At 63.8% G+C, this 91,240-nt stretch carries 87 protein-coding genes, 2 tRNA genes, 2 rRNA genes and 2 pseudogenes (1 of these 93 running past the window's edge); 42 read left to right on the top strand and 51 right to left on the bottom strand.

Annotated elements, in window-relative coordinates; translation table 11 throughout:
* Positions 1–143, bottom strand: a pseudogene (locus ACP15K_RS14690) (IS5/IS1182 family transposase); the annotation flags it as partial.
* Between the two features lie 474 nt (positions 144–617).
* On the opposite strand from ACP15K_RS14690, the gene ACP15K_RS14685 reads away from it, so the two are divergent.
* Positions 618–1,709, top strand: a complete 1,092-nt coding sequence (locus ACP15K_RS14685) for a pentapeptide repeat-containing protein (RefSeq protein WP_424990843.1) — start codon at positions 618–620, stop codon at positions 1,707–1,709.
* A gap of 3 nt (positions 1,710–1,712) precedes the next feature.
* On the opposite strand, the gene aspS is transcribed toward ACP15K_RS14685, so the two are convergent.
* From aspS to ACP15K_RS14670, 3 genes are all read right to left on the bottom strand, one after another.
* Positions 1,713–3,494, bottom strand: coding sequence for an aspartate--tRNA ligase (aspS, locus tag ACP15K_RS14680; RefSeq protein WP_424990840.1), 1,782 nt, complete (start codon positions 3,492–3,494; stop codon positions 1,713–1,715).
* 124 nt (positions 3,495–3,618) lie between these two features.
* Positions 3,619–4,260: an aminotransferase class IV family protein gene (locus tag ACP15K_RS14675; RefSeq protein ID WP_424990839.1), complete on the bottom strand. Its 642-nt coding sequence runs from the start codon at positions 4,258–4,260 to the stop codon at positions 3,619–3,621.
* On the bottom strand, positions 4,227–5,339 hold the full coding sequence (locus tag ACP15K_RS14670) for an aminodeoxychorismate synthase component I (RefSeq protein ID WP_424990838.1): 1,113 nt from the start codon (positions 5,337–5,339) through the stop codon (positions 4,227–4,229). The genes ACP15K_RS14675 and ACP15K_RS14670 overlap by 34 nt, the downstream gene beginning before the upstream one ends.
* A gap of 272 nt (positions 5,340–5,611) precedes the next feature.
* On the opposite strand from ACP15K_RS14670, the gene carB reads away from it, so the two are divergent.
* Complete coding sequence (gene carB, locus ACP15K_RS14665) at positions 5,612–8,932, top strand: carbamoyl-phosphate synthase large subunit (RefSeq protein WP_424990837.1); 3,321 nt, start codon at positions 5,612–5,614, stop codon at positions 8,930–8,932.
* Positions 8,933–9,314: 382 nt separating this feature from the next.
* On the opposite strand, the gene ACP15K_RS14660 is transcribed toward carB, so the two are convergent.
* Both ACP15K_RS14660 and ACP15K_RS14655 read right to left on the bottom strand, forming a co-directional pair.
* Positions 9,315–10,634: an MBL fold metallo-hydrolase gene (locus ACP15K_RS14660; RefSeq protein ID WP_424990836.1), complete on the bottom strand. Its 1,320-nt coding sequence runs from the start codon at positions 10,632–10,634 to the stop codon at positions 9,315–9,317.
* 235 nt (positions 10,635–10,869) lie between these two features.
* Entirely contained in the window at positions 10,870–11,280 is a 411-nt protein-coding gene (locus tag ACP15K_RS14655) for a BrnA antitoxin family protein (protein ID WP_193143361.1), read from the bottom strand.
* Between the two features lie 264 nt (positions 11,281–11,544).
* Between ACP15K_RS14655 and ACP15K_RS14650 the strand changes: the two genes are divergently transcribed.
* Both ACP15K_RS14650 and ACP15K_RS14645 read left to right on the top strand, forming a co-directional pair.
* The gene (locus ACP15K_RS14650) at positions 11,545–11,907 is read left to right on the top strand and encodes a hypothetical protein (protein ID WP_193143360.1); all 363 of its coding nucleotides are present in this window, start codon (positions 11,545–11,547) and stop codon (positions 11,905–11,907) included.
* A gap of 179 nt (positions 11,908–12,086) precedes the next feature.
* Positions 12,087–12,674 (top strand): thymidine kinase, encoded by a 588-nt coding sequence (locus ACP15K_RS14645; RefSeq protein ID WP_193143359.1) that lies wholly within the window; start codon positions 12,087–12,089, stop codon positions 12,672–12,674.
* Here the strand turns inward: ACP15K_RS14645 and ACP15K_RS14640 are convergent.
* From ACP15K_RS14640 to ACP15K_RS14625, 4 genes are all read right to left on the bottom strand, one after another.
* Entirely contained in the window at positions 12,668–13,003 is a 336-nt protein-coding gene (locus ACP15K_RS14640) for a tRNA-binding protein (RefSeq protein ID WP_193143358.1), read from the bottom strand. The genes ACP15K_RS14645 and ACP15K_RS14640 overlap by 7 nt on opposite strands.
* The gene (proC, locus tag ACP15K_RS14635) at positions 13,000–13,812 is read right to left on the bottom strand and encodes a pyrroline-5-carboxylate reductase (protein WP_193143357.1); all 813 of its coding nucleotides are present in this window, start codon (positions 13,810–13,812) and stop codon (positions 13,000–13,002) included. The genes ACP15K_RS14640 and proC overlap by 4 nt, the downstream gene beginning before the upstream one ends.
* 40 nt (positions 13,813–13,852) lie before the next feature.
* Positions 13,853–14,350 (bottom strand): YbjN domain-containing protein, encoded by a 498-nt coding sequence (locus ACP15K_RS14630; RefSeq protein WP_193143356.1) that lies wholly within the window; start codon positions 14,348–14,350, stop codon positions 13,853–13,855.
* A 371-nt stretch (positions 14,351–14,721) separates the two neighbouring features.
* Positions 14,722–15,615, bottom strand: coding sequence for an SMP-30/gluconolactonase/LRE family protein (locus ACP15K_RS14625; RefSeq protein WP_193143355.1), 894 nt, complete (start codon positions 15,613–15,615; stop codon positions 14,722–14,724).
* Positions 15,616–15,861: 246 nt separating this feature from the next.
* On the opposite strand from ACP15K_RS14625, the gene ACP15K_RS14620 reads away from it, so the two are divergent.
* Positions 15,862–17,778: a DUF3604 domain-containing protein gene (locus tag ACP15K_RS14620; protein WP_424990835.1), complete on the top strand. Its 1,917-nt coding sequence runs from the start codon at positions 15,862–15,864 to the stop codon at positions 17,776–17,778.
* 96 nt (positions 17,779–17,874) lie between these two features.
* Here the strand turns inward: ACP15K_RS14620 and ACP15K_RS14615 are convergent.
* Positions 17,875–17,951, bottom strand: a tRNA-Arg gene (locus ACP15K_RS14615).
* Between the two features lie 137 nt (positions 17,952–18,088).
* Here ACP15K_RS14615 and ACP15K_RS14610 point away from each other — a divergent pair.
* Together ACP15K_RS14610 and ACP15K_RS14605 are read left to right on the top strand one after the other, a co-directional pair.
* A complete protein-coding gene (locus tag ACP15K_RS14610; RefSeq protein WP_193143353.1) occupies positions 18,089–19,120 on the top strand; it encodes a LacI family DNA-binding transcriptional regulator in 1,032 nt (343 codons plus the stop codon).
* 84 nt (positions 19,121–19,204) lie between these two features.
* Positions 19,205–19,684: an RNA pyrophosphohydrolase gene (locus ACP15K_RS14605; RefSeq protein ID WP_193143352.1), complete on the top strand. Its 480-nt coding sequence runs from the start codon at positions 19,205–19,207 to the stop codon at positions 19,682–19,684.
* Here the strand turns inward: ACP15K_RS14605 and ACP15K_RS14600 are convergent.
* Both ACP15K_RS14600 and secA read right to left on the bottom strand, forming a co-directional pair.
* Positions 19,681–20,265 carry a hypothetical protein gene (locus ACP15K_RS14600; protein WP_193143351.1) on the bottom strand — a complete coding sequence of 195 codons (585 nt, stop codon included), beginning with the start codon at positions 20,263–20,265 and terminating at the stop codon, positions 19,681–19,683. The genes ACP15K_RS14605 and ACP15K_RS14600 overlap by 4 nt on opposite strands.
* Before the next feature lie 40 nt (positions 20,266–20,305).
* Positions 20,306–23,029: a preprotein translocase subunit SecA gene (gene secA, locus ACP15K_RS14595; protein ID WP_424990842.1), complete on the bottom strand. Its 2,724-nt coding sequence runs from the start codon at positions 23,027–23,029 to the stop codon at positions 20,306–20,308.
* Positions 23,030–23,204: 175 nt separating this feature from the next.
* On the opposite strand from secA, the gene ACP15K_RS14590 reads away from it, so the two are divergent.
* The 3 genes from ACP15K_RS14590 to mutT are packed head-to-tail and all read left to right on the top strand — an operon-like array spanning position 23,205 to position 25,784.
* A complete protein-coding gene (locus tag ACP15K_RS14590) occupies positions 23,205–24,053 on the top strand; it encodes a peptidylprolyl isomerase (RefSeq protein ID WP_226926123.1) in 849 nt (282 codons plus the stop codon).
* 1 nt (position 24,054) lies between these two features.
* Positions 24,055–25,389 carry a bifunctional glutamate N-acetyltransferase/amino-acid acetyltransferase ArgJ gene (gene argJ / locus ACP15K_RS14585; protein WP_424990834.1) on the top strand — a complete coding sequence of 445 codons (1,335 nt, stop codon included), beginning with the start codon at positions 24,055–24,057 and terminating at the stop codon, positions 25,387–25,389.
* Positions 25,386–25,784 (top strand): 8-oxo-dGTP diphosphatase MutT, encoded by a 399-nt coding sequence (mutT, locus tag ACP15K_RS14580; protein WP_193143349.1) that lies wholly within the window; start codon positions 25,386–25,388, stop codon positions 25,782–25,784. Before argJ ends, mutT begins: the two co-directional genes overlap by 4 nt.
* Before the next feature lie 441 nt (positions 25,785–26,225).
* On the opposite strand, the gene infB is transcribed toward mutT, so the two are convergent.
* The 4 genes from infB to rimP are packed head-to-tail and all read right to left on the bottom strand — an operon-like array spanning position 26,226 to position 31,656.
* Positions 26,226–28,742: a translation initiation factor IF-2 gene (infB, locus tag ACP15K_RS14575; RefSeq protein WP_193143348.1), complete on the bottom strand. Its 2,517-nt coding sequence runs from the start codon at positions 28,740–28,742 to the stop codon at positions 26,226–26,228.
* The gene (locus ACP15K_RS14570) at positions 28,739–29,374 is read right to left on the bottom strand and encodes an RNA-binding protein (protein ID WP_193143347.1); all 636 of its coding nucleotides are present in this window, start codon (positions 29,372–29,374) and stop codon (positions 28,739–28,741) included. The genes infB and ACP15K_RS14570 overlap by 4 nt, the downstream gene beginning before the upstream one ends.
* Positions 29,375–29,397: 23 nt before the next feature.
* Complete coding sequence (gene nusA, locus ACP15K_RS14565) at positions 29,398–31,029, bottom strand: transcription termination factor NusA (RefSeq protein WP_424990833.1); 1,632 nt, start codon at positions 31,027–31,029, stop codon at positions 29,398–29,400.
* A 3-nt stretch (positions 31,030–31,032) separates the two neighbouring features.
* The gene (rimP, locus tag ACP15K_RS14560) at positions 31,033–31,656 is read right to left on the bottom strand and encodes a ribosome maturation factor RimP (RefSeq protein ID WP_424990832.1); all 624 of its coding nucleotides are present in this window, start codon (positions 31,654–31,656) and stop codon (positions 31,033–31,035) included.
* Between the two features lie 205 nt (positions 31,657–31,861).
* Between rimP and ACP15K_RS14555 the strand changes: the two genes are divergently transcribed.
* Positions 31,862–32,236 (top strand): VOC family protein, encoded by a 375-nt coding sequence (locus ACP15K_RS14555; protein WP_193143344.1) that lies wholly within the window; start codon positions 31,862–31,864, stop codon positions 32,234–32,236.
* Between the two features lie 3 nt (positions 32,237–32,239).
* On the opposite strand, the gene ACP15K_RS14550 is transcribed toward ACP15K_RS14555, so the two are convergent.
* Both ACP15K_RS14550 and pip read right to left on the bottom strand, forming a co-directional pair.
* Positions 32,240–32,872 carry a CDGSH iron-sulfur domain-containing protein gene (locus ACP15K_RS14550; RefSeq protein WP_193143343.1) on the bottom strand — a complete coding sequence of 211 codons (633 nt, stop codon included), beginning with the start codon at positions 32,870–32,872 and terminating at the stop codon, positions 32,240–32,242.
* A 13-nt stretch (positions 32,873–32,885) separates the two neighbouring features.
* Positions 32,886–33,875 (bottom strand): prolyl aminopeptidase, encoded by a 990-nt coding sequence (pip, locus tag ACP15K_RS14545; protein WP_193143342.1) that lies wholly within the window; start codon positions 33,873–33,875, stop codon positions 32,886–32,888.
* A 65-nt stretch (positions 33,876–33,940) separates the two neighbouring features.
* On the opposite strand from pip, the gene ubiG reads away from it, so the two are divergent.
* The gene (gene ubiG, locus ACP15K_RS14540; protein WP_193143341.1) at positions 33,941–34,687 is read left to right on the top strand and encodes a bifunctional 2-polyprenyl-6-hydroxyphenol methylase/3-demethylubiquinol 3-O-methyltransferase UbiG; all 747 of its coding nucleotides are present in this window, start codon (positions 33,941–33,943) and stop codon (positions 34,685–34,687) included.
* 161 nt (positions 34,688–34,848) lie between these two features.
* Here the strand turns inward: ubiG and ACP15K_RS14535 are convergent, their stop codons facing one another.
* The 3 genes from ACP15K_RS14535 to ACP15K_RS14525 are packed head-to-tail and all read right to left on the bottom strand — an operon-like array spanning position 34,849 to position 36,739.
* Entirely contained in the window at positions 34,849–35,682 is an 834-nt protein-coding gene (locus tag ACP15K_RS14535; RefSeq protein WP_193143340.1) for a carbon-nitrogen hydrolase family protein, read from the bottom strand.
* Between the two features lie 4 nt (positions 35,683–35,686).
* The gene (gene grxC, locus ACP15K_RS14530) at positions 35,687–35,944 is read right to left on the bottom strand and encodes a glutaredoxin 3 (protein ID WP_193143339.1); all 258 of its coding nucleotides are present in this window, start codon (positions 35,942–35,944) and stop codon (positions 35,687–35,689) included.
* Positions 35,945–35,974: 30 nt separating this feature from the next.
* The gene (locus ACP15K_RS14525) at positions 35,975–36,739 is read right to left on the bottom strand and encodes a ComF family protein (protein WP_193143338.1); all 765 of its coding nucleotides are present in this window, start codon (positions 36,737–36,739) and stop codon (positions 35,975–35,977) included.
* Between ACP15K_RS14525 and ACP15K_RS14520 the strand changes: the two genes are divergently transcribed.
* Both ACP15K_RS14520 and hemH read left to right on the top strand, forming a co-directional pair.
* Positions 36,733–37,578 (top strand): methyltransferase domain-containing protein, encoded by an 846-nt coding sequence (locus ACP15K_RS14520; RefSeq protein WP_424990831.1) that lies wholly within the window; start codon positions 36,733–36,735, stop codon positions 37,576–37,578. The genes ACP15K_RS14525 and ACP15K_RS14520 overlap by 7 nt on opposite strands.
* Positions 37,579–37,674: 96 nt before the next feature.
* Positions 37,675–38,730, top strand: a complete 1,056-nt coding sequence (gene hemH / locus ACP15K_RS14515) for a ferrochelatase (RefSeq protein WP_193143336.1) — start codon at positions 37,675–37,677, stop codon at positions 38,728–38,730.
* Positions 38,731–38,811: 81 nt separating this feature from the next.
* Here hemH and ACP15K_RS14510 read toward each other — a convergent pair whose 3' ends face one another.
* Positions 38,812–38,994, bottom strand: a complete 183-nt coding sequence (locus ACP15K_RS14510) for a hypothetical protein (protein WP_193143335.1) — start codon at positions 38,992–38,994, stop codon at positions 38,812–38,814.
* Positions 38,995–39,139: 145 nt separating this feature from the next.
* The gene (locus ACP15K_RS14505) at positions 39,140–39,733 is read right to left on the bottom strand and encodes a L,D-transpeptidase (RefSeq protein ID WP_193143334.1); all 594 of its coding nucleotides are present in this window, start codon (positions 39,731–39,733) and stop codon (positions 39,140–39,142) included.
* Positions 39,734–39,877: 144 nt separating this feature from the next.
* On the opposite strand from ACP15K_RS14505, the gene ACP15K_RS14500 reads away from it, so the two are divergent.
* The gene (locus ACP15K_RS14500) at positions 39,878–40,393 is read left to right on the top strand and encodes a CAP domain-containing protein (protein ID WP_424990830.1); all 516 of its coding nucleotides are present in this window, start codon (positions 39,878–39,880) and stop codon (positions 40,391–40,393) included.
* Between the two features lie 75 nt (positions 40,394–40,468).
* Here ACP15K_RS14500 and ACP15K_RS14495 read toward each other — a convergent pair whose 3' ends face one another.
* From ACP15K_RS14495 to ACP15K_RS14460, 8 genes are all read right to left on the bottom strand, one after another.
* On the bottom strand, positions 40,469–40,963 hold the full coding sequence (locus ACP15K_RS14495) for a L,D-transpeptidase family protein (RefSeq protein ID WP_193143332.1): 495 nt from the start codon (positions 40,961–40,963) through the stop codon (positions 40,469–40,471).
* Positions 40,964–41,035: 72 nt separating this feature from the next.
* Entirely contained in the window at positions 41,036–41,824 is a 789-nt protein-coding gene (locus ACP15K_RS14490) for an ion transporter (RefSeq protein ID WP_394355488.1), read from the bottom strand.
* A gap of 84 nt (positions 41,825–41,908) precedes the next feature.
* Positions 41,909–43,126 (bottom strand): class I SAM-dependent RNA methyltransferase, encoded by a 1,218-nt coding sequence (locus ACP15K_RS14485; RefSeq protein WP_424990829.1) that lies wholly within the window; start codon positions 43,124–43,126, stop codon positions 41,909–41,911.
* Positions 43,127–43,219: 93 nt separating this feature from the next.
* The gene (locus ACP15K_RS14480) at positions 43,220–45,061 is read right to left on the bottom strand and encodes an ABC transporter ATP-binding protein (protein WP_424990841.1); all 1,842 of its coding nucleotides are present in this window, start codon (positions 45,059–45,061) and stop codon (positions 43,220–43,222) included.
* A gap of 29 nt (positions 45,062–45,090) precedes the next feature.
* The gene (locus ACP15K_RS14475) at positions 45,091–46,944 is read right to left on the bottom strand and encodes an ABC transporter ATP-binding protein (RefSeq protein ID WP_424990828.1); all 1,854 of its coding nucleotides are present in this window, start codon (positions 46,942–46,944) and stop codon (positions 45,091–45,093) included.
* A 111-nt stretch (positions 46,945–47,055) separates the two neighbouring features.
* Positions 47,056–48,216, bottom strand: a complete 1,161-nt coding sequence (locus ACP15K_RS14470) for a CCA tRNA nucleotidyltransferase (protein WP_424990827.1) — start codon at positions 48,214–48,216, stop codon at positions 47,056–47,058.
* Positions 48,213–48,821, bottom strand: coding sequence for a CoA pyrophosphatase (locus ACP15K_RS14465; RefSeq protein WP_424990826.1), 609 nt, complete (start codon positions 48,819–48,821; stop codon positions 48,213–48,215). Before ACP15K_RS14465 ends, ACP15K_RS14470 begins: the two co-directional genes overlap by 4 nt.
* Positions 48,808–49,818 carry an Hsp33 family molecular chaperone HslO gene (locus ACP15K_RS14460; RefSeq protein ID WP_193143327.1) on the bottom strand — a complete coding sequence of 337 codons (1,011 nt, stop codon included), beginning with the start codon at positions 49,816–49,818 and terminating at the stop codon, positions 48,808–48,810. The genes ACP15K_RS14465 and ACP15K_RS14460 overlap by 14 nt, the downstream gene beginning before the upstream one ends.
* Positions 49,819–49,887: 69 nt before the next feature.
* On the opposite strand from ACP15K_RS14460, the gene ACP15K_RS14455 reads away from it, so the two are divergent.
* Positions 49,888–50,334: an NUDIX domain-containing protein gene (locus ACP15K_RS14455; protein ID WP_193143326.1), complete on the top strand. Its 447-nt coding sequence runs from the start codon at positions 49,888–49,890 to the stop codon at positions 50,332–50,334.
* Here ACP15K_RS14455 and ACP15K_RS14450 read toward each other — a convergent pair.
* On the bottom strand, positions 50,331–51,611 hold the full coding sequence (locus tag ACP15K_RS14450) for a PP2C family protein-serine/threonine phosphatase (RefSeq protein ID WP_193143325.1): 1,281 nt from the start codon (positions 51,609–51,611) through the stop codon (positions 50,331–50,333). The genes ACP15K_RS14455 and ACP15K_RS14450 overlap by 4 nt on opposite strands.
* Before the next feature lie 139 nt (positions 51,612–51,750).
* Here ACP15K_RS14450 and ACP15K_RS14445 point away from each other — a divergent pair, with 139 nt between their 5' ends.
* A complete protein-coding gene (locus ACP15K_RS14445; protein WP_424990825.1) occupies positions 51,751–52,071 on the top strand; it encodes an Hpt domain-containing protein in 321 nt (106 codons plus the stop codon).
* Between the two features lie 2 nt (positions 52,072–52,073).
* Here ACP15K_RS14445 and ilvA read toward each other — a convergent pair whose 3' ends face one another.
* The 6 genes from ilvA to ACP15K_RS14415 all read right to left on the bottom strand — a co-directional run bounded on the left by ilvA (position 52,074) and on the right by ACP15K_RS14415 (position 58,807).
* Positions 52,074–53,321 (bottom strand): threonine ammonia-lyase IlvA, encoded by a 1,248-nt coding sequence (gene ilvA, locus ACP15K_RS14440; protein WP_193143323.1) that lies wholly within the window; start codon positions 53,319–53,321, stop codon positions 52,074–52,076.
* Positions 53,322–53,389: 68 nt separating this feature from the next.
* On the bottom strand, positions 53,390–54,757 hold the full coding sequence (locus ACP15K_RS14435; RefSeq protein ID WP_193143322.1) for an arylsulfotransferase family protein: 1,368 nt from the start codon (positions 54,755–54,757) through the stop codon (positions 53,390–53,392).
* A 205-nt stretch (positions 54,758–54,962) separates the two neighbouring features.
* Complete coding sequence (locus tag ACP15K_RS14430) at positions 54,963–55,937, bottom strand: amidohydrolase family protein (protein ID WP_424990824.1); 975 nt, start codon at positions 55,935–55,937, stop codon at positions 54,963–54,965.
* Between the two features lie 11 nt (positions 55,938–55,948).
* Complete coding sequence (locus tag ACP15K_RS14425; RefSeq protein WP_193143320.1) at positions 55,949–56,677, bottom strand: SDR family NAD(P)-dependent oxidoreductase; 729 nt, start codon at positions 56,675–56,677, stop codon at positions 55,949–55,951.
* Positions 56,678–56,685: 8 nt separating this feature from the next.
* A complete protein-coding gene (locus tag ACP15K_RS14420) occupies positions 56,686–57,741 on the bottom strand; it encodes a Gfo/Idh/MocA family protein (protein WP_193143319.1) in 1,056 nt (351 codons plus the stop codon).
* Between the two features lie 46 nt (positions 57,742–57,787).
* A complete protein-coding gene (locus ACP15K_RS14415; protein WP_193143318.1) occupies positions 57,788–58,807 on the bottom strand; it encodes a LacI family DNA-binding transcriptional regulator in 1,020 nt (339 codons plus the stop codon).
* A 200-nt stretch (positions 58,808–59,007) separates the two neighbouring features.
* On the opposite strand from ACP15K_RS14415, the gene ACP15K_RS14410 reads away from it, so the two are divergent.
* The 9 genes from ACP15K_RS14410 (at position 59,008) to ACP15K_RS14370 (ending at position 67,553) form a co-directional block, all read left to right on the top strand.
* Positions 59,008–60,324 (top strand): ABC transporter substrate-binding protein, encoded by a 1,317-nt coding sequence (locus ACP15K_RS14410; RefSeq protein WP_424990823.1) that lies wholly within the window; start codon positions 59,008–59,010, stop codon positions 60,322–60,324.
* A 64-nt stretch (positions 60,325–60,388) separates the two neighbouring features.
* A complete protein-coding gene (locus tag ACP15K_RS14405) occupies positions 60,389–61,240 on the top strand; it encodes a carbohydrate ABC transporter permease (protein WP_193143316.1) in 852 nt (283 codons plus the stop codon).
* Positions 61,237–62,094, top strand: coding sequence for a carbohydrate ABC transporter permease (locus tag ACP15K_RS14400; RefSeq protein ID WP_193143315.1), 858 nt, complete (start codon positions 61,237–61,239; stop codon positions 62,092–62,094). Before ACP15K_RS14405 ends, ACP15K_RS14400 begins: the two co-directional genes overlap by 4 nt.
* An 80-nt stretch (positions 62,095–62,174) precedes the next feature.
* Positions 62,175–63,245 carry an enolase C-terminal domain-like protein gene (locus tag ACP15K_RS14395; RefSeq protein ID WP_193143314.1) on the top strand — a complete coding sequence of 357 codons (1,071 nt, stop codon included), beginning with the start codon at positions 62,175–62,177 and terminating at the stop codon, positions 63,243–63,245.
* 4 nt (positions 63,246–63,249) lie between these two features.
* Positions 63,250–64,320: an ABC transporter ATP-binding protein gene (locus ACP15K_RS14390; RefSeq protein ID WP_193143313.1), complete on the top strand. Its 1,071-nt coding sequence runs from the start codon at positions 63,250–63,252 to the stop codon at positions 64,318–64,320.
* Positions 64,317–65,480, top strand: a complete 1,164-nt coding sequence (locus tag ACP15K_RS14385) for an enolase C-terminal domain-like protein (protein WP_193143312.1) — start codon at positions 64,317–64,319, stop codon at positions 65,478–65,480. The genes ACP15K_RS14390 and ACP15K_RS14385 overlap by 4 nt, the downstream gene beginning before the upstream one ends.
* Positions 65,477–65,809 carry an L-rhamnose mutarotase gene (locus ACP15K_RS14380; RefSeq protein ID WP_193143311.1) on the top strand — a complete coding sequence of 111 codons (333 nt, stop codon included), beginning with the start codon at positions 65,477–65,479 and terminating at the stop codon, positions 65,807–65,809. Before ACP15K_RS14385 ends, ACP15K_RS14380 begins: the two co-directional genes overlap by 4 nt.
* On the top strand, positions 65,806–66,714 hold the full coding sequence (locus tag ACP15K_RS14375; protein WP_193143310.1) for a dihydrodipicolinate synthase family protein: 909 nt from the start codon (positions 65,806–65,808) through the stop codon (positions 66,712–66,714). Before ACP15K_RS14380 ends, ACP15K_RS14375 begins: the two co-directional genes overlap by 4 nt.
* Positions 66,711–67,553: a fumarylacetoacetate hydrolase family protein gene (locus ACP15K_RS14370; protein WP_424990822.1), complete on the top strand. Its 843-nt coding sequence runs from the start codon at positions 66,711–66,713 to the stop codon at positions 67,551–67,553. Before ACP15K_RS14375 ends, ACP15K_RS14370 begins: the two co-directional genes overlap by 4 nt.
* 238 nt (positions 67,554–67,791) lie before the next feature.
* Here the strand turns inward: ACP15K_RS14370 and ACP15K_RS14365 are convergent, their stop codons facing one another.
* The 5 genes from ACP15K_RS14365 to ACP15K_RS14345 all read right to left on the bottom strand — a co-directional run bounded on the left by ACP15K_RS14365 (position 67,792) and on the right by ACP15K_RS14345 (position 71,420).
* Positions 67,792–69,066 (bottom strand): MFS transporter, encoded by a 1,275-nt coding sequence (locus tag ACP15K_RS14365; protein WP_319022506.1) that lies wholly within the window; start codon positions 69,064–69,066, stop codon positions 67,792–67,794.
* Between the two features lie 153 nt (positions 69,067–69,219).
* Positions 69,220–69,714: a Dps family protein gene (locus ACP15K_RS14360; RefSeq protein WP_193143308.1), complete on the bottom strand. Its 495-nt coding sequence runs from the start codon at positions 69,712–69,714 to the stop codon at positions 69,220–69,222.
* A 71-nt stretch (positions 69,715–69,785) separates the two neighbouring features.
* Positions 69,786–70,661: a universal stress protein gene (locus tag ACP15K_RS14355; RefSeq protein WP_424990821.1), complete on the bottom strand. Its 876-nt coding sequence runs from the start codon at positions 70,659–70,661 to the stop codon at positions 69,786–69,788.
* Between the two features lie 42 nt (positions 70,662–70,703).
* Complete coding sequence (locus ACP15K_RS14350; protein WP_424990820.1) at positions 70,704–71,114, bottom strand: hypothetical protein; 411 nt, start codon at positions 71,112–71,114, stop codon at positions 70,704–70,706.
* 6 nt (positions 71,115–71,120) lie between these two features.
* A complete protein-coding gene (locus ACP15K_RS14345; protein WP_193143305.1) occupies positions 71,121–71,420 on the bottom strand; it encodes a DUF1127 domain-containing protein in 300 nt (99 codons plus the stop codon).
* Positions 71,421–71,636: 216 nt separating this feature from the next.
* Here ACP15K_RS14345 and ACP15K_RS14340 point away from each other — a divergent pair, with 216 nt between their 5' ends.
* The 3 genes from ACP15K_RS14340 (at position 71,637) to ACP15K_RS14330 (ending at position 73,943) form a co-directional block, all read left to right on the top strand.
* Positions 71,637–71,786 carry a hypothetical protein gene (locus ACP15K_RS14340; RefSeq protein WP_193143304.1) on the top strand — a complete coding sequence of 50 codons (150 nt, stop codon included), beginning with the start codon at positions 71,637–71,639 and terminating at the stop codon, positions 71,784–71,786.
* A 451-nt stretch (positions 71,787–72,237) separates the two neighbouring features.
* Positions 72,238–72,666 carry a nucleoside diphosphate kinase regulator gene (gene rnk / locus ACP15K_RS14335; protein ID WP_193143363.1) on the top strand — a complete coding sequence of 143 codons (429 nt, stop codon included), beginning with the start codon at positions 72,238–72,240 and terminating at the stop codon, positions 72,664–72,666.
* A 383-nt stretch (positions 72,667–73,049) separates the two neighbouring features.
* On the top strand, positions 73,050–73,943 hold the full coding sequence (locus ACP15K_RS14330; protein WP_424990819.1) for a mechanosensitive ion channel family protein: 894 nt from the start codon (positions 73,050–73,052) through the stop codon (positions 73,941–73,943).
* Positions 73,944–74,088: 145 nt separating this feature from the next.
* Here ACP15K_RS14330 and ACP15K_RS14325 read toward each other — a convergent pair whose 3' ends face one another.
* Together ACP15K_RS14325 and ACP15K_RS14320 are read right to left on the bottom strand one after the other, a co-directional pair.
* Positions 74,089–75,249 carry an N-acetylneuraminate epimerase gene (locus tag ACP15K_RS14325; protein WP_424990818.1) on the bottom strand — a complete coding sequence of 387 codons (1,161 nt, stop codon included), beginning with the start codon at positions 75,247–75,249 and terminating at the stop codon, positions 74,089–74,091.
* A 68-nt stretch (positions 75,250–75,317) separates the two neighbouring features.
* A complete protein-coding gene (locus ACP15K_RS14320; protein ID WP_193143301.1) occupies positions 75,318–76,220 on the bottom strand; it encodes a dihydrodipicolinate synthase family protein in 903 nt (300 codons plus the stop codon).
* Positions 76,221–76,381: 161 nt separating this feature from the next.
* Here ACP15K_RS14320 and ACP15K_RS14315 point away from each other — a divergent pair, with 161 nt between their 5' ends.
* From ACP15K_RS14315 to ACP15K_RS14255, 13 genes are all read left to right on the top strand, one after another.
* Positions 76,382–77,125, top strand: coding sequence for an FCD domain-containing protein (locus ACP15K_RS14315; protein ID WP_193143300.1), 744 nt, complete (start codon positions 76,382–76,384; stop codon positions 77,123–77,125).
* Between the two features lie 47 nt (positions 77,126–77,172).
* Entirely contained in the window at positions 77,173–78,135 is a 963-nt protein-coding gene (locus tag ACP15K_RS14310) for a sialic acid TRAP transporter substrate-binding protein SiaP (protein WP_193143299.1), read from the top strand.
* A gap of 61 nt (positions 78,136–78,196) precedes the next feature.
* Positions 78,197–78,676: a TRAP transporter small permease gene (locus tag ACP15K_RS14305; protein ID WP_193143298.1), complete on the top strand. Its 480-nt coding sequence runs from the start codon at positions 78,197–78,199 to the stop codon at positions 78,674–78,676.
* Positions 78,673–79,947, top strand: coding sequence for a TRAP transporter large permease (locus tag ACP15K_RS14300; protein ID WP_193143297.1), 1,275 nt, complete (start codon positions 78,673–78,675; stop codon positions 79,945–79,947). The genes ACP15K_RS14305 and ACP15K_RS14300 overlap by 4 nt, the downstream gene beginning before the upstream one ends.
* Before the next feature lies 1 nt (position 79,948).
* Complete coding sequence (locus tag ACP15K_RS14295) at positions 79,949–80,641, top strand: putative N-acetylmannosamine-6-phosphate 2-epimerase (protein WP_226926122.1); 693 nt, start codon at positions 79,949–79,951, stop codon at positions 80,639–80,641.
* On the top strand, positions 80,638–81,546 hold the full coding sequence (locus ACP15K_RS14290; protein WP_424990817.1) for an ROK family protein: 909 nt from the start codon (positions 80,638–80,640) through the stop codon (positions 81,544–81,546). Before ACP15K_RS14295 ends, ACP15K_RS14290 begins: the two co-directional genes overlap by 4 nt.
* A complete protein-coding gene (gene nagB / locus ACP15K_RS14285; protein WP_193143294.1) occupies positions 81,543–82,325 on the top strand; it encodes a glucosamine-6-phosphate deaminase in 783 nt (260 codons plus the stop codon). The genes ACP15K_RS14290 and nagB overlap by 4 nt, the downstream gene beginning before the upstream one ends.
* Positions 82,326–82,862: 537 nt before the next feature.
* Entirely contained in the window at positions 82,863–83,813 is a 951-nt protein-coding gene (locus tag ACP15K_RS14280; protein ID WP_193143293.1) for an MBL fold metallo-hydrolase, read from the top strand.
* A 23-nt stretch (positions 83,814–83,836) separates the two neighbouring features.
* Complete coding sequence (locus ACP15K_RS14275) at positions 83,837–85,468, top strand: FAD-dependent oxidoreductase (RefSeq protein WP_193143292.1); 1,632 nt, start codon at positions 83,837–83,839, stop codon at positions 85,466–85,468.
* Positions 85,468–85,656 carry a DUF2783 domain-containing protein gene (locus ACP15K_RS14270; protein WP_193143291.1) on the top strand — a complete coding sequence of 63 codons (189 nt, stop codon included), beginning with the start codon at positions 85,468–85,470 and terminating at the stop codon, positions 85,654–85,656. Before ACP15K_RS14275 ends, ACP15K_RS14270 begins: the two co-directional genes overlap by 1 nt.
* A gap of 19 nt (positions 85,657–85,675) precedes the next feature.
* A complete protein-coding gene (locus ACP15K_RS14265) occupies positions 85,676–86,710 on the top strand; it encodes a TRAP transporter substrate-binding protein (RefSeq protein WP_193143290.1) in 1,035 nt (344 codons plus the stop codon).
* A 3-nt stretch (positions 86,711–86,713) separates the two neighbouring features.
* The gene (locus ACP15K_RS14260; RefSeq protein ID WP_424990816.1) at positions 86,714–87,265 is read left to right on the top strand and encodes a TRAP transporter small permease; all 552 of its coding nucleotides are present in this window, start codon (positions 86,714–86,716) and stop codon (positions 87,263–87,265) included.
* Positions 87,262–88,578, top strand: a complete 1,317-nt coding sequence (locus ACP15K_RS14255; protein ID WP_424990815.1) for a TRAP transporter large permease — start codon at positions 87,262–87,264, stop codon at positions 88,576–88,578. The genes ACP15K_RS14260 and ACP15K_RS14255 overlap by 4 nt, the downstream gene beginning before the upstream one ends.
* Before the next feature lie 476 nt (positions 88,579–89,054).
* Here the strand turns inward: ACP15K_RS14255 and ACP15K_RS14250 are convergent, their stop codons facing one another.
* The 5 genes and pseudogenes from ACP15K_RS14250 to ACP15K_RS14230 form a co-directional block, all read right to left on the bottom strand.
* Positions 89,055–89,495, bottom strand: a complete 441-nt coding sequence (locus ACP15K_RS14250; RefSeq protein WP_226926120.1) for a MarR family winged helix-turn-helix transcriptional regulator — start codon at positions 89,493–89,495, stop codon at positions 89,055–89,057.
* 98 nt (positions 89,496–89,593) lie between these two features.
* Positions 89,594–89,680 (bottom strand): annotated as a pseudogene (locus ACP15K_RS14245) (transposase); the annotation flags it as partial.
* 163 nt (positions 89,681–89,843) lie between these two features.
* Positions 89,844–89,920 (bottom strand) — tRNA-Met (locus ACP15K_RS14240).
* An 81-nt stretch (positions 89,921–90,001) separates the two neighbouring features.
* Positions 90,002–90,116, bottom strand: a 5S ribosomal RNA gene (gene rrf, locus ACP15K_RS14235).
* Positions 90,117–90,225: 109 nt separating this feature from the next.
* Positions 90,226–91,240: ribosomal RNA gene (locus ACP15K_RS14230) — 23S ribosomal RNA — on the bottom strand (it continues 1,919 nt past the right edge of the window).

Raw genomic sequence — 91,240 nt, 5'->3', positions numbered from 1 at the left:
CGGGCGATCCAGAAAATTCCATCCAAAACAAGGCGGTGGTTGGTGGGCTTGCGCCCATTCGGTGCGCGGGCAGCCAGGATGAAGTGTTCAAAGAACCTCCATTCCTCATCGGTCATCAACTCTCGTGCCAAGCTGGTCTCCATAACAGATACCAGCTTGAATCACGCCTGAGGGCCAGTGTGAATCCTTTTTGTCAACATGACCTAGGCATTTTCTGGGACATTTCAAAATTGGTTCTGGATTCCCTTGCGGGGGTCAACCTGTCCCGCGGTACCTCGGACACCGCGAAGGTGGCCCGTGCCGATCATCGTTGGACGCTTTTGACCCTCACGGCCTTGACCGCCGCGATCAGCGCAGTGGTTGCCCTGCCCTTCACGATCATTCGGATCGGGCACAGCCGTCGACAGACCAGGACGGCCGAGGAGAACCTGACCACCGACCTGATCAACAAAGCGGTGGAGGGGCTGGGGGCCGAAAAGACAGTCAAGCGGGACGGAAACGATGAATCCGCGCCGAACCTCGAAGTGCGCATCGGCGCGATCTACCAGTTGGAGCGTATCGCCCGCATCCAAGCGCATCTGGGCACCGAACAGGGCGCGGCCGACCATATCCGCATCATGAAGATCCTCTGTGCCTACGTGCGCGAGAATTCGAATGCCCGTGCTCCGTCCGAGTCGGGGCTGGGACCGTGGCCGGAGTTTCCGTCGGCACCGAAACAATCCGATCTACGTGAACGTGCAAAATGGCGTTCAGAACGCGCAGAAGCACTGAAGAACTGGATTTCAACTCTGCCAAAACTTCGCACGGATATTCAGACAGCGCTGGAAGTGCTTGGCTCCCGCGACGAGGTGCAGTTTCAGGTGGAACGGGCCGATGTGCGTCCGGGCCAAGAGGACGGCTATCGCCTCGACCTGCGCGGGGCCAACCTTCAGGCGGCACAACTGGCGCATCTGGATTTCCGCATGGCTAGGTTGGATGGGTCTCGACTTGAAGGGGCGCAACTCATGCGCGCGCGGATGAATCAGGTCGTCCTTACAGGTGCACATATGGAGCGGGCAAATTTCAGCGGGGCGCAGTTGCTGTGGGCGGTATTTAGTGCTGGAAGGTTGGAAGGCGCTGACTTCCGCAGGGCCCAGATGGCCATAGCAAATTTTGTCGCCGCAGAAATGCAGGAGGTAAATCTTAGAGAAGTAGGGCTTGTGGAAGCACCTTTGGACGATGCGAATTTAGAGGCTGCGGACCTCAGCCTAGCGTGGACGGGAGGGACGAGTTTCAAGCGCGCAATTTGGGTCGGCACAAGAAACAATGGCAGCGTAGCCCAGTTTGCAGATTTTCGCGGCGGCAAGTTCTTGGATCAATCCCGCCTGATGTCGATGATCGGCAATGCGGCCACCTTGCTGCCCGAAACGCCAGAAGGGGACGCAGAACTGTTCGTGCCGTCCTGTTGGCTGACAGATCCGCCGGGATCCGAGTCCCGAGCCGCAATCTACGCCAATCGAGGCCTTTCGAAGAAACGCATCCGCGACCCGGCCAATGGCTTTTTCTGCGCCCCCGGCACCGTGCCGATGAAAACCGGCACGCCGTGGCCCGTGGACCGCCCGCCGCCGTGGCAGCAGGCAGGGATGCCCGTCGAAGATTGGCTCGCCCTCCCCGAAAATCAACCGGTCGAACCGGTGGACCCGGACGCCGTCCCTGCCGCGTCCGAGTAGGCGTCAGTCTTCCTCGATCACCTGCAGGTGCAGGTCGCGCAGCTGCTCGTTCGTGGGCAGGCTGGGGGCGTCCATCATCAGGTCTTCGGCGCGCTGGTTCATCGGGAACATGATGACCTCGCGGATGTTCTGCTGATCGGCCAGCAGCATCACGATGCGGTCGATGCCCGCCGCGCAGCCGCCGTGGGGGGGCGCGCCGTATTTGAACGCGGTGGCCAAACCGCCGAAGCGTTTCTCGACCTCGTCCTTGCCATAGCCGGCAATCTCGAAGGCGCGGAACATGATCTCGGGCTTGTGGTTCCGGATCGCGCCGGACACCAGTTCATAGCCGTTGCAGGCCAGATCGTACTGATAGCCCAGAACGTCCAGCGGATCGCCGTTCAGCGCGTCCATCCCGCCCTGCGGCATGGAGAAGGGGTTGTGTTCGAAATCGACCTCGCCGGTGTCCTCGTCCTTCTCGTAGATCGGGAAATCGACGATCCAGGCAAAGGCGAAGCGGTTCTGGTCGGTCAGGCCCAGCTCGTCGCCGATGGTGGTGCGGGCGCGGCCCGCGACGGCCTCGAACGCCTTGGGCTTGCCGCCCAGGAAGAAGGCCGCATCACCCACGTCCAGCCCCAGCTGCTGGCGGATCGCCTCGGTGCGCTCGGGGCCGATGTTCTTGGCCAGGGGGCCGGCGGCTTCCATGCCGTTGCCCTGATCGCGCCAGAAGATATAGCCCATGCCGGGCAGGCCCTGTTCCTGGGCGAACTTGTTCATCCGGTCGCAGAACTTGCGGCTGCCGCCCTTGGGGGCGGGGATGGCGCGGATCTCGGTGCCCTCCTGCTCCAGCAGCTTGGCGAAGATGGCAAAGCCCGAGCCGCGGAAATGCTCGCTGACGACCTGCATCTTGATCGGGTTGCGCAGGTCGGGCTTGTCGGTGCCGTACCACAGCGCGGCATCGCGATAGCTGATCTGCGGCCAGTCCTGCGGGGCATCGACCTTGCGGCCGCCGCCGAATTCCTCGAACACCCCCGCGATCACCGGCGAGATGGTGTCGAACACATCCTGCTGGGTGACAAAGGACATCTCCATGTCTAGCTGGTAGAAATCGGTGGGCGAGCGGTCGGCGCGCGGGTCTTCATCGCGGAAACACGGCGCGATCTGGAAATACTTGTCGAAGCCCGACACCATGATCAGCTGCTTGAACAGCTGCGGCGCCTGCGGCAATGCATAGAAGCGGCCCGGATGAAGGCGGCTGGGCACCAGGAAATCGCGCGCGCCCTCGGGGCTGGATGCCGTGATGATCGGGGTCTGGAATTCGTTGAAGCCCTTGTCCCACATCCGCTTGCGCATCGAGGCGACCACGTTGGAGCGCAGCAGCATGTTGTCCTGCAGCTTCTCGCGGCGCAGGTCGAGGTAGCGGTACTTCAGCCGGGTTTCTTCCGGGTACTCCTGATCGCCAAAGACCATCAGCGGCAGCTCGTCGGCGGCACCCAGCACTTCCAGTTCGCGGACGTAGACTTCGATCTCGCCGGTGGGCAGCTTGGGGTTGATCAGGCTCTCGTCACGGGCCTTCACGGTGCCGTCGATGCGAATGCACCATTCGCTGCGGACCTTTTCAAGCTCGGCAAAGGCCGGGCTGTCGCCGTCGCACAGGATCTGGGTCACGCCGTAATGGTCGCGCAGGTCGATGAACAGCACGCCGCCGTGGTCACGCACACGGTGAACCCAACCCGACAGGCGGACGGTCTGGCCCACGTGGCTCTTGTTCAGGTCGGCGCAGGTCTGGCTGCGATAGGCGTGCATGGCGGTTCCTCGGGCTGAATGGTCCGCGCCGATACACCGCGCGCAGGGCGCGAAGTCAAGGGCAGGCAGGGCGGTTCCGCCCGTCGCGGGGGCAAACGGGGCGGAAAACCGAAGGTCGGCGGGTCTATCCGGGGCGCAGCAGCCGCGCCGGGATCAATCCGCGCAGGGAATTGCCCATCTCGATCCGGGTGGCGTGCGTCAGATCCTTTGGCGTCAGCACCGCCTCGCGCGCCGTCCCCTGCGCCAGCATTTCGGCCCGCAACACCCCTGGAAGCAGCCCGCAGGCCAGCGGCGGGGTCAGGCGCACGCCGTCCAGCGTCACGAACAGGTTGGTGATGGCGCCTTCGCACATCTCGCCCCGCTCGTTGCACAGGATCACCTCATCCATACCTGCCGGCATCGCCGCGCGCGCTGCATCGTACAGATCACGGCGGGTGGTCTTGTGGCGCAGCAACGGATCGCCCGAGGGCAGGCGCACGTCCGACAGCGCCACCCGCCATTCCGGCGGGGTTGGCGGCAGCGGCACCGTGGTCAGGTCCAATGCCCCGTCCTGCGCCAAAGACAGGCGACAGCGCAGCGGCCCGTCCCCGGCGATCCCGGCCAGCCGCGCACTTGCGGCGGCGCGATCAAAGGCAAACCCCAGCACCGCGGCCGACCCCGCCAGACGGTCCAGATGCGCCGCCTGCCGCCGCACACCTTCGTCGGGCTCCCAGCGGAAGGTTTCGATCAGGTTCACGTCGAGATCCGGGCGAAACGGGCTTTCCACAGGGCTTCCTCGTATTCCGACGCGGCGGTGCTGTCCCAGACCACGCCGCCGCCGACGTTCAGGGTGGCCTGCCCGTTTTCCACCATCAGGGTGCGGATGGCGACGTTGAACTCGGACCGCCCGTCCGGTGCGGCCCAGCCGATGGTACCGCAATAGATCTCGCGCGGTTCGGGTTCCAGATCGGCCAGAACCTCCATCGCGCGCAGCTTCGGGGCGCCGGTCACCGACCCGCAGGGAAACAGCGCCCGCAGGATTGCGCCCAGACCGCAGCCCGGCAACAGCTCAGCAGCCACTCGCGACACCATCTGGTGCACCGTGGCATAGGTTTCCACCGCGAACAGCTCGGGCACATGCACTGAACCGGGCCGCGACACCCGGCTGATGTCATTGCGCAAAAGGTCCACGATCATCAGGTTCTCGGCCAGGTTTTTCTCGTCGGCCATCAGGAAGGCCCGCGCCGCCGCATCGGCCCCCGGATCCGCGTGGCGCGGCTGGGTGCCCTTCATCGGTCTTGTCTCGATCCGCCCTTCGGCATCGGTGCGAAAGAACAACTCGGGCGAACGGCTGAGCAAGTCGGGCAGGCCCTCCTGCCGCACCAGCACACCATGGCCCACCGGCTGCGCAGCGGCCAGCGCGGCATAAAGCGCGCCGCTGTCGCCCTCTATCTCGGCCTGCATCGGGAAGGTCAGATTGGCCTGATACAGGTCACCGGCCCCGATCAGCCCGTGCAACCTGTCAAAGGCCACCGCATAGCGCGCCGCGTCCCACGTCGGGACAAACCGGCCCAGCCGCCCGCCCGGTGTCAGCACCGGGGCGGCCTGCGGCCCGTCGAAAACCCCGAAACACAGCAACGGCAGGCGGCGATGCCCCGGCATCCGGGGCGCCAGCCGCGCCTCAAGCGCATAGCCCAGCTCATAGCTGGCATAACCCGCCAGCCAGAACCCCGCCGCCCGCGCTGCATCCAGCGCCGCAAGGGCCGCTGGCACGGCTTCGGCCGTCGTTGCCAAGATCAGCCGGATCGGATCGGCAAACCCTGCCGCACCGCCCTCCGGCCCGTGATCGAAAATGATGTCTCGCACCCGGTTCCCCTGCCCCGCACGCCTTGGGCTATAGCGCCTGGTGGCCCCGCCCGACAACGGTCAAGCGACATCCATCTGCCTGATCCGGCCCTGCCGCCGTCGCTCCGGCGGCGTCTGCGTCCCCCGCCCCGTGCGGCCCGCGCGCAGCCGCACCCCCGCCGCACGGGAAAAACCGCACGCGTGCCCTTGCGCCGGGTCTGGCCTTGTCTATAACCCGCGAGGATTTGGGCGCAGCGGGGCGCCCGACTCGTGGGACATAAAGGGACACCGACATGCCGAAGAGAACCGATATCCAGTCGATCATGATCATCGGAGCGGGTCCCATCGTCATCGGACAGGCCTGCGAGTTCGACTATTCCGGCGCCCAGGCCTGCAAGGCCCTGCGCGAGGAAGGCTACCGGGTCATCCTGGTCAACTCCAACCCGGCGACGATCATGACCGATCCGGGGCTGGCCGATGCCACCTACATCGAGCCGATCACCCCCGAAACCGTCGCCAAGATCATCGAGAAGGAACGCCCCGACGCGCTGCTGCCCACAATGGGCGGCCAGACCGGGCTGAACACCTCGCTGGCGTTGGCCGACATGGGCGTGCTGCACAAGTACAACGTGGAACTGATCGGCGCCAACCGCGCCGCCATCGAGATGGCCGAGGACCGCAAGCTGTTCCGCGAGGCGATGGACCGCATCGGCCTTGAAAACCCGCGCGCCACCATCGCCAACACCATGGAAGAATGCATGGCGGCGCTGGAGGACATCGGCCTGCCCGCGATCATCCGCCCCGCCTTCACGTTGGGCGGCACCGGCGGCGGCGTGGCCTACAACCGCGAAGACTATGAATACTACTGCCGGACCGGGCTCGATGCCTCGCCCGTCACCCAGATCCTGATCGACGAGTCGCTTCTGGGCTGGAAGGAATTCGAGATGGAGGTGGTGCGCGACCGCGCCGACAACGCCATCATCGTCTGTGCCATCGAAAACGTCGATCCCATGGGCGTGCACACCGGCGACAGCATCACCGTCGCCCCGGCGCTGACCCTGACCGACAAGGAATACCAGATCATGCGCAACGGCTCCATCGCCGTGCTGCGCGAGATCGGCGTCGAAACCGGCGGCTCGAACGTGCAATGGGCGATCAACCCCGAAGACGGGCGCATGGTGGTGATCGAAATGAACCCGCGCGTGTCGCGGTCTTCGGCCCTGGCCTCCAAGGCCACCGGTTTCCCCATCGCCAAGATCGCCGCCAAGCTCGCCGTGGGCTACACGCTGGACGAGTTGGACAACGACATCACCAAGGTGACGCCCGCCAGCTTCGAGCCGACCATCGACTATGTGGTCACCAAGATCCCGCGCTTTGCCTTCGAGAAGTTCCCCGGCTCGAAGCCGAATCTGACCACCGCCATGAAATCGGTGGGCGAGGCCATGGCCATCGGCCGCACCTTCCACGAATCGATGCAAAAGGCGCTGGCTTCGATGGAAACCGGGCTGACCGGCTTTGACGAGATCCATATCGAGGGCGTGCCCCCCGCCGACCGCATCACCACTGCCGACAGCAAGGATGATCCGGTGATTGCGCAGATCCTCGTGGGGGGGGACGCCGACGCCCAGATGGCCATCGACAAGGCCGTCACCCGCGCCCTGGCCGAACAGACCCCGGACCGCATCCGGGTCATCGCCCAGGCCATGCGCTTTGGCTTCTCGGACGACGAGATCCAGCAGATCACCGCCTTCGACCCGTGGTTCCTGGCCCGCATCCGCGAGATCATCGGCGCCGAGGCCACCCTGCGCCGCGACGGCCTGCCGGTCACCGAAGAGGGCCTGCGCCAGGTCAAGATGCTGGGCTTTTCCGACGCCCGCCTCGGCAAACTCACCGGCCGCGACGAGGACAACGTCCGCCGCGCCCGCCAGCATCTTGGCGTGCACGCGGTGTTCAAACGCATCGACACCTGCGCCGCCGAGTTCGAGGCCCAGACCCCCTATATGTACTCCACCTACGAAACCCCGGTCATGGGCGAGGTGGAATGCGAATCCCGCCCCACCGACGCCAGGAAGGTGGTCATCCTGGGTGGCGGTCCGAACCGGATCGGGCAGGGGATCGAGTTCGACTATTGCTGTTGCCACGCCTGTTTCGCGCTGACCGAGGCCGGCTATGAAACCATCATGGTCAACTGCAACCCCGAAACCGTCTCCACCGACTATGACACCTCGGACCGGCTGTATTTCGAACCGCTGACCTTCGAACACGTGATGGAAATCCTGCGGATCGAGCAGATGAAGGGCACCCTGCACGGGGTCATCGTGCAGTTCGGCGGCCAGACCCCGCTGAAACTGGCCAATGCGCTGGAAGAGGCGGGCATCCCGATCCTTGGCACCACGCCGGACGCCATTGACCTGGCCGAGGACCGCGAACGCTTCCAGGCGCTGGTCACCAAGCTGGGCCTCGCCCAGCCCAAGAACGGCATCGCCTCCACCGACGCGCAGGCGCTGGCCATCGCCGGGGACATCGGCTTTCCGCTGGTGATCCGCCCGTCCTATGTGCTGGGCGGCCGGGCGATGGAAATCGTGCGCGACATGGCGCAGCTCGAACGCTACATCGCCGAGGCCGTGGTGGTGTCGGGCGACAGCCCGGTGCTTCTGGACAGCTACCTCTCCGGCGCGGTCGAGATCGACGTGGATGCGCTCTGCGACGGCGAAACCGTGCATGTGGCCGGCATCATGCAGCACATCGAAGAGGCCGGCGTGCATTCGGGCGACAGCGCCTGCTCGCTGCCGCCCTATTCGCTGAGCCCCGAGATCCTGACCGAGTTGCGCCGCCAGACTGAGGCGCTGGCGCTGGCGCTGAAGGTCGTCGGCCTGATGAACGTGCAATTCGCGGTCAAGGACGGCACCATCTACCTGATCGAGGTCAACCCCCGCGCCTCGCGCACCGTGCCCTTCGTGGCCAAGGCGGTGGACAGCCCCATCGCCTCGATCGCAGCACGGCTGATGGCCGGCGAGAAGATGTCGGCTTTCGATCTCAAGGAAATGCCCTCGGACCGGTTCGCGGTGAAAGAGGCGGTGCTGCCCTTCGCCCGCTTCCAGGGCGTCGACACGCTGCTGGGGCCGGAAATGCGCTCGACGGGCGAAGTCATGGGCGCCGATCCCGACTTCCACACCGCCTTCCTGAAGGCCCAGCTGGGCGCGGGAACGATCCTGCCGGAAGGTGGCACGGTGTTCCTGTCGATCAAGGAGTCCGACAAGACCCCGCAGCTGATCGAGGCGGCACAGGCGCTGGTGGACAGCGGCTTCGACATCCTTGCCACGCGCGGCACCACGGCCTTCCTGGCCGAGGCCGGCATCGACAGCCAGATCGTCAACAAGGTCTACGAAGGGCGCCCGAACATCGTCGACGTGATGAAGGACGGCAAGATCGCGCTGGTGATGAACACCACCGAGGGCGCACAGGCGGTGGAAGACAGCCGCTCGATGCGCAACGTCGCCCTGATGGACCGCATCCCCTATTTCACCACACTGGCCGCCAGCCACGCCGCCGCGCTGGCGATGAAGGCGCGCGGGGAAAAAGGCTTCGAGGTAAGGTCGCTGCAGGAAGCGTGAGGGGCAGCGCCCGCCCGCAACCGTCCTGACCATGGGACAAAATAGAGCCGCCCTTCGGGGCGGCTTTTTTTGTGGGTGATCCCCCGCATGCTATCGCAACCTCATATCTGCCCGGTCCCGTGGGCAGAATAAAGTCCATGCATCTGAGGCCCTCGGCAAGTCCGTTCTGGGCCGTGCGCGTTCAAGAATACCGCACATGGTCTCTCTTCCTGCCATCACGAATCGCGATGTCGCAAAGAATGGAATGGGCCACCGCAACAACCGCTCATCGCGGTCAGGCCATCATCCGGCAGAAACACTCAGATGACTGTCTTGAGCCCAAAGTGCTTGGTGCTGCGACCGGAATGAATGAGGGCTTTCATGTCACACGAACTGCTTCAATTTAACAGACACAACGTCTTCCAAAGGCAATTAAATGTGATGAAATTCCGGGGTGGCACCTATTATGGTAAGGCCGGGAGAGGAAAACACCTGACAGTAAAGGAGGATGGTCCGCTTTTGGACACTTAGTACATAGTCGAAGACAGGTATGCTGACTAAGAAATGTCGCGCCCGGTTGTTTTTTGCTACCTCCGGCGCGGAGGAGCGTGGCGATGTTGGCCCAATCATGCAAATGACTATAGGCAGAATTGTTGGACTCAGAGCCATGATGGGGCGCGGTCGCAACAATTGGAAACCAAGTGCGCGGCATCCTTAAGGAGCTCAAAAAAGAGACGCCAAAATCGGAGCCATCCCCTAGCGGCGAGTCCGCACAAAAAAGTACTCCTAGTCGTTCCCTTGCTGGTGGCGCAAGAAATACTAGGCTCTCTCTATTTATTTCAGTCAGCCTCAAATAGATGGCAATATTTTTGGGAGAACTTGCTTGTTCAACAGAGTTTACAGGCACGAGGAAACCACGAGCGCCGCCATTCGCTTGGCGTGTTTTCTGAAACCCCTCAAAATCAAACCAGCGTGTCGGAATTTTCTGTTCAATCGCCGCATTGGCAACTTTCCGGATTGCTTCGGCAGTCTCGATCAAACCCAACCAGTAGCAGGCAATCCGGGCCTGATATTCTGAAGTTATTTTCTTTAATCGGTACCTTACCTTGCGGCGTGCCGACTTGTACGCCGAAGACGCTCCCTCGGTATTCACCGAATCCACTCTTGATCGGCGTATCTCTGCAAACCATTCAGGCTCGTATCCTACATCAGTGGTATCGAAGGGCAGATCAGGATCGTTGACCCATTCGTCGACAGGTTGGATATTATCAGCGTAAGGCGAATTGCCTCTGTCTTTCTGAACATCCCCACGGAGCGCTTCGACCGTAGTATTTTGAATAATTGACAATATAGCATCAGAGCTTTGCCTCAATTCGGCGTCCAGCTCACTGATCAACTGCTTAAAGAACTTGGCTGGATCGCAAACGAGATCCGGGACGACATCGACCCACCTCCCTGGAAGCCATAATTGTCCGACGCGTTCGCCCCATTTTTCGAGAAGATCAGCAACACCACCAACATGGTCATTGTCGCCGTGCGTGCAAACAACGACGCTTAAATACGATACGTCCGAAAATTGGCCGTTTAGGACATCGGCAATTTTGTCTTTCTTATAACCACCGTCAATGAGCACGTTTTTCCCCGATCGACGAAGGAGAAAAGACTCGCCTTGAATGGGTAGGGCCATCACCAGGTCAGCTGATTTAGGTAGATCAGTTTTCATCTTTTGTTGCACCAGTAAATGATGGTTCGGCCAGCATTAACCGACGACGGCGGACTAATTACAATTCACAAAAAAAGTCATTTAAGAGCCCGTGGTAAATGCACACTTTGTCCCGCCTACCAGCCAACCAAGCTTTTGGCAACAGAGCATGGTCTGGGTCGAAGACTCGTCAAGGCCACCCGCCGTTGACAGGTCCAAAGCCTGAGGGCGCAAGGGTCGCAACACCTGAACCACCTCACTCCTCCTCCACCCGATCCCAGAACACGCTCTCGCCCCATTCGGGGCGGTTCCGGCCGATCTCGCGGGCGACCTGTTCCGGGCGCAGGACGAAATCGGTGATGTCGGGCCCTTCGACGATCTGGGCCAGCCGTCCGTGCACATAGGCGGTCAGCACCCGGTTCATCCGCGCGCCATGCCCCGGCCCCATCACCTTGAAGTATTTCAGCACGTCCGAACTCACCCGGAAGGTGGTCTTCACCAGCTTCTGGCTGAACACATCCGGGTCGTCGTGGATGGCGTGCCACTGATACGGCACCCGCTCTTTCAGGCGCACCACGTCCAGGCTGTCGAATTCCAGCTGCTTCAGCGCGTCCGCGTACAGCGCCAGGTGCATGCGTTTCTTCCGGGTCTGGCGGGGCTCGCTCATCTTGGGGTCTCCTTCGGTTTCGCACAGGATCTCACCCAGGAGTTAACGGCCTCCGACACCACCGCGCGCAGCCATACACCGGCCATACCTTTTCCAGACGTTTTCCAGCCCGCGAAAATCGCCGCGTTGCGCGCGCCGCGCCACCCGGCTAGGCTCCTCCCAACTTGCGACCTTTGAAAGGGACACCATGCGCCTGATCCTGCTTCTTTCCCTTTGCACCACGCTCTCCGCCTGTGGCGGCGTGCCGCTGGTTCCGTTGATCTGATGCGCCGCGTTCTGCTGCCGCTTCTGGCTCTCGGGGCCTGTGTCACCACCGCGCTGCCGGTGAGCCACGGGCCGATCACCACGGCGGATGCCTTCCGGGCCACCGTGGCGGGCAAGACCGTCGCCAACGCCGACACCACGGTGACGATCCATCGCAACGGCACCCTGTCGGGATCCACCAAAGGCACCGAGATTTCAGGGGTTTGGGAGTTCCGCGACGGCCAATGGTGCCGCACCATCACCGCCCCCGCCCCCAGTGCCGAAGATTGCCAGCTGTGGCGGATCGACGGCAACCTGGTGACCATCCAGCGCGATAGCGGCAAGGGCGAGACGCTGCGATTCCGGGTCGCCACCGCCGGCTAGCCCGGATGATTTGAGTCAAATGCCACGGACCTGATGCCGGACCGTTAAGGTTCCGACAACCTCCCCGGCCTATTCCAAGGACACCGGCCGGCGGTTGTTATCGAGTGTTCAGGTTTCGGGGGCCCGTGCCACAAGGCCGGGCCCTTGCCTCTGCCCGACACCGCGCATACCAATCCCCCATGGCCAAGCTCTACTTCCACTACTCGACCATGAACGCCGGGAAATCCACGGCGCTGCTGCAAGCGGACTACAACTATCGCGAGCGCGGGATGGACACCTTTCGCCTGACCGCCCGGCTGGACCGGCGCGCAGGCATGGGGCAGATCGCCTCGCGCATCGGAATTTCCGAACCGGCCCAGACCTTTGCCGAAGACACCGACCTGTTCGACATGATCGCGGCCCGCCTGTCCGAAGGCCCCTGTGCCTGTGTCTTTGTCGACGAGGCACAGTTCCTGACCGAAGCGCAAGTCTGGCAACTGGCACGGGCCGTGGACGATCTGAACGTGCCGATCATGTGCTACGGCCTGCGGGTGGATTTCCGCGGCAAGCTGTTTCCCGGCTCGGCCGCACTGCTGGCGCTGGCCGATGAAATGCGCGAGGTGCGCACCATCTGCCATTGCGGCAAGAAGGCCACGATGGTGGTGCGCCACGGCCCCGATGGCCGTCCGCTGCGCGACGGCGCGCAGGTGCAGATCGGCGGCAATGAAACCTATGTCTCGCTGTGCCGTCGCCATTGGCGCAAGGCGATGGAGGGCGCGGCTCAGTAAAGCCGGGCGCCCGGCGGCACGTCGGTATCCGGGGCCAGCAGCACCACCTCGCCGCTGGCATCCGGCACCCCCACGACCAGCGCCTCGGACATGAACGGACCGATCTGGCGCGGTGCGAAGTTCACCACGCCCATGACCATGCGGCCCTCAAGCTCTTCCAGCGCATAGTTTTTCGTGATCTGGGCCGAGCTTTTCTTGACCCCGATCTCGGGTCCATAATCGACCCACAGCTTGTAGGCGGGCTTGCGGGCCTCGGGGAAGGCCTCGGCCTTGACCACCCGACCCGCGCGGATGTCGATCTTCAGAAAATCGTCGAAACTGGCCGTCACTTGCCCAACTCCCGCGAGCGGTTGGCCGCCGCCGCCACCGTGGCGCGGATCAGCGGCGGCAGTCCGTCGGTTTCGGACATCAGTACCGCCAGACCCGCCGCCGTGGTGCCATTCGGACTGGTGACGTTCTCACGCAGGGTGGCCGCGCTGTCGTCCGAGGCCATGGCCAGCGCCCCGGCCCCGGCCACGGTGGCGGTGGCCAGTTGCACGGACAGATCGCGCGGCAGCCCCTCGGCCTCGCCCGCTGCTGCCAGCGCCTCGATCATGTGAAAGACATAGGCCGGGCCGCTGCCCGACACGCCGGTGACGGCATCCAGTTGCGCCTCGGCCTCCAGCCGCACCACCTGCCCCACGGCGCTGAGCAGCGTTTCCGCAAGATCCAGTTGTGCCGGGGTCACCACGCCATTTCCAATGATCGCGGTTATACCCTGACCGATCGCCGCCGGGGTGTTCGGCATCGCCCGCACGATCGGCGTTGTGGGGCCAAGCGCCTGTTCATAGGATGAAATGGGCACCCCGGCGGCCACCGACAGGAACATGGTGTCGCCGTTGCCCAGACCGGCCAGGTCCGGCAGGGCGTCATTCATCAACTGCGGCTTGACCGCCACGATCACCACCGCCGGATTGGCCGGCAGCGCATCGTTCACATGGGTCACCCCCATGTCGCCCAACACAGGTGCGGGATGCGGATCGCGTACCCAGACCTCGGCCGGATCCAGCCCGTTGTCGAGCCAGCCCTGCAACAGCGCCGATCCCATCTTGCCGCAGCCCAGCATCACCAGGCCACGGCCCGAGATTGAGTTCATCATGTCCTACCCCCGATGCGGGCCTGTCCCGCGGGGGAAAATCCTAGGCCCGTCCGTAGGCCTCTGCAATCGCAACCTGAAGCGCCTGTTCCGGGGCGGTGTTGCCCCAGGCAACCAGTTGGAAGGCCGGGTAGAACCGCTCGGCAGCGGCTACGGCGGTGCCAATCAGCGTGTTGACCTGATCGGGATGCACCCCCATCCCCCCGGCCAGAACCAGCCCGTAGCGATAGACCATCAGCCCCTGCTCGTCCCAGTAGGAGAACGCTCCGGTCCAGCAACTGTCATTGGCACGGTTCAAGGTTTCGTAAAGCTCGGGCAACCGCTCTTTCGGCGGCTCCATCTCGTAGCTGACGATCATGCGCAGGGTTTCGTCGTAACCCGACCAGGCCAGGGTGATCGAATAAGTGCGCCACTGGCCTTCGACGGCCATGGCAATCTGATCCTCGCCAACGCGGTCGAACTCCCAATCGTGGTGTTCTGCCAGCGTCTCGACAATGTCGATCGGATGGATCTCTGCGATCTGATGTTCGGAAAGTGACATGCCCGGCCTCACTAGTTGGAGCCCCCGGGCGGCGCCCAGAGACATGGTGCCTGCTCAAGAAGCAGAGGTTAACGACCTCATGCTTACTAGATGTAGTCTGTAAGCTGGAATCCGGTCTGTAAAGTGAAGTTTTGTGACAGTGACCCGGCGAAAGGTTTCAGCGCGGGGTGTCTCTGTCGTGCCGCAGAAATCGGCAGCGCGGCGCGGGGGGCCGCCTCTCCGGACCGGTTTGGGCGATTTGGGCTGGCCTTGACGCGAAAGGCGCGCAGTCATTCGCGCGTCGCCTTCCGGCAGTTTTCACCGGTCAGGGAATTGCCCGCGCGGCGTCATTGCTGGCCCCCGTGCGGCAAACTGCGCCACCCATCGCGTGCCTAGGCGCCGGTCCTGAAGCGGTTCTCGGGCAGCCCGCGCGTATCCGTGTCGATGGCGAAAAGGCTGCCGGCCAGACGGTCGGCGGGATCCTTGTCGGCGCTGGCAGTGGTGACGTACAGGGTCGAAAGGTCCGGTCCGCCGAAACAGCAGGTGGTGATGTTCTTCACCGGCATGTCGATCACCCGGTCGACAGATCCATCGGGGGCCACCCGCACGATGCAACCGCCGAAGTAGCGGCAGTTCCAAAGGTAGCCTTCGGCATCGATGGCCGATCCATCGGGCAACCCGCGATCAAAGCCCGTGAAGTGCGACCGGCCCACGCCGATGTCCCCGGTGGCGGGATCATAGGGATAGGTGCGGATCTCGTTCTTCAGGGTATCGCCGAAATAGAAGGTCTTGCCATCAGGGGCCCAGCACAGGGTGTTGGAAATGCCGATGCCGGATTCGACCTCTTCCAGCGGACCGCCCGCGCGATAGCGGAACAGACGGCCCAGCCCCTCGGCCACGTCCAGCCCTTCGCCGTTCAGACCGACGTTGTTGCCCATGGAGCCGATCCAGAAATTGCCCAGCGGATCGCTGCGGCCATCATTGAAGCGCGCCTGCGGGGCGTCGGGCAAGGCGACCCCCAGATCGGTGCGCGCATCGCTGGCCGGGTCGAGGTAGATCAGCCGCGACCCAAGGGCCACCAGCAACCGTCCGGGCCGGTCGGTCAGCGACAGCGCCACCGCCGGTTCGTCGAACAGATGCGAGGTGACGGCCAGCGTTGCCACATCCATCCGGCGCACCACGAACCGGTTGATATCGGTCCAGTAGAGGCAATTCTCGGCCGCCGAAAAGGTCGCGGCCTCGCCGCAGATGTCGCCGATGGGGGCAATGCAATGGATCTGGGTCACGGGGTCCTCCGGTGGTCGGGTCAGGTCTTGGGCGTGCGACGGTCCGGTGTCGGGCTTGTCAGGACCGTGCCGATGACAAGCGCCATGCGCACCAGAAGTCGCCCATGCTCTGAAACATTGAGTAGCGTCATTCCCGTGACGATGACACCCGCGAACAGCGGACCGCAACAAATGAATGGCTGCCTATTGGTGCCGTGCTAGTGTTTTCGGGAGACGTCTATTTCCATATACTCTTGGAGCATGACAATGTTCACACGCACTTCCCTTGCCGCCACGCTGACACTTCTGGCGCTTCCCGCGGGCGCGCAGGTCACCACGGACGCGGGCACGATCGACCCCGCCCGGATCGAACGGTTCTTCAACCAGAAGCACTATTCGCCCTACGCCGGGCGCAATTACCCCTCCCGGCCGCTCTGGGGCGAGATCCACTTGCACACCAGTTGGTCTCCGGACGCGTTGGCCGGGGGCACCCGGATCGGTCCGGACGATGCGCTTCGCTACGCCAAGGGCGAAGAGATCACCTCGAACACCGGGCAGAAGGTGCGGTTGTCCAGTCCGTATGATTTCATGATGGTCGCCGATCATTCGGATTCGCTCGGTGTGATGAGCAACGTTCTTGCCGGAGATCCGAACCTGCTGACCGATCCCACTCTGAAGCAGTGGAACGAGGGCATGAACGCCGGGGGCGAAGCTGCCACCGCCGTGGTCATGGAAATGATCACGTTGCAAGGCGAGGGAAGGTTGCCGGCAGCCGTCACCGACAACGACGTTCAGTTCGACATGTGGCACAAGATGACCGAGATCGTGGAGGGCCATAACGATCCGGGCACCTTCACTGCGCTTATCGGCTACGAGTGGACCTCGAATTACGGGGGCGGCAACAACCTGCACCGCAACGTCGTGTACCGCGACGGCAAGAACAAGGCCGACATGGTCCGGCCGATGACCACCTACGACAGCGACATTCCCAACAAGCTTTGGGACTGGATGGCGGCGTATGAGGACACAACCGGCGGCAAGGTGTTGGCGGTGCCACACAACGGCAACCTGTCGAACGGATTGATGTTCGCGCCAGAAACCCCGGACGGACAGCCGATCGACGAAGGTTGGGTCGAGGCGCGGGCGCGGTGGGAACCGCTGTACGAGGTGTCGCAAAGCAAGGGCACGTCGGAACAGCATCCGTCGCTGGCGCCGACCGACGAGTTCGCGAATTTCGAGATCTGGGACAAGGGCAACCTGAACGTGGTGCCGAAAGAGCCCGGCATGATCGACTTCGAGTATGCCCGCGAGGCGCTGAAACGCGGGCTGACGCTGGAAGAGAAGTTCGGCACCAACCCGTTCAAGTTCGGGATGGTCGGCTCGACCGACGATCACACCGGCATTTCCTCGGCGGAAGAGAACAACTTTTTCGGCAAGTTCCCGGCCAGCGAGCCGGGGCCGGAACGCTCGGACGGCAACGCCTTCGACTTTGATGGCCGCACGGTCAAGGACTGGCAGCTTGGCGCATCGGGCCTGATGGCGGTCTGGGCGCCCGAAAACTCACGAACCTCGATCTGGGACGCGATGAAGCGAAAGGAAGTCTACGGCACAACCGGCCCGCGGATGCTCGTGCGGTTCTTCGGCGGTTGGGACTTTGTCGAGGCAGACGCGCTTGGGCGCAATCCCGGGGCGGTCGGCTATGGCAAGGGCGTGCCAATGGGCGGCGATCTTCCCCCGGCCAGCCAGGGCGCTGGCGCGCCATCGTTCCTGGTCGGCGCCTTGAAGGATCCGCTGTCAGGCAACCTCGACCGCATCCAGATCATCAAGGGCTGGGTCGACGCTGCGGGCGCAATGCAAGAGAAGATCTACAATGTTGCTTGGTCTGGGAACCGCGCGCCGGACGCAGAGGGCAATCTGCCGTTGGTGGGGGACACTGTGGATGTGGCGCACGCCACCTGGACCAACACGATCGGGGCATCGGAACTGATCACGGCCTGGACAGATCCCGATTTCGACCCGTCCCTTAGAGCGTTCTACTACGCCCGCGTGCTGGAAATCCCGACCCCGCGCTGGACGGCCTATGACGCGGCTTATTTCACACAGGCGGATTTCCCCGCCGATGCCACCATGAAAGTGATCGAGCGCGCCTACACTTCGCCGATCTGGTATACGCCCGAGGGCTGAGAGGCGTTTCCGGATCGCATCTGGCATGGTGGCGCAATTGAACAGGTGTCACCCCGCAACACGTCCAGTTGATCACAAGACGCAACGCGCAAAGCATGGTGACCCCGGCAGGATTCGAACCTGCAACCTGCCCCTTAGGAGGGGGCTGCTCTATCCAGTTGAGCCACGGGGCCACGGGCTTCTTTTCGCCGGAAGCCAGCGGCTTCGCAACCCGCAGGCCTGCGAAAAACGCGCGCGCAACAATCGTAGCCGATTGCGGCGCGGTCGAAGTTAGCGCTAGACTCGGGCAACGCAAGCGAAAGGCACGGGCATGACGGCACAGACACGGCGACCATTGACGCTGAGGGATGTTTCAGAGGCTTCCGGGGTCAGCGAGATGACTGTCAGCCGGGTGCTGCGCAATCGCGGTGACGTGTCCGACAAGACCCGTCAGAAGGTGCTCGATGCGGCCAAGACGCTGGGCTATGTGCCCAACAAGATCGCGGGCGCGCTGGCCTCGCAGCGGGTGAATCTGGTGGCGGTCATCATTCCGTCCATGTCGAACATGGTCTTTCCCGAAGTCATGATGGGCATTTCGGAGATCCTGGACGACACGCCGCTGCAACCGGTGGTTGGGCTGACCCACTACAAGCCCGAGCGCGAAGAGGCGGTTCTGTACGAAATGCTGTCATGGCGGCCCTCTGGCGTGATCCTTGCCGGGCTGGAGCATACCGACGCGGCGCGGGCCATGCTGTCTGCCGCAGGGATTCCGGTGGTCGAAATCATGGATACCGATGGCGAACCGGTCGATGCCATGGTCGGCATCTCGCACCGGGCGGCGGGGCGCACCATGGGCGAGGCGATTGTCGCTGCGGGCTATAAGCGTGTCGGCTTTCTGGGCACCAAGATGCCGCTGGATCACCGGGCGCGGAAGCGGTTCGAGGGCTTTACCCTTGCGCTGGCCAAGGCCGGACTGGAGATTGCGGATCAGGAATTCTACGCCGGCGGCTCGGCGCTGGTGAAAGGGCGCGAGATGACCGAGACCATTCTCAATCGCACGCCTGACATCGATTTCCTGTATTATTCCAATGACATGATCGGTGCCGGCGGATTGTTCTACTGCATGGAAAAGGGCTATGACATTCCCGGCAAGCTGGGTCTGGCCGGGTTCAACGGGGTCAACCTGCTGAAGGGCCTGCCCATGCAACTGGCCACGATGGATGCCTGCCGGCTGGAGATCGGACGCAAGTCGGCGGAGATCATCGCGGCCCACGCCCTGGATGGAGACGGGCCCGAAGGCGAACGGATCACCCTGACCCCCGACATCACTTTTGGCGACACGCTGCGCCCGCCGCAGGGCTGACCGGGGCCTGCGCGCAACTGGGCTCTTGCACAGTTGCCGAGGGTGGGCGACACCCACGGCATCCCAGTTGCATCGGAAGCTGCCATGACGCCCGACGAAATCTCTGCCCTGCCCTATCGCCCCTGCGTGGGCATCGTGCTGGCCAATCGCGCCGGCCATGTCTTCGCGGCGCAACGCATCGACACCGCCAATGCCTGGCAACTGCCGCAAGGCGGGATTGACGAAGACGAGGATCCGCGCGAGGCCGCCCTGCGCGAATTGCAGGAAGAAACCGGGATCGCGCCCACATCGGTCACCATCGAAGCCCAGACCGACGACTGGATTTCCTATGATCTGCCGCAAGAGCTTGTGGGCAAAATCTGGAAGGGCCGGTTTCGCGGGCAGAAGCAATTGTGGTTCCTGATGCGGTATCAGGGCGCCGATACCGACATCTGCATCGACACCGAACATCCCGAGTTCAGTGACTGGAAATGGATGCAGCCGGGCGACATCATCGACAACATCGTGCCGTTCAAACGCGCCACCTATGTTCAGGTGTTCAACGCCTTCCGTGACGCGCTTTAGCCTGCGGGATCCAGCGTCAGGCGCAGGGTCTCGCCGCTGCGGTCGCATGGCGGCAGGCTGAGCGACAGCGGCGCTGCGGGGCTGTTGGTGCGGTGCAGGCGCAAGGAAAGCTCCGTGCCGCAGGTCGCTTCGGTCACCGGCAGGTCAACGTGCACCGGCCCAGAGGTCACGGGCAGCACCCGCGCTTGCGGCAGGCCGCCGGGAAAGCCCAGAGGTTGTGCCGTGACAACGCCCGAGGACAAGCCCAGGGCTTCGACGGGCTGTGCCCAATCCAGTGCGATGAATGCCACGGCGGCAGCGCTTTCGGGCACTTCGGCGGCAAGGGCGCGGTCGGCTGCGGTCACGGACAGCCGGGTGATCCCCGCAAGATGCGGCAGGGTGAGGGCAAGCTGACCATCAATGCCGGTTTCTTCGACGAAACGGATCGGCCCATAAGACAGGGCCACGGCGGCATAGGGATCGCAGGGCAGTTGCAGCGCGAGCGTGATCTGGCCCGGCGCCGCTTCCGACACGGCAAGCGTTCCGGCGCAGTCGTCAGCCCGCACCATGGCCGGACCGGCCACAAGGCCCAGAAACAGCATCAGGCCCCGAAGGGCCTGACCTGAAGAGGGTGTCCGCCGATCAGGCAAGACGCCCATGGCAATGCTTGAACTTCTTGCCCGACCCGCAGGGGCAAGGCTCGTTGCGGCCCGGATTGCCCCAGGTGGACGGGTCGTTTTCGTCAAACCCTTCGGCCGCATCGCCTGCGGGCACGGCTTCGGCCATGTCGGGCGCAGCGGCCGGGGCCGGGGCCGGGGCCATGCGGCCCTGTGCAGCGGCCTGCTGCTGCGCCAGTTGTTCCATCATCGCCTGACGTTCTTCTTCGGTCAGCGGACGGATCTGGGCCAGCTTCTGGGTCACTTCCTCGCGCAGGCCGTTCAACAGCCCCTCGAACAACTGGAAGCTCTCGTTCTTGTATTCGTTCAGCGGGTCGCGCTGCGCATACCCCCGGAATCCGATGACCGAGCGCAGATGCTCCAGCTTCAGCAGGTGATCGCGCCACTTGCCGTCGATGGTCTGCAGCAGCAACTGCTTTTCGATGTTGCGCATGTTCTCGGGGCCGAAATCCACGGCTTTCTTGGCCATGAATTCGTCACCGGCCTTGTACAGACGTTCGCGGATCTCTTCGGCGTCCACGCCCTCTTCCTCGGTCCAGGCAATGACCGGCAGATCCTGGCCCAGCTTGTCCAGAACCTCGGCATACAGCCCCTGCCCGTCCCACTGGTCGGCATAGGACTTGGGCGGAATGAAGGTGTCGACCAGATCATCCACCACCTGATGACGCATGTCCTGGGTGACATCGTTGACGTCGGCGGCTTCCATGATCTCGCGGCGCTGGCCGAAGATGGCCTTCCGCTGATCGTTCATCACGTCGTCGAACTTCAGAAGCTGCTTGCGGATGTCGAAGTTGCGCCCTTCGACCTTCGCCTGCGCCCGTTCCAGCGACTTGTTCACCCACGGGTGCACGATGGCCTCGCCTTCCTCCATGCCCAGACGGCTGAGCATCTTGTCCAGACGTTCCGAGCCGAAGATCCGCATCAGGTCGTCTTCGAGGCTGAGATAGAAGGACGAACGCCCGGGATCCCCCTGACGGCCAGACCGGCCGCGCAACTGGTTGTCGATCCGGCGGCTTTCGTGACGTTCGGTGGCCAGAACGTACAGACCGCCCGCGTTCTTGACGGCGTCTTCGTCGGCGGCATGGGCAGATTCGATCTGGGCGCGGATCTCGTCGGGGTGGGTGTCGGGATCGGCGGCGATGGCCTCCAGCACCTTCATCTCGACGTTGCCACCCAGTTTGATGTCGGTGCCACGACCGGCCATGTTGGTGGCGATGGTGACCGCCCCCAGCTTGCCGGCATCGCCCACGATCTGGGCTTCTTTCTCGTGCTGGCGCGCGTTCAGCACGTTGTGCGGGATCTTGGCCTCGGTCAGAAGCGATGACAGCACTTCGGACTTCTCGATCGAGGTGGTGCCCACCAGAACCGGCTGGCCCTTTTCGTTGGCTTCGCGGATCGCCTTGACGATGGCTTCGTATTTCTCGCGGCCGGTGCGATAGACCTGATCGTCTTCGTCGATCCGGCTGATCGGGCGGTTGGTGGGAATCTCGACCACGCCCAGCTTGTAGATTTCCATGAATTCGTCGGCTTCGGTGGCCGCAGTACCGGTCATGCCGGCCAGCTTGTCATACAGCCGGAAATAGTTCTGGAAGGTGACCGAGGCCAGCGTCACGTTTTCGGGCTGAATCGCGCAGCCTTCCTTGGCCTCGATGGCCTGATGCAGACCATCCGACAGGCGCCGCCCGGCCATCATCCGGCCGGTGAATTCGTCGATCAGCACGATCTGGCTGTCGCGGACGATATAGTCCTTGTCCTTGTGGAACAGCTTGTGCGCCTTCAGCGCCTGGTTCACATGGTGCACCAGCGTCGTGGATTCCGGATCGTACAGGGTCTGGTCGGGCGGCAGCAGGCCCAGCGAGGACATGCGCTGTTCCAGAAAATCGTTGCCCTCTTCCGAGAAGGTGACGTTGCGGGACTTTTCGTCCAGCGTGTAATGCGCGTCGGTAATCTCGGGAATCAACTCGTCCACGGCCTTGTAAAGGTCCGACCGATCCTGTGCCGGACCCGAGATGATCAGCGGCGTCCGCGCCTCGTCGATCAGGATGCTGTCCACCTCGTCGACGATGGCGAAATTGTGCTCGCGCTGGCTCATCTGCGCCAGCTCGGCCTTCATGTTGTCGCGCAGATAGTCGAAGCCCAGCTCGTTGTTGGTGGCATAGGTGACATCGGCGGCATAGGCGGCCTGCTTCTCGGCCTCGGGCTGCTGCGGGTAGACAACCCCGCAGGTCATGCCAAGCGCCGCATAGACCTTGCCCATCCACTCGGCGTCGCGCCGAGCCAGATAGTCGTTCACGGTGACGATATGCACGCCTTTGCCGCTGAGCGCGTTCAGATAGGCCGGGAAGGTGGCGACAAGGGTTTTGCCCTCGCCGGTCTTCATTTCGGCGATATTGCCGCGATGCAGGAAGATCCCGCCGACAAGCTGCACATCGAAGGCGCGCAGGCCAAGGGCGCGATGCGCGGCCTCCCGGCAGTTGGCGAAGGCTTCTGGCAGCAGTTTGTCCAGATCCTCGCCGGCGCGGGCCCGTTCCTGCAACTCGACGGTCTTGGCCTTGATGCCCGCGTCGTCCAGTGCCTCGTATTCCGACGCCAGATCGTTGATCTTGGTCACGATCGGACGCACCGATTTCACCAATCGGTCGTTGGGCGTGCCAAAGACTTTCTTCGCGAGTGTTCCAATGCCCAGCACCATGAGTTCTCCGCTTCCCTCGCCCGTCCCGATCCGGCAGACACCCGGGTTGCTCCCCTTGGCGCCACATCCTACAACGACGGTCGGGCGACCCGCCTTGCTGATCATCTGCGATGTAAGGGGCGGTATACCCAGTGTCAACGCGGCCCAAGCGGCCCGAACCTAAGGATGACCCATGCTGTTGAAAACCGCTCGCTGGCTTGCCCCCCTCGCCGTCGTCGCAAGCCTGCAAGGTGCCCATGCCCAGGACGCCGTGACCGCCGGAACGGTCCTGGCCACCGTGGATGGAAAAGACATCACCGCCGGGCACCTTTTGCTGATGCGTGCGCAGCTGCCGCAGCAATACCAGAACCTGCCGCCCGAGGCCCTGTACGACGGCCTTCTGCAACAGGCGATCAGCCAGGTTCTGCTGGGCAACAAGGCCGGCGAACTGGGCCCGGTGGCCAAACTGGCCCTTGAGAACGAGGAACGCGCCCTGCTGGCCAACAGCGCCATGCGCGAACTGGTCGATGCCGCCGTGACCCCCGAAGCCATTCAGGCTGCCTATGACGCGAAATACCTCGGGCAGGAAGCGGGCAATGAATACAGCGCCGCGCATATCCTTGTGGAAACCGAGGAAGAGGCCCTGGCCCTGATCGCGCAACTCAACGATGGCGCCGATTTCGCCACGCTGGCCGCCGAGCATTCCACCGGCCCCTCGGGCCCCAATGGCGGAGACCTGGGCTGGTTTGCCGAAGGCGCCATGGTCAAGCCGTTCGAAGACGCGGTTCTGGCACTGGAAGCCGAGCAGATCTCGGCACCGGTGGAAACCCAGTTCGGCTGGCACGTGATCCGTCTGAACGGTGTCCGCGCCATCGAAGCGCCGACCCTGGAAGAAGTGCAGGGCGACATCGCCACCGAAATCCAGCGCGCCGCCATCGACGCCGAAATCGAAACCCTGCGCGAAGCCGCAACCGTCGACAGCAAGGCCGTGACCGACATCGACGCGGGCTTCCTGAACGATCCTTCCCTGCTGGACGAGTAACATGTCGAATCCGACCCCTGAAGAGCAGCGCCTGCGCGAGGAAGTCGCGCGCCTGAAGGCGCAGGTGGAGGCCCTGGAGGCCGCCGCCAAGCCCGGTTTGCCAGCGGTCTCGCCGCTGGCGCCAAAGGGCGGGTTTCCCGACCTGCCCCCGGTCGCCGGTGTGCAACTGGCCGCGGCAGCGGCCGGCGTGCGCTACAAGGGGCGCGACGACGTGATGCTGGCCTATCTGGCCCCCGGAACCGCCATGGCCGGGGTGACCACGCGGTCGGCCACACGGTCGGCCTCGGTGCTGGATTGCGAAGACAAGCTGCGCCTGACCGAGCACGACAAGGACGGCGCGGCCATTGTGGTGAACGCGGGCAACGCCAACGCCTTTACCGGCGACAACGGGCGCCGATCCGTGGCCGCCATCACCGAAGCCGTGGGCGCCACCCTGGGGGTGCCCGCCACGCGGGTGTTTTCCTCCTCGACCGGGGTGATCGGCGACCCCCTGCCCCATGATCGCATCACCGCCGTTCTGGCCCAGATGAAAGACGGCCTGCAGCCGGGCAACTTCCGCGCTGCAGCCGACGCCATCCGCACCACCGACACCTTTGCCAAGGGCGCTGGCGTCACGCTGGACCTGGGCGGAGAGCAGGTCACCATCGCCGGGATCGCCAAGGGGTCGGGCATGGTCGCGCCCGACATGGCGACGATGCTGGTCTATATCTTCACCGACGCCCGCATTTCCCAGGCCGACCTGCAGGCCATGCTGCGGGACCTGACGGACCGCAGCTTCAACTGCATCACGGTGGACAGCGACACCTCGACCTCGGACACGCTTCTGCTGGCTGCCACAGGCCAGCGCGGGCCCGTGCTGACACCCGACACCGCAGCCTACGACAGCTTCCGGGACGGGCTGCTTGCGGTCATGACGGATCTGGCGCAGCAGGTCGTGCGCGACGGCGAAGGCGCCACCAAGTTCATCGAGATCCGGGTCACGGGGGCAGCCAGCGACAGCGACGCGGCCATTGTTGGGCGCGCCATCGCCAATTCGCCGCTGGTGAAAACCGCAGTGGCCGGCGAGGATCCGAACTGGGGCCGCGTCGTCATGGCCGTGGGCAAGGCCGGGGTGACCGCCGACCGCGACCTATTGTCGATCCGTTTCGGCGACATCCTTGTGGCCGAGAAAGGTTGGGTGGCGTCCAGTTATCGAGAAGAAGACGGGGCCGCCTACATGAAGAACCCGGAGCTTGTCATCGGGGTCGACATGGGGCTGGGCGACGGGCAGGCCACGGTCTGGACCTGCGACCTGACCCACGCCTACATCCAGATCAACGCGGACTACCGGTCGTGAAAACGGTTCTGGTCTCGGCGGTGGTTCTGGTGGATCCCGACGGCCGGGTGCTGCTTGCGCAGCGCCCGGAAGGAAAATCCATGGCCGGCCTGTGGGAATTTCCCGGCGGCAAGGTCGAAGCCGGCGAAACCCCCGAAGCCGCGCTGATCCGCGAGTTGCACGAGGAGTTGGGCATCGACACCTGGTCCAGTTGCCTGGCGCCGCTGACATTCGCCTCACACGGGTATGAAAGCTTCCATCTGCTGATGCCGGTCTTCATCTGCCGGAAATGGGAAGGGACGCCGCATTCGAAGGAAGGTCAGGCCCTGAAATGGGTCCGACCGACACAGTTGCGCGACTTCCCAATGCCCGCTGCGGATGTGCCATTGATTCCGATCATTCGGGATTGGCTGTGAATTCGGCAAAAATCCGCTAGAGTTCCTTTGCATTAACAATAGTTAACACCCCGTTTGTATTAACTTTGTTTCCCAACCGCCCAGTTCTCAGGCTTGCATTTCAATATTGTGATGTATTTGTTAGTGATTTATGAAGTTTTTTTAACTATATCTGACATATCAGGCACTGCTTTGGGGATAAAACAATGCTGAAAACGATCATGATAGGAACGTGTGTTTCGGTTCAGGGTACGTTTGTTCAGGCGCTTTCCAACGGCAAGATCGCAGTACAGGTCGGGCAACGGATTTTCGAAGGAACGCCAGTCAGGTCTCAAGCGGCTTAATCGTGTTTCCCAACTCCTGCCGCGGGAACTGACAAGACGTAGGCCGCGAACCGAAGGGTTCGCGGCCTTTCTTTACGTAACGAAAAGGGCGGCCGAAGCCACCCTTTCACGATCTTGATCAGTCGAGCGTTCTTTCGACTTCTTCGCGTTCGAAGATCTCGATGACATCTCCGGCCCGCACGTCTTCGTAATTCTCGAAGGCCATGCCGCATTCCTGACCCGATTGCACTTCGGCAACCTCGTCCTTGAAACGCTTGAGCGTCTTGAGCGTGCCTTCGTGGATGACCACGTTGTCGCGCAGCAGTCGCACACCGGCAGAGCGGCGTGCCACCCCTTCGGTGACCAGACAGCCCGCAACCTTGCCGACGCCCGACACCTTGAACACTTCCTTGATCTCGGCGTAGCCGATGAAGCGTTCGCGGATCTCGGCCGACAGCAGGCCCGAGGCCGCTGCCTTCACGTCATCCACCAGGTCGTAGATCACCGAGTAGTAGCGGATCTCGACGCCCTTCTGGTTCGCGGTGCTGCGCGCCGAAGCATTGGCCCGCACGTTGAAGCCGATCACCGGCGCACCGGAGGCTTCCGCCAGACCGATATCGCTTTCCGTGATGGCGCCGACGCCCGAGTGCAGAACCCGCACGCGCACCTCGTCGTTGCCGATCTTCTCCATCGCCTGAACGATGGCCTCGGACGAGCCCTGCACGTCGGCTTTCACCACGATCGGCAGTTCGACCACATCCTCGTCGGCCTTGGCCTTGGCCAGCATCTGTTCCAGCGTGGTGGCCGCCCCGGCCGCCGCACGGCGATCCTTGGCCTGCTGTTCACGGAACTCGGCGATTTCACGGGCCTGCGCCTCGGTATCGACCACGTTCAGCACGTCCCCGGCTTCGGGGGTGCCGTTCAGGCCCAGAACCTCGACCGGAACCGACGGGCCGGCTTCCTCGACGCGGTCGCCCTTGTCGTTGATCAGCGCCCGGACCTTGCCGTACTGTTCGCCCACGACGAAGATATCGCCCTGGCGCAGGGTGCCGTTCTGAACCAGAACGGTGGCCACCGGACCGCGACCGACGTCAAGCTGCGCTTCGATCACCGCACCGGAAGCGGCACGCTTCGGGTTGGCGTTCAGTTCCAGAACCTCGGCCTGCAGGGCAATGGCTTCCAGCAGTTGATCCAGCCCCTTGCCGGTGATGGCCGAGACTTCCACGTCCTGCACGTCGCCGGACAGACCCTCGACGATCACCTCGTGCTGCAGCAGATCGGTGCGCACCTTGTCGGGGTTCGCATCGGGCTTGTCGCACTTGTTGATCGCCACGATCATCGGCACCTTGGCCGCCTTGGCGTGGTTGATGGCTTCGACGGTCTGCGGCATCACTGCATCGTCCGCTGCCACCACCAGCACCACGATGTCCGTCACCTGCGCGCCACGGGCCCGCATCGAGGTGAAGGCCGCGTGGCCGGGGGTGTCGAGGAAGGTCAGCAGGTCGCCGCCATCGGTACGAACCTGGTAGGCACCGATATGCTGGGTGATGCCGCCGGCTTCGCCGGAGACCACCTTGGCATTGCGGATCGCGTCCAGCAGCGAGGTCTTGCCGTGGTCGACGTGGCCCATCACGGTGATGACCGGCGGGCGCGCTTCCAGATCTTCCGAATTGTCTTCGATCGAGTGAATCACGTCTTCCACGTCGGCATCCGACACGCGCTGTACGCGGTGGCCGAATTCCTCGATGATGAGTTCGGCGGTATCGGCGTCGATCGACTGGTTCTGCGTGACCATCATGCCGTTCTGCATCAGCGCCTTGACCACATCGGCCACACGCTCGGCCATACGGTTGGCCAGTTCCGAAACCACGATGGCCTCGGGCAGTTGCACGTCACGAATGACCTTTTCACGGGGCTCGTTGCCGCCCATGGCTTTCTGACGGGCACGCTCCTGCTTGCGCTTCATCGACGCCAGCGAGCGATGACGCCCGCCTTCACCGTGCGACAGCGCCTTGTTCAGGGTCAGCTTGCCCGAGCGGCGGCCATCGCCACCGCGGTTCTTGCGGCTGTCGCGATCCTGGTCGCGATCCTGCTTGCGCGGGGTCGGCACACCGGATTTGGTCGGCGCGGGACGTGCAGACGCAGCATCGGGCTCCCTTGCGGGATCCTGACGTCCGCCGCCGGCCGGCGCCGCCTTGGACTTGGCTTCAGCTTCCTTGCGGGCTGCATCTTCTGCGGCCTTGCGCTGACGCTCTTCTTCCTCGGCTGCGGCCTTCGCCGCTGCACGTTCCTCGCGTTCGCGTTCTTCGCGTTCCTTGGCCTCGATCTCGGCCCGGCGACGGGCCCGATCATCGGCGCGACGCTTTTCTTCGTCCGCGCGTATCTTGGCGTCTTCGCTTTCGCGGGCCTTGGCTGCCTGAAGCGCCTTCAGCCGGCGTTCCATCTCTGCATCAGAGATGCCCGCCGGGCGCCGCGAGGGGTCGCCACCAGCTGCGGAACCGGACTTGCCGGAACCGGGCTTCGGCACGACCACGCGTTTGCGCTTGGTCTCCACCACGACATTCTTGGTGCGGCCGTGGCTGAAGCTCTGCTTCACCTGCCCCGACCGGGGGCCGCCGCGCACGCCGAGTGTTTTCTTGCCGTCACTATCGCTCATGTGGTCGTCGTATCCTTCCGGGCGGGGCGGTCCCCGCCGTGTTTCCTGCGCATTCCCTGCAGTCGTGCGGCTTCCTCTACAACACGTGTCGTGAGTCCACCAGCGGCAAGCGCACCGTGTATTACACTTTCACGACCGAAGGCCAGCCCCAATTCGGCTGCAGTCAGCACCTCGATCAATCCGTTCGGCCCTTCGGGGGGCCGCAGTTTGGTCTTCCCGCGGACCGAGCCATCGCTTGCCTGAAGCAACGCAATGGCCTGCCCTGAAACCAGGAAAGACTTGGTCTTCTCGTATCCGGCCACTGCCAGCCCGGCCTTGCGGGCCAGCGACAGGGTGCCGACCAGGCGCTGTGTCAGCCCCGCTTCGACCTGTTCGACCAGATCCCTGGGCACATTCACCGCCTGTCGCGCGGCGCGGGCAAAGGCCTTTTTCTTGACGGCCTTGTCCAGAACCTCGTGATCCGCAGTCACCCAGATCCCCCGGCCGGGCAGTTTGCCCGCCAGGTCGGGATAGATCCGGTCTTCCGGACCCAGCACGAACCGGATCAATCCGGCCTTGTCGCCCCGTTCACCGGTGACGATGCAGCGCCGCTCGGGCTCGTCGCGCGTTTTACTGCATCCACCACGGGACATGCCAGATCCTCCGTTGTCGCGGCTCAGGCCTGGTCTTCCTCGGCCTCTGCCGACTCAAGCTCCTCGTCGCTCTCGGCCTCATCCTCGGGAAGCAGATCATCTGGATCCACCCAGCCCAGCTGAATCCGCGCGGTCATCACAAGATTCTGCGCTTCTTCAAGGCTGACGTCGAAGGCTTCCAGAAGCCCGTCATCCTTTACCCGCTGCCCGTCGACCGTTGTCCAGCCGCCGGCCAGTTCCCAGTCCGCACAGGTGGCGAAGTCTTCCAGCGTCTTGACGCCATCGGCGGCCAGAGCGGCCAGCATCTGCGGGGTCAGCCCGTCGAAATCGACCAGCGAATCCTCGACCCCAAGCTCGCGCGCCTTGGCCAGCGCGGCCTGCGCCTGCGCCTCAAGAAAGTCACGGGCCCGGGCCTGCAGTTCCTCGGCAGTGGAATCGTCCACCCCGTCGATGACCAGAAGCTCGTCGATCTCGACATAGGCCACTTCCTCCAACGTGGAGAAGCCTTCCGAGACCAGAAGCTGGGCGAAGAACTCGTCCACGTCCAGCGCCTCCATGAACAGCTTGGTGCGCACCGCGAATTCCTGCTGGCGCCGTTCGCTTTCCTGGCTTTCGGTCATGATGTCGATGTCCAGACCGGTCAGCTGGCTGGCCAGACGCACATTCTGACCGCGCCGGCCGATGGCAAGGCTCAGCTGCTCGTCCGGCACCACGACCTCGATCCGCTCGGCTTCGTCATCCAGAACCACCTTCGACACTTCGGCGGGCTGCAGCGCGTTCACCAGGAAGGTCGGCTGATCCTCGTTCCACGGGATGATGTCGATCTTCTCGCCCTGAAGCTCGTTCACCACGGCCTGTACGCGGCTGCCGCGCATGCCCACGCAAGCGCCGACCGGGTCGATCGAGTTGTCATAGGAAATCACGGCGATCTTCGCGCGCGATCCGGGGTCACGGGCCACGGCCTTGATCTCGATGATGCCGTCGTAGATTTCCGGCACTTCCATCTTGAACAGTTCGGCCATGAATTCCGGCGCGATGCGGCTCAGGAAGATCTGCGGGCCGCGCGGCTCGCGGCGCACATCCTTGATGAAGACGCGGATGCGGTCGTTCGGACGATAGCTTTCGCGGCCGATCTTCTCGTTGCGGCGCAGCACGGCTTCGCCGCGACCGATGTCGACGATGATGTTGCCGTATTCCTCGCGCTTGACCAGACCATTGATGATGGTGCCGGCGCGATCCTTGAATTCCTCGTACTGGCGATCCCGTTCGGCTTCGCGCACCTTCTGCAGAATCACCTGCTTGGCGGACTGCGCGGCGATCCGGCCCAGTTCCACCGGCGGCACCTCTTCGACCAGCTCGTCGCCGACCTGGGGATCTTCCTTGTACTGCTTGGCCTGTTCGACGGTCAGCTCGGCCTGATAATTCTCAAGCTCTTCGTCTTCCACAACCGTGCGCACGCGGGTGAAGGTCGCCACGCCGGTCTTGCGGTCGATGGACACGCGAATGTCCATTTCCGCGCCGTAGCGCGACTTGGCGGCACGGGCGAGGGATTCCTCCATCGCCTCGACCACCAGACCGGGGTCGATCATCTTCTCACGGGCAACCGCCTCGGCGGTTTGCAGAAGCTCAAGCTGGTTGGCGCTGGTAATCGCCATGTCCTAGTCCTCCTTCTGGGGGGCGGTTTGCCGGGCGTCCGTCTCGTCGGTGTCGCCCATGTCTTCGGTCTGGATCTCGTCGAACTGGCTTTCGTCGATGGCACCCGAGGCTTTGCGGGCGCGCAGCATCTCGGCGATCAGCTCATCGGTCAGCACCAGTTTGGCGTCGCTCAGCCAATCGAACTCAAGCCCGATGGTCACCGGTTCGCCCTGATCGGCGATCTCGACCAGAACCTCGCCGTCCTCGACACCGGCCAGCAGGCCCTTGAAGCGGCGGCGGCCGTCGATCAACTCGGTGGTTTCCAGCTTGGCCTCATAGCCCGCCCAGGCCTCGAAATCCTTCAGCCGGGTCAGCGGGCGGTCGATGCCGGGGCTGGAGACCTCCAGCGTATAGGCTTCCTCAAGCGGATCCTCGACATCCAGCACCGCGGACACGGCGGTTGAAATGCGGGCGCAATCGTCAACCTCGATCCCGCCATCCGGCTTGTCGGCCATGATCTGCAGGGTGTTGGTCTTGCCGCCCATAAGGCGCACGCGCACCAGTTCATAGCCCATGTCCTCGATCACCGGGGTGATGATCGCGGCCATGCGCTGATCGATGGCGGCCTTGGCGATGAGATCGGTCATCAAAGTCTGTCTGCCTGGGTTCGATGGATACAAAAAAACGGGCACGCGGCCCGTCGATCTTTCCCGGTGGAACATTGGGACAGGTCCCGACGCGCCGCTGTTGAGGGGCATATACGCAGCCAAGGACGACTTCGCAAGGGAAAACCCCCGATACGGTTGCCGCCCGCCGTGCTAGGCTGGGTCCATCAATGGATCGGAGACAACCATGGCAACCATCACCGGCATCGGCGGCGTGTTTTTCCGCGCCCGCGACCCCCAGGCACTGGCCGCCTGGTACGACACCCATTTCGGTATAAATCCGGTGCCGCAAGGCCCCGACGACACGGTCTGGATGCAGGCCGCGGGCCCCACGGTTTTCGCCCCCTTTGCCGAAGACACCGAGTATTTCGGGCGCAAGGAACAGCAGTTCATGCTGAATTTCCGGGTGCCGGATCTGGACGCGGCCATCGCCGATCTGCGCGCCGCCGGGATCGAAGTCACGCCCTGGCCGCAAACCCCCGAGATGGAGGCGGTGGGCCGCTTCGCCCATCTGACCGACCCGGAAGGCAACCGGGTCGAGTTGTGGCAGCCCGCCGGCTGAGCCTCAGTCGCCGCTTTTCCAGCCTTGGTCGCGATGCGTGCCGTCGCAATAGGGCTTGGCTCCGGACAGCCCGCAACGGCACAGCACATACTTGCGATCCGACATGCCCGCGCCCTGTGGCGGTTGCGGCGCCGTCACGCCCTGCACCCAATAGGGGCCGTTGCGCTGCACAGTGATCTCGGCCCGGTCGGCGAACAGATCCGGCCCCTTGTCCTGCCCCTCGGCCAGCTTCAGCGCCCCGGACGGGCAGGCGGCCACCACCGCCTCGACCTCGGCGCGGCTGCCGTTGTCAGGCTGCACCCAGGGCTTCTGGGCCGGATTGAAGATGTTCTGGGCGATGCGCCCGCATTCGGCGGCATGGCTGCACAGGCGCGGATTGAAGGTGACGGTCACCTCCTGCCCGGCATAGGAAAACACCCGGTCCGGTCCCTCGGGCTTGCCGCCGCGATCCCGGAACCCGGCGTCCTTGTGCGAGCCGTCGCAGAAGGGCTTGTTCTTGCTGTGGCCGCAGCGGCACAGGGCCATCACCGGTTTCCCCGCGATCTCGGCCCCGTCCGGCCCGACCATTTTCGAGATGCCCCGCGCCATCAGCGGCCCGTTCTCGCGTTCCTCGATTTTCGGTCCGTCCTCGGCCATGGTGCGTTCCTCCCTAAAGCCCAAGGGCGCGGCGGTGGCGCGGCAGCCGGTTCATGATCTGCACCAAGGCAGCACTGATCCCCGGCTCCGACAGCGCGTGACCCGCCTGCCCGATCATCTTCAATTCCGCCCGCGGCCAGACCTGCGACAGTTTCCACGCCGAGGCCGGCGGACAGATCATGTCATAGCGCCCCTGCACGATGGTGCCGGGCGTGTCCGCCAGAAGCGACATCCGGTCGAGGATATGGTTGGGGCCTTCCAGAAAGCCGCCATTCACGAAGTAGTGGTTTTCCAGCCGCGCAAAAGCACGGGCATATTCCGCCGGGCTTTCCCCGGTGATGCCGTTGCTCTGGATCGAGGCCAGCGCGTTTTCCCACGCCGCCCAGGCACGGGCAAACCGGGTCTCGACGATGCGGTCCCCGGAAAACAGCCGCCGGTGGTAGGCCGCGATCAGGTCGTCACGCTCGTCCTCTGGCACCAGTTGCACGAACCGCTGCCACAGGTCGGGCCAGAACAACCCGGCACCACCGCCATAGAACCAGTCCAGTTCCGGCTTGGTCATAAGGAACACGCCGCGCAGCACCAGATAGGCGGTGTGGCGGGCGTGCGACTGGGCATAGAGCAGCGACAGCGTCGCCCCCCAGCTGCCGCCGAAGACCACCCAGCGCGGGATCTCCAGCGCCTTGCGGATCACCTCCATGTCGGCGACCAGATGCCAGGTGGTATTGGCCTCGACGCTGGCATGCGGGGTGGACCGCCCGCAGCCGCGCTGGTCGAACAGCACGATGCGATACACTTCAGGGTCGAAATAGCGGCGCATGGCCGGGCTGCAACCGCCACCGGGGCCGCCGTGCACCACGACAACCGGCATCCCCTCGGGGTTGCCGCATTGCTCCACATAGAGGCTGTGGCCATCGCCCACGTCCATCATCCGCTGGTCGAACGGGTCCACCGGCGGATAAAGAAATTGTGTCGCCTTCTTCTGACCTGCGAATTGCTCCATGACCGGACTATATAACGCGCCAGAGGCCCCGACCATATGGGCTGCGCAAGAAAAGGACCGACCCCGTGACCGACTCCACCAGCACCGTCGACCCCGCCGAGATCGCCAAATTCGAAGCCATGGCCGCCGAGTGGTGGGATCCGGACGGCAAGTTCAAACCGCTGCACATGCTCAACCCCTGCCGGCTGGACTACATCACCCGCCAGATCGCCGTGGAATTCGACCGCGACCTGTCCGGCGCCACCCCCTTCGCGGGGCTGCGAATCCTCGACATCGGCTGTGGCGGCGGGCTGCTGTCCGAACCCATGGCGCGGCTGGGCGCCACCGTGGTGGGTGCGGATGCGGCGGAACGCAACATCCCGGTGGCCCGCCTACACGCGCAGCAATCGGGGCTCGAGATCGACTATCGCCACTGCACGGCCGAATCGCTGGCTGCGGCGGGCGAGCAATTCGACGTGGTCTTGAACATGGAAGTGGTCGAACATGTGGCCAGCCCGCCCGACTACATGGCCGCCTGCGCCGCGCTGTTGAAACCCGGCGGTCTGATGGTCGCCTCGACCCTGAACCGCAATCCCAAAAGCTTCGTGATGGGCATCATCGGTGCCGAATACGTCATGCGCTGGCTGCCGAAAGGCACCCATGACTGGAAGAAGTTCCTCACCCCGGACGAATTGTTCGACCTGATCCGCGGCGCGGGCCTCGACCCGATCGACCGCAAGGGCTTCGTCTTCAATCCGCTGGGATGGAGCTGGTCAATCTCGGACAAGGACCTGTCGGTCAACTACGTCACCGCCAGCCGCAAACCGGGCTGACGATCAAGGGCAGCGCTCCACAGTTTCGCGCCTGAAACGCTCCCCGTTTGGCGGCAAAAGGCGCTACTAGCGCCTTTTCGCCTCGGCCGCACCATTTCCGAGACGGCGCTCATTCTTTTTGGCGAAAATACTCCCGCCGGAGGCTTGAAATCCCGGTCCCGTCAGGGACCGGTAAACGCCCGATCATGGCGCAACGCCGGCACCTTCGCCCGCGCTGTGTCCACCTCTGCCAGGTCCAGATCGGCAAAGGTCAGCCCCGGAACATCGCCGCCATCGCCAAGGACACGCCCCCAGGGATCGATGGCCAGCGCATGGCCCCAGGTTTCGCGCTGCGTACCGGCAACATGGGCGTGCCGCCCCACCTGTGCGGGGGCCAGCACGAAGCTGCCGGTCTCGATGGCCCGCGCCCGCAGCAGGCTTTCCCAATGCGCCCGCCCGGTGGGCACCGCAAAAGCCGCGGGCACGGTCAGCACCTGTGCCCCGCCTTGCGCAAGCGCCCGGAACAGCGGCGCGAATCGCAGGTCATAGCAGATCGCCATGCCGATGGTGCCAAAGGGCGTCTGCGCCAGCACCGCGCGATCCCCCGGCGCAAACCCATCGGATTCGCGGTAGGTCTCGGTTTCGGACAATTGCACATCGAACATGTGGATCTTGTCATAGCGCGCGGCAATCGCCCCGTCCGGCGCGATCAGGAAGCTGCGGTTGGCAAAGCGTCCGTCCGCATCCCCGGGGCGTTTCAGTGCCAGCGAGCCGATCAGCAGCCAGACACCCGCCTCCACCGCCGCCTCGCGCAGCCCGGCCAGCACCGGATCCTCGGCCTCGGGGCGCAGCACATCGGTCATGTGGCGGCGGCTGGCGGACATGCAGTTGGTCACCTCGGGGGTCAGCACGAAGCCCGCCCCCTCGGCCGCCGCCTGCCGCACGAAGCCGCGCGCCGTGGACAGGTTGTCCAGCGGCTGGTCGGAACTGGTCATCTGGACAAGGGCTGCGCGCATCGTCTCAGCCCTTCAACAGGCGATCAAGCTTGCCGGACCGGTCCAGCGCATAGAGATCATCGCAGCCGCCCACATGGGTCTTGCCCACGAAGATCTGCGGCACCGTGTGGCGGCCATTGGCGCGCTGCATCATCTTCTGGCGCAGCCCCGGCGTGCGGGCCACGTCGTACTCGGTAAAGCTCACGCCCTTGGAGGACAGCAACCGCTTGGCGGCGTGGCAGAAGCCGCAGGTGGGGCTGGTATAGATCTCGATCGTCTGCATGGTCGGGTCATCCTTTGTGGTGCCCCTGATTTAGGCATCCCGGACCGCGCGCGCCAGTGCGATCACGCGGACGTTGGCCGCGCCTTCCGCCAGACAGACCCGCGCACAGGCATCCAGCGTTGCGCCCGAGGTCATCACGTCGTCCACCAGCAGCACCTCGGCCCCGTCAATCCGCGCCCCATGCCGGTCCGACAGGGCAAAGGCCCCGGCCATGGCGGCATATCTGTCGCCGACGCTCTTGCGGTCCTGCGGCTGGGTGGCGCGCGGACGGCACAGCAGGTCGGGCAGCACCGGGCGGTCAAGCCGGGCCGCCAGGGCCGTGGCCAGCACCGCCGCCTGGTTATAGCGCCGCCGGAACAGCCGCCAGCGATGCGCCGGCACCGGCACGATCAGAGTATCCGCGCGCAACAGCGCCTGGGCCTGCACCGCCATCCAGCCCGCCAGCGCCGGCGCCAGATCCAGCCGATCGCCATGTTTCAGCGCCAGCACCAGCCGCCGCGCGCCGTGGTCGTAGATCATCACGCTGCGGCCCTGCACCCAGGGCCGGTCCAGCCCCCGGCAATCGTCGCAGGCGATGGAAAAACCAGGATCTTCCCCCGGCAACGGAACCCCGCACAGATCACAGCGCAGCCCGTGACAGAACGGCGTGTCGCGCCAACAGGGGCCGCACAAGCCGCCTTCGGTCTGGACAAGCGCCCCGCAAAGCAGGCATTGCGGCGGGAAGACTGTCGCCAACCCGGCCCGAACCACGGCGCGCAGCCGCGCCCCGCCCTGCAAGGATCCCGAGGATGCCATCCGATCAACGCCCTCCGCTTACCGACCGTACCGCCCTGCGCCAGCATCGCGCCCGCGCGCGGACCCGCAGGGCCCCGGCGCTGTTCCTGCACGAAGACGTGCTGGACGAGGTTCAGGAGAGGCTCGCCGAGGTTAACAGGACGTTTACCCGGCCCGCGATCGTCACCGGCTTTCCCGAGTTCTGGCAACGCGCCTTTCCCGATGCGCGGGTGGTCGAGGATACCGACACGCTGGATCTGGAACCCGGTGCCCATGACCTGGTGATCCATGCGCTGGCCCTGCACTGGGCCAATGATCCGGTGGGCCAATTGATCCAGTCCCGCCGCGCGCTGTGTCCCGACGGGCTGTTCCTGGGCATGGCCTACGGCGGCCAAAGCCTGCAGGAGTTGCGCCAGTGCCTTGGCAGCGCCGAAGCGGAACTGCGCGGCGGCATGTCCCCCCGCGTGGCCCCCATGGGCGAGATCCGCGATCTGGGCGCGCTGCTGCAACGGGCGGGATTCGCGCTGCCGGTGGCCGACAGCTGGCGGCGTGACGTGCTGTACCCCTCGCCGCTGGGCCTGATGTGGGATCTGCGCGCCATGGGCGAAACCAACGCGCTGACAGGCCGCGCGCGCAGCTTCACCCCCCGTGCGGTGATCATGCGGGCGATCGAACTTTATGCCCTGACCTTCGCCCGCCCCGACGGGCGCATCGCGGCCACCGCCGAGATCATCGCCCTGACCGGCTGGGCCCCCGCCGAAGACCAGCCCAAGCCCCTGCGCCCCGGCAGCGCCGCTGCACGCCTGGCCGACGCCCTGAACACCGATGAGGTCAAGCTGCCCGGCGACGGGTCGGATTGACGACCCCGGCGGTGCCTCTACCTCCCCTATGCACCGCTTGAACACAGACCGACGCCACCTATGCTGGGCGTAACAGCCACCGGGAAGCCAAGACACATGAAAGACCAGACCACCGACGGTTCCAATCCGCACCTGCCGGGCGATCACCCGCCGGTCCGCGCCCGTAAGCTGGGCATCCTGCTGGCCAATCTGGGCACGCCCGATGGCACCGACTATTGGTCGATGCGCCGCTACTTGAATGAATTCCTCTCGGATCGCCGGGTCATCGACTACAGCCCGTGGTTCTGGCAACCCTTGCTGCAACTGGTGATCCTGTCAAAGCGGCCCCGCACATCCGGCGAGGCCTACGAATCGATCTGGAACCACGAGGCCGGTGAAAGCCCGTTGATGACCATCACCAAGGCCCAGACCGCCAAGATCACCGACGCCTTGAAAGCGCGGTATGGTGACGCCGTCGAAGTCGATTTCTGCATGCGCTACGGCAATCCGTCCACGCCTTCAAAAGTTCGTGAGATGGTGGCCAAGGGCTGCGACAAGATCCTGTTCTTCCCGCTGTATCCGCAATACGCGGGCGCCACGACGGCCACGGCCAACGACCAGTTCTTCCGCGCCCTGATGAAAGAGAAGTGGCAGCCGGCGACCCGCACGGTACCGCCCTATTTCGACGATCCGGTCTATATCGACGCGCTGGCGCAGTCGGTCGAACGCGCCTACGGGCAGATGGAGCAGCGCCCGGATGTGCTGGTGTGCTCGTACCACGGGCTGCCGCACCGCTACCTGATGGAAGGCGATCCCTATCACTGCCAGTGCCAGAAGACGACGCGCCTGCTGAAGGAGCGGCTGGGCTGGGAGGATGACGCCATCACCACCACATTCCAGTCGCGCTTCGGTCCCGAGGAATGGCTCAAGCCCTATACGGTGGAAGAGGTCGCAAGACTGGCAAAGACCGGCAAGAAGCGCATGGCGGTGATTGCCCCGGCCTTCTCGGCCGATTGCATCGAAACCCTTGAGGAAATCAACGAAGAGATCCGCGAGAGCTTTGAAGAGGCGGGAGGCGAGTCGTTTACCTACATTCCCTGCCTGAACGATGACGATGCCCATATCGACGCGCTGACCGGCGTCATTGCGCGCAACCTGGAAGGCTGGATCTGATCCGCGCGGACCGAAACCGTCCCCGGAAAATGTAAAGGGCGGCCCGTGAGGGCCGCCCTTTTGCATTCGTGTTCCTAAAGATTAGGAAGCAGCTGCGGCACCGATCAGGGCCAGCAGAACCACGGGGATAACCCATGCGCCGCCCGAACCCGACGTATCTTCTTCGATGATGACCGGCTCGACGACCGGCTCATCCAGGCCGCCAGCGTAAGCTGCGGTGGAAGCGGTGACTGCGAGTGCGGCAGCAAGTGCAAGTTTCTTCATGTTGACCTCCAGTAGTTGCCGCCCGCTGAAATGATTGAGGACTACGGACGACGGAAAACTGTACCTCGTGTGAATCCTATAGCCGTGGATTTCCGACCAACGCAACAGAAGTTACGCACAATCAACGAGGTGATGCAATTCCGCCTCAGATAAGCAGAACCTGTGTACCGACGTTCGCCATCCCGAAAAGCTCGGCGATATCTTCGTTGTAAAGCCCGATGCAGCCGTTCGACGACTGACGCCCGATCTTGCGCGTGTCATGGGTGCCATGGATGCGATAATACTTCCACGACAGGTACAGCGCATGGGTGCCAAGGGGGTTGTCCGGCCCCGGCGGCACATAGTCCGGCCATTCCGGATTGCGCTTTTTCATCGACGGTGTGGGCGCCCAGCCGGGGCCTTCGACCTTCTGGGTCACGCTGGTGCGGCCCCGCCGCGTCAGTTCCTCCGACAGGGGCACCGACGTGGGGTACACCCGGAAAATGGTCTCGTCATCAGACCAGTAGTGCAGGGTGCGCGATTTGGTATCCACCAGGATCGCCCCGTTTCTCAGGCTGTCGAAGTAGGGCTGCCATGTCTGGGCCCGGAATCCGGACACGTTGCGTCTGACTGGCGCGTCCTCCTCATCAAGTGGCAGGCTACCGTCCTGCGCGCGCAGAATCGCTGGTGTGGCGACAAAGCCTGCTGTCATCATCAACAGCTGGCGCCGTTTCACGTCTTTATGGCTCGATTGTGACATCTGGTTCCAACTCTCAAGGGATCTCTTGCGTCTTCTATAGTGTTGGGGCGAAACATCCTCAAATCAACTCGCCGTAAATTCGTCAGACTGTTTGTGTTGCTTCTGGATGCGCGGTAGGGATTCGGGACCTGACGGAGGATCAAGATGAAGCGCCGTGCCTTTCTGGTAATGCTGGCCCTGGCCGCCTGTGACGCAGGCCCCAGCGTAAACAAGTCCGGGGTCTATGTGTTGCGTTCCGGCGACAAGGCGGAAGTTCAGTACCGAATGCTTGATTCGGTCAATGCGCTGCGCGCCGGCAAGGGGGCCCCGCCCCTGCGTCTGAACGCCCAGCTGACCTCGGCCGCCGAGACCCATGCCAACGACATGTCGCGGCAGGGCCGGGCCTGGTCCTATGGATCGGATCGTTCGAACCCCTACAACCGCGTGGCGCGCTCGGGCTACAACGGTGCGCTGGTGGCCGAGATCTATTCCCAGTCCTACGAGACCGAGCTGGAAACCCTCGCCGCCTGGGTCGATGATGGCGCCTGGGGCGACGAGATCCTTGATCCGGCGGCCACCGACATGGGCTTTGGCTGGAAACAGGACAGTTCCGGGTTGATCTGGTGGTGCATCACGCTGGGCAGCGCCGGCGGTGCCATAGCCCCAAGCGCCGGGTTCTGAACCAAAAATCGCGCCCCAAGGGGCGCGATATCCGGATTTTCCGTTGTCATGCCGTCACATCTGCCACGCCCCGCATCAGGGCGCGATATAGATCGGCGTGCCGTCCTTCACCATCGCGTAGATCTCTTCGATCTCGTTGTCGTCTACGGCAATGCACCCGGCGGTCCAGTCGCCGCCATTTGGGCCCTTGCTGTTGGCTCCGTGGATGAAGATATCCCCGCCAGGATCCAGCCCCACCGATTTGGCCGCCTCGATATCGCGGCGGTTCGGATACGAGATGCCCAGCGACAGGTGATAGGTGCTGTTGGGGTTGCGGCGGTTGATCAGGTAGAACCCTTCCGGCGTCCGCCCGTCTCCACGCATCTGCTTGTGGCCTTCAGGCGCGAATCCCAGCTTGATGTCGTAATCCGCCAGAACGTCCTTGCCGTTCAGCAAGTACAGCTTGCGATTCTCCTTCGAGATGAACAGCTGCGTCACCTCGGGCCCGTCATAGGATTTGAACTTCGAGGAACTGCAGGCCGATGTGCTGAGCACACCGAAAAGCAGAAGTACGGTCAATAATATGCGCATGTGTATAGCCTGCTCGACTGTTGTTTTCTTACGCACCACCAACATAGGGCGACGCGGGCCGCGAAGGAAGACTCAACCGTCACGATGGTGCATCTCGCCCAGATCGGCTTCGATTCGTTTCAGCCGTTCCAGCACTTCGTCGCGGTAGTTTTCGGTTTGTTCGATTTCCTCCGCCGAATGGGCGTCCTGCATCGAGTTCACGATCAGGCCGACCAGCAGGTTCACCACGGCGAAGGTGGTGATCATGATGAAGGGCACGAAGAACAGCCAGGCGTGGGGGTAGACCTCCATCACCGGGCGCACGATACCCATCGACCAGCTTTCCAGGGTCATGATCTGGAACAGGGAATAGGCCGACAGGCCCAGCGTGCCGAACCAGTCGGGAAAGGCCTGGGCGAACAGCTTGGTGGCCATGACGCTGGAGATGTAGAAGATCATCCCCATCAGCAGGAAGACCGAGCCCATCCCGGGCAGCGCGTTGACGAAACCCTCGACCACCCGGCGCAGCGCCGGCGCCACCGAGATGACCCGCAACAGGCGCAGGATCCGCAAGGCCCGCAGCACGGACAGCCCCTGCGCGGCGGGGATCAGGGCCACGCCGACGATGAGAAAGTCGAACAGACTCCAGCCATCGCGGAAGAATCGCAGCCCACGGGCATAGATCTTGGCGCCGATCTCGATCACGAAGATGGTCAGGCAGAGCCGGTCCAGCGTGACCACCAACCCGCCCGCATGGGCCATGATCGTGTCCGAAGTTTCGACCCCCAGCACGACGGCGTTGAACAGAATCACGCCAATGATGAAATTACGCACGGCCGGGCGATCCAGCCATTGGCCCACGGTGTCCCGGGTCAAACCCACGTCAAAGCTCCAGTTCCAATCCAGTACAAGGGCAGCACGGCCTATATGGGCGCTGACAGCAGGCCGCCAAGTCCCGACTTCAAATCAATCTCGAACGAATCGCGCCACCAGTTCCACATGCGGCGACCAGCGGAACTGGTCGACCACCTGCACCCAGTCCAGACGAAGGCCCCCCGCGATCAAGATCTCGGCATCGCGGGCAAAGCTGACCGGGTTGCAGGACACCGCCGCCACCACCGGCACGGTCGAGGCCGCCAGTTCCGTCACCTGCGCTTGTGCGCCCGCGCGCGGCGGATCGATGACCACGGCGTCGAATCGCTTCAGATCGCCGGCCATCAGCGGACGACGAAACAGGTCGCGCACCTCGCCCGACACCGCGTGCAGGTCTTGCCCGGCGCGCCAGCCGGCATCCAGCGCGGCAATCATCGCGCCATCGCCCTCCACCGCATGCACTTGCGCCCGCCGCGACAACGGCAAGGCAAAGGTGCCGCAACCCGCAAACAGATCGGCAATCTGGCGCGCCGCGCCCACGGCTTGCGTCACCCCGTTGCGCAGGGCGGTCTCTCCGGCCACCGTGGCCTGCAAGAACGCCCCCGGCGGCAGCGTCACCGCGACCCCGTCAAAGGCGACCTGCGGCGCGGTCAGGGTCACCACCGGTTCGCCGTTCCAGCTCAGCCGCGCCAGACGGCCCGCATGGGCCAGCCGCACCAGATCGGCGTTCAGCGCCGGATCCATGGGTTTGCCCCCGGTCGCGGCCACATCCAGCCCGCCCCGGGTCTCGGTGACGGTATAGGCGATCTCGCCCTTGCGCGATCCACCTGCCCGCGTCATCTCGATCAGGGTCTCCCGCGCCGCCAGGATCGCGGGCGTCACCAGAAGACACTCGGGCACCTCGATCACCGTGTCCGACCGGCGCGCGTGAAATCCGACCAAAGCGCCCTTCTTGGTCCGCCGTCCCGACAGAACCGCCCGCCGCCGCGACCGCGCGGGCGAGGTTACGATCGGCCGAAACTCAGCCGCGACCTTGCGCGCAGTCAGCGCCGCACGCACAACGCCCTCTTTCCAACCGGCGACGAACCCATCCGCGCCATGCTGCAATCCGCAGCCGCCACAGGCCGGAAAATGCCGGCACGGTGCCGCCACGCGCTCCGCCGACGGCGTCACGATGGCCGGTGCCTCCATGCGCCCGCCCGTCACCTCGCCCCGAACCACCTCGCCCGGCAAGCTCAGGGGGACAAGGGTGCCCTCATCGGCAATCCCGTCGCCCAGATGCCCCAAACGGTTGATCGTCAACTCTGCCATGACGCGTCCCTACCGCAGCCCGGAGGCAACGGAAACGGATTTCTTCTTGGCGAAAATACTCCCGCCGGAGGCAAGAAATCCCTGCCCGTCCTCTCACTCTGCCGCGTCGGGTGGGCAAATGAACCCGCCCGACTGCCGCTGCCAGTAGCGCGCATACAGGCCGTTCTGGGCCAACAGCGCCTCATGAGGCCCGGTTTCCACGATCTGCCCGGCTTCCAGCACCACGATCCGGTCCATCTGCGCCAGCGTTGACAGGCGATGCGCGATGGCCAGCACGGTCTTGCCCTCCATCACCTGATCCAGCGCGTGCTGGATCGCCGCCTCGACCTCGCTGTCCAGCGCCGAGGTCGCCTCGTCCAGCACCAGGATCGGGGCGTCCTTCAGGATGGCACGGGCCAGGGCGATGCGCTGACGTTGCCCGCCCGACAGTTTCACGCCGCGCTCGCCCAGATGGGCGTCATAGCCGCGCCGGCCCGTGTGATCCTCCAGCCCGAGGATGAACTCATGCGCCTCGGCCCGGCGCGCCGCCGCGATCATCTCGGCCTCGCTGGCCTCGGGGCGGCCATAAAGGATGTTCTCGCGGGCCGAGCGGTTGAACAGCGCGGTTTCCTGCGTGACCATGGCGATCTGGTGGCGCAGGCTGGCTTGCGTAACCGCGCGCACGTCCTGCCCGCCGACCAGAACCCGGCCCTCCTCCACGTCGTGCAGGCGCAGCAGCAGGCTCACCAGCGTCGATTTTCCCGCGCCAGAGGCACCGACGATCCCGACCTTTTCGCCCCGACGCAGCGCCAGATCGATGCCAGACACCCCGCCGCGCGCCCGGCCATAGGCAAAGCTGACCCCGTCAAAGCGCAGGTCGGCCGCCGTGGCAGGCAGATCGGGGGCCCCCGGCGCATCGGTCAGCGTGTGCGGCGGCGACAGGGTGCGCATCCCGTCCTCGATCTCGCCCAGGTTGGCGTAGATCCCCATCAAGGTGAAACTCACCCAGCCGGTCATCTGCGAAATGCGGATCGCGATAGTGCCCGCCGCCGCGATATCGCCGGGTGTGGCACTGCCACGGGACCAGAAATACAGCACCCCGCCCACCAACAGCACCGGCACCACCCCGGCAATGGCCATCAGCGACGAGCGGAACAGCGTCGAGGCATAGCCGAAGGTCAGCGCCTTGGTCCGGTAGCCCGCAATCGCCGCCATCGCCTTGCCGTCTTCCAGCGGATCATTGGCGAACAGCTTCACCGTCCGCATGTTGGAAATCGTGTCGACCACAAGCCCCGAGGCCGCCGCCCGCGCCCCGGCCCGGCCCGCCGCCCGGCTGCGGATCTTCGGCAGCCACCACGAGATGAACTTCAGGTAACCCGCGATCCACAGGGTCAGCAGGGCGGCGATGCGCCAGTCGATCGCGATCAGGACCACCGCCGCCGCCAGCAGCGAGGCCAGCGCGAATACCACCGTGTTCAGGCATTCCACGGTCACATCGGCCACCGCACGGCTGCACTGCATCTCTTTCTGCGAGATCCGGCCGGCAAAATCGTTGTCGAAGAAGGTAACGGCCTGCCCCAATGTCCACTTGTGCAGACGGCTCAGCGCCAGGGTGCTGACGTTGGGCGCAATCACCACCGTCTGCATCGCCGAGGAAATGCCAAGGATCAGCGGCCGCACCAGCAGGATCACCAGGGCCACGCCGACCAGCAGCGGCCAATGGGTGGCAAACAGCCCTTCGGCGCCATGATCCAGCGCGGTGTCGATGACCACGCCCAGAAGCACCGCGTTGAGGACCTCAAGCCCGCCCGCCAGCCCGGCGATGGTTGCGGCCACCGCCAGATGCGGGGTGGTGCCGCGCAGGCACCAGCGCAGGAACGGCCACAACTGGCGCGGCGGCGGTCCCTCTGATGGCGCGAAAGGATCGATCAGGGCGCCCAGCCGATGCAGCCCCATGCGCCGGGACAGGATGTCGATGGTCAGGCTCACGGCGCACTCGCTCCGTCCGGGTCGGTGCCCAGAAACCCGCCCGATTGCCGCGCCCAGAAGCCTGCGTACAACCCGCCGCGCGCCAGCAGTTCCTCGTGGCTGCCCTCCTCGGCGATGGTGCCGGCGTCCAGCACCAGAATCCGATCCATCCGGGCGATGGTGGACAGGCGATGCGCGATGGCGATCACCGTCTTGCCCTCCATCATGCCGTACAGCGTGTCTTGGATGGCGGCCTCGACCTCGCTGTCCAGCGCGCTGGTGGCCTCGTCCAGAACAAGGATCGGCGCGTCCTTCAGAATCACCCGCGCCAGCGCAATCCGCTGGCGCTGCCCGCCCGACAGTTTCACACCGCGCTCGCCCACATGGGCGTCATAGCCGCGCCGGCCTTCCGGGTCCTGCAACCCAAGGATGAAGTCATGCGCCTCGGCGCGCCTTGCGGCGGCGATCATCTCGGCCTCGCTGGCGTCGGGACGACCATACAGGATGTTGTCGCGGACCGAGCGGTGCAGCAGGCTGCTGTCCTGTTGCACCATGCCGATCCGGGCGCGCAGGCTGTCCTGTGTGACGCAGGCAATGTCCTGCCCGTCGATCTCGATGCGCCCGCCTTCAGGCTCGTAGAACCGCAGCAACAACTTCACCAGCGTCGATTTCCCGGCCCCGGACCGGCCCACCAGACCGATCTTCTCGCCCGGTTTCAGGGTGAAGCTGACCTTGTCCAGCCCGCCGCTGCCGCGTCCGTAATGGTGGCGCAGATCGCGCACGGCGATCTCGCCCGCGCGCAATTGAAGGGGCTGCGCGTCAGGGGCATCCAGCAGGGTGATCGGCTGGGCGATGGTCTCCAGCCCCTCGGCGACGATGCCCAACGACCGAAAGAACGTGCTGACCGCCCACATGATCCAGCCGGTCATGGCATTCAGGCGCAGGGTCAGTGCCGTCGCTGCCGCCACCACGCCAACACTGGCCGAACCCTGCATCCACAGCGCGAAGGCCCAGCCCACCACACCGACGATCAGCAGCCCGTTCAGCGCCGTCAGCGCCACATCCATGATCGTGAACACCCGCATTTCACGAATGAAGGTCTGCCGGGTCTCCTCGATGGCTTCCTTGGCATATTCCAACTCGCGATCGTGATGGGCGAACAGCTTGACCGAATGGATATTGGCATAGCTGTCCACCACCCGCCCGGTGGTCATCGACCGCGCGTCCGAGGCCGCCTGCGACGCCGGACCGACATGGATCACCGTCCAGCGCACCAGCACCACGTAGAAGCCGAACCAGATCAGCAGCGGCACCGCCAGCCGCAGATCAGCCTCGGCCAGCAGCACCGCGGCCCCGATCAGATAGGCCAACGAGAAGGTCAGCGCGTCGAAGACCTGGAACACCGCCTCGCCCGCCGCCGGGGGGGCCTGCATGATGCGGTTGGCGATGCGGCCGGCGAAATCGTTCTCGAACCAGCCCACCGACTGGCGCAGTACCTGCCGATGTGCGCGCCAGCGAAACAGCGTGCCATAGCTGGGCAGGATGCCGTTGTTCAACAGCATCACGTCCACACCCTGCACCAGCGGGCGCAGGAACACGATGAACAGGGCGATGGCGATCAATTCGACGCGATGCGCTTGCCAGACCTCGCCCGGCGCCCCGCCCGACAACAGATCGACGATGCGGCCCATGTAGTAGATCAGCCCGACCTCGACCGCTGCCACGACGATGGACAGCACAGCCGCCACGACGAACACCCGCCGGAACGGGCGGGAATAGGCGCGCAGAAACGGCCAGAGCCGACGCGGCGGGGCGTCGACCTCTTCATACTTCACATAGGGATCGACCAGATCTTCGAAAAAGCGGAACACGGGGGGCAGGCCTGCCAATGAGAAGGACAATGCCTCAGACCTAGCCCGAAACCGGGTCTTGGGAAACCGGGGGGGCGCGTGGAATCCGGCCGGGGCCGGGCGGAAGGCCGCTCAGCCCGCTTCGGGCAATTGCAGCAGGGCGGATTTGTCCAGCGTGAACCCCGATGCGATCCAGCGTGCTTCCAGCGCGGTCAGCGCCGTGCCCAGGGCCTTGCCCTGAAGCCGGGGCATCAGGTCGGCGGCCTTGATCGGAAAGCGCGCTGCACCCCCCCGCGCCAGATCGGCCTCCAGCGTCGCAGGCAAGGGCTGTTCCAGGCTGGCGGCCAGCAGCAAGGCGATGTCGCGCGCCGCATCGGGACCATGACGATAAGCGGCCTCAGCCACCGGGCACGGATCGGCCAGCCCCTGCTGCAACAGGTCCAACCGGCGGGCCTGCGTGCGGCTGAGTCGCAACCGGGTCGAGACATCTTCGCCCCCCAGCACCGCAAGACGGCGCAGCGGATCGGCGGGCAGATCGCCTTCCAGGTGGATCAGCACCGGCAGCGCGCGGGCCGTCGCGCCGGGCAGCACGCGGGACAGAAGGCCCGCCTGTTCCATCGCCGCCACGGCGGGGCCGGGATCGGGGGCGGCAAGGAGTTTCAGAATTTCCTGCCCCACCCGCTCTGCCGCCAGCCGGTCCAACCCCTCGGCCCCGGCGGCACAGGCGGCCAGGGCCTCGGCGTCCATGCCGCCTGCGGGGTCGGCATACCACGCATGGAAGCGGAAGAATCGCAGGATGCGCAGGTAATCCTCGGCAATCCGCTGATCGGCGTCGCCGATGAACCGCAGGCGGCCGGCGCGCAGATCCTCTAGCCCGCCCACGGGATCGAGGATCTGACCGTCGGGCGTGGCGTATAGGGCATTCATGGTGAAATCGCGCCGCGCCGCGTCGTCTTCCAGTTTGTCCGAAAACCGCACCACCGCGTGACGGCCATCGGTCTCGATGTCATGGCGAAAGGTGGTGACCTCGAAGCCCTGCCCCCCGGCGACCAGCGTGATGGTGCCGTGATCCTTGCCGGTCGGCACCGATTTCAACCCGGCGGCGGCAGCAGCAGCCTCGGTCTGTTCGGGTCGTGCATCGGTGGCCAGATCCAGATCGCTGACCGGGCGGCCCAACAGCGTGTTGCGGACGCATCCGCCGACGAAATAGATCCTGTGCCCGGCCTCGGTCAGGGCCGCACAAACCGCGCGCGCCGCCGGGTCCGCCAGCCAGTCGGCGTCAATCCGGGTCACGGGACCTGCGCCAGCCGGTCCGCCAGCCCCCGCAGAATGCGCGCCGTGGCGCCCCAGACATAGTACGGCCCGAAGGGCACGGTGTAGTAATGGCGCCTTGCGCCGCGCCAGCGTCGGCCCTCGACCCGGTAGCGGGCCGGATCAGCCAGATGGCGCAGCGGCACGGTGAAGACCTCGTCGACCTCGCCGGGTTCGGGCCGCAACGCGAAAGGCCGGGTGATTTGCGCCAGCACCGGCGTCACCCGGAAACTTGTGACGGTCTCGTGGCAAGGCAGCCGGCCCAGGATGGACACATGAGAGGCGGGAAGGCCGATCTCTTCGCGTGCTTCGCGCAGGGCCGCGGCTTCGATCCCGCTGTCATTGGCATCGACCTTGCCGCCGGGAAAGGCAATCTGGCCGGGATGATGCGCCAGATGCGAGGCGCGCTTGGTCAGATAGATCTGCGGCCCGTCGGCGGTGTCCAGAACGGCGACCAGCACCGCCGCATCGCGCAGCTTGCGGCCCGGGGGCAAAACCGCATCCGGGTTCAGATCGAAATCCGACGAGGCCCCGGTCTGCAGGGTCAGCGCCGCCCGAAGGCGGCGCCCGGTGTCACTGGCCGGCATCGCTGTCGGCATCCGGCGCGGCGGTGGCTTCGAACCCCAGGGTCGCGGGGTCGAATTCATAATGCGCGCCGCAGAACTGGCAATCGGCGGTCACCGTGCCTTCCGGCGTGGTCATATGGCCGATGTCCTTGGCCGAATAGATCGACAGGCTTTGGCGCACCCGATCAGAACTGCAGGTACAGCCGAAGGCCACCGACTGGGCATCAAAGACGCGTGGCTGTTCCTCGTGGAAGAGCCGCACCAGGAGTTCGGTGGGCTGCACCGAAGGGCCGATCAGCTCCAACTCGTCCACTGTGTCCAGCAGCAGGTTGGCGCGCGACCAGTTCTCTTCGGCGTCGCCGTCCAGCAGATCCTCGGCCTGCATCAGCCCGGCATCTCCCGAACCGCCTTCGCCCGACGCCGGGGCCGCGCCCTTGGGCATCATCTGCAACATGACGCCGCCCGCGCGCCAATGCGGCGTGCCACCGGCTTCGGTCGATTCGCCGAAGGTCAGGGCAAAACGGGTGGGCAACTGCTCGGACTGGGCGAAATAGGTCTCGGCGCAGCCCTTCAGCGAAGTGCCCGCAAGCGGCGTGATCCCCTGATAGGGTTTGGTGCCCTTGCCCTGATCGATCAGGATCGCGAAATAGCCCTTGCCCACCTGCGCGAAGGCGGTGTCATCGGTCAGCTTGTCGGCGTCATAGCTGGCATAGGCCCGGATCCGCGCCGGAGCGCCATCCTCGGTCGGGGCATAATAGTCGGTGGCGATCAGCCGTGCCGCGCCGCTGCTGCGCACTTGCAGCGACAGCTTCCAGCGCAGCTTGATGGTCTGGCCAATCAGCGCGGTCAGCAGGGCCATCTCGGCCACAAGGGCTTCGATCTGGGGCGGGTAATCGTGCTGGGACAGGATGCCATCCAGCACCCCGTCCAGACGCGCGACGCGGCCCCGCACATCGGTGCGGTCAAGTTGAAATGGCAGGACGGTGTCGTCCCAGGCAATCTTCGATCCAAGGGTCATGGGGTTTCCTTCGCCCGATTAGGGGGGCATACCGCGTCCATATAGGCACGACAACCGAAGGTCCAAGGGATGCGCAGATACGGAGACCCGGTGGATGGCTCGCGTCGCCACGTGGCGCGGCCCGGCGTTTACGCCATTCTGGCGCGCGGCGACCAGGTTTTATTGACCCATCAGATGGCGCCGGTGCCCGAGTTTCAGCTTCCCGGTGGCGGCATCGACCCCGGTGAACAGCCCCTGTGCGCCCTGTATCGAGAAGTGTTCGAAGAGACCGGCTGGCACATCGGACGGGCCACCCGGTTCGACGCGCACCGGCGGTTCACCTTCATGCCCGAATACGACATCTGGGCGGAAAAGATCTGCCTGATCTACGTGGCGCGCCCGGCCCGCGCAGTGGCGCCACCGCCCGAGGCCGGTCACACCGCCGTCTGGCTGCCCGTGGATACCGCTGCAAAACTGGTCGGCAGTCCCGGCGACCGCGCCGCCTTGCGCCGCTATGCCCGAAAGATCGGGCTTTAACGACCCGGCTCGGCCCCGCGAAACTCGAACATCGCGACGGAGACGTCGTCGGGAAACTCCGACACGCCCGAGAAATCCTCCAGATCGGTCACCAGACCGTCCAGCAATGCCGGTCCCGCCAGAGACTTGCGTGCGGCCAGCATGGTCTGAAAGCCTGCGTCTTCCAACTGCCCGCCGCTGCGACCGGGACATTCAGTGATCCCGTCCGAGGCCAGCAGCAGCCGGTCGCCGGGGCACAGCTTGACCCGCACGGGGGCATAGTCCGCCGCGTCGATCAGGCCGACGGGCAACCCGCCCTGCCCGTGCAGTTCCACCGATCCATCGGCGCGCTGTACCACCGGGTGCGGATGGCCGGCCTGGCAGAAATCCACCACCCCGCTGTCGAGATCGACGATGGCATAGGCGATGGTGAAATAGAGATCCGTCGAGATCACCGTGGACATCAATTCGTTGAACCGCCGCACGACTTCATCCGGCGGAAGCACGCGGTAGAAATCCCCGGCGGTGTGCGACAGGGCGATATTCTGGCGCGGGCTGGCGGTGTTCAGGTGCCCGGCCAGCCGCGCGGTCATCAGAGCAGAGCTGATGCCATGCCCCGAGACATCTATGGAATAGAGCCCCACCTGGCTGGCACTGGCGCGGAAAAAACCCACCAGGTCGCCGCCCACATGGCCGCTGGACCGCAACAGAAGCGACACCTGCCCGGTGCCGAAATCGCGAAACCGCTCGCGCACCAGCGCTTCCTGCAGTTTCTGGGCTTCAAGCAGGTCTTCCTCGATCTTGCCGTAAAGGCCCTGAAGTTCGGACAATGTCTGGCCGATCAGGCGGTTCTTCTCGGACAATTCGTGCTGCATGGCGATCACCCGCATCCCGGCCTTCAGCCGCGCGCGCAACTCGTCGCCGTTCACCGGCTTGGTCAGGAAATCGTCGGCCCCGCGATCCAGCCCGTGGGCAATATCCGCCCGTTCGCTTTTTGACGTCAGCAGGATGAAATAGGCATAGCTGAGATCGGGATCGGATTTGACCCGATGACACAGTTCCGGGCCGCACATGCCCGGCATCACCCAGTCGCTGAGGATCAGCCGGATCTCCTGGCTGCGGCAGACTTCAAGCGCGCGTTCGGCACAATCGGCCTCAAGCACGTCAAAGCCGAACCGTCGCAATTGCGCCGCCATCAGCATCCGCTGCGCCGGGCTGTCGTCCACGATCAGGATCCGGGGCCGCGCCCCGGCGGTCGTGTCGGCGCCCACGAAAGGCAAGGTGTCATGTCTGGTCATCGGAACCCCCGAATGATCCTCCAGTGACAGCGCAGTGTTAACAAAAAGTGAAACCGACAATTCTACGGGTTTTATCAGTGGGTTCTTAAGGCGGCTCCGCTAGGCTCACTGCCGGGTAATAGGTGTGGGAGTTTGGCGCATGGATTGGGCGCGACTGGATGAATTGCGGGACGAAGTCGGCGCAGAGGCGCTCGACGAGATCGTCGAGATGTTCATGGCCGAGATCGAGGGGTTGGCCACCAAGCTGCGCGCGAGACCGGATCCGGCCACTCTGGGCGCGGATCTGCATTTCCTCCGCGGCGCGGCCCTGAACCTTGGGTTCACGCCGCTGGCCGAGGCTTGCCAGGCCGGCGAACTGCTGGCCCGGCAGGGACAGGCCGATCAGGTCGATCTGGCGGGCATCCTGGCGCGATATGACCAGTGCCTGCAGGCTTTGGCCGAGCATCGGTCGGCGGCCTGATGTCAGATCAGGAATTCGGCCAGTGTCGTGTTGCGGGTGATGTCCTGATAGACGAAGCCATGCGCATCAAGCCGGGCAAACAGATCGTCGAAATTGCCCGCATCGGGGGTTTCGATCCCGATCAGGACCGACCCGAAGTTGCGCGCCGACTTCTTTAGGTACTCGAACCGGGCAATATCGTCATCCGGCCCCAGAAGGTTCAGGAAATCCTTCAGCGCGCCGGGCCGCTGCGGCAGGCGCAGGATGAAGTACTTCTTGATGCCCGAGAATTTCAGCGCCCGTTCCTTCACCTCCGGCAGACGTTCGAAATCGAAATTGCCCCCCGAGGTGACGCAGACCACGGTCTTTCCGGATATGTCCTGCGTGATGTCGGCCAGGCTGTCCACGGCCAGCGCGCCCGCCGGTTCCAGCACGATGCCCTCGACGTTCAGCATCTCGACCAGCGTGGTGCAGATGCGATCCTCGGGCGCCGTCAGCACCTTTTCCGGCGGCGTTGCTTTCAATACCTCGAAGGTCAGCGCGCCGATCTGGGCCACGGCCGCGCCATCGACGAAATTGTCCACCTTGGCCAGCTTCACCGGCGCCCCGGCAGCCAGCGCCGCACTCAGGCTGGCACCGCCCTGCGGCTCCACCAGACGCAGATCCACCGCCGGTGCCACTTCGGACAGATACCGTCGCGCCCCCGAGGCAAGACCACCCCCGCCCACCGGCAGCACCATCAGATCGGGTGATTTTCCCAACTGGTCCAGGATCTCGACCGAGACCGAGGCCTGTCCTTCGATCACATCGGCATCATCGAAGGGGGCCAGAAAATGGCCGCCGATCTCGCGGCAGTACGCCTGCGCCGAGGCCAGCGTGTCGTCGAAATAATCCCCTGTAAGCCGCACCTTGATGGCGTCGCCGCCAAAGGCGCGGGTCTTCTGGATCTTCTGTTGCGGCGTTGTCACCGGCATGAAGATCGTGCCGCGCACCCCGAAATGCTTGCAGGTAAAGGCCACGCCCTGCGCATGGTTGCCGGCGCTGGCGCAAACGAACTGATCCTGCTCGGGTGTCTCGGCGCGGACCTTGCGCATGGCGTTGAAGGCCCCGCGGATCTTGTAGGAGCGTACCGGCGACAGGTCTTCGCGCTTCAACCAGATGTCCGCGCCGTATCTTTCCGACAGAAAGTCGTTGCGCAACAGGGGCGTGGGCGGAAACAGGGCCCGCATGCGGGCGGTGGCGGCAAGGGCGGCATCGGCAAATGAGGTCATGGGCGCATCTGCCGCCAAGCACGCCGGATTGGCAAGGGAATTGTCCGACCCCGGCGCACGCCGCGCGCCTAGCTTTGGCAGGTCAGAGTGTTGAGTTTTGCAACCAGCGCATCACCGGCCGCGGGTTCCAGAAAGCGGCTCCACCCCAGACGGGCCTGATAGCCTTCTTCATCCCGGTTGATATATTCCCACAGCAGGCTCTGGTCCGCATCCAGCGCGAACAGCCGCCCGGCATTCTGTTCCTCGATCATGATTTCGCCCGAGGCACGGATTTGCTGCAATCCCTCGGTCGCGCTGCGCAACGCCATCTCGGCCAGCACGTCCCCCCACGGCGAGGTGACCGTCTGGGTGTCGAAGTCATAGACCAGCACCTCGGAATGATCGGGAATCCACGGGATCGGATAGGCTTCGTAAGAGTTGTTGTTGAACACCGCAATCCGGTGATCGTCCAGCACATCGACATCGTGCTGGTGGCTCCAGGGACCGGACTTGGACCAGACGATGCGATCCTCGGACGGACGGTACAGCGCGATCATCGACGGATTCCGCAGGCTCAGGAACAGGTCGCCCTTCTTCCAGTAGGGGCCATCGGCCGTCACCGGCTGGATGTCGTTGAGGTGAATGGGATTGGCCAGATACTCATCCCGGCCGAAAACGAAATTGTGCATCCCCTGCTTGAGCAGAATATCGGCCACCGAACGCACCATCAGAACCTCCCCCTCGGCGCTGACGTGGGTGATGGCGTCGTCGAGAAATTCCTCCTTGTTCACACGGGCGATCGAAGGCGGATTCAGCACCGTGGCCACCCAGAGCGAGCCATCGGTGTCGACCTCGGTCGAATGGTGAAACAGGTAGTCGTCGTTGATCCAGACGATGCGGTTGCAGGCATCTACGCGGGACAGGGGCGTGCGCGACTTGATGACGATATCGCCGTTGGGCAGGATCGCCGGATGGCGCGGCAGAAAACGGCTCTGGTTCTTGTCGCGGGCCAGATCCATGGTGTCGCTCTTGAAATCCGTGGCCTGTCGGTTGATTTCGTCGATGGGCGGCAGCCAGACGTGCAATTCTGTCTGGGCGTTGAGGTCCCACAATTCGATGACGCCGCGCGCCCGATCCGGATCGTAGCGGCTGAGCAGCAGGTACCCGGCATCGACGCGAATGCCCGGCGGATAGGCAAAGGTGAACCCCGAGCGGCCCTCGAACCGCCGGTTCGAGATTTTCAGGTAGCGCTCGGCCGAGACAAGGCTGTTGAGGAATTTCGGGATGTTCGAGACCGCAAAGATCATGTCCCCCGCGACCCCGGCCTTGCGCCCGCCTTGCGCTGTGTGCACCGCGATATTGGAAAAAGCGATCGTGCCGATCAGGCCAAACACCACCAGAAGGCCGACGGCCCAAACCGGCACCCTGCGGGTTACGAAGCGCTCAAAACGGCTCATTCACTCCTCCGGAAGTCACGAAAGGAATCAGCGGAAATGGACTTTGCGGTGACATGTCAGAAAAGGGTTAACGCTAACGTCACCTTTTACAAAGCTCTGTTGAACGCCGGGACGCCACCGGCATGAATGCGCCGTTTTCCGTCTGGGCTGACGAATGTTCCGGATGGCGGACCTTCTGACCACCAGCCTCACCGCCGGGCAGAATTCAGGGGGCACGTGTCTGCCCTGTTACGAAGGGAGCCAACCGATAGAGCCTTCGCGCGGTCTGGCCGAAGATATCCTCCAGCTCCGCACGGGAACGCCCGCCAAGCACCCGGGCGAGGCTGGCAAATTGCCGGGGCACCGGGCAGTTGACCCCTTCCACCGGCATGTTCGAGCCATATAGCACCCGCTGAGACCCGAGACAGGCCAGAAGATGATCGACGAAAGGCTGCAGAACCTGCGGATCCCATGTCTTGTCGACGGTCCACAGCCCGGACAACTTGATGGAAACGTTGGGACAATTCGTCAGTCCGGCGATTCCGGCCTCCCAGGCATCAGTATTGCCAGGCTGCGACGGCTCAAGCGTCGCGAAGTGGTTGACGGCGATCCGCAAGCGCGGATGCGCGGCGGCGAAATCCGCCAACTCGCCAAGCTGTTCGGGCACCACAACCATCTCCAGGCACAGATCATGGTCGGCCATATGCGCCGCCGCCGCGCGAAATCCGGCGTCCGACAGCACCTTGGGGCGGTCGGCCACGCGCCAGCGCCCGGCGGCGTCCCAGGCCACGGGCGTGCGCAAGCCGCGCAGGGCCGCAAACGCCCGGTGCCGGTCGATGGATTGCCGCGCGTCGGGCGCGGCCAGATCAACCTGCCCAACGATGGCCGTGGGCCAACCGGTGCGGTCGGAAAGGTCTTGCAGCCAGCGGGTTTCCGCGACGGGATCCGCCCCGCAATTGGCCTGCACATGCACGCTGCCCTGCAGCGGAAGTCCGGCGAAATCGGCCAGATACTGTGGGGGCAGGTAGTCACCCGCGATGCCCGCCTTGTCCCCAAACCGCGCGGCCGGCGCCGAAGGATCCAGCCAGCGATAGGGAAACCGGCCAATCTGCCAGTAGTGGTGATGCCCGTCGATCAGCGCGATGCCCCGCAAGAGGTCTGAAGCCTCCTGCGAAACACCTGCCGTTTCAGCCGCCGTCACGAAACGGCCGCTCAATAGGTCGCGCGCCCGCCGGACAGATCAAACACCGCGCCGGTGGTAAAGCTGTTCTCCGGCGAACACAGCCAGACGATCATGGCCGCGGCCTCGTTCAGCTCCAAGAACCGGCCGCGCGGGATTTTCGACAGCATATAATCGATATGCTCCTGCTTCATCTGGTCGAAAATGCGCGTACGCGCCGCCGCCGGGGTGACGCAGTTCACCGCGATGTCCAGATCGGCAAGCTCCTTGCCCAGCGATTTGGTCAGTCCGATGACCCCGGCTTTCGACGCGGAATAGGCCGAGGCATTGGGATTTCCCTCTTTCCCGGCGACCGAGGCGATGTTGACGATGCGGCCATAGCCTTCGGCCACCATGGCGGGCACCACGGCGCGATTGGCGTGGAACGCACCGATAAGGTTGATCTCGCAGATCCTGCGGAACTCCTCGACCGGATAGTCAGCCAGCGGCGCGTTGGACCCGGCCACCCCCGCCGAATTCACAAGGATGGCAATCGGGCCGCCCTGCGCCTGCGTTGCGGCCATGGCCTGCTGCACGCTGTCCCAGTTCGAGATATCGACGGCACAGGCGAAGGCGCCCCCGCCAATCTCCTGCGCGGTTTTTTCGGCCAGGTCTGCGTCATTGTCCCAGATGGCAATGCGGGCGCCCGTGGCGGCAAGTTTCTCGGCGACGGCGCGGCCAATGCCCTGCGCGCCGCCGGTTACGATGGCAATCTGTTGCATGTCTGATGTTACTCCGTAGGGGCCGCCGGGGCGGTGGTGATGGTTTGCCGGGCGCCGCCCGAATGGGCCGATCCCAGAAGGGCGTGCAGAACCTCGACCGCGCGGGCACCGACATCGCCGGGGCTTTCGTTGCGGCCCTTGCCAAGGGCGATATCGGCCAGCCGGTTGGCGGGGCCTTCGCAGCTGTAGGTCCAGGCGCCGGGCGGCACCGTCGCGGTTTCGGAAACCCCGTCGGGCAGTTTCAGGGTCAGCCGCTGGGTTTCGATATCCAGCAGGACCGAGCCGGTGCTGCCGTAGATCCGCAGATCAACCTCGAACCCATGGCCCTGGGGCACCCCGCAACTGCCCGAAAACACCCCGGTCGCGCCGGTGGCAAAGCGCACGGTGGCGGCGTCGTGCAGATCGATGGTGGTCGGCGCATCATAGGTGATCGCCTGGATCTCGGCGGCGCGCAGGTCGGTCAGCCAGAACAGGATGCCCAGCGCGTGCGACAGTTGACCGTAAGCGTAACCACCGCCCTGATCTGGGGATTCCCACGTCGAGCGGTCCGGCTGGATCGCTACATGCTGCCATCGGCCCAGCGCGCCACCCGAGAAGATCGCCCGCGTGAACGAAGCCATGTGACAGACCACATGTTCGATCTCGCCGATCTTGCCGACCATCTCGCGCATCCGATCCAGACCGGGCTTGTAGTTCCAGCCATAGGCGACCAGCAACTCGCGGTCGGCGCGGCGCGCGGTTTCGACCAGATCCCAGGCTTCGGCGGGATCAAGGCACATGGGCTTTTCGACAAGGACGTGACAGCCCTTTTCCAGAAACGCCTTGGCCTGCGCGTAGTGGAAGTTGTGCGGCGAGGCGATCACGGCAATGTCGATGTCGCGTTCCAGAATCTCGCGCCAATCTTCGGTGGCAAAGGCAAACCCGAATTCGTCGCGGATCAGGTCTAACTCTTCCCGGCCCAGACGGCAGACACTGTCCAGAACCACCTCGGGCCGCGCAGCCAGAACCGGGATGTGCATGCGATAGGCGAAATGACCAGCGCCGATGATGGCAGCTTTTACCATGATCGGCCTCCGTTGGCCGCGAAACCACTGGCCCGGCGTGAAAGCTTCATGTGCTGCTCCTGATCTGTAACTGAAATCCGACGTCCTTGACGGTGCGATCCGCCGGGGCGCCCTGCAGCCGCTGCAATGTCTGCGCCGCGGCGGCCTCGCCGATCTCGCGACCGCGAATCTGCACTGTCGTCATGGGGACCGGCAGCAAGGCGGACAGGCTGAGATCCCCGAACCCGGCAATCGCCACATCCCGGGGCACCCGGACACCGTTCGACAGGCACCACAGCATGGCGCCCTGCGCGGGAAGTTCGGCAAGGAAGAACACCGCATCGGGCTTGCGGTCACGGGCCAATAGGCTGCGAATCAACGGGCCGCCGCTTTCGATGGTGGCGGGATTGTCGAATTCGACGATGGTCTCCGGCCCCACCTCGCGGCCCGCAGCCGTCATCGCATCGATGACCCCCTGCGTCCGGTCGGCGGCCTGGTCGTTGTTGACCGAACTGCCGCCCACCATCACGATGTCCCTGTAGCCCTTGTCGATAAGATAGCGGGTCATGTCCGCCGCCGCCGCGTGGTTGTCAAACCCCACGGCACTGTCGATCACGTTGTCGCGTGTGTTCCACGCCTCCACCACCGGCCCGTCGTACCGGTCCAGCAGCCGCCGCGCGGCATCGGTGTGGGAAAAACCGGTCAGGATGATCGCATCGGCCTGCCGCGCGATGAAGGTGCGAATCGCCTCTTCCTCTTTCTCGGGCTGCCAGTTGCTGACCGCCAGCAGAACCCGCTGGCCTTGCGGCTCCAGCGCCTTGGACACGCCCTCCGCGAAATCGGCAAACAGCGAGCTGGCGAGAATCGGCACAACGACCCCGATCATGTCGGAGCGTTGCGAGACCAGAGAGCGCGCGGCGAGGTTTGGAATATAGCCCAGCTCATCGATGGTTTTCTGAATCTTGGCGCGGGTGTCCGCGTGCACGGTCTGTGGCTGGCGCAGGGCGCGCGACACGGTGATCAGCGACAATCCGGACGCCTTTGAGACATCTTTCAACGTCACCTTCTTGCGAGTCTCTCCTGCCATCGGCCCCAGCCCTTTCACCGGTTCAAACACCCCCGGGGGTGCCCTGGCCGCCCTTCCACCGAGGGAACGAAAACGACCGTATTAGCAATTGACACACGAATATCATTGCCCTTAGGTTCCGTCAATATCGAATGATACACGTATATCATCGAGATTCGGAGGCGACAGTCCTGTCGCCACATCACTTGGGAGGATCTACCATGATCAATGCAATCAACCGTCGCCGCTTCCTTGGCACGACGGCCGTTGCCGGGGCCGTGACCCTTGCAACCGTCGGCGGCGCCTATGCGCAGTCGGGCGAACTTTCGGTCTGGAAATTCGGCGGTACGCCCAACGAGGTTGAACAGTGGGCCGGCCGGAACGACGCGTTTTCCGAAGCCAACCCCGACGTCGAGCTGAACTACTCTTACTTCAACGGCCAGATCCGCCGTCAGAAGATCCTTGCTGGGTTCCAGACCCGTCGCCTGGCCGATGTGATCGTGGCCTTCGGGCAGGACATCCCTGAATTCGTCGGCTTCGGCATGGTGCAGCCGCTGGACGACATTGCCGGTGACAGGATCGACGGCTGGAAAGAGCGCATCGTTCCCGAGGTGCTGGAATCCGGCATGGAAGACGGCAAGCTCTATGGCCTTCCGACCTATGTCGACATGGCGAGCTTCCTGGCCGTCAATCTGGACGCGCTGGAAGAAGCGGGTTTCGACCGCCCGCCCGCAACCTGGGACGAGCTGCGCGAATACGCCAAGGCGATGACCAAGCCCGGGCGTCCCGGCATTGCCTTCCCGGCAACCACCGCACCCGTGGACATCAACATCTTCGAAGGCATCGCCTATGCCAACGGCGGCCGGATATTCGACGATGAAACCGGCAAGGTCACCCTGAACGATCCCGGCATCGTGGATGCGCTGCAGCTTTATGTCGATCTGATCGCCGATGGCTCGACCCCGGCAGCCACCTCGCTGACCGAGACCTTCTTCCGCGACACCGCGCAGCTTTTCGGACAGGGCCGCTCGGCCATGTGGATCGGCCTGTCGTGGCTGAACACCCCCTGGGGTGTGAATGAAGACGTGCGCTGGACCGGCGTCCCCTTCCCCCGTCCGGATGAGGCCACCGGCTCCTTCCCGCCGGTGAACGCGATCATGGATCCGACCGCAATCCTGATGGTCTCCGCGCGCTCGGACAATCCAGAAGCGGCCATCGAGTACCTCGATTTCTGGTCGCAGAACGAGCAGCTGGAAATCTGGGGCGGCCAGCCCGAGATCGCCCGCATCCCCGCCGGCGTCGCCGCCTGGGACAATGCCGAGCTTGAGGCCGTCTGGCCGAACTGGGTGAAAGCCTACAACGAAGGCACGCTCTTCGAAGGGGCGGCCCCGATGCCGCGGTTCATCGGCGTTTCCGCCATTGAATCGGCGCTTGGCACCGCCATTCAGGAAGCTGTGCTCGGCCAGAAGACGCCGCAAGAGGCGTTGGACGACGCGACCAAGGCCGCCCAGACCCAGATCGACCTGATCCGCGGATAATCTCTCGGCCGACAGAAGAAAGGGCCCGAAGACAATGCAGAATGATCGCCTCTTGGCGTATTTCATGATTTTGCCCGTGGTGATCGCCGTTCTGGCGTTCGTCATCGGGCCCACCTACAACGTTGCCACGCTCAGCCTGACGAAGATCGTCATGGGGCAGGAGCGCGGCTTTGGAACCTTCAGCAACTTCACGTCGCTGACCGCCGATCCGGTGTTCTGGCTGGTGATGAAAAACACCGCCATCTGGATCCTGGGCGGCACCTGCCTGTGCGTGCTCGTCGGCCTGGGTGTCGGCACCTTCCTTGCCGTGGACAGCAAGCTGACCGGCACCCTGCGGGCACTGATCCTGCTGCCCTGGGTGCTGCCAGACGTGGTCACCGCCATGGCCTGGAAATGGATGCTTCACGGTCAGGTCGGCATCATTGGCCAGACCCTGGAATCGACAGGGATGACTGAAGGCACGATATCCTTCCTGGGCGATCCCAACCTTGTCATGTGGGCCCTGGTCGTGGTGCTGATCTGGCGCAAGATGCCGCTGGTGGCACTGATCCTGTGCGCCGCCATCCGATCGGTTCCCGATGATCAGATCGAAGCCGCGCGCATGGATGGCGCCAGCCCGTTGGAGCGGTTCCGCTTCGTCATCATCCCCAACATCGCGTTTTCGCTGACCGCCGTGACCGTCATCTCGATGATCTGGATCACCGCTGAATTCGCGCTGCCGTGGATCATGACCGGGGGTGGCCCGGCCAATGCCAGCCAGATCATGTCGACCTACATCTACCAGCAGAGCTTCGAATTCTTCAACTGGGGCGTGGCCTCGGCCATGTCGGTCATCAACCTGGTGATGCTGGCCTCGATCGTCGCGCTGTATCTCTACATCAACCGCCGCTCGTGGGCCTCGGAGGGTTCGGAATGAACGAGTCTCCCCGCACATTCTACTGGATCGCGCTCAGCCTTGTGGGCGTCGTGATCGCCATCTACATCCTGTTCCCGATCTTCTGGCTGTTCCTTGCGTCGTTCAAGACGCAGGCCGAATTGGCCCAGCTTCCGATCTCGTTCTGGCCGCAAACGCCGACACTGGACGCCTACAAGGCGCTGTTCTCGCCGACGCACCAGAAGGGGCAACTGCTGGACTGGCCGCGCCTGATCGGCAACAGCTTCTTCATCGCGATCACCTCGACGGTCCTTGTGGTCTTCTTCGGAACCCTGGCCGGCTATGCCTTCGCGCGGCTGAAATTTCCGGGCCGCGACCTGATCCTGGGCGGGCTGCTCATCAGCCGCATGTTCCAGGGGGCCGCCCTGCTGTTGCCGACCTACCGGCTGATGAACATGATCGGTCTGCAGGACAGCCTGATCGGTCTGGTGCTGCTTTATTCCGCCTTTGGCCTGCCCTTCGCGACCTGGATCATCGCCTCCAGCCTGCGGGAAATTCCGCGCGAACTGGAAGAAAGCGCCATGATGGACGGGGCGACCCGTATTCAAAGCATGGTCATGGTGGTGCTGCCGCTGGCGACCCCGGCGCTGATCACCGCCGCCATGTGGCACTTCGTGGGAGCGTGGTCCGAGTTCGCCTTTGCCTCTATCCTGCTGGAATCCAACGACAACAAGACCGTCACCATCGGTCTGGCCAGCTTTGTCGAACTGTTCACGCTTGAGTTCCAGTACGTCGGCGCGGCAGCAGCCATCGTGGCCCTTCCCATCATGCTCGTGTTCTTCTTCGGTCAACGCTACTTCACGCGCGGACTTCTGGCCGGGGCCGTGAAAGGATGAAGATCCGGTCCATCACTGCCCGGGCCGTGGATTGCGGCTTCCAGAAGCAGACCTTGCAAACCACAAGGATCGCGTCGCCCATGTCGCGCTTCCCCCGGTTTGCCGAGTCTCGCGCAAGCTGGATGTGGCCGACCAAGAAGGTCTTTGTCCGGGTCGAGGGCGAGGATGGCCACATCGGCTGGGGCTGCACCAATGGCGGCGAGGTTGTCGAGATGATCGTCAATGCCCATCTGGCGCGGCTGCTTACCGGCGAGGATCTGGGCGATGTGGCGCTGTTGCAAGACCAGATGACAGCCTCGCTTCTGCCCAACGATCGCTCGGGCTTTGCCATGATGGCGGTGGCCGGGGTGGATATTGCCCTGTGGGATCTTCAGGCCAAGGCCAGCAGCCAGCCGCTGGTGGATCTGCTGGGCGGCAGTGCGCAGGACACCCTGCCGGTCTATGTGACCACGCCGCGGCCCGAAGCCTTCTCCGGCGGGCCGTGGCACGGGCTGAAGGCGGCAGCACCTTACGGACCCGAGGCCGGGCAAGAGGGGCTGGAGGCCAATATCGCCCTGATGCGCCGCTTTGCCGAGGCCGCCGGTCCCGATGTACCCATCATGATCGACGCCTTCCTGGCGTGGGATGCGGATTACACCCTGCGGTTTGCCGAAGCCGCCGCCGGTCTGCCGCTGGCCTGGATCGAGGATCCGATCCCGCCGCAGAACATCGAAGACCTGCAACGGATCCGAAACGCCCTGGATCCGGGCATCGCGTTGGCGCTTGGCAACTTCGCCTTCTCGCGGGTCGATTGCGCCGACCTGTTGCGCAGCGGCGTGGTCGGGGTGTTGCAGCCGGATGTGGCCTGGGCGGGCGGCATCACCGAAACCCTGGCCGTTCTCGACATGGCCGCCGGTGCCGATGTGGCGGTGATCCTGCACAACACCTGCGAACAACCCTGGGCGCTGGCGATGGCCGCGGCCTGCCAGACCGGGGCGCAGGTGGAATGCGTCGACCGTGGCGAGACTTCGCCGCTGTACAGCCTGATGGGGCCGCGCCCCGATCTTGCGGGCGGCCAGGTGGCCGTCCCCCGTGACCCGGAGGGCAACCGCCCTCCCCAGTTTGTGCTGCCTGCGTTCGACGCGGGTGCTGAAATTTCCAAGGGAGGATGATCCGATGGGATCAGTAGCGCTTAGAAACATCCGTAAATCCTATGGCGCGGTCGAAGTCCTGCACGGCATCGACCTCGACATTTCGGACGGCGAATTCACCGTGCTGGTCGGCCCCTCGGGCTGCGGCAAGTCCACGCTTTTGCGCTCTATCGCCGGGCTGGAAACCATCTCGGGCGGCGAGATCGTGCTGGACGGCACCGTCATCAACCGGCTGCAGCCCAAGGAACGCAACATCGCGATGGTGTTCCAGAACTACGCGCTGTACCCGCATATGGACGTGGCCAAGAACATGGCGTTCTCGCTGCGGCTGGCCAAGGAATCCAAGGACGAGATCGCCCGCAAGGTCAACGCCGCGGCCGAGATCCTGGACCTCGTGCCACTGCTGGAACGCTTCCCGCGCCAATTGTCGGGCGGCCAGCGTCAGCGCGTGGCCATGGGCCGGGCCATCGTCCGGGATCCGGAAGTGTTCCTGTTCGACGAACCGCTGTCGAACCTCGACGCCAAGCTGCGGGTGCAGATGCGCGCCGAGATCAAGGAATTGCACCAGCGTCTGAAGACCACGACGATCTATGTCACCCACGACCAGATCGAAGCCATGACCATGGCCGACAAGATCGTCGTCATGCGCGGCGGTCATGTGGAACAGATCGGCTCGCCGCTGGACCTGTATGACCATCCGGCGAATGTCTTCGTGGCCGGGTTCATCGGCTCGCCCGCCATGAACTTCCTGCCCGCGAAAGCGTCGGCAGAGGGGCTGCGCACCGCCTCGGGGGTGATCCTGGGCTCCGCTGGCACCCAGTTGAAAGACGGTCATGACGTCATCGCGGGCTTCCGCCCCGAGGATCTGCGCCTGGCCGACACCGGCATTCCCGCCAAGATCGTCGTCATCGAACCCACCGGCGCGGAAACCGAAATGGTGCTGCGCACGCCGGATGGCACCGTCACCCTGACCACCCGCGACCGCATTCCTCATGCGCCGGGCGACCAGGTGCATCTGTCGATCGTTCCCGGCAAGATGCATTGCTTCGACGCGGCCACCGAAGTGGCGCTTGGTCAGGTCGGCGGCGCGTCATGAAGATCAGCGACGTCAAGGTCACGCGGTTCCGCACCTACGCGGACCGCTGGGACATCGGCCATGCCCGGCTGAAACCCGGCGCCGAGGTGATCCAGACCGTGACCACCATCGAGACCGACGCGGGGCTGGTCGGCCATTTCTTCGGCGGCGGCAAGCATGGCGATCAGGACGGCATGACGCCGGACGAACAGCGCCTGATCGAAGGCCAGGTCCGCGACATGATCCTTGGGGCCGACCCGTTCGACCGCGAACTGATCTGGAAATGGATGTGGGTGCGCAACACTCCCGAAGTGGCGCAAAGCGTCATCGATTGCGCACTGTGGGATCTGGCGGGCAACCACGCCGGCCTGCCGGTCTACAAGCTGATGGGCGGGGCACGCGACAAGGTGCCCGCCTATGCCTCGACCTATCCCAACATCGGTCCGCCGCAGGTCTATGCCGAGCATGCGCTGGCCTGCAAGGCCGAGGGCTACAAGGCCTACAAGATCCATCCGCATTATTTCTGGAACCCGGACACCGGCAAACCCACCAACGGCCGCCCCTCGAACATCCGCGCCGATATCGAGACCATCAACCTGGTGCGCGAGGCGGTCGGGCCGGACATGGTGCTGATGTACGACGTCTGGGGCACCTACCACACGCTGGAAGAGACGATCAAAGTCGGCCGCGAGCTGGAGAAGCTCGACTTCTACTGGTTCGAACATCCGATGCCCGAATACCGGGTCGAAAGCTATCGCCGGCTGTGCCGCGAACTGTCGATCCCGATTTTGGCCCCCGAAATCGCCGCAGGCGGCGTTTTCACCCGCGCCGAATGGATCCTTCAGGGCGCCTCGGACATGAGCCGGATGGACATTCGCCGGGGCGGCATCACCGGCTGCCGCAAGACCGCCGTGGTCTGCGAAGCCTTTGGCCAGCGCTGCGAGATTCACATGGCGGGCTGGGGCAACCTTCAGGTCATGGGCGCCACCTCGGAAGACACCAGCGAATGGTACGAGAAAGGGCTGCTGGCCCCCGGCGTCGACTATGACGCTCCGCACCCCTATCTACGCCGCAACTGCGATCCGATGGATGCCGAGGGCTATGTGGCGATGCCCACTGGTCCCGGCCTGGGCTACGATGTGGTCTGGGACTACATCGACGACAACCGGGTGACGTCATGACCCTGCATCGACGCGCCTGGACCATGCGCCTGAAGGACGGCGCGGAAGCGGCCTATGACAAGGCCCATGCCGCCGTCTGGCCCGAGCTTCTGGACCAGATGACCGCAAGCGGCATCCGCCAGTTCCACCTGTTCCGCACCGGCACCACGATCTTCGCCTTTCAGGAACGGGACCGCCCGTTCCCGGCCCCCGGTGCACCGGCCAGCGAAACCACCACCCGCTGGTGGAACGAGATGGCGCAACTGATGGTGACCGACGCCGACGGCCGCCCCGAGCACTACCCCCTGAAACCCGTATTTTCCCTGACCCTGACGGAGAGCGCCGAATGACTGGGCTGACCGGAATCGTCCCGATCCTGCTGACCCCCTTCACCGCCAATGGCGCCATCGACTATGGCAGCCTGCGGCTGGAGGTCGATGACATGCTGGAGGCCGGTGTACACGGCATCGGCATCGCCATCGGCAGCGAGATCTTCAAGCTGACCCAGCAGGAACGGCGCGTCATGCTGAGCGCGGTGGCCGATCAGGTCGATGGACAGATGCCGGTCATCATGAACGTCTCGGCGCCCGGCACCCATGTGGCCGTGCAACTGGCCACCGAGGCCGCCGAGGCCGGCGCCACCCGCCTGATGATCTGGCCGCCCGATTTCTTCCCCAGCGGGCCAGACGCGGTGATTGAACATCTGCACCAGATCGCGTCGGCCACAGGTCTGCCCATTGTCCTTCAGGATGTACCCCAATCGCCGATCCCGCCGGCGCTGGCCCTGCGCATCGCCGACGCCGTGCCGCTGGTCGACACCATCAAGGTGGAAACCCAGCCCACCGTCGCGCAGGTGCAGGCCATGACGACCGCCGTTGGCGACAAGCTGGCGATCCTGGGTGGTGCGGGCGGCGGCACGCTGGTCGAGGAATTCCGCCGTGGCGCGCGGGGCACCATGCCCTTTGCCAGCCAGGCACGCGAATTCATGCTGGTCTGGAACGCCCTTTGTGCCGGTGAATTTGACACTGCCGCCGCATTGGTTGAAACCGGGATACTGCCGGTCAGCCGTCTGGGCTTTCAGTCGGGCGATCTGTTTTATCACATTCACAAGGCGTTGCTGGTGCAGCGCCGCATCTTCAAATCCGCCTATGTGCGACCGCCCACCAGCCAGCCCGACGCCATCACTGCCAAGGAACTGGAACAAATGGTGCAGCGGGTCGCCGCCAACACAGCGAAACACAAGGAACTGACATGAAACTCATGCGCGTCGGCCCCAAGGGCCAGGAACGTCCCGCAGCACTGCATTCCGATGGATCGATTCGTGACCTGTCGGGCGAGATCGAAGATGTTGCAGACGCAGCACTTCTGCCTGAAACCCTGGACCGCCTGCGCGGCCTGTCGCTGGACAGCCTGCCGGTGATCGACGCCGACAGCCGCATCGGCGCCTGCGTCGGCAATGTCGGAAAATTCATCTGCATCGGCCTGAACTACGCCGATCACGCCGCCGAAAGCGGTATGGAAGTGCCGAAAGAACCGGTGATCTTCATGAAGGCGACCTCGGCCATCATCGGCCCCAACGACACCGTCGTTCTGCCGCGCGGTGCCGAGAAGGGCGATTGGGAAGTCGAACTGGGCGTGGTCATCGGCACGGAAGCCAAGGATGTGTCCGAAGAGGACGCGCTGGACCATGTGGCGGGCTATTGCGTCGTCAACGACCTGTCCGAACGCGCGTTCCAGCTGGAGCACGGCGGCCAGTGGGTCAAAGGCAAATCCGCCGACACCTTCGGCCCCATCGGCCCCTGGATGGTGACGCGGGACGAGGTGGCCGATCCGGCGCAACTGTCCATGTGGCTGGAGCTGAACGGCAAACGCGTGCAGGACGGCTCGACCCGCACCATGGTGTTCGGCGTTGCGCACGTTGTGTCCTATCTGTCGCGCTACATGTCGCTGCAGCCCGGCGACATCATTTCGACCGGCACCCCTCCGGGCGTGGGTCTGGGCATGACGCCGCCGCGTTTCCTGAAGGAGGGCGACGAGATGCGTCTGGGTATCGAAGGGCTGGGCGAACAGCATCAGCGCGTCACCGCCAGCTGACCCGAATGATGAGGCGTGTGGACGACGCCTCATCCAGACCACCGCGCGGCGTCCTCCCCGTCGCGCGGTGATGTCCCGTTTCGGCAGGGGGCGCTTGGCGATTGCGCGGCCACCCGCCCATCAGGCCCTATGACAGGGTGATCGCGGCACAGGCTGCCGTGTTGCCGATATGGGCGCACATGGCGTTGTCGGCCCGTACCCCGTCGCCTATCCGCAAGGCCGACAGGATCTCGCCACATCAGGCCGTCTTGGACTCGGGCGTTTCCGGTTCCGGTTCGACGCGTGGATCCAGTGCCATCGCAACCGGCGAGATGTCTGGCAGCGGCACGAACTTTTCGCTTCCTTCGGCGGGCAGATCAGGCCGCGCCCGGACACAGAACAGAACGAAGATGGCGTAGGAAATCGCGACGGCGGATTCGAACAGAAAGAACGAATAGGGTCCGTAGATCGACATCAGCGTTGACGCAAGCAGCGGTCCGATCGTCGCGCCGATGGAATAGACCATCAGCAGACGCCCCGACGCCGCGACGTAGTATTTCCGCTCCAGCCGGTCAAAGGTCTGGGCGACGCAAAGCGGGTAGACACTGCTGATTGTACCCCCGAAGGGCAGCGCCAGGACCATCAGCCAGGACAGCGGAACCCCGCTGGCAATCGAGTTCGACAGCAACCCCCAGGACAGCCCGACGGCGATCAACATGCAGGCCATGACAATGCGTCGGTCGAACCTGTCCGCCAGCATGCCGACCGGCACCTGGAAAGCAAGACCGCCGATCACCACGGTACTCATGAACATGGCGGCTTCGGTCACGCCCAACCCGATCTGACGGGCAAAGACTACACCCATGGCGTAGAACGAACCGACAAGAATTCCGGCGACGGCCGCGCCGATCACCCCAACCCGCGACGCGGCGTACAGTTTCTTGACGCCCAGAACGCGCAGATCACCAAGCTTGGGTTCGCCCAGCCCGGTCATGGCGATCGGCACCAGCGACAACCCGATCAGCGCCGCGGAAATCATCAGATGATCACTGCCGCCAACCGGAGCAACGTTCACCAGGGTCTGGCCAAACGCAATCGCAAGATAGAACGCCAGCATGTAGAAGCCCAGAACGCGCCCCCGCGTTGCATTGCTGCTTCTTTCGTTGAGCCAGCTCTCGATCGAAGTTGTCATCCCGGCGATGCAGAATCCGTTGAGAACCCGCAGGGCCACCCAGGCAGCCGGCGTGAAGAAAAAGTCATAGGCAAGGCATGTGGCCGCGGTCAGCGCCGCGAAGGCGGCGAAGGCGCGGATATGTCCGATCCGAAGAATGACATGTTTGGCCTTGTACCCACCAAGGGCCAGCCCCAGATAGTAGGCCGCCATGATCGCGCCGATCAAAGCCACGGAATAGTCCGCCGCCTGCATCCGAAGCGGCAGCACAACACCCAGCAGGCTGTTGCCGGCCATGAAAGCGATGGTGCCGCCAAGCAGGGATTTTACAGGCGACAGCAGACTGCGAAAATTATGGGGCACGGCTTGATCGGGAATCTTCTGTCTCCAGCAAACGGTTTAGGGCGGGCTGTCATGTTGCCCCAAGCGTAGATTGCCCCCGTCAGGAACGCACCAAAAAAAAGCCCCGGCTATAGCCGGGGCTGATCTGACGGGCATCGTGGTGCCCGCGTGGACCTAGGACGCGATCGCGCGCAGCATCCAGGCCGCCTGTTCGTGGAAGCCGGCACGTTCGGTGGCAAGGTCCGCGGTCACCGGATCCTGCGCGGACTCTGCGGTTTCGACCAGCGCACGCATGCTTTCTGCCAAAGCCTCGTGGTCGGACAGAAGGTCTTTGACCATCTCTTCCGCCGACAGGCCTGCGTTCAGGTCCTGCCCGTCCGGCCCCGCAGCCAGACCCGCCGGACTGATCAAGGCAGGCTTGCCCAGGGCCCGTATGCGCTCGGCCAACACATCAGCGGCGGCGAACATGTCGGTATACTGTTGCTCGGTGATGTCGTGGACCGAAACGAACAACGGGCCGGTCACGTTCCAGTGGTAGACGTGGCTTTTCAGAACAAGCCGGTAGGTGTCGCTCAGAACCTTGCCCAGGGCATCAGACACGGACAGGGCGTTCGACAGATCGGTCTTGGAGTCTTTGGTTTGCGGGTTTTGTTTCAAAGTGTTCGTCATGGGAACCTCCTATTTCGAGCGTTATTGGGTATCGGTCTTGGTGCCACCGGCCGCCCATGTGCCAGTCCAGTCTACATCCCGGATACAGGCATCGAGCGGCGGCCGACCAGCACATCGCAGGCAGCGTCGCGCAGCAAGCTTTGGGTCACGCTGCCCATGAACACGCGCCTGACCAGACCGGACCGGTTGGGTCCAAGCGCGATCAGGTCCACATCAGCGTCCTGCGTCATACGGGTGAGTTCCGCCGACGGCTCGCCGCGCAACACCTGCCAGGTCACACCGGTCTCAAGTGCGCCCGTCAGCGCGCGAAGGTGGCTTTCGGCGGCCTGTGCAAGGACATCGTGATGCGCCACCAGGTCGGACCGAGGCAGCCCCACACGCAGCATTGACTCTTCAAGCTGTTGTGCCACTTCGACGGCCTGAACCAGGTGCAAGGCCGCATCCGGCAACAGCGCCCCCACGAAAGACAGCGCCGCCGGTGCCGCGTCGGGTCCGTCGATCGCCAGCACCACACGTCCGTACGGCTTTTCGACGGGGTGCCGGACAAGTAGGACCGGCACGATGTCAGCGGCGATCACCTTTTCGGTGGTCGATCCGATCAGCTTCTTGACCAGCCAGGGCTTGTGATGCGCGCGCATCACGGCAAGCGCCGGCTTCAGACCTTTGCAGATCTCGACAAGAACCCGCGGGGGGGAACCGGTCTCGATCCATATCTCGGTGTCCGCCGGATCGAAACCATGCCGGTGCAACGCCGTTTCGATCTCGTCACGCGCGACGGTTTCCGCCGTATTTCGAGAAGAAGGGGCCGCCGGATCATCGGGCGTTTCCAACACATGCGCGATGGTCAGCGGCACACCGTGGCGCGCTGCAATCTCCATACCGCGCTGCAGCACCGCGTCGTCATCCGGAAACCGGCCGACCGCCGCGAGAATGCGCATGGCCTTCATGGTCAATCCTCCTTCTGGAACATGAACCCAACGGTTCGGCGATTAAAACGCCATGCGCCGGTCCGCTGACATCGACCCGAGGGCCGACAGCATCGTCCATGCGGCGGCATAGGCCATCGCGGCCGGCATCACGGCGGCGGCGGCACCTTCCGAGGCGTTCCCCAGATTGTCCGGATCATGGTGCGGCTCGCGATCGGAAACCACACGGCCTTGCCAGGGCGAGGGCCGTCTTTTGCCAGCGTTGTCATCCGGGCGCGCGCTGATCGACGCGCTGTCAGGCATTGCCACCTGGCTCACTTCGGGGGCCGGCTCGGCCGGGAACAGTTCGGGAAACAGCTCTTCGAAATCGGCTCTACAGATCATCATCTCTTCGGTCCTTTCCGATCGAAACAGGTCACATGCAAGTTTGGGGCTCGCGTCACCGGAACCCGGTGACGCGATGGTCACGTTCAAGGCCGGTCAGGCCGCCATCTGCTGCGGTTCAAGGCTTGCCCGGACTGGCGCTGCGGGCTGTGCCAAGGGCGCCATGCCCAATTCGCGATCATCGAACTCGTTGACCACGCGGACAATATCGCGGCGGTTGAGGCCGATATCCCTGAGCGTGTTGTTGTCCAGGGACTCGAGCATGGCGATCATCTTGCGACGCCGCAAACTTCTGATTGCGCGGCCGAACAACCGCCGGAAGGGATTGCTGTATTCCTCACCGCCATGCTTTCCGGAAGCGGGGGCGATATCTTGACGGGTGATGTAGATGGACATGTCATCCTCCAATCCTGAAACTGCTGGTATCAAGACGTTGGGTGTCAACGCGCACAGTTGGACACGGTGGTCCGCATATCCTGCGTGAACGCCTGCATCTTGCTTGATTGATCTAAGGAAGATCAGAGAACCCCGAGGCGTGAACAAGCACGGCTGCCTGCCCGCCCGGGGTTACCGGCGGTTCAGTAGCTTTCCTGCGTTGAGCAGGAACCTCATATGGAAGCTGAACATCATCATGGCCCTGATATGGTCACCGCAACGGTGGCTTTCAATACGGTCGCTGAGGGGTGCGACCTTTCGGCCAAAAAGCGCCCGAATCCGTCGGTCACGATGTGCGGCACGAACTGTATGGCGGTTGCCGATTGACTATTGGGAACCGGATACCTACCTCAAGGATCATGATGGCACATGCAGATCATTTCCGATTTCGTCTGTTGAACCGCCCGTTTCCCCGGGCGGTCTAGGCGCGTTCGCGCCTGCCGAACCACCCGGGGTCTCCTCATTGTCCTGAAATGAACACGCGGCGACGCAGTCGTCCGAGGAGAAATCATGAGCTGCATCCAAGACACCTTGCGGACCAACACCCAGACCCGATCTGACCTGCGCGCGCAGCCGGTCGTTCAGGCCCCCGCCGCCACCTGACAACGGCCTTCGTGCAGGACCTGCACGACAGGAACGCAAGACCAGAACCTGTCCGCGAGCGGTATGGCGCCGCGCGGAACCCGTGCTGAAACCCAGATAGTCCCCAACAGCGAACGGCACCCCGCCTTTCGCCTTCACGCACTCACATCGAGGAGGCCTTTCAATGATGGTCGAAATGAACAAACCCGCCAAAAAGCGTAGCCTTCGGGCTCCAAAAGTCATGATCAGTGCCGATGATCTTGCGCATATCGAAGCCCTGGCCGAAGGCGCTTTGCACCGCAATCCCGCACTGGCGGACCGCCTGTTGGACGAACTGGGACGGGCCCGGATTGTCGCGCCGTCCAAGATGCCGGCAAATGTCGTGTCAATCGGCAGCACCGTGACCTACCGCGACGAGACCACCGGCCTTGAGAAACGCGTGACGCTGGTGTTTCCCGAAGATGCCGACATCACGCAACAACGCGTGTCGGTCCTGACCCCCATTGGTGTCGCGCTGCTGGGGCTGGCCGAAGGCGCCGTTTTCCACTGGGACACGCGTGCCGACCAACGGCGGATGCTGACGGTGATCCGGGTAGAGCCACCCGCGGTCAAGGGTAGGGCATGACACCACGACAACCGTGAGGGCGGCCCCCATCTGGACCGCCCTTTCAGGAAATCGTTGACGCAAGACGATCGCCGATGGACCCTCCGGGGGGCACGTTGAGTGCCGATACCACCCTGCGTGAAACGGGCCGCCCGGAGGCACCGCTATGACCGATTGCCAGACCCGCGCGACCGGCACCGCCCGAAAGGCACCGCTTCGGTGTGCGCCTGCCGGCCCTCGCCCAACGTGCGGTCGCGCCCGGTTCGCCGCGACGCTTTCGGGTTTCCCCCCACGGGCCGCACCCGCGCCGCCCCATCCGCCGGGCCAAGGCCGGTCCTCATCCCAACCGGCCCTGCCTGGTCCTTGCGCCCCCCGCAGTCCAACCAGCCGAAAGAGCACCTGCCATGACCGTGATGCATCACATCCGCCGACTACTCTGGCCCGTCATTCTGGCGGTTGTCAGCCTGGGTCTGTTGCTGTTTCCGGCGCGGGTGGCCGTGGTTTTCGGAACCAGCGAGACCGTGACGCTTGCCGTCACCGCGCTGGCGTATTTCGCGGCGGCCTGGCTGGTCAGCCGTATCGCGGGACTGGCCTTCGACCAGGCGGCGGTGCGGCGTCGTCCCTACCCGCGCCTCCTCAAGGACATGGTGGCGGCCCTGATGTTTCTGGCCGCCTTTGTCGCGACCACCTCGCTTTTCATGGGGCAAGGCGCGGTCGGAGCGCTGGCGGGGTCCGGCCTTGTGCTGGCCCTGCTGGGTTTCGCCATTCGAAACGTCGTCGCCGACACGCTGTCCGGGATTGCCCTGGGCGTTGAGGGGCCGTTTCGCATCGGCGACTGGGTCGACATCGAAGGGTTGGCCCGTGGCAAGGTGATCGAGATCGGCTGGCGCACCACGCGTCTTCTGACCCGCGATGCTGCCTATGTGATCCTGCCCAACAGCCAGATCGCGCGCCAGCGCATCACCAACTATTCCGCACCAAAGCCGAAGTACCGCGCCCAGGTCAGCATCACGCTCGACCACAGCGTGTCGATCGCACGCGCCCGCGAAGTGATGCTGGCGGCCCTGGAAGCCGCGGAACTCATCCAGCAGGACCCTGCGCCGGACGTTCGGGTTCTGGCCTATGAGGAAGGGGGGATCACCTATGCGCTGCGCTATTGGCTGTCCCGCTTCGACCGTGACATCGATTGCCGGGACGAGGTCTTTACCCTTGTGGACGAAGCCCTGCGCAAGGCCGGATTCGTCGCGCCCTATCGCCGTATAGAGGTGATACCGGCGGTATCATCCAAAGACGCATAGTCGCCCGACACGCCCCCTTAGAGCAGGGGTTGCTTGGGTCGCCGACCGGCGCGCCGCTCGCAGGCGTCTGGGATGCGCCCCGGGGGCAATGCCGGCGAAAGTGTTGCAGCCGGCCCAGCAGATGCGGGCCGGCTGCAAGGTCGTGTCAGTCCGTGATTGCCAGGCTCTCGCCATCCCATTGCAGCAAGAAGACCTCGCTGCGCGCGTTCCGTTCTGCATCCTCGCCGCCAACGACAAGAAGCCCGTCCTCGACGGTGAAGGACCCGCCATAGGCGAGACCGTCGGGCAGTTGCCCGATCTGCGCCCACTGACCATCCTTCAATGCGAACACATCCGAGGCCCAGTTCTTTGAAAGGCCCTCATGCGCGTACCAGTTGCCGGCATCGGCTGCCGCGCGCGCACCCAGGAAGTTTGCACCGCCAGCGACCAGGACATAGCCGTTCGACAGGCCGCCATAGGCCCCTGCGAGACCTTCTTGCACGTCGCTGCCGTCCGGGGCGGGCACCGGCGCAATGGCGGACCATTTGGCCGCATCCCCATCGAACGTGACGGATTTGACCGCGTCGGTGCGCAGACCCGGTTTGATTTCGCCGTTGATGACCAGGAAGGTGCCGGGCGCGGTCTCGACAACCGCCGATCCGGTGTTGGGAAGTTCCGGGTTGGCACCCAAATCGCCCCAGGCATTCGCGGCGGGATCGTAGGTCAGCACCATGTCGTTCCAGCGGTAGTCTTCCGGCGCCATGCCCATGTAGGCATCCACGACCGCGTTCCATCCGTCAGGGTCGGTCGCCTTGTCGATGGCAAGGACCTCGGCCAGATAGGTGTCGAAAAGCTCCTTGTTGTATCCGCCCAGGATGGCGATGCGGCCATCTTCCAGCGTTACGGCGCTGGCTCCCAGAAGGCCGACCGGCGTCGTCGTATCCAGCGTTTCCCAAGTGTTTGCTTCTGGGTCATACCGGCTGACCGCGTCGAAGATGATCGGGGATGCCGCGTCGGGCGTCGCCTTGCCAGAGCCACTGAAGACATAGAGCGCGCCATTCGCCACCGCGGTGGCGGGCTGCCCGGGCGCAGGGCCGTCAAAGTCCGCAAGCGCCTGCCAACCTGCCGCCGTATCGTTCAGATCCAGCGCGAAGACCTGCGCACCAGCACTGCCCAGGCCGACGATCAGCTTGTCGTCGATACGTGCAGCGATGCCGTTCTTGACCCCGACGGGCAGGTCCGGCCAGGTTTCTGCCATGGCGGTTGCGGCCATCGTGGCGAGCATGAGCGCGCTCACCCCGCCGAGTATTTGTCTGCGTCGTGACATTGAACCTTCTCCTCCTGAAGTCGTGTCTTTGGTGTCCGGTGCCGGGCTTCGTGCTGTGAAGGTCTGGCTCAGACGAGCCAGGCCTTGATCTCGGGGCGCTCCAGAACCGCGCGCATGTGCGCCTCGGCCTTGGCGTCGGACATGCGCAGGCTCATCGGCGCACGGGTCTTGCCGCAGTCGATGCCAAGAATGCGGAACGCCGCCTTCATGCCCGGCAGAACGCCGGTGTCCAAAAGCGCCTCGACAAAGATCTGCGACGCGTCCTGCAACTCTTGCGCGCGGCTCAGGTCGCCGGCCCGCAGTGCGGCATCCAGCGCGACATAAAGCTTGCCAAGGATGTTGTAGGTCGTCCCGATCCCGCCATCCGCGCCCAGCACGCCGCCGGTCAGGTAGATTTCGTCGAAGCCGAAGAAATAGCTGCTGTCGGGACGACGGCGGCGCAGCATCGAAAGCTTGAACAGGTCGGTCGAGGTAAACTTGATGCCGGTGACGTTCGGCAAGTCGAGGATCCGCTCCAGCGAGTCCAGCGGGATCGGACGCCCGGTGCGGATCGGCACCTCGTAGACGATCAGCGGAAGGTCGGTTGCCCCGGCCAGGTCGCGGTAATAGCCTTCAATCTCGGCATCGCTGAACGGGTAGGAATGCGGAGGAAGGGCAGACAGACCATGATAGCCAAGATCCGACGCGCGCTGCGCCAGGCGAATGGAATCACGCAGGTTGGGCATCCCGACATGGGCGATCAGCTTGGCATCCGTGCCCTTGGCGCAATCGGCGACGACGCCTTGCTGTTCGGCCAGTTCATCAACACCCAGCAGCCCCGATTCGCCGCTGCTGCCGCCGACGTAGAGCCCTGTCAGCCCCTGCTTCAACACATAGCCGGTCAGGCTGCGCTGCCTGCCTTCGTCGAATTCTCCGGCATCGTCGAGGCCGGTCATCAACGCGGCATACATTCCAGTCAGTTTCTCGGTCATTCGAACCTCTACCTATTGCTTGGCAGGCCATCGCGGAAAGCCAGATTTCCATTTGGCCTTACACATAGCAGGCCAAATTCCATCATCCGCAATATACAATCAATCTTTGGTTTGACAAGAATTGATTGATGTAATACCAAACTAGCGAGAGGAGACGCCAGATGCCCGCGACCACCGACGATGATCTCGCACAGCGGCGAACGCCGGACGTGATCGCCGATACGCTGATCGCCGAGATCCGCAATGGCGAGTACCAGCCCGATGCCCCCCTGCCGACAGAGCGCGACCTGTGCGAACGGTTTTCCGCTTCGCGCCCCACGGTGCGCGAAGCATTGGTTCAGATGCAGATACGCGGCTATGCCGCCACGGGCGCAGGCAGACGGCCGCGCGCCGCACTCCCGTCGATTGCAACCGTGCTGAAGGGAACGGGCGACCTTATCCGCGATATTTTCGGCGACGCCGAAAGCGGCGCCCACCTGGAACAGATGCGCCAGTTCATCGAAACCGGGGCCGCGCGCGAGGCCGCAATGCGCGCCGACAATATCCAGTTGACCAAATTGCAAACCGCGCTCGAGCGCAACTTCGACGCCGTTGGCACCCCCGATTTCGCGACCACCGACATTGCGTTTCACCGCGCGTTGGTCTCTGTTGTTGGCAACCCGGTGATCCTGACGCTGCACGACATGTTTGTCAGCACGATGATCGCCCATCGGCCGCCGACGGATGATGCAATGCGTTACGACCGGATCGCCTATGATGAACACCGCAAGATCTATCAGGCGATCCTGGATGGCGATGTCGTGGCGGCGACCGACGTGATGGATCGCCACCTGGCCCGATCCTATCGTGCCCGTCTCAAGGCCCCGAAGCTTCCACCAGCCAATGACGAGCGTTTCTCACACTGACACCCGGCGGGTGCTCCCGCCGTATATCAATCACCAAGGAGGATACCATGAAACTTAAGACCACTTTGCTTGCCTGCGCGGCGACCCTGGCATTGGCCGCCCCGGCCATGGCCGAACGCACGTTGACATTCGGCCTGCAGGACAACGAAAGCTCGAACGTCTACAAGGGCGCTCAGGAATTCGCCAGCAAGCTGGAAGAAGTCTCGGGCGGCGAAATGACCGTGAAACTGTTCCCCTCTTCGACCCTCGGCGACTTCAAATCGATGGTTGCTCAGCTTCAGGCGGGCGAGTTGGACATGGTCATCACCGGCTATCCCGACATGAGCTATATCATTCCGGAACTGAACCTGATCGGCGCGCCGTATGTTGCCGATGATTTCGCCCACCTCAAGGAAATCATCGCCGGCCCGTGGGGTCAGGAGATGGCGGCGAAGTTCGAGGACAAGGGCGTTCACCTGCTGGACGTGTGGTACTACGGCACCCGTCAGACCACGTCGAACCGGGCCATCGAATCCATCGATGACATGGCGGGCCTGCGGCTGCGCACACCCAACGTTCCGTTCCTGATTGCCTATGCCGAGAACGTCGGCGCCACCCCCGCCCCGGTCGCCTTCGCAGAAGTCTACCTGGCGCTTCAGACCAACCAGGTTGACGCCGAAGAGAACCCGCTGCCCACCATCGAGGCAATGAAGTTCTATGAAGTGCAGTCGCATGTGGCGATGACCAACCACTTCATCGCATCCGCTGCGGTTCAGATTGCGGACGACCTGTGGGACAGCCTTAGTGCCGAGGAACAGGGCTGGTTCAACGAAGCGGTGGCCGCCGGTGGCGAGTTGAACAACAGCCTGACCGAACAGGCCGAGAACGACCTGATCGCCACGTTCGAAGGGCGCGGCCTGACCATCACCCGTCCTGACCTGGCCCCGTTCCGGGCTGCGATGAAGCCGTACTACGACACGCTTGAAGAGCAGTTCGGCGAGGGCGCCATCGCCCGCGTTCGCGGCGAGTAATCAACCCCTCTGCGGGCGCTTTGGCGCCCGCAGAGTTCATCTGCCTGTAGGGGGAAAGCCGTTGAAGACTCCGCGCAAGTACAGCATCGAAGGCATCGTCGCCTCTTTGTTCTTCATCGTCCTGATCGGCGTTGTGCTGATCCAGGTCTTTGGCCGCACCCCGTTGTTTCGTGGCCCCGTCTGGACAGAGGAAGCCGCACGCTGGCTTTGGGTCTGGATGGCCTTCATCGGCATCGCCGAGGTCGAACGCCAGGACGGCCAGTTGCGCATGGCGTTTCTGGCCGAGCGGCTGCCCGCGCGCGCCCGCCTTGTTCTCTATACGGTGATCGACCTGATCTACCTGGGAATCGTCGGCCATCTCATCTGGATCGCCTACAAGACAGTTCTGCGGACCGCCGACAACACCACTGTCACCCTGCCGACCACTGACGCGGTGCTGTACGCTTCCGGTCTGGTTGCCGCCATCCTTATCTTTCACCGGATTGTCCGCCGCCTGCTGGGCCGCCGCAATGTCACCGTCTCTCGGGAGCCCACGCTATGATCCTTGCCATCGTCGGAATCCTGTGGCTGGTCTTCGTGCTGATCGGCGTGCCCATCGGGGTCGCCATGATCTTCGTATCCATGGGGTATTTCTATTACACCGGCATGGGCATCAGCTTTGCCATGCAACGCATGACCGACGGGCTGAACAGCTTTCCGCTTTTGGCGGTGCCGCTGTTCATCCTCGCGGCGGGGGTTCTGAACTCTGCCGGGATCACCAACCATCTCTTCGGCTTTGCGCGGTCGCTTGTTGGCCATATCACCGGCGGCCTGGGTCACGTCAACGTGCTGGCATCACTGTTCTTTTCCGGCATGTCCGGCTCGGCGCTGGCCGACGCCGGCGGCCTGGGCAAGATGGAGATCGAGGCCATGCGCGAGGCCGGCTATGACGATGACTTCGCCGGGGCCGTGACCGCCGCATCGTCGATGATCGGCCCGCTGGTGCCACCGTCGATCACCATGGTTCTGTATGGGGTGATTGCCAACGTCTCCATCGGCAAACTGTTCCTTGGCGGCATCATTCCCGGCGTCATGTGTGCGGCGGCCTTGATGGTCATGGTCTGGTTCATCGCCCGCAAGCGCAACTATCCCACCGACACGCGCAGCAGTGCCGGAGAGGTCGGCACGCTGTTCGTGAAATCCCTGCCCGCGCTGATGACCCCCGTGGTCATCGTCGGCGGCATCTTTTCCGGCCTGTTCTCACCCACCGAAGCCGCGGCGATTACCGTCCTCTACGCGATCCTGATCGACCTGGTCTTCTACCGCGAGCTGACCTTCCGCAAACTGTGGGATGCGATCTATGAAACCACCACGACATCGGCGTCGATCGCCACCATCGTCGCGGGCGTGGGGTTGCTCAGCTTCATCATGGCGCGTGAACAGGCCCCGCAGCAGATCGCGACGTTCTTCCTGTCCATCGCCGACAGCCCGATCACCTTCCTGATCGCCGTCAACGTGATGATCTTCTTCCTGGGCTGCTTCATCGAGGCGCTGGTGATCCTGCTGGTGGTTGTGCCGATCCTGGTGCCGGTGGCCATGGGCTTTGGCATCGACCCGGTGCACTTCGGCATCATCACCGTGCTGAACCTGATGATCTCGATCCTGACGCCGCCCATGGGCATGGCCCTGTTCGTGGTCGCACAGGTCGGGGGCATCCCGTATCAGCGGCTTGCCAAGGCGATCCTGCCCTGGCTGATCCCGCCGTTCGTGGTGCTGATCCTGGTCTGTGCCTTTCCGATCCTGTCAACCGGCCTGCCGAGCCTGATGGACTGACATGACCATGACCCTGCTTGATACCCTGCGCGGCGGCCTTGTCGTTTCCTGTCAGCCTGTCGATGACGGACCTATGGACCACCCCGATATCGTCGCCGCCATGGCCGCTGCCGCCGTGGCAGGCGGGGCGGACGGGCTGCGGATCGAAGGCGTCGAAAACCTGGCCGCGGTGCGCCCGCGCGTCTCGGTACCGATCATCGGCATCCTCAAGCGCGACCTGGACGACAGCCCGGTGCGCATCACCCCCTATCTGGCGGATGTCCGGGCCCTGGCCGAGGCAGGCGCCGACATCATCGCCTATGACGCCACCGACCGGCCTCGCCCGGAATCCACCGCCGCGATCCTGGCCGCGATCCATGCGGCCGGCGCACTGGCCATGGCCGATTGCTCTACGCTTGCGGACGGGCGGCGGGCCCTGTCCGAAGGCGCGGCGATCCTTGGCACCACCCTGTCGGGCTATACCGACGAAACCGCGGGCCGGACCGAAGGCCTGGATACGGTGTTGATCGGCGCATTCCGGGACCTCGGCGGCTTTGTCATGGCCGAGGGGCGGGCCAATACGCCCGCGCTTGCCGCCCAGGCGATGGCCGCCGGGGCGGATGCCGTCACGGTCGGCACCGCGCTGACGCGGCTGGAGCATGTCACCGGCTGGTTCCGTGATGCCGTTTCGCAGGCCATCGAGGAACGGGCATGAAGATCATTCAGCGCGACGCCCTGAATGGGTTCGCTGCCGATCTGGGCGGCACCAAGATCGCCGCCGCCCGGATTGAAAACGGCAAGGTCGTTGAGCGGCTTCTGGCCCCCACTGACCCCGCCGCCGGACCCGAGGCTCAGATTGCCGCCATTCGCACGTTGCTGGACCAGTTGGGCCACAGCAAGGGCGCGCCCCTTGGCGCTGCCGTCACCGGGCGGGTCGATCGCGCGGGGGCCTGGCACGCGGTCAACAGCGGGACACTGCCCGCGATCCTCGGGTTTCCGCTGGAACAGGAACTGGTGCGCGCCCTTGGCGCCGCCACCTGCCTGAACGACGCCGCAGCCGCCGCCTTTGCCGAAGGGCTTTTCGGCGCTGGCGCCACCAGCGACAGCTTTGCCTACATCACGGTCTCGACCGGGGTTGGCGGTGGGCTGGTCATCGGCAACCGCCTTGTTGCAAGCGAAAACGGCCTTGCGGGGCATGTCGGGTTCGTTTCCAGCCGCCACGCCAACGGCCCCTGCGGCAGCGGCCGCATGGCAACGGTCGAAAGCACCGCGGGCGGGCGCGGTATTGCCGCCGCCGCGGCGGCCGCCGGTCAGCAGGGCGTCGATGCCCGCGCCGTGTTCCTGGCCGCGTCCGAAGGCCAGGACTGGGCCGACCGGATCGTCGCCACTTCGGCCCGCGCGGTGGCCACGCTGATCGGTGACCTGACCGCTATTCTGGGCCTCGATACGGTGGCGATGGGCGGCAGCATCGGCCTTGCACCCGGATACATCGAACGCATGCGCAGCGTGCTGAGCGATGAACCCGAACTGTTCCGCCCGCGCCTTGTTCTTGCCGAACTTGGCCATGACGCGCCGCTGATTGGCGCGCTGGCTGCCCACCTGGGAAAGGAAAACCCATGAAGGTCCTGATCCTTCCTGACGAACAGGCCGCGATGCAACGCGCCGCCGATCTGGTCGCCCGCACCGTGCAAGCCAAGCCCGCCGCGGTGCTGGGGCTGGCGACCGGCGGCACCATGCTGCCGCTCTATCAGGCCCTTGCCCAGCGTCACCGTGACGACGGGCTGTCCTTTGCCGAAACCACCAGCTTCAACCTGGATGAGTACATCGGCCTGGCGCCGGACCACCCCTGTTCCTACCACAGCTACATGCAAGAGGCGTTCTTCGGGCTGGTCGACATCGACCCGACGCGCACCCATCTGCCCAAGGGGGACGCCGCCGATCCGCAGGCCGCCTCGGCGGACTACGAGGCCCTGATCGAGGCCGCGGGCGGCATTGATCTGCAACTCCTCGGGATCGGTCACAACGGGCATATCGGCTTCAACGAACCGACGGCCAGCCTTGGCTCGCGCACCCGGATCAAGACGCTGACAACAAGCACCCGCCGCGCCAACCAGCGTTACTTCGCATCCTTCGAAGAAACGCCGCGCTACGCCATCACCATGGGCGTGGCCACCATTCTTGCATCGCGGGCTTGTCTGTTGCTCGCCACCGGAGAGGCCAAGGCCGATGCCGTCGCCCGCATGGTCGAAGGCCCGCTCAGTGCAGCCTGCCCGGCCTCGGCACTGCAACTACATGCCCGCGCCACGATCATCCTTGACGAAGCCGCTGCCGGCGCGCTGACCCTCTCCGAATACTACGAAAACGTTCACCCACAGGGCCGCGACAGCCCCTTCGACTGACCCGGGCCAACCGCAGCGTTTTTTTCAGGGCAACCCTGCGACAGCGTGGGCGACGTCCTGCGCGCCCATCAGGGACCAAGATGACGAAGAGTGCATCGCCCTGCCGGTCTGCCCGGGGGGGTGAGCCGCGCTGTGCCGCCTGCGGCCTGAAGACCCTCGCCCACGGGCGCGGTCCGTCACCGGCGTTCGAAGAACCAAAGCAGGATCGCGGGAACCGGTCGGTCTTTGCCGTGGCCGGTTTGGCCGGCCTCTGATCGGTTTGGCCCATGCTTCGACGCACCTGTACCAGTTCGATATGCCGCATCGATTCCCTTCTTTTCGTAGCCCGGCGCAGGGCCCCGGACGATAATATCTGTGACCTTTTGAAAAGATTTGGATATTCTGACATTTCTTGGGAGCTGACGGTGCGCGAGCGACATCCTTGACTTTCGTTTCATTTGCAACGATAAACGTTTCAGATGAAACATTGTGAAGAGTAACGCCGAAGTTCCCACCCATTCCGTTGCCCCGAACAACGAAGCACCCACGGAGAAACACATGGCAAAGGCATTCGCATCGCAGGGAGACCTGGGAGAGAAAACGATCAGTTTTACCGAAGTGGGCGACGGGCTCTGGGCCTTCACCGCCGAAGGCGACCCGAACTCGGGTGTGATCATCGGTGATGACAGCGTGATGATCGTCGAAGCACAGGCGACGCCGCGCCTGGCAAACAAGGTGATCGAAAAAGTTCGCGAAGTGACGGACAAGCCAATCTCTCACCTGGTCCTGACGCATTACCATGCCGTGCGGGTTCTTGGCGCTTCGGCCTACGGGGCAAGCCAGGTCCTCATGTCGGACAAGGCCCGCGCGATGGTGGCTGAACGCGGCAAGGAAGATTGGGACAGCGAGTTCCAGCGCTTCCCGCGTCTGTTCGAGGGACACGAGAGCATCCCGGGGCTGACCTGGCCCACCACCACCTTCAAGGACAGGATGTCGGTCTTTCTAGGCAACCGCCGCGTGGACCTGATGCATCTGGGGCGCGCGCATACCGCCGGTGACATCGTCATTCACGTTCCGGACCAGAACGTGATGTTCACCGGGGACATCGTCGAATACCACTCCGCCTGCTACTGTGGCGACGGGCATTTCAACGATTGGGGCGGCACGCTGGACAATATCGCCGGCTTCGACGTCGATGCCATTGCACCGGGCCGCGGCGATGCGCTGGTTGGCAAGGAAATGGTCCATGCCGCGATCGAAAGCACCCGCGATTTCGTCGAGAGCACCTATCGCCCCGCAGCCCGCGTGGCCGCACGCGGTGGCAGCCTGAAGGACGCATGGGACGCGGTGCGCGCCGCCTGCGATCCGAAATTCGCGGACTACGCAATCTACGAGCACTGCCTGCCCTTCAATGTCGCCCGCGCCTACGATGAAGCGCGGGGCATCGATACGCCGCGCATCTGGACCGCGCAGCGTGACATAGAAATGTGGGAACAATTGCAGGGCTGAGACGTCAGGGGAGGAGACCCGACATGTTTGATGACAGATACAAGCTGGCCTTCAAGGCCTATCCGTACGAGAGATCGCCCGACCAGGATGCCGAGGCGCCAGTGCGCCATCCGGTCGTGGTCATGGGCGGCGGTCCGATTGGCGTGGCCACCGCGCTTGACCTCGGTCGCCAGGGCATCCCTGTCGTGGTGCTCGACGATCACGAAGGAATTGGCATGGGCAGCCGGGCAATCTGCTTTGCCAAGCGTTGCCTGGAAATCTCGAACCGCTATGGCTGCGGGACACCGATGCTGGAAAAGGGCGTCGTCTGGAACCTTGGCAAGGTGTTCCACCGCGACGACATGGTTTTCGAATTCAACCTGCTGCCGGAAGAGGGTCACCAGTATCCCGCTTTCATCAACCTGCAGCAGCCGTATTTCGAGCAATTCCTGATTGACCGGGCCCGCGAGCTTCAGTCCGCGGGTGCGCCGATCCAACTGCGGGGCAAGAACCGCGTCGATGCGGTAGAGGTCCGGGACGACCACGTGGTCCTGACCGTGATGACACCCGACGGCCCCTATGTCCTTGAGGCTGACTGGCTGATCGGCTGTGACGGCGCAAGCTCGCCGCTGCGCGGGATGCTCGACCTCGACTTCAGCGGGCGCGTGTTTCAGGACAGCTTCCTGATTGCCGACATCAAGCTGAAGGGCGAAAAACGCTTCCCGACCGAAAGGTGGTTCTGGTTCGAACCCAGCCACGGATCGGGCGCGTCGGCGCTGCTGCACAAACAGCCCGACGATGTCTGGCGGATCGACTTCCAGATCGGCTGGGACGTCGACCGCAAGGAGGAAATGAAAGAGGAAAACATCCGCCGCCGGCTGGACGCGATGCTGGGCGATGTCGATTACGAGATGGTCTGGTCCTCGATCTACACGTTCCAGTGCAAGCGGATGGACAGCTTCCGATCCGGCCGCGTTCTTTTTGCCGGAGACGCCGCGCACCAGGTTTCGCCCTTCGGGGCACGGGGTGCCAACTCCGGCATGCAGGATGTGGACAACCTCGGCTGGAAACTTGGCCTTGTGATCGAAGGCAAGGCTCCCGAAAGCCTTCTGGACAGCTATGACGTTGAGCGGGTCCACGGAGCGGATGAGAACATCCTGAACTCCACGCGCGCGACCGACTTCATCACGCCGAAAACCGAAACCAGCCGGATTTTCCGGGATGCGGTGCTGGGCCTGAGCAGGGAGTACGCGTTCGCCCGGCCCATGGTCAATTCCGGTCGGCTCAGCGTGCCTTGTGTCTATGACGGATCAGGCCTCAACTCTGCGGACGCGCTGTTGGGTGGCCCGTCGCGCACACGCCCCGGGGCCCCTTGTCCGGATGCCCCCCTGGGCGACGACTTCCTGCTGTCGAAGCTTGGCGATGAATTCGTGATCCTGACAATCGACGCGGATGCGCCCGAAACACTGGAAGAAGACGGCATCACCGCGCGGCGGATTGCCCTTTCGGCCAGCGACGACCCGTCGGGGCGACTCAAGGAGCGCTATCTGGGCGAGGCCACATCGGCGGTCTACCTGATCCGGCCCGATCAGCATGTTGCCTCCCGCCGCAGCGAATTCAACGAAGCCCTGATGCGCACCGCGCTGCGCCGCGCCACCGGAAAGGAGTCCGTCTGATGAGCGATTTGATCCTGACCCCCAATATCGACGGGACCGACGATTTCTATGCCGATCTGCTGGCGATCCACGAAGGAAAGGACAAGGCCGAGAGCGATGCGATCAACGCCCGGCTGATCCTGATACTGGCCAACCACATCGGCGACCGGGAGGTCCTGAACCAGGCTCTCGCTGCCGCCAAGATCTGAAACACCAAGGGAGGATACCATGAAAATCAAGTTTAAAGGCACAGCACTGCTGCTCGCTGGCGCAGCCAGCGTCACCATGTCGTTTGCGTCGATGGCCATTGCCGATACCACGCTGGCGCTGTCCAGCTGGCTGCCGCCGCGCCACCCCATCGTCGTGGACGCCATCAAGCCCTGGGCCAAACAGGTGGGCGAAGTTACCGACGGCCGCGTGACGGTCCGCGTGCTGGCCAAGCCGATGGGCCCGCCGCCGACGCATTACGACATGGCAGCGGACGGCATCGCCGACATCACCTATGGCCTGCATTCCTTCACCACCGACGATCGCTTCAGCCGGTCCCGCATTGGCCAGTTTTCCTTCATCGGAGACGACGCCGTTGCCGGGTCCAAAGCCTTCTGGAACGTTTATTCCGGTCCGCTCAACGCCCAGGAAGAACATGACGGCGTCAAGCTTCTGGGCCTGTTCGTGCACGGCCCCGGCGTGCTGCACAACAACGCGCGCAAGATCGAAACCCCCGAGGACTTTGCCGGTCTGAAGATCCGGGTTCCCGGCGGCTACATCTCTGACATGATGTCCGACCTGGGGACGACCACGCTTTTCATGTCCTCGGGAGAAGTCTACGAGAAGCTGTCGCGCGGGGTGATCGACGGTGCGACCTTCACCTATGAAGCCCTGACCGCCTTCAAACTGACCGACGATCTGAAATACTCCATGACCGTCCCGGGCGGCATCTACAACACCACCTGGTTCCTGGTGGTCAACGACGAGAAATGGGCCGAAATCTCTCCGGAAGATCAGGCCGCGATCGAGGCGATCTCTGGCGAAGCCTTTGCCGAGCTGGTTGGCGAAGCCTGGAACAATGCCGACGACAAGGCCATCAGCAAGATCCAGGACGCCGGCATCGAAATCTACGAAGCCCCGCCTGCGGTTCTGGACGGGATCAAGTCGATTGCCGCCCAGTACGAACAGTCCTGGTCCGACGAAATCGCTGCGGATGGCTATGACGGCACAGCAGCCCTGGCCGAACTGCGCAAACAAGCCGGCGTGGACTTCTGATCGATGGAGCGGCTTCGCCATCGTTTCCCCGACCAGCCCCCTGAAGAAGGGGGGCTGGATATCGGGCTGCTGCTCGACAGGTCACTGGGTGTCGGAGCTGCTCTGATCCTGTTCAGCCTGATCCTGATCACCTGCGCCGATGTCGTCGGGCGCTACTTCTTCAACGCGCCGCTGGCCGGCGCGTTCGAACTCACCGAAATCCTGCTTGCGGCGCTTGTGTTCCTGGCGCTGCCGCTTACCACCGAACGGCGCGAACACGTCGAGGTGGACCTGCTGAACATGGTTCTGGGAGCCAAGGCACAACGCCTGCTTGCGGCCTTCGCCGGACTGTTTTCAGCGGCGCTTCTGGCCACATTTTCCTGGCGGCTGTTTACCCACGCAGCCAGGGCGGCCCATGACGGCGCGGTGAGCAACGCACTCGAGATCCCGCTGGCGCCGTTTGGCTACCTTGCAGGGGCCTCCTGCATGGTGTCGGCCTTCATCGCCTTCCTGCGGGGCGTGCAACCGCCCCCCGAACACAAAACCGACAAAGACCACCTGGAGGCGACGCCATGATCGAGTCCCTGATCGGTTTCGCCGTACTTCTTGGCCTCATCCTTCTGCGGGTGCCGATTGCCTTCGCGATGGCGGCTGTGGGCGGGTTTGGCTTTGCCTTCATGCGCGGCTGGGAACCTGCATGGGCCATGACCGGACAGGTCGCCTTTGACACCACCCTGTCGTACAGCCTGTCGGTCATCCCGCTTTTCATCTTCATGGGCAACATCCTGGCGGGTTCTGGTGTCGCGCACGGCCTGTTTGCCGGGGCCGACCGGCTTTTTGGACGGTTTCGCGGCGGGCTGGCCATGGCCTCGGTCTTCTCCTGCGGTGGCTTTTCGGCGGTCTGCGGCTCGTCACTGGCAACGGCAGCGACGATGTCCAAGGTGGCCATGCCCTCCATGCGCCGTTTCGGATATGATGATCGTCTCGCCACAGGCTCCATTGCCGCCGGCGGCACGCTCGGCATCCTGATACCGCCGTCCGTGATCCTGATCATCTATGGCCTGCTGACGGAAACCAATATCGCCAAGCTGTTCATCGCCGGCATCGTGCCGGGGATCATCGGAGTGCTGCTCTATCTTGGCGCCGTATTGGTGGCGGTTCGGATCAACCCGGCCCTGGCGCCGGAAAAGGCAAACACCGAACCGATGAGCCGGGATGACGTTATCGGGGTCGTCTGTGTGCTTGGCCTGTTCATCTTCATCATGGTCGGGATCTACGGTGGCTTCTTCACGCCAACTGAGGCCGCGGGCATGGGCGCGGGGGCTTCGGTTCTGATCGCGCTGGCGCTCAGGACGATGACATGGTCGGGGTTCTTCTCCGCCACGCTGGATTCGATCCGGGCCACGGCGATGATCTTTGCGGTCATCATCGGTGCCGAGCTCTTCACCAACTTCATCAACTTCGCCGGCTTGCCAGATGCGCTCTCGGGCTTCGTGCTCGACAACCAACTGCCGGTCTGGGCGGTGATCGCCTTTATCATCGTGGTCTACATGGTGCTTGGCTGCGTGCTTGAAAGCCTGTCGATGATCCTGCTCACCGTCCCGGTCTTCTACCCGCTGATGTTCGAGCTGGAGTTTGCCAACGAGTTGTTGCTCGACCCGGAGAACGCCCTGATCTGGTTCGCCATCGTCGTCGTCGTGGCGACCGAGATCAGCCTGATCACGCCGCCCGTCGGCATGAACGTCTTCGTTCTGAAGGGTGTGCTGCAGGATGTCTCGCTGGGCACGATCTTCAAGGGGGTGTTCCCCTTCTGGATCGCCGACGTGATCCGGCTGGCGCTGCTCATCCTCATCCCGTCGCTCTCGCTCTGGCTTGTGGGATTGATGTGAACCGGCGGGGCAGCGCCGTCTGCCCCGCCACTCTGGCACTGCCCCCAAAAGGGTGGGCCTGAAACACGCCGGTTGGCTGCACGCGAGGGAACTCGAGGGGAACAATTGCTCCCTGGGGAATGCACCCTCGCCCGCCCCCTCCCTGACATGAAGCGCACCGAGCGACGTGGGAACCAGCCCGCAAGAGCGATCCCCCGGACCGCCGCTGCCGGATCAATGACGCCATTCGGCGTGGCAACCTGATCCCTGCCGACAGGAACGCGACCGGCATCCTGCGTTCAAAGGCAAGGACCTGGAAACGCGATCAGATCAACCGGAGTGTCCCGCGCAACCCCTTCGAAGAGGTTGGCAGGGTGACCGGACTGCCCGGAAAGCGTCGGCCGCCATCAAGGTGCCAATCTCTCACGTGCACGTAAGACCCTGATCGCCGGGTTTCGGTAACAGCCCCTTCTGGCAGCGGCTTCACTGTCTGGACGTCAAGACCCGGTTGCCGCCTTCAAAAGCGCAGAGACACCACGGTTGAGGGCCACCCGATCCTCGTCAGACATGGACATCAGCATTTCCTGCGCACGGGCTTCGACCTGCGGCAGGAGTTCATCGAAAAGCCGATGGCCCTCCGGCGTGCAACTGTAGACCCTGATACGGCGGTCGCCTTCAGAAATGGCACGGGTGATCAGACCCTTGTCTTCCAGCCGCTGCGCAGCGCGATGGACCTGCACCTTGTCGAGAGTCGTGCGTTGGGTAAGCTCCCGCGATGTCAGGTTCTGGGCATCGGCCAACAGGAACAGAAGGCGCCACTCTTCCCGCGACAAGCCAAATCCCTGCTGGTAGACCTCGGTAAGCTTCCGCGAGAAGGCTTCCGAAGCGACGGCGAGACGATATGGAAAGAATGAATCTAGCTGCATTTCACCAGACATTGTAGCGGGTTTTGTTTCGCTTGCAACGAACCTCTGTCCGGTGACCTGGCAACAATGGCGTGGCTTTGCTCAGCCGGCGGTCGAGGGCAGCGTCGATCTCGGCACACATCTACCGTCGCCACGCCGCTCTCCTGCTGCTTCAGGATCGCAATGATCTGCTCTTCGCTGAACCGTGATCTCTTCATTCTGTCCGTCTCCTCGTTCGGGACGGAATCTACCTCAAACTGGAGGGAAGTCGGGTCTCAGGTCAGACTCGTCCAACGTTGATGTGGCGTTGATGTAAAACGCGACATCAAAAACTTGATCGGCTGGAGCCGACTTCAAGTCTTTGATATTCTGTTAAATTTTTGGTTGCGGGGGCAGGATTTGAACCTGCGGCCTTCAGGTTATGAGCCTGACGAGCTACCGGGCTGCTCCACCCCGCGACGCTTGGGCATTTATTGTTGCCCATTTTGAGAGGGATCGTTTTGAGAGATACGGTTTTGTTTTTTTGCACAGCTTACTAGGTTTGGCGATGACCTACTCTCCCACGTCTTGAGACGCAGTACCATTGGCGCTGCAGTGCTTAACGGCCGGGTTCGGGATGGGACCGGGTGTTTCACTTGTGCTATGATCACCAAACCGAGAAAGCTGTGCGACCCCGTTTATGGCGGGGTATTTTTTTTCCAAGTCAGGCACACGTTTGGTGTACGACTTTTGATGTTTTTGAAGCGTCTTGCTTCTACTGGATCAAATCAAGCCTATCGGACCATTAGTACCGGTCAACTGAGCACATTGCTGCGCTTACATCTCCGGCCTATCGACGTGGTGGTCTACCACGGTCCTCAGGGATACCTTGTTTTGAGGGGGGCTTCCCGCTTAGATGCCTTCAGCGGTTATCCTGTCCGTTCATAGCTACCCAGCACTACCATTGGCATGATAACTGGTCCACCAGTGGAACGTTCACCCCGGTCCTCTCGTACTAGGGGCAACTCCTCTCAAGTATCCTACACCCACGGCAGATAGGGACCGAACTGTCTCACGACGTTCTAAACCCAGCTCACGTACCTCTTTAAACGGCGAACAGCCGTACCCTTGGGACCTGCTCCAGCCCCAGGATGAGATGAGCCGACATCGAGGTGCCAAACGGTGCCGTCGATATGGACTCTTGGGCACCATCAGCCTGTTATCCCCGGCGTACCTTTTATCCGTTGAGCGATGGCCCTTCCACTCGGGACCACCGGATCACTATGGCCGTCTTTCGACTCTGCTCGACTTGTCAGTCTCGCAGTCAGGCTGGCTTCTGCCATTGCACTCAACGAGCGATTTCCGACCGCTCTGAGCCAACCTTCGCGCGCCTCCGTTACGCTTTAGGAGGCGACCGCCCCAGTCAAACTACCCGCCACACAGGGTCCCGGATCCGGATAACGGACCGCGGTTAGACATCAAGCAGAGCAAGGGTGGTATCTCAAGGGAGGCTCCGCCAGGACTGGCGTCCTGGTTTCAAAGCCTACCACCTATCCTGCACATGCTCGGCCTAATGCCAATGTGAAGCTGTAGTAAAGGTGCACGGGGTCTTTCCGTCTAACCGCGGGAAGCCTGCATCTTGACAGGCAATTCAATTTCGCTGAGTCCACATTTGAGACAGCGGGGAAGTCGTTACGCCATTCGTGCAGGTCGGAACTTACCCGACAAGGAATTTCGCTACCTTAGGACCGTTATAGTTACGGCCGCCGTTTACCGGGGCTTCAATTCGGAGCTCTCAC

It is taken from the genome of Fluviibacterium sp. S390, from assembly GCF_049800695.1.
GTDB lineage: Bacteria > Pseudomonadota > Alphaproteobacteria > Rhodobacterales > Rhodobacteraceae > Meridianimarinicoccus.
The sequence above is the reverse complement of the archived record's forward strand: the minus strand, read 5'-3'. Positions and strand labels throughout refer to the sequence as shown.

Coding starts and splice junctions, on each gene's coding strand:
- ACP15K_RS14465 (WP_424990826.1), bottom strand. CDS start 48,821: ATGCCGGCCAGTGACACCGGGCGCCGCCTTCGGGCGGCGCTGACCCTG.
- ACP15K_RS14650 (WP_193143360.1), top strand. CDS start 11,545: ATGCGCCGCGTTCTGCTGCCGCTTCTGGCTCTCGGGGCCTGTGTCACC.
- ACP15K_RS14385 (WP_193143312.1), top strand. CDS start 64,317: ATGAAGATCAGCGACGTCAAGGTCACGCGGTTCCGCACCTACGCGGAC.
- ACP15K_RS14420 (WP_193143319.1), bottom strand. CDS start 57,741: ATGGTAAAAGCTGCCATCATCGGCGCTGGTCATTTCGCCTATCGCATG.
- ACP15K_RS14275 (WP_193143292.1), top strand. CDS start 83,837: ATGTTTGATGACAGATACAAGCTGGCCTTCAAGGCCTATCCGTACGAG.
- ACP15K_RS14460 (WP_193143327.1), bottom strand. CDS start 49,818: ATGACCCTTGGATCGAAGATTGCCTGGGACGACACCGTCCTGCCATTT.
- ACP15K_RS14480 (WP_424990841.1), bottom strand. CDS start 45,061: ATGGGGCTGCATCGGCTGGGCGCCCTGATCGATCCTTTCGCGCCATCA.
- pip (WP_193143342.1), bottom strand. CDS start 33,875: ATGGAGCAATTCGCAGGTCAGAAGAAGGCGACACAATTTCTTTATCCG.
- ACP15K_RS14685 (WP_424990843.1), top strand. CDS start 618: ATGAAGATCCTCTGTGCCTACGTGCGCGAGAATTCGAATGCCCGTGCT.
- ACP15K_RS14390 (WP_193143313.1), top strand. CDS start 63,250: ATGGGATCAGTAGCGCTTAGAAACATCCGTAAATCCTATGGCGCGGTC.
- ACP15K_RS14295 (WP_226926122.1), top strand. CDS start 79,949: ATGACCATGACCCTGCTTGATACCCTGCGCGGCGGCCTTGTCGTTTCC.
- ACP15K_RS14600 (WP_193143351.1), bottom strand. CDS start 20,265: ATGCTGTTTCTGGGCCTTGTGGCCGGTCCGGCCATGGTGCGGGCTGAC.
- ACP15K_RS14630 (WP_193143356.1), bottom strand. CDS start 14,350: ATGTCACTTTCCGAACATCAGATCGCAGAGATCCATCCGATCGACATT.
- ACP15K_RS14395 (WP_193143314.1), top strand. CDS start 62,175: ATGTCGCGCTTCCCCCGGTTTGCCGAGTCTCGCGCAAGCTGGATGTGG.
- ACP15K_RS14310 (WP_193143299.1), top strand. CDS start 77,173: ATGAAACTTAAGACCACTTTGCTTGCCTGCGCGGCGACCCTGGCATTG.
- ACP15K_RS14500 (WP_424990830.1), top strand. CDS start 39,878: ATGAAGCGCCGTGCCTTTCTGGTAATGCTGGCCCTGGCCGCCTGTGAC.
- ACP15K_RS14380 (WP_193143311.1), top strand. CDS start 65,477: ATGACCCTGCATCGACGCGCCTGGACCATGCGCCTGAAGGACGGCGCG.
- ACP15K_RS14360 (WP_193143308.1), bottom strand. CDS start 69,714: ATGACGAACACTTTGAAACAAAACCCGCAAACCAAAGACTCCAAGACC.
- ACP15K_RS14265 (WP_193143290.1), top strand. CDS start 85,676: ATGAAAATCAAGTTTAAAGGCACAGCACTGCTGCTCGCTGGCGCAGCC.
- ACP15K_RS14655 (WP_193143361.1), bottom strand. CDS start 11,280: ATGAGCGAGCCCCGCCAGACCCGGAAGAAACGCATGCACCTGGCGCTG.
- ACP15K_RS14290 (WP_424990817.1), top strand. CDS start 80,638: ATGAAGATCATTCAGCGCGACGCCCTGAATGGGTTCGCTGCCGATCTG.
- ilvA (WP_193143323.1), bottom strand. CDS start 53,321: ATGACCTCATTTGCCGATGCCGCCCTTGCCGCCACCGCCCGCATGCGG.
- ACP15K_RS14645 (WP_193143359.1), top strand. CDS start 12,087: ATGGCCAAGCTCTACTTCCACTACTCGACCATGAACGCCGGGAAATCC.
- proC (WP_193143357.1), bottom strand. CDS start 13,812: ATGATGAACTCAATCTCGGGCCGTGGCCTGGTGATGCTGGGCTGCGGC.
- ACP15K_RS14315 (WP_193143300.1), top strand. CDS start 76,382: ATGCCCGCGACCACCGACGATGATCTCGCACAGCGGCGAACGCCGGAC.
- ACP15K_RS14280 (WP_193143293.1), top strand. CDS start 82,863: ATGGCAAAGGCATTCGCATCGCAGGGAGACCTGGGAGAGAAAACGATC.
- ACP15K_RS14660 (WP_424990836.1), bottom strand. CDS start 10,634: ATGAAAACTGATCTACCTAAATCAGCTGACCTGGTGATGGCCCTACCC.
- ACP15K_RS14510 (WP_193143335.1), bottom strand. CDS start 38,994: ATGAAGAAACTTGCACTTGCTGCCGCACTCGCAGTCACCGCTTCCACC.
- ACP15K_RS14485 (WP_424990829.1), bottom strand. CDS start 43,126: ATGGCAGAGTTGACGATCAACCGTTTGGGGCATCTGGGCGACGGGATT.
- ACP15K_RS14550 (WP_193143343.1), bottom strand. CDS start 32,872: ATGGCCGAGGACGGACCGAAAATCGAGGAACGCGAGAACGGGCCGCTG.
- rimP (WP_424990832.1), bottom strand. CDS start 31,656: ATGACCGATCTCATCGCCAAGGCCGCCATCGATCAGCGCATGGCCGCG.
- ACP15K_RS14260 (WP_424990816.1), top strand. CDS start 86,714: ATGGAGCGGCTTCGCCATCGTTTCCCCGACCAGCCCCCTGAAGAAGGG.
- nagB (WP_193143294.1), top strand. CDS start 81,543: ATGAAGGTCCTGATCCTTCCTGACGAACAGGCCGCGATGCAACGCGCC.
- ACP15K_RS14590 (WP_226926123.1), top strand. CDS start 23,205: ATGCTGTTGAAAACCGCTCGCTGGCTTGCCCCCCTCGCCGTCGTCGCA.
- ACP15K_RS14445 (WP_424990825.1), top strand. CDS start 51,751: ATGGATTGGGCGCGACTGGATGAATTGCGGGACGAAGTCGGCGCAGAG.
- ACP15K_RS14375 (WP_193143310.1), top strand. CDS start 65,806: ATGACTGGGCTGACCGGAATCGTCCCGATCCTGCTGACCCCCTTCACC.
- ACP15K_RS14405 (WP_193143316.1), top strand. CDS start 60,389: ATGATTTTGCCCGTGGTGATCGCCGTTCTGGCGTTCGTCATCGGGCCC.
- ACP15K_RS14410 (WP_424990823.1), top strand. CDS start 59,008: ATGATCAATGCAATCAACCGTCGCCGCTTCCTTGGCACGACGGCCGTT.
- ACP15K_RS14525 (WP_193143338.1), bottom strand. CDS start 36,739: ATGGCATCCTCGGGATCCTTGCAGGGCGGGGCGCGGCTGCGCGCCGTG.
- ACP15K_RS14330 (WP_424990819.1), top strand. CDS start 73,050: ATGACCGTGATGCATCACATCCGCCGACTACTCTGGCCCGTCATTCTG.
- ACP15K_RS14270 (WP_193143291.1), top strand. CDS start 85,468: ATGAGCGATTTGATCCTGACCCCCAATATCGACGGGACCGACGATTTC.
- carB (WP_424990837.1), top strand. CDS start 5,612: ATGCCGAAGAGAACCGATATCCAGTCGATCATGATCATCGGAGCGGGT.
- ACP15K_RS14455 (WP_193143326.1), top strand. CDS start 49,888: ATGCGCAGATACGGAGACCCGGTGGATGGCTCGCGTCGCCACGTGGCG.
- ACP15K_RS14345 (WP_193143305.1), bottom strand. CDS start 71,420: ATGTCCATCTACATCACCCGTCAAGATATCGCCCCCGCTTCCGGAAAG.
- rnk (WP_193143363.1), top strand. CDS start 72,238: ATGAACAAACCCGCCAAAAAGCGTAGCCTTCGGGCTCCAAAAGTCATG.
- ACP15K_RS14620 (WP_424990835.1), top strand. CDS start 15,862: ATGTTCACACGCACTTCCCTTGCCGCCACGCTGACACTTCTGGCGCTT.
- ACP15K_RS14415 (WP_193143318.1), bottom strand. CDS start 58,807: ATGGCAGGAGAGACTCGCAAGAAGGTGACGTTGAAAGATGTCTCAAAG.
- ACP15K_RS14605 (WP_193143352.1), top strand. CDS start 19,205: ATGACGCCCGACGAAATCTCTGCCCTGCCCTATCGCCCCTGCGTGGGC.
- argJ (WP_424990834.1), top strand. CDS start 24,055: ATGTCGAATCCGACCCCTGAAGAGCAGCGCCTGCGCGAGGAAGTCGCG.
- ACP15K_RS14255 (WP_424990815.1), top strand. CDS start 87,262: ATGATCGAGTCCCTGATCGGTTTCGCCGTACTTCTTGGCCTCATCCTT.
- ACP15K_RS14370 (WP_424990822.1), top strand. CDS start 66,711: ATGAAACTCATGCGCGTCGGCCCCAAGGGCCAGGAACGTCCCGCAGCA.
- ACP15K_RS14520 (WP_424990831.1), top strand. CDS start 36,733: ATGCCATCCGATCAACGCCCTCCGCTTACCGACCGTACCGCCCTGCGC.
- ACP15K_RS14325 (WP_424990818.1), bottom strand. CDS start 75,249: ATGTCACGACGCAGACAAATACTCGGCGGGGTGAGCGCGCTCATGCTC.
- nusA (WP_424990833.1), bottom strand. CDS start 31,029: ATGGCGATTACCAGCGCCAACCAGCTTGAGCTTCTGCAAACCGCCGAG.
- ACP15K_RS14535 (WP_193143340.1), bottom strand. CDS start 35,682: ATGCGCGCAGCCCTTGTCCAGATGACCAGTTCCGACCAGCCGCTGGAC.
- ACP15K_RS14435 (WP_193143322.1), bottom strand. CDS start 54,757: ATGAGCCGTTTTGAGCGCTTCGTAACCCGCAGGGTGCCGGTTTGGGCC.
- ACP15K_RS14355 (WP_424990821.1), bottom strand. CDS start 70,661: ATGAAGGCCATGCGCATTCTCGCGGCGGTCGGCCGGTTTCCGGATGAC.
- grxC (WP_193143339.1), bottom strand. CDS start 35,944: ATGCAGACGATCGAGATCTATACCAGCCCCACCTGCGGCTTCTGCCAC.
- infB (WP_193143348.1), bottom strand. CDS start 28,742: ATGAGCGATAGTGACGGCAAGAAAACACTCGGCGTGCGCGGCGGCCCC.
- ACP15K_RS14340 (WP_193143304.1), top strand. CDS start 71,637: ATGGAAGCTGAACATCATCATGGCCCTGATATGGTCACCGCAACGGTG.
- ACP15K_RS14300 (WP_193143297.1), top strand. CDS start 78,673: ATGATCCTTGCCATCGTCGGAATCCTGTGGCTGGTCTTCGTGCTGATC.
- ACP15K_RS14555 (WP_193143344.1), top strand. CDS start 31,862: ATGGCAACCATCACCGGCATCGGCGGCGTGTTTTTCCGCGCCCGCGAC.
- hemH (WP_193143336.1), top strand. CDS start 37,675: ATGAAAGACCAGACCACCGACGGTTCCAATCCGCACCTGCCGGGCGAT.
- ACP15K_RS14570 (WP_193143347.1), bottom strand. CDS start 29,374: ATGTCCCGTGGTGGATGCAGTAAAACGCGCGACGAGCCCGAGCGGCGC.
- ACP15K_RS14505 (WP_193143334.1), bottom strand. CDS start 39,733: ATGTCACAATCGAGCCATAAAGACGTGAAACGGCGCCAGCTGTTGATG.
- ACP15K_RS14425 (WP_193143320.1), bottom strand. CDS start 56,677: ATGCAACAGATTGCCATCGTAACCGGCGGCGCGCAGGGCATTGGCCGC.
- ACP15K_RS14450 (WP_193143325.1), bottom strand. CDS start 51,611: ATGACCAGACATGACACCTTGCCTTTCGTGGGCGCCGACACGACCGCC.
- ACP15K_RS14400 (WP_193143315.1), top strand. CDS start 61,237: ATGAACGAGTCTCCCCGCACATTCTACTGGATCGCGCTCAGCCTTGTG.
- ACP15K_RS14320 (WP_193143301.1), bottom strand. CDS start 76,220: ATGACCGAGAAACTGACTGGAATGTATGCCGCGTTGATGACCGGCCTC.
- aspS (WP_424990840.1), bottom strand. CDS start 3,494: ATGCACGCCTATCGCAGCCAGACCTGCGCCGACCTGAACAAGAGCCAC.
- ACP15K_RS14250 (WP_226926120.1), bottom strand. CDS start 89,495: ATGTCTGGTGAAATGCAGCTAGATTCATTCTTTCCATATCGTCTCGCC.
- ACP15K_RS14495 (WP_193143332.1), bottom strand. CDS start 40,963: ATGCGCATATTATTGACCGTACTTCTGCTTTTCGGTGTGCTCAGCACA.
- ACP15K_RS14610 (WP_193143353.1), top strand. CDS start 18,089: ATGACGGCACAGACACGGCGACCATTGACGCTGAGGGATGTTTCAGAG.